We start from the raw sequence: 115343 nt of genomic DNA, 5'->3' as shown, positions 1-115343 counted from the left end.
CGTTATTCTTTGCACATGCACTATGAGGCAATTATGCCGTACACCAATGTTTTTCTACAAATAAAAGAAAACCTGCAAGTCGCCTATAGACAAGCCATTGATTCAGATGCTCGCCTCGATGAGTTACGTAAAGAAGGCCACGGTAAGTTTGTGGCGATTTTTACGGAAGATCAAGGTTTTACAACTAGTAGTAATCGTTTCTTACCTTATGTACAAGAAATGGTTGCAGAATTTGATGCGATGCAGAACAGCACTCATGTTGCACCAGAGACACTTGAAGCCTTTGTCAAAAAGCTTGCGGCCTTACTACAAACACTACAAGTATTTAAACTCGCCAAGTAATCGCTATGATCGTAGGGTCTGTTGATCTTTCAAAGTGGTTTTTGCAGCGAATTGTTAGTCATTTATATAAGGCAGAGGCTTTGTAGTGTAGTTATGCTACACAAAGAGCCGACAACGCAGTAGAAATGACTAACAAACGCTGCCAGAAGGATTCGGCTAAAAACGTTTTACACTTTGTTGAGTGCATCTTCTCGAAGAGATAGTTGCTTAGATTGCGAGGCACCAATCGCCTCGATTAACACATTTTTATCTCGAACAAAATTTAACTAACAAAGATTAACAGGCCCTAATACTTTCTTATTAGGAGCTTTCCATCATATGACATAATCTTGTCATATTTTCGCAATAGACTTGTCTCTCATTGGTAACAATACCGAACGCGATGCCATTAGGTAATTAATTGAATGAGACCTACAGATGACGGCTTTACAGCTCGTAAGTGAACTTGACAACATCATCGAACAGCAATCTATCGATGCTGTATTTCAGCCGATTTTCAATGTTTCAACAAATCAATTGCACGGTTATGAAGCGCTCAGTCGTGGCCCTAAAAGTAGCCCGTTACACACCCCTTTCGCCTTATTTACTACCGCCGAAAAACAAAACTTATTAAGCGAACTTGAAACCTTATGTCGCAGTATTTCAATTAATGCATTTCACTCGCGCCAGCTTAATGGCAAGCTATTTATTAATATTTCACCAAAAGCATTGCTCGATCCCAATCATCCAAAAGGCATGACATTACAGCTTATTAAACAATTGGGGATCAACCCGGCGGATGTGGTTATTGAATTGTCCGAACAATATCCTGCCGACGATATCGACTTGCTAAAATCCTGCTTAAACCATTATCGAAATCAAGGTTTTTTAACCGCTATTGATGATTTAGGCGCCGGTTATTCTGGGTTACGCTTGTGGTCTGAATTAGCACCAGACTATGTCAAAATTGACCGCCATTTTATTCATCAAATAGACACCACCGCAGTAAAACAAGAGTTTGTCCGCTCTATTGTCGATTTATGCCAAAACTTAACCTGTAAAGTGATCGCAGAAGGCATTGAAACCAATGAAGAGCTCACCACCCTAAAACAGTTAGGGGTAACCTATTGCCAAGGCTACTTTCTCGGACGACCAGCGCTCCATCCAAACCAGCAATTTAGCAGTGAACTGAGCACTCCCATGGCTCAACCCAATTCCCGTTATTGTGAAACGGCTGAAAGTTTATGCACTAACGCCATAAAAGCATCTCCCAGCACACAACTAAAAAAAATCAGTCAAACTTTTTCTGAACAACCAGCATTACAAGCCATTGTGGTAACCGAAAATAACAAGCCATTAGGTATCGTCAATCGCAGCACATTACTCGAGCTATTCAGCACACCTTATGGCCGTGCATTACACGAAAACCGGCCTGCGAAAATGGCAATGGACACCAAGGTATTACACATTGATGCCAACGAACCGCTTACCCATGTCAGCAAATTACTCACCTCTGACTCAGTCAACACGGTAGCGCAACAGTTCATTATTTTGCGTAATCAGCAGTTGATTGGCATTGGCCATACTAAAGATTTATTACAACGTATTACTGAACATAGAATAAAAATGGCGCGACACGCAAACCCTCTCACCAATTTGCCGGGGAACGTGCCAATACAAGAAGAGCTAAAACGCTTAAGGCTACAAAAAAAATCTTACTATCTTGCCTATTTAGATTTAAGTCACTTTAAGCCCTACAACGATATTTATGGTTTTTGGCGTGGGGATGAAGTCATTCAGTTAGTCGCAAACTTGTTGCTGCCTTATCAAAATGAACATTGTTTTGTTGGCCATATTGGTGGAGACGATTTTGTTATGATAAGCATGCAAGACGACACGCTAGCCAACTGCCAAACAATTATTGAACGGTTTGAGCAACAGAAAATGAGTTTTTATAATAGCGATCACTGGCAAGCACAATCAATGCAAGCCCAAGACAGACAGGGGCTGCAATTCCAATACCCTTTGGTTTCATTATCCATTGGGGTTTTACCACCATTGGTGACCCAACAAGCAACAGAGTATCAAATATCAACGTTAAGCGCCCAAGCCAAAAAGCAGGCAAAAATCGCTTCAAATGGATTTTACCTGCATGAAAAACAATCAACAATGCTTAGCTTATAATTTGGGAGCTACCGTTTTTTGTAACCAATCATCAAATAAGTTGGTTTCATATTGAAACGGTCTGTTATTGAAATTACGCGTATTGTTCATAAAACTCATGTCGATAATTTTTTCATCTCCAGCAATAATGACTTTGTCACCTTCATTTACACTGTAGCTAAACGTCGCTCTGGGTGGATATAAATCTTTTACAATACGTAAATCACCTGGCGTAGCCCCAAATGTTGGTCGCATGTCTCCAGCTAAATCAAAGTTAGTCACTTGCATTTGCAAAGTCTGCCCTGGCTTAAGGATTTTTTCAGCCTGTTTATTGATGTTTTTGGTTAAGGTTTCAAATAAACGGTTTTCAAAGCGCGACTGAAGTTCATTTGAGGTTTTAATATCACGAAAATCTTTTGGATTTTGCCACTCAATTTTAACCAGCCCCACTTCGGTAACAGGGTTCGCTTCTGGCGCATCTTCGGCCATGGCAACTTGGCATACCAATACCGGAGCAAGTAGTAAATATTTTACGTTCATAATAGACCTCCAAAGGGGTTAAGACGCTTACAACACAACCGCTTCATACTGTAAGTTAAACAATCAATCCAGCACGTCATGTTTAACGTTTGTCTAAACTGTTGTGGTCATATTGCAATGCGGATAATCGTCATTAAATTGAATGTTAGCCATCTAGCCAGCATCATATGTAATAACTATAGACCTGTTAAGCTGAACCAACGCTTAACAGTTTCATCCCACTAAAAAGGAAATCGTGCGCTCAATAAAGGATAGGTTTGACGCATCACTTTTGGCTTGGTGCTGAATTTTTTACCCACTGGTGTATTCTGGCCTGATGGCATAAACGGCAACTCATCCCCATTACGGTCTTCGTAAATTTTACCTGCAATTAAATCGTAGTCTTCAACAAACGGGTAAGCATAATCATCCACTAACGGCCATTGTGCTAACTCACCCAAGCAGTCAGGATTAGCAATAACCTTGTCATACCATTGCTGACCTAACGACAGTAAAAAACATCTAAACTCAGCAAAGGCATAGTCAGAATCGCAACCAGTAATGATGTATGCAGCGCCCCAAACTGACCATAAATAACTACGGCGTAATTGCTGGCCTAACATTTTATCAAATGTCTTTAGCGCTTCATCATCCAAGAGTTGCAATTGTTCGCGTAAACGCAATTCAAGATCAGCAGAAGACTGCTCTGGTTGATCTCGTGTTACCAGCGCCCAAAAATGTGTTTCTGTCATCAAAATGTATCCATCGCTCTATTTTGTGAGATATTCTACCTCAAATTTTCCAGCTAGATGATCAATATGAACCAAAACACAGCCCCCCGAATGCCAATTAGAGTCATGCTTCTTATCTCACTGTATGTTGTACTCACTATTATTGCTATTTGGCGCGCAACAACATATCAAGCATATGATTTATTAACACTGGGAGTGATACCGGTATTCATTGGTTTAATCAGACGTGCTGCATGGACAAAAGTACTGTTGATTAGCTACGTAGGCTTACAAACTCTCGGACTTACAGCTATCACCACAACAGCAATCATTGCCTATCAAATCACCCCTGATGACGTAAAACTTGTGTTTCAAGGTTATGACATACCACTGATCCCACTGTGGTTGTTACTGTTGAGCGTGGTGGTATTTCAATGGTGGGTTGGATTGTCTAACGTGACGAGAGACTATCTCGTTAAAAAGTAAGCATAAGACACTATTACTCTGGTTTGACTGCCATCCTTAGGGCATTTTTAGTGTACAATTCGCTCATACGCGCAACATTAAAACAACAAAATAATAATAAATATATCTGTGGAACGTGAATTATGACTAGTTTATCCCCAAGTGAATTATCCATCCTATTACTTGAGCCGTCAGAGACTCAACGTAAAATTATCATTACGCGTCTTCAGCAAGAAGGGGTGAGCAGCATTCAAACTGCCGCAACGATTGCGGAAGCCAAAACGATTATTCAACGCCATAAACCCGACTTAATCGCCAGTGCACTGCATTTTGTCGATGGTGAAGCCACAGAGCTACTGCAATACATCAAAAGCACTCCAGCGTTAAATGATATTCAATTTATGCTGGTGTCCAGTGAGTGTCGCCGTGAACAGCTCGAAATCTTTAGGCAATCAGGTGTTGTCGCCATTTTGCCTAAGCCATTTAATGCTGAGCACTTAGCGACGGCACTTAATTCGACCATTGATTTACTCAGCCACGACGAGTTGGATTTAAGCCACTTTGACGTGCATAACATCAGGGTATTAGTCGTTGATGATAGCCGAATGGCGCGTAATGTGATTAAACGCACTATTGGTAACTTAGGGATGCAACTGATTACTGAAGCGGTTGACGGTGAGCAAGCTATCAACCTAATGAAAGAAAACATGTATGACTTAGTGATAACAGACTACAACATGCCTTCGGTGGATGGTCTTGCATTAACGCAATATATCCGTAATCACAGTCAACAATCACATATCCCCATTCTAATGGTATCGTCAGAAGCCAATGACACCCACCTAAGTAATGTATTTAGTGCTGGAGTTAACGCCTTATGTGATAAGCCTTTCGAACCACAGTTAGTAAAGAAAATTCTTTACCAACTGCTAGAAGAATAACCACAGAGCCAAAAAAGACATTATTTGTACTGATTTTGCTCTAAAACCATTACAGATACTGAATTTATGGGATAAAGTGCTTTTAAACCAGCATGGCTTGTGGCATGTTATTCATGTTTTAAAAAACACTTCTATGGAAAGCAGAGAATATCAATATGAACAAAAGTGAATTAATTGCAAAAATCGCTGAGAATGCGGAACTAACTAAAGCTGAAGCTGGCCGCGCACTAAAATCTTTCGAAGAAGCGGTAACTGAAGCCATGAAAAATGGTGATAAAATTTCTATTGTTGGTTTTGGTTCTTTTGAAACCACTCAACGTGCTGCTCGTACAGGCCGTAACCCACAAACTGGCAAAGAAATTCAAATCGCTGCAGCTACTGTGCCTAAGTTTAAAGCTGGTAAAACACTAAAAGATAGCGTTAATTAATTATTACGCTCAGTCTTTTTTTGATAGAAACCTCCTCTGTGGAGGTTTTTTATTGGTTATTTTTCAGCTTTGCTTATTCTGTAATCCAGATGCCTGAGTTACATGAACAATATAGATCACTTCAGAATCCCTTCTTTCGCACAGCTAAACGCTAAACGACTCAATATAAGCAAATACCTAAGCCCAAAGTATCATTGCACAATAAAAGTGCATTAGTGCATCATTTAGCGGCAACAAAGATGCAACAAGATGATCCAGTATTATATAACCCACTAATTTAAATAATAAAAAAATATTGGCATGCGATTCGCTAATTGATCTTCAGACAAACCAACATTGAGCTCATTTAATGACACATAAATGCCTCAGTGATAATAAAACTTTAAGGGATGAAGATGAAAAAATCACTATATCAAGCTATTGCATTATCAACAGGCTTATTACTAAGCGGCTCTGCCCTTGCTGAAGTCACTGGCAATATTGGCGCAACATCGAACTACTTATGGCGTGGCACCACGCAAACCAATAATGAAGCGGCCGTTCAAGGCGGCATTGACTATGCTCATGACTCTGGATTTTATGCTGGTACTTGGGTATCGAATGTCGATTTCGGTGATGAAACCAGCTACGAATTAGATCTTTATGGTGGTTATGGCGGTAACTTTACTGAAGACCTAACTTACGACATCAGCTACCTTTATTATGCTTACCCAGATGCTGGTGGCAGTATTGATTTTGGGGAAGTAGCCTTAGTACTTGGATGGAAATGGTTAGATGTGGGTTATTCTCAAGTGATCAACGCTGATTCTGATGTGTCAGGTGCAAGTGACGAAACAGATTGGAACTATATCCAAGCCAATGCCAGTTTCCCGTTAACAGAAAAGCTCAGCATTGCGTTCCACTACGGTTACTCACAAGGCGATGTCGTTGAAGATTTATTCGGCGACACCTATGCAGACTACAATGTCACATTAAGCGCTGAAACAGACCTAGGAACTGTCTCATTTATGGCCTCTGACACGGACTTACCGGACAATGATGCTAAAGTCGTTTTAGGCTACTCATATGGCTTTAGCCTATAACGAGTCAACCTATCGCATATGCGCTTTGCAGTATTGTTCATATCGACGCCACCTAGTTAAAGGTGGCGTTTTTTTATCTGTATTGAAAGCGGAGCATTATCTACGATCAGCACATCAGCACATCAGCACATCAGCACATCAGCACATCAGCACATCAGCACATCAGCACATCAGCACATCAGCACATCAGCACATCAGCACATCAGCACATCAGCACATCAGCACATCAGCACATCCAGAATAGTTGATCACAAGCATACTCTTCGCACAAGCTAATTTGTTTTACTAGCAAGAAAAACATTTACTGCTAAGCTCAAAGAGAAAGGTAAAAATAGCTGTCCAACTGAGGAAAAATATTTTACTTCCCTATTTAGGTTTTTTTAGTTAGAAAATGCTCATTGAATTAATACCACGCTTTTATTCAACATGAGGGTTTTGTTATGGCTAATCTTAGTGAAAGAGTGCCTGATGACACAGAAATGGACGCGATGACAACGCCTAGAAACGTTAAATCCGCAGAAACATTACAACATAAACGCCAAGTAAAACGCAGGTTAGAAGATTTCCTCGAACAAGCTCAATTACGTAAAGCGATTGGTGACGACGACTTTTTCTAAAAAATAGGGATAAACGCTAATGTCGTTTATCCCTGTCTATTTTAAGCGAGCGAACTTAAACACTATTAAGCGCTAATTAATCGCCTATTCACTCTTAGTTTGTACGCGCCTAGTGTGCTTACCGGCTTGTGTTTGTGTGAGTAGCAGCTCAGCTTTGGCCCCTAAGTACACATATATCCCTAACCCAACCAATAGCCCAACGACCGCCAACATCATCAGAATGGCTGGTTCAATATATTGCTTTTCTCCCAGCGACGCTTTAAACATGGTCAGCAAAGCTTCAATTGAAATCGCGATCAAAATGGTCGAAATAAACCGCGTAATCGTTCTTCGGGTCGAACTGTGGCGGAAGATATCTTTATGCATAAGCACTTCTTCTTCCAAAATGGTTTTACCCAAATCAAAAATAGCTAATGCCAATGTAAGAAAAATGATAATACCAAAGGGCTGTAGCGGATCATGGGTCGCAGATATTTGGCTAAATAAGGTATAAATATCGCGGATCACGGTCCACATAAGTACACTCACCAACACAAACAGACACAGTACAATCGCAGCATAAATGCTTTTAAAAAACGGTGACATTTTACGCCGAGCACTGTCGCCCATCATAAACTCGATCAATCGTGTTAGGTTGACATCAATAACCACAATAACCACTTGTCCAGAGGCCGATTTAATCATTTGTGATGCCGACAAACACAGCCCACCACCGGAGTTAGATAAATAAGGTCGAGTGATATGAACGGTGTCGATGGCAGTCAATTGAGTAAAATAAGGTCGCTGACTTCGGTCAGCATGATGACCGCAAGCCATTAGCTTAACTTGCTGATTAATGACACTGATATTAGGGCAAATCTGCATCCCTTGCTGATCAAGTAAATAAATGAGTTCCACAAAGGGATAACTAATCGCCATGTCTTCAAAAATTTTAGCTGAAATAGGCTGTTCGAATAGATTAATGTCTCCCACACCGATCAAAATCGATTCTAATAATTCGTGTACCAGGTGTTCATATTCATGGTAACGCTCAATCACACTTAAATAGCTCATCGCTGCCATAGGTTTTCCTTTTAATCAAGACTACTTTAGCTAAAGCAGTTTTAATGCCAAATAAATAATCTATAATTTTTATAGACTTAAATAATATGACTAAAAGGGGTTGCGATATAAACTGATTTGTCGCACCAAAACAGTGCTACATTTGAGGTATTTTTTCATTGCCGTTTTGCGATCAACATCTGCTAATATAAGTGCTAATACTGCTTACAACATTCTCAAGATTAGGAAAAGACAATGTCTGACTCTTTATTGCGTTATCAACAAGATATTCGTCGTTTTTCTGATGAATTAATTCGCATCCAAGCACCGATTAAAATTTTGGATTCGATAAAATGGCCAAGACAAGTTGAAGATGACTTTTTAGCCAAACAAAGCAAAGAATTACCCAACGTCAGTAATGATTTCTATCAATCGATTCCTTTATCATTTAACGCAGATCAGACCCAGACCGACCTACAAGGGTTAAAAAATGCCGTTGAGCGAGGTTTAGGCAAACGCGATAAGCTAGGTAAAATTTTACTGGCTAACATTGACCAATATCGAATAGTAATAGACATGCTGCATAACCGCGGCAAGCCAATGTTTGGTAAACTCAGCCAAGAGCTATACGGCAGTGCGAGCGACAAATTACATGGCGATCGTCATACGGTACGCCAACTGGGCGATCGCTTAAGCCATATATTTTCGCTGCCAGCAGCGCGTCACATGAGTAGCCGTCATCCTAAAATAGTTACCGCCCCAGAAGCGGTAAATATTCTTAGCGAACGCTTAGTGAAGTATTTTCATAATGATGAAATTCACGTTAAATTGAGCGATGGTATTGTCTCTGATGCGGCAGTAGGTGGCGATACCGTTAAGCTCAATACCCGCGCCATGTTCAGCGAATCGGATCTCAATGTATATGAAGTGCACGAAGGCTGGGTGCATGTGGGCACCACACTTAATGGTCGGGCGCAACCACATGCAACTTGGCTCAGTGTTGGTTCACCACGAGTGACAGCGTCGCAGGAAGGCTTAGCAGTGTTGATGGAAATGCTGACATTAAGCTCAAATCCAGGCCGTGCTCGTCGAATTAGCGATCGAGTATCTGCTGTCGACATGGCAGAACAAGGTGCCGACTTTATTGAAGTCTATCGATACTTTAGAAATCTCAACCTGAGTTCAAAAGACAGTTATCGTGTTACTCAACGGGTGTTTCGTGGTGGCATGGTTGGTGGTGGCAGCTTTTTCACTAAAGATATCTCCTACGTACGCGGTTATGTTGAAAACATTAACTTTATTCGTAGCGCCATCAGCACAGGTTTACCAGAACTAATCCCAATGCTGTTTTTGGGTAAATTAGCCATCGAAGACATTCCTGTTCTGTATCAAGCTTACCAAGAAGGCATTATTGCCCACCCTAAATATTTACCCCCAATGTTTGAAGACATTAGCGGTCTGTATGCTTGGTTTGGTTTTGCGTCTGGTATCGGCAATATCGACTTAAAAGGGGTGCAACGTCATTTTGCACGCCAATTCAAAAATGTTGTCCCGACTTCTGCTGTCGACTTATTTGAAGATTCAGAATTTGATAACAACTTCGAATAAAGAGTAAACAAAGGAAACTCGCTAAGTGTGGCATAGGTCACACTTAGCTGGCTTTACAAGTGCAATCATCAAATAAGCTAATGCATTGTTACCCGACAAGTTTGCTATAGTGTAATGACCACGATGGTTGAGACTTACTATGAAACACATTCTATTTTCAGCGTTATTTTCAACGTTATTCTCCAGCTTGATATTAATAAGTGGCTGCACCCCAGCCACCCCTTCACAAGCATTAGGTACCTTAGAGCGCGATCGAGTCATTCTTCGTTCAACCGCCGCAGAAATCATTACTGCACAACCCATTAAAAAAGGCATGCAAGTCAACGCCGGTGATTTATTAGTCCAATTTGATACCCAAAAACAAGCCGCGCGCTTAGCGGTAATGCAAGCCGAAGTGGTCAAAGCCCAAGCCTACTTACTAAAACTCACCAATGGCGAGCGCCCTGAAGATATCGCCAGTGCCAATTCGGCATTAAAAAGTGCTAACGCCGCCAAAATAGAAGCACAAAAGTCTTATCAACGCAGCGCGAGTTTATTATTAAAAAATCTAGTCAGTGAAGCAGAACGCGATCGTGCTTTAGCGCTTCGCGATCAAGCCAATGCAGAATATGACGCCGCCAACGACCGGCTAACCATATTAATCAAAGGTGTTCGCCAAGAAGATATTTTTCAAGCACAAGCGGCACTCGATGCTGCCAATGCCAACCTACGTTACGAGCAGCAGGTTTACAGCGACTTAAGCATTCGTGCAACTCGCAGCGGTAAGCTGGATAACTTACCTTACAATGTAGGCGAACGCGTCCAACTGAGTGCTATCGTTGCAGTTATTCAAGCTGATGCAGCGCCCTACGCCAGAGTGTATATACCTGAACCCTATGCTGCCAAACTTCACATTGGCCAAACGTTGTCGGTCAGTGTAGATGGTATCGACGGCACATTTAACGGCACACTGCGTTGGATAAGTACTGAACCAGCATTTACCCCCTACTATGCGCTTAATCAATCAGATCGGTCACGATTAGCCTTTTTAGCTGAAGTCAATTTAGACAGTTCGGCCAGCGAGCTACCTACGGGCATACCAGCCCAAGTTATATTGCCGACACAAAAATGACACCATCCGTAGACCCACAATGGGTAATTCAAGCTCATGGCCTCACCAAAAAATTTGGCGACTTTGCTGCGGTCGAGCAATTAGATTTATTGGTGCCGAAAGGCAACATTTATGGTTTTTTAGGCCCAAATGGCTGTGGTAAATCAACCACCATTAGAATGTTAACTGGTTTACTCACTCCCACCGAAGGCACCATCAATGTCATGGGGTTAGCCATCCCGGAGCAGGCTGAAGCATTACGCCATAACATTGGTTATATGACCCAAAAGTTTTCCCTCTACGATGACTTAACGGTTACAGAGAACCTGCAATTTATTGGCCGAATCTATGGTATCGACAGTAGCACCTGCAAAAAACGCATTGATCAGCTGCAAAGCACTTACAAGCTAAGCCAGTATCAACATCAACTGGCTGGCACCCTCAGCGGTGGACAAAGACAACGATTGGCCCTTGCCTGCGCCTGTTTAAATCAACCTAAGTTACTGTTTTTAGATGAACCCACCTCAGCCGTTGATCCACAAAACAGGCGTGACTTCTGGGAGCAACTTTTCGATTTATCTGAACAAGGCACCAGTATTTTAGTGACTACCCATTATATGGATGAGGCCGAACGCTGCCATAAAATTGCCATTATGGAAAAAGGCAGGATCAGAGCGGATGACACGCCAAAAGCATTAATGGATAACATCAATGCCCATGTGGTTGAAATCAACACCACTGATTTAAGGCCGTTAAAACAAGCATTAATCAGTCACGTTGAAGTGACCTCTGCGGCGCAGTTAGGCCATAGATTACGGGTCTTGGTCAGCAAACAAGTGGCAGATCCTATCTCTTGGCTACTGCATCAGTGCCAACAGCATAATCGCCCCGTTAACCTGCAAGATATTCACTTGGTTAGCGCTAATCTTGAAGACGTTTTTGTCAGTCATACTGGACAGCGTGTTCCAGCCTCCCATGAAGCAACATAAGGGCTAACAACATGCTGAACAGTATTCGCCATAGCTACATGCGCATTCACGCCATTACCGCTAAAGAAGTTAAGCAGCTTATGCGCGATCGAATTACCTTTGCTATGGTGATAATGATCCCGCTGATCCAGCTGTTGTTATTCGGCTATGCCATCAATACTGATGTACGGGCAATACCAGTCGCTATTGTTGATCAAAGTGACTCAGCAGCAGGGCGCTGGATAGTCGAGGCGGTAAAAGTCACCCAGGTAGTGGAAGTCACATCCTATCTCACCACAGCCGAGCAAGCTCAGGCTGCTATTCGCCGTGGCGACATTAAAGCGGCATTAATTTTACCGCCTACCTTGAACGAAAAAATCGCTCGCAATGAACCGATTGGCCAATGGATAGTCGATGGTTCAGACACCATGATTGCTGGCGCGATAAAGCAACTACGAAACCTATCGCTCAACGATATTGTACCGGAGCAAACCAGCAGCCAATCTCGGTTTGAAGTTAGCTTGTTTTATAATCCGGAGCAGCGATCAGCGGTAAATATTGTTCCAGGTTTAATCGCCGTCATTCTGACCATGACCATGGTACTGTTTACTTCATCAGCCATCGTTCGTGAGCGTGAACGCGGTAATCTTGAATTATTAATCACCACTCCGATTAAACCAATAGAACTAATGATTGGAAAAATATTGCCCTACATCGTCATCGGCTTAGTGCAAATGACCATTATTTTGGGCTTGGGCAATATTATTTTTGCAGTGCCCATCAATGGCGCTATCAGTCATTTATTATTAGGTACTTTACTGTTTATTACCGCGAGTCTGACATTAGGGTTAATCATTTCCACTATTGCAAAAACCCAGCTACAAGCCATGCAAATGACCATTTTTGTATTATTACCGACCATATTACTCTCTGGATTTATCACCCCATTAGAAGCCATGCCGACGGCAGCCAAATGGATTGCTGAAGCACTACCAGGGACCCATTTTATGCGGGTGATCCGAGCGATTGTGTTAAAAGGGGCGACGTTGGGTGAGTTAATTAGCGATGTGTTATGGCTGGTGGGTTTTACAGTCATTGGATTATGGATTGCAGCGATGCGATTCAGTAAACGATTAGATTAGCGCCTATTGCATGACTCCAATAGGCGCTAGAAAGATGGGTCTAGTTATAAGCCACGGTCGATGACATATGCCTCGCCGTTACACTCTAAATAAACAGCACAAGACGGGTAATTAACTTTGCCACATTGCTTCAACACAATGGCATTACCGCCTCGTTGAGTCACTTGTAATTTGAGTGACTTAGTCATTGAAGACAAACTTGGAAGATCATCTAACTTTTCAGGATCCGATGAATTTTCACAATATGACGTGGTCACATCGCCAAGAAACTGTGCTTTGAACCTAGACATTTCTGCTGAGGTGTAGGTATCAACTCCAGCTATTGTGGCATTGCCTAGCGCAATTGTACCCGCATTGGTTCGCAGTGACAGGTTAGAGCAACCCGACACTAACACCGCACTCAAGATAGCTGCAACAGAGGCAGTAAAAAAAACGTGCTTCATAAAAATCCTTTTAAAAAAGCATGTTTGTCAATGTACTGATAAACACGCTTAGCTATTATTATTGTTGAATTATATTACTCGGTGCCATTATCCGGCGATTGCTGAATGATTTAGCCAAGCGATTCAGCCAAACAAATTATCCTAACAATGCACCTGCACTATTTACCCACACGATTTACTCACTCTATGCTTTGGCTTTTAGTGCGCGTTGCTTGATAAAGTATTCACGGGTTAAGCCAAATACCACAGGGCTTAATAGCACTAACGCAATTAAGTTTGGAATTGCCATCATCGCATTCAACGTGTCGGCTAATAACCAAATAAACTCTAATGAGCTTACAGCACCCAAAGGCACAACCAAGGTCCAGATTAGACGAAATGGTTTTACGGCTTTATCGCCTAATAAGTATTGAATACATTTTTCACTGTAAAAACTCCAACCCAAAATAGTGGTAAAGGCAAACACAGCCAATGCGATGGCCACAATATAATTACCCATGGGCAAAGCATGTGAAAATGCAAGAGAGGTTAATGCAGCGCCGTTTTCGCCAGATGTCCACGCACCAGAAACTACAATCGCCAAGCCCGTTATTGAACACACAATGAGCGTGTCAATAAACGTCCCTAACATGGCCACTAAACCTTGTTTCACTGGGTTATTAGTTTGCGCCGCCGCATGAGCAATTGGCGCACTCCCTAACCCCGCTTCATTTGAAAATACCCCACGTGCCACACCAAAACGAATCGCAGCCCATACCGCTGCACCCGCAAAACCACCTTGAGCTGCTACTGGGTTAAAGGCACTTTCAATAATCAACATAAAAGCAGCAGGTACTTCGTCTGCATATACAACCAATACCGCTAAACCTGCGGTAATATAAAATACCGTCATCAATGGCACTAACTTACCCGCCACTTCAGCAATACGTTTAATACCACCCATGAGTACCGCACCCACTAGCACCATTAACACCACACCAGTAACCCAATTAGGTACACCAAAGTTACTGCTCATTGCATCAGCGACTGAGTTAGCTTGTACAGTATTACCAATACCAAAACCGGCAATAGATCCAAACAGAGCAAATGCAGTGCCTAACCAGGCCCATTTACTGCCTAAACCATTTTTGATGTAATACATCGGGCCGCCAACATGGTTACCGTTAGCATCTGTCTCACGATATTTTACCGCCAGTACAGCTTCCGAAAACTTAGTCGCCATACCCACGAGCGCCGTACACCACATCCAAAATAATGCCCCGGGTCCGCCAATAAAAATCGCCGTAGCCACACCAGCGATGTTACCCGTACCAATGGTGGCCGATAATGAAGTCATGAGAGCATTAAACGGACTGACATCACCTTTTTCACTTTCATCAGTAACCTGACGACCCGACCATAATAATTTAAAACCTCGATTCAGCTTTAAAATAGGCATAAATTTTAAGCCTATCGACAGAAACAGCCCGACCCCTAAAATCAAAATCAGCATGGGAACGCCCCATACTATACTGTTAATCATACTGACAAATTGCGTGACTGCTTCCATGTAAAAAACCTCATAATGAGTAATGACTTATGTCGAATATTATAATTATTAGATGTTTGGTTATTTTTATTATGGTTACGGTGGCCCAACTCCACTGCAACGATTGCATTTTTTAGATTACCCCGATTAAGTTAACCATGGCAAGCCACTGCATGAGCTAATGAATCATCTTCAAGATGATTCATTAGCTCATGCACATACAAATTATTTTTCGAGTACCACTTTCAATGACTCTAGACCTTGCTGTAAATCAGTACCTATCATGGTTTCAAAATCGATAAACAAAAACATTAAGTTAGTTGGATAAGCAAAATGGCCACTAAAACCCCAATCAACTTTAGTTTGATTAGCATTAACGGCTGTAGTGCTCATATAGGCAGGCTCGGTCGCTTCAAAGGGTGAAATAAACCGTAATTCAAAATCGATACGTTTACCTTCATCTATGGCAATAATTTCTTGCTCGCCAACACCTACATCCGGGTTTTCACTTGCCCAAGCAGACACAAAGCCTACTGTCGCATCGGTACCGCGGTAGGCTTTCACCATCTCGAGATCCATTTGCGCCCACTTACTAAAATTATCTTGGTTTTTTAGATGTTTAACGTAATCAAAAACCTCGAAAATCGGTTTATCTATGATGATAGTACGAGTGACTGAATAGTCTTTTTGAACAAATAGGGCGACAACAAAAGGGATCGCTATAATAGTCGCGACAGCAACGAGAATTTTTCTAAGCATTATTATTATCCTCTAGTATACATAGCGTTATATGTCAGACTTTTTGGCTTAATGGCCAACACGCAATCTCCTCAGTATACCGACTAACAGCAGGCTAACAATAAAAATTAACATTGGGTTAACAATAGCTTCTCATTAAACATCGTGCTGACGTCACACTAGCGGCTATTGCTTGAAATGCGATCGCATGAGCAGAGGTCTGTCATAAATGACCAGAAAGGGTCTGCTTTATATCCACTGATCATTTAACGCAGTTCGATCGCTATCTATCTCACCCGTATTGACGACACCTCGAGGTTCGATAATCATGATCTTGCATTCTTTTTTCGCCATGGGTTTATGCTCAACCCCCTTAGGAATAACAAACATTTCCCCTGCCTGAAGCGTAATGTCCTGATCGCGAAAAGCGATCTGCAACGTTCCTTCCATTACAATAAACACTTCGTCAGTATCGGCATGTTCATGCCAAACAAACTCACCCTCGACTTTAACCAATTTAAATTGATAGTCATTCATTTCTGCAATTACACGAGGAGACCAATGCTGGTCGAACAAAGAGAACTTGTCATTGAAATTGATCACTTTCGTTGGCATAGAAACGCCCCTAATGAATGGTCATTATGATTATGGTTATAGTTATGGCTATAGTTATGGTTTGAGTTCTGATTCATATTTTGGTTCTGGTTCTGGTTCTGGTGAATAAGTTTCAACGGGGTCTGTGTTGAATTGTTGCGCTAATTTAGTCATACATGACTGACAAACACATTGGCCATTAGGTAAATCAACCAAAGTAGATGCGGCTTTGTACTGCTCAATAATCAATGGCATGTCTAACGTTTGCTTAGCACACCAGCATGCATCAATGGCTAATCCTTGCTCCATCGCACAACCGTTAGCTTGCTGGCAAAGTGGGCACGATTGTGCTGCTGAAGTAAATAATGTCATTGCCAAGCCTATATGGTGATGATGATGACTGAATATACTGACATTTAGCATCCGGCTCAATAAGCGCTCTGCGTATTACATTTCTGAAAATGAATTAACAACCAATAAAAATACCCATTAAGCGTTAACTTAATGGGTATAACTGACAAAGATTAATGGTTTAGACTAAGCAAATATGATTACTTTATATTATTTTTAAGCGGGAAAACCGGATACGAAGCCGTGCCCAAAACAGGCTTGCCGGCAACGGATTGGCCATAATATCCTTGGTGCTTATGATAGGTGGCTTGAGTCTTACTCACATCACCGTTAAAACGAGGATCTTGTGGCCGATCAAACGAATTAAGGTAAGCCGCTACATCCCAAGCTTGCTGAACCGTTAATTGCACGCTTTTGCCTAACGGCATATTTTCATAAATAAAGTCAGCAGCTGTATTTACCCTATGCATGCCTGCGCCCCAATTATAGCTTTGAGCTCCCCATAATGGTGGTAATGCAGTAACACCAGCAATCACTTGTCCTTGGCCATCTTCACTATGACACACTTGGCAATGTGCTTGATAAACTGCCTGACCACGTTCAGGAGAATAAGCCAGTTCAGGTTGAGGTGTTTTCGGATAGCCGCGCCCAGGAAGCTGGCTTAACGCTGCAGTATCCAAATGTTTAGCAATAGCTGCTGGCATTGGGAAATCATCCCGTTTACCGCCTTTAACCAACTCCACATCAGACAACTCAGGCACTGGGCCTGCAACCTTGTATTGATCCATTAATCCGCTCATGCCCAACCAGTAAGAATAGGCCGATATTGCCACAAGTTCAGGAGAGTTTGCCGCCGGAGCTTTACCGTTCATTGAATAGGTAAAACAACCTTGTATGCGCTCTTGAAAAGAGTTTACTTTATCGTTTTTCTTACGATAAGCAGGGTAAGCAAAGTATGCCGCCCATAAAGGCGACGAATTAGCTTGTCGTCCTGAATTCATATGGCAGTTAACACAATTGAGCTCATTGCCAACGTACTTGTCTCGTAGCTGTTGGGTGTTAACAAACAATTGATAACCTAACCGAACCTTGTCACCAAAATCCCCCTCGGGAATAGCAGTTAATGGTGCGGGTTGAAGATAAACAGCATCAACTTTTTTCTCCAGCGCAGGTAATGCAGCTTGGCGATCGGGTAGTGTCGTCGAAGACTCTGACGATTTTACCGCAGTAGGCTTAGCCGGAACTTCGGTCAATAATTCATCGGCCTGTAAAGGCAAGCTAAACAGAGCGCCAATGGTCAATAGCGATAATAATTTCATAGCCATGTCCTTATTTTATATTGGCAAAAAACTGAGATAACCCATCGATTTCGGCAGCCGTTAATTTCAGCGCAATATTGCCCATCATGTTATCAGCATCGCCTGTACGAGAGCCCTCTTGCCAGGCTAATAATTGGGTTTTAAGGTAACTGGCTTGCTGCCCCGCTAAACGAGGAAACTGCCCGCCACCCACGGCAGATGGACCATGGCAACTAACACATGCTGGAATGGTACGTGACCAGTCACCTTGAAAGGCTAATTTTTCGAACGGATCGCTAATACCAACCTTGTCACCGCGAAATTGGAGCGGAATGTCAGCAACAGGTTGCTGACTAAAATATTGCGCTACCACAGCAATATTGTCACCTTGCACCGTTGCAGCCATTGCTAACATGGTTGGATTTTGACGTTTACCTGCATGAAATAACGCAAGTTGATTGCTGATGTAATCGGCAGATAAGCCTGCTAAACGAGGGCCAATAATGTCGATACCTTGACCTTGTACACCGTGGCAAGAAGTACATAGCTGAGCCGCAGCAGGAACCGGCAGTTGTGGGGAAGTTGTTTCTGCAGCTTCTGCGGTCATAACAGTTAGCATCGTTATGCCAGCCAATGCAGCGAGCTTGTAAAAGGATGTTTTCATCATCACACCTCTTTAGTCATTCGTTATTGGTTATTGGTTATTGGTTATTGTCTTACCACCATAGGCTAAATATATTCAAAAAAGAATACGGCAAACGTCGAATATTTAAACAAAAACCCCGTTAATGGAACCATTAACGGGGTTTAAATTGAGTGAATTTTACACTGTACTACTTTGGACGCACGCCTAATGTATGGCAAATGGCATACGTTAATTCTGCACGATTAAGCGTATAAAAATGGAAATCTTTAACACCTTCACGGGACAATACTTTCACCATATCAATAGCAACGTTGGCACCCACTAACTGACGTGTTGCAGGGTCGTCATCTAAACCTTCAAATTGACGATGTAACCAATGTGGAATGGCGACATTGGTCATGCCAGCAAAACGCTTAGTTTGTTTAAAGTTAGTCACAGGTAATATCCCTGGAATAATCTCAACATCTATACCAGCTGTAACGCAACGGTCGCGAAAACGTAAGTAAGATTCAACATCAAAGAAAAATTGAGTAATGGCGCGGTTAGCACCCGCATCAATCTTTTTCTTTAAGTTAATTAAATCAGCCTGCGCATTACGCGCATCAGGATGCACTTCAGGATACGCTGCTACCGAAATATCAAAGTCGGCCACTGAGCGCAGTAAACGCACTAAGTCATTGGCAAAGCGAGTTGGTTTTGGGCTACCGTCAGGTAAATCACCGCGCAATGCCACGATGTCTCTAATACCAGAATTCCAATAATGCTTTGCCAGCTCAACCAATTCTTCATCACTAGCATCAACCAAGGTTAAATGCGGCGCAGCGAGTAGATTGGTTTCTTTCTGGATACGTTCAATCACGCTATGAGTACGGTCACGTACACCAGAATTGGCACCGTATGTTACTGATACAAATTTAGGGTTCAATGGTTCTAAACGACGAATAGAATTCCACAAAATCTCTTCCATTGCTGGCGTTGATGGCGGAAAAAACTCAAAAGACACATTAATATCATTCAGCTCAGACAAGCTCTGATTTAACGACTGGGCATGTTGTGCATGATGAAAAGCCATAATGTATTCCTTTAACTTCTGTAACACTTAGGAGTCTATACCAATCAGCTTAAATGATTAACTTAACCTAAATCATTTGGCCGTTTGGACGTCTATATGTCCATATACTAGTTTAACTGCATACTAAGTCAAGCTAAAAAACCATCAATAAGCAATTTGTAATAATCACATTAACGCTAGGCCTAAATCATAGACAATATAAAACGGCTGAAAACAGCCGTTTGTTCATCTATCTGCAGGCTTTTTGTTCATCAGCCTGCAAACAGTGTCATTTGATAATGTTCCAATTATTTTTTAAAAAGTGCGCTAACACTTAGGTTCTAACAAAGTTAATAGCATTAGTGACTATATCTGATGTTAATGTGCGATAGACATGATGACTCTCTGACAATTATCGAGTTGCATAACGTTTGGTTTTATTAGCAGTTGCTTTTATTTGCGAACTGGATCGACTTTTGTAAAACCTAACTGCCTAAATTTAGTTTATTGTGCTAAATTTAGAACTCACCGTTCTAATTTTAATCTTTTGTGAGGCAACCATGGCGCATCGTTGGCAAATTGCAATTTCTGCTGGTTTATTAGCAGCTGTTTGGGCTGGTCTTGCTGATGTATTTCATCTCGTGACATGGATCGGCTTTCTGGGCTGCAGTACCTTTTTCGCTCAAACGGAAACTGGCGCTAAAGGCATGATGATGGCGATGATGACCAATCTTTCCGGTGTATTCTGGGGCTGGTTAATTATTGCAGGCAGCGGTGTTCTAGGTTCGCCAATGATCAGCTATGCATTAACAGGCATTGTCACCGCATTTATGTGCTTACAAGCCAGTAATAAAAACTTCGCCTTTATTCCCGGCACCTTTATCGGTTGTTGCATCACTTTTGCCTTAAATGCTGATCTAGCCGCTATCATTCCACCACTTATTATCGGCGCCGTACTCGGTTACAGCATGAGCCTACTCACAGGCCTATTAATAACGTTAACCGATAAAACAGCTGAATCATTAAAAGATGACGCAGTAGAAGAAGCCTAAGCACCCAAGGGCTTAGATTGTGTCACCTTAGGGATATTGGTTAGCTGCGAGTAAATAAAGATAACTAAAGACTGGGCCAATCTTTAAATATTCATCAACAATTTTTTGGGGCATGTTTTGTGGCCTTAAAGAAAACCTACCAACTCAACACAAAAATAATTAGCTAAGTATTGATGAGCTAAAATTGTATAGAAAAGCGAGATGCCTACAACATCTAATTGATTTTTTGTTAGCAGTTTGTTTAACGAAAACTTTTCCTAATACTATTGATATAATTTAAATCTGATGGGCATTGATTTGAAGGCATAATTATACTTTTAACGCCAAAGACTAATCCTGCTCCCGCAACCCCTGCAACTAACGGGCTCATTCCAATTAAGGCTGAAATTCCAGCACTTCCTAAACCTGCTCCAACGATGCCAGAAAAGTCAGTATTAATTATGTTTTTCAGATGAGTTGTTACACGCTTAATTCCCGATTCACCAATAGTTTTATCAATATCTTTAAGAGCTAATTCAAGACGCGCTATTTGAGAGTTTTTGGCACGAGGGATATCTTTTGAACTTTGTATCGTTTCGTTTATTTCATCCATATGACATCGAAAAGCAAGAAGTTCATCTCTTCTTTTGGCTTTAAATTCTAATATGTCGGCTAAAGGTGTTCCTGCACTTGGTACTGGTAACATGTCGTAAAGTTCAACCTCGACACCAATGCCTACGCTTTGCTGTGAATAAAAAGGAATGTCTGCTAATTGAGCAATAGTCCAACATCCAGGTTCATTTACTTGGTTTTGTCTAAAGGCGGCTTCTTGGGCTTTTATAAAAAACTCACCTCTACCCGTATTGATACCACCTTGAAAAGTAACAACAGTGCGTTTAATATTTTTAGTTGACTCTAAGTAGTCAATTTCAGGAGAGCTTATATAAATAAGCATATTTGTTGGGTAATCGATTTCATCCCAATACATTAAGTACTTTCGTAGCTCAATTGGATCGGGGTCACCACCACAGCGAACTCCACCAGTATAAATGGGTGTAAATGGTGGGGAAACTACAATTCCTTTTTTACTCATATTGAACTCCTACTAGAGCACTTACATCATACTAAAATCTGGCTGATTAATATCAGCCTACATTTACTATCTTATTGATATAAATTAATTAAATTATTCAGACTCACTCTAAATCTCAGGATTCAATAACATTGAGGCCGTTGAAGAAAATAGCGTGAATCCAGACATGGATGTCTGGTTAGCTTTCGAGGGGAAGGGACGCCCCATCGGAAGCGTTAGCATTTTCACTCTTTATTAATAAAGTGGGCCGAGGCTGGATTAAAACGAAGTTAAAAGCTGAATCAATTTCCGTCGCGACCTTTTCGCTTCTCAGAAAATGTTGCCGGAACGCTGAGGGTTTGCAAAGGGGTACAAGCGCTTTACCCCTTTGCTCTGGTGTGGGCGAAGCGCCACGACGTTACTGGCCGCAGGTCATAAAGCAATAAGGCCATAAAACGAGATCCCAGCTCAAAAACATTACCGAGAGGACATAAAAAAGACCATCAATAATGGTCTTTTTTAACAAAACTACTCTTGCAACAGGTCTTTGCAAATATGCACCAAATCCGACTGCACAGCCGCAGCAGTCACCTCACGCCCAGCCCCTGGGCCGCGAATAATCAATGGATTACCTTGATAAAACGCACTGCGAATAACAAACACATTATCCCCTGGGGTTAAATTCGCATAAGGATGATTATTATCAACCCACTGCAAACCCACTTCAGCCTGTAACTTACCTTCGACTTTATCCAGCGAAGCCACATAACGTAGCACCTTGTTCTGTTCAGCTGCAGCGACATACTGCTGCAACAAATCATCGTCTAACTCACTGATGCGTGTTAAAAAATCTTCTAGTGACAACTCTGCTAAAGCTTGAGGCACTAATGAGTTAAGACTAATATCGTCTAGCTCTACCGCTAAACCTATCTCGCGAGCCAAGATTAACAACTTACGTTGCATATCGCGGCCAGATAAGTCATCACGAGGATCCGGTTCAGTAATGCCTAAACTGCGAGCATGCAGTACTAATTCTGAGAACGGCTTACTGCCATCATAATTTTCGAACAACCAACATAACGTGCCCGAGAAAATACCACCCACGGCTTCAATAGTGTCACCACTATTACGTAAGTCATTTAACGCATGTTGAATAGGTAAACCTGCGCCACAACTGGCGTTATAACGCCAAAATAAGCGGCGATTACTCAGCTGCTGCTTTAATTCACGATAAAATGGCAATGGCCCTGAGCCGGCTAATTTATTGGCACTTACCACATGAATACCACGGGCAAATAGCTCGGGATATTGTAAGGTTAAGGCAGCACTCGCACTGATATCTAAGGCGACAATTTCATCGCATGATAACTGCGCTAATTGATCAAACAGTTGATCATAATCCCATTCAATACCTTGCTGTTGATAATCTTGTTGCCATTGTTCAAGGTTAATTCCGTCGTTAGAAATTAACGCTTTTTTCGAACCGACTAAACCAACGAGCTCAACAGAGGCTTCGAGTTCATGATCTAATGCTGGACTGGCGCGTTTAAACAAATCAATCCACGCCTCACCAATGTTACCCACTCCCAGCAATAACACTCCAATACGCATTCTTGGTCCAGCACAACGACGATGTACTTTTTGGGTCAATAAACTCACTTGAGCTTGCGGGACTAAGGTGACCAAACTTAATGCATCTTGATAAATCGGTTTGGCATCACGGCTGAGTAGTCGGGCAAAACTGCGTCTAAAGTGATGAGCATCGGCACTGACTAATGCCACTAGGCCTAAGTCAGTTTGGGCACTCAACTCTTCAATCAAAAATTCGCTGCTGTATTGAGTGAGCAAAGCTTGCACTTGTTTTTGGCTTTCAAGCGTTAACGCCAACTCAAACTTATGTTGTGCTAGCGACCAATAAGCTAACGGCGTGATACCAGCTTTATCCAAAATGGCCAACAATGGTTCAATGTCTGCGTTCATTTTAAAACTAAACAACACCACTTCATTTAAGTTAGTCACGACTGGCGCACTCGCAGATGAACTCAGTGGCGCAATTAAGGTGAAGTCGGTGTGCGAAGCATAGCTTGAGCGTACCGCTAAACTCACTTTAGTATTAAACAGTGGCTGTAAGGTACGAGAATGCAGTACAGGAGAGCCCAGGCGCGCTAAGCGATCCGCTTCTGCGAGTGACATACTCTTGAGTAATTTAGCATCATTAATTTTATTCGGGTCGGCGTTAAATACCCCTTCAACGTCGGTCCAAATGGTCACACGCTCAATGTCAGCTAAGCTGGCAATTAAGGTGGCACTAAAATCAGAACCATTGCGACCCAGCAATAAGGTATCGCCGTGGCGGTTAGCGCATATAAAGCCGGTGATCACTAAACGCTCTTGCGGGTGCAAGGCTAATAAGGCCTGTACCTTGTCACGAGACTCAGCCACTAAAATATTGGGTACGGCGCCTTCATCGGCTACCAAAATAGAGCACGCATCGACATGAGTCGCAGCTACGCCCATTTCTCGTAACAAAGCGGCCATTAAGCGCGCCGACCAACGTTCACCAAAACTCACCACTTGGTTTAATTGGTAATCGTTACGTTGCTCTAAAGATAATAAGCTGACTAACTGAGATTTGTCGGTAGACAAACGTTCGCGTAAATCACGCGCTTGCTCGTTTGATAATAATTGTTCAATTAACGTCTGCTGGTAACTGATCAGAATTTGCAGCTCTTCTTGCCACAACTGACCGCTGTCACGCAGGCTCAATAATTTGTATAAGAAGTTAGTCGTTTTTCCGGCGGCGGATACCACAACTAAATCATCACTCTGACCATGCGTAAGTAGAATATGTGCAACACGGCGATAGCAATCTGCATCCGCTAAACTTGAACCACCAAACTTATGTAAATGACTTCGCGTCATTACTGACTCCTTAAACAACTACGACTTTTGTTGCGACTGCTAGACTTCTATTTTGAAACCAATAGTGTTGCAAGTGCATGTTTTGCTATTTTACCCAATTTGGTCGAAACCACAGCTAACTTAAACTCGAATTAAGCTGATTTTATCGCGGCAACAGCTGCTAGGCCTGCTTGAATATCGGCCAAGAGGTCATCTGCATCTTCAATACCGACAGATAGTCTCAATAAAGTCTCTTTAATACCAGCCTCTTGCCTTGCTTGTGGGTCCATTGCTCTATGGGTCATAGTGGCCGGAACGGCGACTAAACTTTCCACTCCGCCTAAACTTTCGGCAACACTAAACAACGACAGCGCCTTTAAAAATGCCACCACTTCCGCTTCGCCGCCGATTAACTCAAAACTTAACATAGCGCCAAAGCCTTGTTGTTGTTTTGCCGCAATTTCGTGACCTGGATGGTCTTTTAAACCCGGATAATACACCTTGGCCACCACATCACTGGCGCTGAGTAACTCAACAATCTTTTGTGCATTACGTTGATGCTCACGAATTCGTACCGCTAAAGTACGTAAGCCTCGGAGGGTTAAATAACTGTCAAATGCTGACCCCGTAAGCCCAAGAGTATTTGACCACCAATGTAACAACTCACCCACTTGAGGATCTTTAGCCACTACAGCCCCACCGACCACATCGCTATGACCATTGATGTATTTGGTGGTTGAGTGAATCACAATGTCTGCACCTAATAATAATGGCTGCTGTAATATTGGTGATAAAAAGGTGTTATCGACTGTCACTAGCGCGCCAACGTCATGGCAAGCGATACTAATGGCATTAATGTCTACCACCCGCAATAAAGGATTCGATGGCGTTTCTAACCACACCATTTTCGGTTTTTGAGCTATCGCTTTGCTCAGCGCTTGCGCATCAGTTTGATCAACAACCAATAACTTAAATTGGCCTTTTTTGGCCAAGTTAGTAAATAAGCGGTAACTGCCACCATAACAATCGTGCGGCACAACCAATAAATCCTCTGGGCCAAGTAAGCTAGTCACCAATGTAATCGCCGCCATGCCGGTACATGTCACCACGCCGGTAGCACCTTGCTCGAGTTTGGCGAGTGCGTCACCTAAAATACATCGAGTAGGATTACCCGAACGACTGTAATCAAACTCGCGCGGATTATTGTGGCCATCGAATGAATAATTGGTCGATAAATAAATCGGTGGCACGATAGCACCATGTTGTGTGTCTGTTTCAATACCTTGGCGAACGGCCAATGTGGCGTTTTGATGCTTAGTCATGGTAACTCCTAAAATTTCACAAACACACAAAGAGATGTCTAGACGTCCAAATTTACCTAAGAGATCCCCATCCGTCAACTTAAATAGACGTTTAGACGTCTAAACATCAAGAAATCTATTTGCAATCGGGATTAAATAGTAGCAATAATTTGACTAGAGATTGTAACGGTTTAAAATCTGCAGCGTATTTATCGTTAAGGGTAAGTTAATGACTGAGTGGAATGGCGAATATATCAGCCCATATGCCGAGCACGGCAAAAAAAATGAACAAGTAAAAAAAATTACGGTTTCTATCCCTTTAAAAGTATTAAAAGTACTGACGGATGAGCGGACGCGTCGCCAGATAAATAATCTGCGCCATGCAACTAACAGTGAACTGCTATGCGAAGCATTTTTGCATGCGTACACAGGTCAACCATTACCTTATGACGGTGATCTATCAAAAGATCAGCCTGATAGCATTCCAAGTGAAGCGAAAAAGTTAATGGATGATATGGGTATCGAGTGGGAAGAGCTCGAATAATTCACTGATTAGTCAATACCTCACAGACTTTGAAACGACCCTAATAAGAAGTCGTCATGTTTTTAAAGAGAACTTATGATGTCATTTATCGATCCAACGACCTTGATACTGGCATCGATTATCGTGTTTTTTGGCGCGCTAACCCAAAGCTTAATTGGCTTTGGGTTAGCCGTTGTTGCTAGCCCGCTGCTGTATATTGTTAATCCTCAATTAGTTCCTGTTCCTATTATTGTTATGGGCTTTGCCATTTCTGCAATGACCTTATTTAGAGAACGCGGTCATCTACAATTTAATGGTTTGCAATATGCCTTACTCGGGCGGATCCCTGGGGGGTTTTTAGGCGCTGGATTATTGCTGTTTGCCCCACAAGCCATACTAGGCTTAGTGATTGCAGGCATTGTGTTTATTGCTGTTATTCTTAGCATCTTTCGCTTTACCGCCCCTATTAATCGCCTCAGTTTATTTATCGCTGGGGTATTTTCAGGCATATTTGGCAATATCGCTGCTATCGGTGGTCCACCAATGGCCATTTTGCTTGCAGGCCAAGACCCAGGTCAGTTTAGAGCGGCATTATCTGCCTTTTTCGTGTTTAGCTCATTAATTGCCTTAGCTATTCTAACCATCGTCGGCTTAGTTGAAGTGAAGCATTTATGGCTATCACTGCTATTATTGCCTTCAGTCGTTGCTGGTTATCTTGTCTCAGGTAGATTAATTGGCCGCGTTGATAAAGATAAAACCCGCATAGTCACCTTAGTGTTATGTAGTATTAGTGCCACTGTGTTAGTGATTATGTCGACCAACACGTTAATGAGCTAATCAGCTATTCTGTACCTGTAAACAAAACCAGCCATCAATGGGCTTGTTCGCTAATAATGATTAAAATCTTCCCCTTCTATTTATCAAGCAGTCTATTTCTCACCTAAAAACGCCATCAATAAGTATCAAAAAAACCACTTTTATCTCCTCTAGCAAAATCCTCATCTTGGCGCAATAGATCCACATCACACTAGTTCATTAGATTTCTTTCAATTAACTTTTTTTCAATTAGATTTTTCTCATGGATATGATCTACTTCAAATTAACACTACTCACTTTTAGGTAACATTGTTTACAGCAAATAAATAATTAAATGCTGTTAATGCACAACCCTAATAAGCCCGACAGAGGACAAAATGATGAACACTTACATTAAAGTTGGTATCGCAGTTGCTATGGCATTATCACTTGGCACCCAAGTGATGGCCGCAGATGGTGGTAATCCTAAAAAAGGTAAGCACCTGTACAAAAAAGAATGTAAAGCCTGCCACAGCGCTAACAGTGAAGGTCCTGAATTAACCCCAATGACCAAAACCATGAGCCAATGGGATCGTTTCTTTACTCGTGATAAGCACAAAGCTAAACCTGCCGTTTTTGAAGCCTTATCAGAAAAAGACATAAAAGATATTCAACAGTTTTTATATGACCACGCCGCCGATTCAGACCAACCAGCTACTTGCGGCTAAATCATCAATGCTGAGTATCTTTTCGTTCTAAACGAAACATCAGCCAATAAACCAAACGAAAAAACTGTGAGGCTTAGCCTCAGGGATCCTGACACAAAAAATTTGCCAAATTGACCTTGTTATTTGGCAAATAAAGGGGAGAAAGACCATGAGAACTCTCATCTCAATATTAGTGGCTAACGCGCTCTTTATGAGCGGCGCAAGCCTAGCAGCAGATACCGATGCACAAAAGATTGCCGATCTTAAACAACAACTGACTACTATTAATGAAGATCTTGATTACTTAAATTCACGAGTTGACAAAACCGAGCGTCACACAGCCTTAGACAGAATAGCCATTACGGGTGATTTTAGAACCAAAGCACATTCATTACATTATCAAAACGTCACTTGGAACCCAGCCATGAACGTTAACTTTTCTGACTTTGGCGCTAAAGCCATGTCAGGAGTATTTGGCGATCCAAACAGTGCTACCTCACCGTTAGGCCAAATGATGATGGCAAACCCTGATTTAGCCAGCGCGTTTCAAAGCGGTATGCTTCAAGGCGTTATGCCAATGCTGTTGGGCCAAAAAACCCAACAGGACATTGATAACGATATATTTTACACCACGCGCTTACGCCTAAACATTGACGCTAAAGTGTGGGATAACGTCAGCTTTGCAGGACGTTTAACCATGTTTAAGAGCTGGGGAGACTCTGCTGGAGTTAAAGTATTCGACTCATGGAACTCATTCACCATGGACGGCACCAGTAGCGGTAGCACCAGTGGTGATGAGTTAAAAGTAGAGCGCGCCTATTTTAATTGGAAAGACATTAATGGTAGTGGCACTTACCTTTCTATTGGACGTCGCCCTTCAACGTACGGTCCACCAAATCATTATCGTGAAAATGAACTCAGAGGCGGCACGCCATCAGGTCACTTAGTCAATTTCAACTTCGATGGTCTGACCTTAGGTTACAACTTGGGTGATATTACCGGTATTGAAGGCCAAACAGTACGTTTTTGCTATGGCCAAGGCTTTGAATCACAGTACGGCAATGGCGAATTGTTTGGTGACATCATCACTAAAGATACCCACCTCGGCGGGTTTAATATCGACGTGATTAATGACGGTAACCATTTCTTACAGTTCACTTTATTCGGTGCTAAAGATGTCAATGATGGCTTTACGGGCACCATGGCATTCCCTACTCAACTGGCGGGTATCTTTGCCCCAACCATGTATCAAGACATGCAAAAATTCGACAACTTTAACTTCGTCACCCGCGTACAACCAAGCGGTGTCATTGGTGATATGTACTTAGGTGGCCTAGGTTATGCCTATGAAACCGATGACGACCTGAAAATGTTTGCCTCATTAGGATGGACTCGTGCTGAACCTAACGGCAATGCTGGTTTGTTCGGTGGCATGTTAAGCGATGCAGTATTTGAAGCAGAGTTGAACAGCACTGGTACTGAAATCATTATGGTGCCAAAAGAAACCGTTGATAGCGACACCAAAGATGGTTACGGCATTTATGTGGGCATGCAAATTCCTGCACCATACGGCAAATTTGGTTTGGAATATAACTACGGTTCTAAATACTGGAGTCCCTTCACCCAAGCACAAGACGACCCAATCGGCAGTAAGTTAGCCACTCGCGGCCACGTTGCCGAAGCTTATTATATCTTTGATATTAATCCAAAAATGTTTATCAAGTTAGCCGGTTTATATTACGACTATGAATATACCGGAAGTGGCTCACCAGTAGGTGCACCGATGAAGGTTGACGATGTGATTGCCGGTAGCGCGTACTCAATGTTGCCCGTTGTTGACACCGCCTATGACGTCAATGCCTCACTGACTGTTAACTTCTAACGCTAACTTAACCTTCTAACTTGGCCCCCCTGAGCACAAGCTCAGGGGTAAGGACAAATATCATGAAACTATTATCAGCACTGGCTGTATTACTGTTATTAAGCAGTAGCGCACAGGCTGCCTTTAACCACAAAGAGGCGCTGAAAGGGCCTTTTGCTAATGGCCCTGAAGTGACGACACAATGCTTAACCTGCCATAAAGAACATGCTGAAGAGTTTATGAAATCTTCACATTGGACTTGGGAGTTAGAGCAAAAACTACCTGACCGCACAGTGATGCGTGGTAAAAAGAACAGTATTAACAACTTTTGTGTATCGATATCGGGTAACGAACCGCGTTGTACCAGTTGTCATGCCGGTTATGGTTGGAAAGATTCTACATTCGACTTTAAAGACATGACCAAAGTCGATTGCTTAGTCTGTCACGACACCACAGGAACTTACATTAAAGATCCTGCGGGCGCAGGCGAGGCCTTAGCAAGAGTCAATTTAGCCAATGTTGCCCAAAATGTAGGTGCACCCGTGCGTGACAATTGCGGCAGTTGCCACTTTTACGGTGGCGGCGGTGATGCGGTTAAACACGGCGATTTAGACTCATCAATGTCTTATCCAGACAAAGCGACCGATGTCCACATGGACACCGATGGCAATGACTTCCAGTGTCAAACTTGTCACGTTACTGAAAATCATCAAATTACCGGTAACTCGATGGGCGTATCACCTGGTGGTGAAAACAAAATTGGTTGTGTAAATTGCCATGATGCTGCGCCTCACAAAAATAAAAAGCTCAATACACACACAGCAACTGTAGCGTGTCAGACTTGTCACATACCATCATTTGCTAAAAATGAACCCACCAAAATGCGTTGGGATTGGTCAAAAGCAGGTCAAGATCTTCCTGAAACAACAGACCAATACGGCAAGCACACCTTTATGAAAAAGAAAGGCAGCTTTATTTGGCAAAAAGACGTTAAACCACAATATGCCTGGTTTAATGGCCGCGCCGATGCGTATATGGCTGGCGATAAAATGGACCCAACTAAAACGGTTAAATTAGCTTATCCATTAGGTGATATTCGCGACCCTAAAGCTAAAATCTACCCATTTAAAGTGCACACGGGTAAGCAAATCTATGATACTAAACTCAATATTCTAATAACCCCTAAAACGTACGGTGAAGGTGGCTACTGGGATAAGTTTGATTGGGACTTAGCAGCCAAATTAGGCATGGAAGCTAACCCAACCATGATAGAGAAAGGACTTAAATACAGTGGCCAGCATGGTTTTGTTGAAACTGAGATGTGGTGGCGCATCAACCACATGGTGTCACCAAAAGACAAGGCACTACAGTGTAATGACTGCCACAACAAAGGCGAGCGTTTAGACTGGAAAGCCCTTGGTTATGATGGCGACCCAATGAAAAATCGTAAAAGTATTAAACACACAAAAGCTGACTAATACTCAGATAAGCTCACTGCAACAGCAATAAGCTGATACAAAAAAACCGCTATCGACTTTACGATGGCGGTTTTTTTATTCGCTAAATAACCAACTAAAAATCTAAACCTTGGCATTGAAAATCTTGTTCAATAGCACTGATGGGATCGGTAAAGCGCAACCGTTTAGCCAACAACTGCAACGGCTTATCAAAGTTATCCGGCCCTTTAGGCTGTAACACTGGATAAAAGCGGTCGTGTAAAATCGGCATGCCTAAACTTTGCATGTGTACACGTAATTGATGAGTTTTACCGGTAATCGGACTTAACTCAAATAAGCCAAAACCATTTTTTACCGCCACTAAACTGATTTCAGAATGACTATTCGCCTCGCCTTCAACCACCTGCATGGTAAAGCTTGGATTTGCCGCCACAATACGATTTTGAACCGTCCAATGAATAGGAAGCGTACAAGTATTATCGGCTAATTCACTCACCAACCTAGGCGTTAATTTAGCGATGGCCTGATAATCTTTAGTGATATTGTCATCTAAGAATAGCTGATGATATGCATGGCGTGTTTGCGGATTGAGCGTCATTAACATCACCCCAGCCGTGTCTTTATCGAGCCTATGTGCTGGGGCGACCGTATCAATTTGAGTCGCGATACGTAATCGATGCACTAAACATTCATTGACGTAATTTCCGCCTGGGGTAACAGGTAAAAAATGCGGTTTATAAACCACAATGGTATCAAGATCTTGATACAACACCAGCTCAGCAAAAGGCACTTTCGTTTCGGCCAGCACTTCGCGGTAATAATACACTTTGGCAGTGGCTTGATAGACACTGTCTGCGGTAATTAACTCACCATTTTGCCAATGAACTTTGCCATCTTTGATCCGTTGCTGCCACACACTGGCATCGATTTGCTTAAAATGATCGACCAAAAACTCAACTACTGTGTGGTATTGCTTACCTGCTAATTCATTAGCACGCGGCAACACAATATACGAAGGTTGAGCGGCAATGGCAGCGCTTGGTGTTTGGGAAGAGGATTGAGGATGATCCGCAGTGTAGTTTGATGAATTAGGCATAAACAACTTGGCTATATAAAGATGAAGGTAAGGTTCAAACGAGAAGGTATCTTATCAGGCTAGGTTTAAAATGTATCTTGATTACTTGATACCGATAACACAATATTGCGCTTATACATCCACGTGAGATTTTAGTAATTGCAGCACAAAATCCATGGTTTTATGGCAATTAGGTTGTTCAACTAAAATCAGCTTATCACGGTTATACATAGGTAAAACCTCTAACCAACGCTGACTCACCCAAGCGGCATCTTCTAAATGTGTTTGTGAATACAATTCCAGTAAATCTGGATTCACTTGATAAAATTGTTCAAGTGCGGCGCTGATAATTTCAAACTCACCCGCAATGGGCTCATGGCACCAATTAGCGCAAGGGAGCGCACGAGCAATCCAACAACCATCTCGTTTTTGCGCCGCAGATAAAATTTTAAGACGCTGTGTTCCCTCAACAACGATGCTTAAAGAATCATCATCTAACTGGTTGAAATCAATAATATTGCATTGGGTTGCTGCAATATAACAAGGCAGTTCGCTATTCACTTTCAATGGCGCAAATGCTAAACCATAGTGACCTTTTAATACATCGGCAACCATGGCTAAATCACTCGGTGCCACAACTCGAATTTCAAGTCGTCCACCGGGTAATAGCACTGCATCTTGAATCAGTAATGCTACTTCTTTTGTTTGCATAACAGCCTCCTACACCATAGGTGAAGTTACTGAACCAAAGTCAAATCAATGAAACAAGTGTAGCAGTGGTTAATTATTCAACAACTTAAGCAGCATAATATAATGCTTACTACCGACATAACCACCCGTTTTCGCTACGCCCTACTCCAATAGACCTTAATCAATACGACTATCTTTCAAAAAAAGTACAAAAAACATTCAATTTATTGGATCTTATAAACGCTCAATACGATCCATAATAGTGCCGGAAGCGACAATCTCAGCAAACTCGTCAGCTAATACCTGGCTTTGTTGCACGCTTTGCTGCCAATAAGCAATTCGACTTTCAGTATCTAAATTTTTAAAGTCTTCACGGTCAGGAATTTTACTAAACGGTAAGCTTGCAATAAATTGCTTACTCGGTGCTAAAATTAATCCATTGTGATAATTCGCTTTCGCTTTACGCCACAACAAGGATTTATCAAACCAACCAGGGCTCATGTACGGATAAAAGTGCGGATACAAACTTAACCCTGTCGCAGCGGGTAATGGCATATCAAAATGATAATCGGTTATGCCTCCATCGTAATAATGGCCTTTTGGCGAGCCTTGCAGATCTTTTACCGGATCAAGCAATAGCGGGATCGATCCTGTCGCTAGTAATCCATGACGGATATTGTCTTGAGTTAACTCGACATGTTTGGTGGGCAAATCTTTCAAACGTCTAAAAGGTGATGCGGCGTCTTTATGGCTTAAAATAACCCGCTCGAAGTGCCAGCCTAAGCTTTTTCGATTGATGACATTACTTACCGCTGCCATCGATAATCCCATCATTAAGCCAAATTTGGCATGAATGCGATTTAAATGACGGGCACGGCAGGCCACCATATGATGACGAATTAACGGATTAGCAATAATATCCGCGCCTTGCTGTTCACCTAAAATGCCATCAACAATTTGCAATACTTGGGCACTGACTTGTTCACGCGTCGGCTTTTTTTCGTAATTTTGATGAATATAAAAATGTTCTAAACGTTCATAAGCCGCTAATGGATCTTGTTGCGCCATACAAGCTAAACGCCACGCACCCGACGATGCGCCCATAGTATAAAGAGGATCTTCGCGCCCCTGAAAAAACTCACTAAATAAATATTTATCTAAGCCTGCTATCGCCAGCCACTTAGGCCCGCCTGATGCAGCAAAGAGCTGAGTAAATAATGATTGATCTAAGCCATTCGCTTCTAGTTGTTCGTAAGCCGTTGGTCCAGCAAGTAAACGTAATGCAGGCAATGTACAATCCTTCTTATATTTGTAATGCTGTTATCTTTGTAAAACTGTATGCTTTAGCGCTAACACGCTAGCATATTTTTATGGTTCTTATCTTACGGAATTTTTATGATTGTTGATACTTTAGCAAATCGCCACCTATACACTCAACTTAGCCCGAGATTAGCCAAAGCATTAGCTCATCTCGCGGACACCGACTTTAGCCAGCTTGAAGTGGGCAACTATCCGCTTGAAGGAAAAGACATTTTCGTTATCGTCAATGACTATGAAACTAAGCCTAAAGAGATCGAACCCTTTGAAGTTCATCAACAGTATATTGATGTGCAGTATGTGGTTAGCGGTGAAGAAGAATTTGGCTATTTACCGTTAGCCAATCAAACGCCTTCTAAGCCTTATTTTGACAAGCATGACTATGCTGAATACGACTATGAATCTAACAAAGATGATGCGGCATTTATTCCGCTAAAAGCGGGCATGTTTGCATTGTTTTTTCCTGGTGACATCCATATGCCGGGCACCAGCCCTACACCACAAAAAGTCCGCAAAGTGGTGATAAAGATACGGGTATAACCTTAAAACATGACCAACGCTCAGTCCTACTACTGAGTTATGAGTAAGACATCGCTATTTGATAGAAGTCTGCTAAAGTTAATTCGAGCACAAGAAGCACCTCGACAGAGCACTTGATATAGTCTCAATAGAACACTGAAACAGACTTCAATATCATTGTTATACCCAAGCTAAAGACAAATATGCACTTACCCTGTGTAAAATAGAAAAAGCCCCGAGACTCTCCGCTCGGGGCCTTTTTTTGTCAATTAAACACGCATATCATCATGGATAACACTCATGTGGTAAGTTGAACCGTTGAAGTGGTATTTTTTAATGCGATGAAGATCAATTCTTGTTAAAATCAGGGCAACTTTATAGGAGAGTCTTTCAATGGCAATGTATGTAGTGGGTCACAAGATCCCTGATTCAGATTCAATTTGTGGTGCTATAGCATTAGCATATTTAAAAAACCAAATCGATGAACCGGCAATTGCAGCCCGTTTAGGCGAGCTATCACCAGAAACCGCATTTATTTTAGAAAAATTTGGTTTTGAAGCACCTGAATATAAAACCAGTTACGCTGGTGAAGAAGTCTATATTGTTGACCATTCAGAAATTACTCAAGCGCCAGATGATATCGCTCAAGCGACTATCGTCGGTATTGTGGACCACCACAAATTAGGCGACCTAACCACTTCTACTCCACTAGAATGTTGGATCCGTCCAGTAGGTTGCAGCAACACCGTCATTAAAATGATGTTCGATTTCTACCAAGTAGACATTCCAGCAAACATCGCTGGTATCATGATGTGCGCCATCTTAAGTGACACGGTTATTTTCAAATCTCCAACCTGTACCACTGCCGATATCCGTTGCGTTGAAGCGTTAGCAAAAATCGCCGGTGTAGAAGACTTTAAAGAACTCGGCATGGACATGTTTAAAGTAAAATCAGCAGTTGCAGGCACGCCAGCGCGTGACCTTGTTATGCGTGACTTTAAAGACTTCAACATGAACGGTAACCTAGTGGGTATTGGCCAATTAGAAGTTATCGATTTGTCTGTATTTGACGACATCAAAGCTGACCTAGAAGCTGATATTGCTAAATTGAAAATTGAAGGCAATCGTCACAGCGTATTATTGCTGCTAACCGATATCATGAAAGAAGGTTCAGAAATGTTAGTTGTTTCTGATTCAGCAGACTTAACTGAGCGCGCTTACGGTAAACCTACCGTTGATGGTCGCGTGTGGTTAGACGGCGTATTAAGCCGTAAAAAACAAGTTGTACCTGCACTGCAAGATGCCTTTGCAAAGTAACTGGTTGTAAACATCTCAAATAAAGAAAAAGCTGAATCAATTGATTCAGCTTTTTTTATGCTTCAACGCCTATCTATTATGTCGATTAACTAACTTGGTATATCACAGCCCCATAGCTCAATGGAGGGCTGCTCAGTGGTAGGCTCACCCACCCAATAACTCATAGAATGGCATTGTTGCCCAGCCTGAGTCGATGACACACATAGCTGATAATCGCCAGCTTCTGGCGTGCGGCCCAACTTTAGCATTGGCAAAATAGGTAAATGCGGTTTGTAGTGCCAACTGCCATCTTTTAACACTGCATCGGCAGGGATCTCCATTCCTGCGCCACTGCCTTTTACTCTTGCTTGTTCTAAAATAAAACCTTCATTAGTTAATCGATAATCTTCGGCCCAACGAATTTTCTCAATGGTGTGAGTCCAAGACAATGTCATCTGTTCAGCAGGCACTTGAGCCCATATTGTGCCTGCTAAACCCAAACATAGCCCTAGCATTATTCGCCCTGCGCTAAACGTTTTAGCTTACGTGCACGCCATACATGGTGCAAAATAAACACCAGTGCCAAACCAAAGCCTAACTCATCACTTAGCGGTGTCGCCATAATTAAACTGCCACCAGCAATAAAGCCTAAAACACGTTCCCACCAATAAAGGTTTTGTAATAAGTAGCCGGTAAATATCACGCCCCAAATACCTATAGCAACCGTCGCTTTAAGGACCACATAAACCGTTTCTAGCACACCACCACTTTGGAGCATTAACGCAGGGTCGTACACCGCCATAAACGGAATAATAAACCCAGCAATGGCAATGCGAATGGCCCATAAACTGATTTTTAAGCCTTTCTCTTTGGCGATTGGCGCCGCGGCGAAACACGCCAGGGCAACGGGTGGTGTAAGGTCTGCCATAATGCCAAAATAAAACACAAACATGTGCGACACAATTAACGGCACGCCTAAATCCAGTAACGCTGGCGCGGCAATTGAGCTGGTAATAATGTAATTAGGAATTGTCGGGATCCCCATACCTAATACCAAACACGTCACCATCGTCAGCACTAAAGACAAGAATAAGTTATCTTGGCCGACAGCCAGAATATAGCCGGCAAACGTTGAAGCAATACCGGTTAGTGACACAACACCAATAATCACGCCCACTAGCGCACAAGCAATACCTACAGGTACTGCATGTCGCGCACCTTCAACTAACGCATGCACACATAATGTTAGGGTTTCTTTGCCACCTTTAACAAACCAACAAATCACCACCAGCATAGCGATAACGCCAAACATCACCCCTATACCTAATTGGAAAAAACCTGCACATAACACCCCTAGCGCTATCCAAAAAGCAAACCGCATAGCAGCTGATGATAGATTGAGAATAATGGCCGAACCTAAAATCACAATCGCAGTGAGTGCTAAGCCAACCATGCCAGAAAACAGCGGTGTACGACCTGAAAACAGTAAGCCAATCAAAATAAATAGTGGGATTAATAAGTACCAACGCAGCTTAATTGCTGCCCACGGATCTGGACATTGGTCTTTGGGTAAGCCAGATAAATTGGCGCGTTTAGCTTCTAAATGCACCATCCAGAACACCGAACAAAAATACAATACTGCGGGGATCATCGCCGCTTTAGCAATTTCAATAAATTGCACATTAATGGTTTCTGCCATAATAAAGGCTACCGCACCCATAATCGGCGGCATAATTTGGCTGCCCATACTGGATGTGGCTTCTACACCCCCCGCAAAAGCAGACCGATAACCAAAGCGCTTCATTAACGGAATCGTAAACTGGCCAGTGGTGACCACATTGGCAACTCCCGAACCGGTAATGGTGCCCATGAGTGCTGAAGACACCACCGACACTTTTGCAGGCCCACCCACTTTATGCCCAAATAAGCCCATAGCAAAGTCGGTAAATAAGCGGATCATTCCAGCTTGCTCTAAAAAGGCCCCAAACAGAATAAACAAGAAAATATAGGTCGCGGACACATAGGTTGGCGTGCCGTATAAGCCTTCGGTACCAAAGGCCAACTGATTAACTATTTGGTCGAAACCATAACCTCGATGCATCAATTCACCGGGTAAATACTCACCAAATAAACCATAGGCTAAAAAAATACCACAAATAATTGGCAGGGCAATTCCCATCACTCGTCTGGCGGCTTCAAACACTAAAGCGACTAACACCACACCAATAATCATGTCATTTTGGGTTAAGTCACCAGAACGTTGAATTAAGTCTGCTTCGAACACCCATTGATAAACCGCTGTAGCCATACCCGCTAAACCGAGTATCCATGCCAAAGGTTGCCATGGCTGACTCTTGCCTATACCTGGGTAGCTAATAAACACCACTAATAATAAAAAGCCCACGTGTACGGCGCGCAATACTTGTGTCGAAACTGGATGAAATGCCGCGGTGGTAATTTGGAAAATAGAAAAAATCAATGCTACTGCAAACAAGGCTTTTGGCCAGTTGCGAGTATCGGCACTTAAGCCTTGCTCTGGTTCGGTAATTTGGGTTGGATCGCTCATGGTATGCCTCGACACTTACTACAACTAATAACCTCAGCTCAGAAAAATGAGTCAATTAACAATGACGTTGACTCAATCAGTCACTCTTGATCTAAAACGGAAGTTAGCAAATATGGTTGAAAGACAGAAATAAACAAGCGCTTGCTGGGTTTACCAAACAAGCGCTGTTAACTTAAGACTATTACTTATAGCGCATTCACTTCTTTGTAATAGCGTTCTGCACCTGGGTGTAGTGGAATAGGCAGATCTTTTGCCGCTGTGGCTAAACTGATCGCCTTAGCAGCTGAGTGAGCAGTACCTAAACGGTCTAGGTTTTCAAACATCAGCTTAGTCATTTGATAAGCAATCTCATCAGACACCTTACTGTGGCTTACCAATAAGTTTTGTATCGCAACCGTACTCACATCTTCTGTTTGGCCTTCGTAAGTATTGGCCGTAATCACCCCAACTTGATAAGCAGGATTATTAATTTTAGCGACAACATCCGCAGGGATAGCCACAAAGTTGATATCCATTGTTGCGGCTAAATCACGAATGGCAGCCATACCTAAACCAGACGATTGTAAAGTCGCATCCAATTGGCGGTTTTTAATCAGCTCAACAGATTCGGCATAAGGCAAAAACTCCACTTTACCCATGTCGTCGTAACTGAGTCCTGCAGCAGCAAAAATAGCGCGAGCGTTTAGCTCAGTACCTGATTTTGGCGCCCCGACAGAAATACGTTTGCCTTTTAAATCTGCAAGACTATTAATACCGGCATCTTTATTGGCGACAATTTGGATGTAGTTAGAATAAGTTGCCGCAATAACGCGTAATTTTTTAAGCGGTGCTTTAAAACCGGCTTCCTGATCACCTTCCCATGCAGCCGATACCGAATCACCTAGTGCAAGCGCTAATTCACCACGCCCAGCTTGTAATAAATTGAGGTTTTCAACCGACGCTTTAGTCGCTTGTACTGAGGTTTTAGAGCCCTCAATGCCATTGCTGTAAAGTTGAGATAAAGCCACACCGATAGGATAGTAAACACCACTAGTTCCGCCGGTGAGAATATTGATAAATGTCGGCGCAGCCATAACAGCCGTACTAATAGATAGCGCTGCAGCTGCGCCAATCATGCAAAAACGTTTGGTTAATTTCATCCTGCAATATCCTTATTTTTTATATTGTTATGAGTATTATTATGTCGTTACACTACCACTGACATCCTGTGCAATCTATATAGACTAAAGGCTAATAACATCATTATAAATCGCCTTTATTCCGCGATTTCAGTTACTTCGATACGACACCAATAGCAACATTAGCATTTTTCATCACCAACTTGCTTTAGGGCTGTCTGGGCAGCGAGCAATAAATACTCTGCCATCCACGAGTATAGTTAATTGAAATAAAAAGGTGCCAACAATGTCGGCACCTTTTTAGTCTATGGTGTAAGCCCTAATGAAATGAAAGGCTGGAATGTTATTAAGCCTTACATATTCATACAGTTAGCATAATATGTCACTGTGGCAGGCCAGTCAGAAAACACCCCTATTACCCCGACATCTTTTGCCAGTACATCTAACAGCTCAAAAGTATCACCTTCGTTATCAATCACGTCAGCAATACTCTGATAATACCAACCACCGCCGCCTTGACTCAGTGGCCCCGAACGCTCTAATGACCAAGCAATAATCTTCAAGCCAGCGGCACTTGCTGCTTTGGCATATTCAGATGGCACTATCGCGTTATTGTCTCCTACGGTAACCAGCATCCATAAAGGTGGTGCAATAATCTTGACCCCGTCTGCCGCTAAGGTGTCCATACTCGGTGACCATGTGGCACTGTTTTGCGGATCAAATCCAGCTTGCTCGTCACGGCCATCAAGGTATACCGCTTGATCGGCAAATTCAGGTGCGTTGGCTATCCAATATTTTACATCGTCTAAATTAAACGATTGTGGAAACACTTGCGATGCATCAACACCTGCTGCGGCATATTCATCTAGCATTTTTTGGGCGTAATCTTGTTGGGTAAATCCATCATATGGCATGCTGACACTGGCCGACTTAAGCTCGGGAGTCATCTTTACTCCAGCAGCTTTGAATAAGGCAATACTTTCAGCGTGAGTCATTAACGTGCCATTACCGGCATATAAATCGGTGCGCCAATTTGGCGTGCCATCCATAAACTCTTCTACTGTGGTGGCATTAGGGTTAAAGCCGTCCATTTTGCCTTTTAAGGTTGTAAACTCTGCAAGACTAATATCGCTGGTACAACAGGTTGCCGTTGCACTCACGCCATTGACGGCATCGGCTGGTGAAAATGGCACTGAACATTTATTGGCTAGGGCCGGGATAGCAAGAATATTGGTGGTAGTGGCTAAATCACACTGCGAGTGACGGCAAACTAACTCTTTATCTGCTGTAAATGTCACGTCACATTCCACAATACCTGCGCCCGAATCGATAGCTGCTTGATAAGCTTCTTTGGTATGCTCAGGAAATTGCATTGATGCGCCGCGATGACCAATAGAAAAGTCAGTACGGTAAAATGAATTTGAAGCACATTGCGCTAATTGATCTTTTAACTCACTGTCTTGCATTTGACCGACTAAAAATAGCGGCCTAGGGCCTACTTGAGCGCTAACACTTTTATCCACTTCTGCAGTGGTGTCATTATTATCGTTACTGTTACACCCCGAAATCCATAACGTACTGGTTAAAACTGAAATGATACCCAGTGTTACACTTTTTTTCCTTGTCATCTTTTTGCTCCATGTTGTAATGCGGTAATGTCAGTTGTAATGGTTTGCTGAAAAATTCATCATCAGGAACAGCTTACGCAATGAATATGACTGAATTATCGAATTAATATGACAACCTTAGTTTCTACTGTTTTACCGACCGATTGAATAATATAAAACATGACCCTAACTGCGGTAACGGTAAATAGACAAGCAAATAAACGATAGTGAGTAAACAACTAACAATGAGGTCCACAATGGCAAACACAACACTTTATTATGTTCACGATCCAATGTGCAGTTGGTGTTGGGGATATCGCCCCACATGGGATGCTCTGCAAGTTCAACTACAACAGCAGTTTGGCCAGCAATTGAGTCTACACTATCTAGTCGGTGGTTTAGCGCCCGACTCCGACCAACCCATGCCGCAACCCATGCAGCAAATGTTACAACAAACCTGGCAAAAAATTACTCAACAGCTTGGCACCGTGTTTAATCACGACTTTTGGCAGCATTGCCAACCAAGGCGTTCAACTTACCCAGCATGCAGAGCTAGCATCATTGCTCGCCAATATGGGCTAGAGCAACAAATGATCAACGCCATTCAACAGGCTTATTACCTGAACGCGCGTAATCCATCTGATGTTGATACTTTGGTATCGATTGCGACTCAATTAGGGATCCCCGCAGACTTGTTCACAGAGCAATTAAGCGCTGATGAAACAGAAGATAAATTACTCAAAGAAATCAATTTTGCTCGCCAACTTCCCATTCAAGGATTTCCCTCATTAGTGCTGATGGTCGATAACAACGCCTATCCTATTCGGCTTGATTATCATCAATGGCAAACCAGCTTGGCAGACATACAGACAATTTTGTTAACAACCCAACCGAGTTAATTAGCCCATAAGGACATTAGGACCGCATGACTTAATGACTCTACGCACCGTCACGAGGTAAACGTCACTTAAGATATAAAGTTTGCACGACGTTGATTAGCCTTTGGCCTTAATGGCCAATATCCTATACTCTGCACGTCGAAAACGACAACGCCCCACACAGGCTCGTTAAACATAACATGAGGCAGTGAATGACAGATCGTAAACGAGGTTTTTTCGGTTGGACATGGTTTGTCATGTGGCGATTTTTGCTATTACTGGCGCTATTGTTACTGCTGCTTAGATTTGTGCCACCACCGACGACGTCATTTATGCTGCAAAGCGATTATCCGGTTAGTCAGCACTGGGTAAGTATTGATGAACTGCCAGCGCACATGCCTTTAGCCGTAGTGGCCGCAGAAGATCAACTGTTTCCAGAGCACTTCGGGGTCGATTTTACCTCCATAACTAAAGCCCTTAACCAGTACGACGACGGCCAAGGTCTGCGTGGTGCCAGTACCATCAGCCAGCAAACCGCCAAAAACCTATTACTTTGGCCGGGTAGAAGCTTCGTTCGCAAAGGGTTAGAAGCCATATTGGCCGTGAGCCTTGAAGCGATTTGGGGCAAAAAGCGTATCTTAGAGGTGTACTTAAACGTAGCCGAATTTGGTAAAGGTATTTACGGCGTAGAAGCGGCTAGCCAGCACTATTTTAATAAATCGGCCCGCTATTTATCCAACAACGAATCGGCGCGCCTAGCAGTGTTGTTGCCGAGTCCGCGTAACCGAAACCCTAACAATTTAACCCCATATCTGCGCCAAAGAGTCGCTTGGGGTGAAAAACAAATGCGCCAACTTGGCTCTGGCTATTTAAAGCCTATTCTTACCAATTAACCGCCATCAGTTGCCCGTTGTTATTGCTCTTTGTTAAGAGCAATAACAACTCGAACTGCCCTTCATATTTAAAAGATCAAAATATTGATCATTGATAAGCCTTTAGCCTTTAATATCATTCAAAAAAATACTATTCTCTTCCAATCGTCATCATGTGGCGAAAACATGATGCCTACTAGCAAGCCAGATGAAAGCCGGAATTAACAGGATTTGAACTATTTTTACTGTTAGAATGCGAGCTCATTTTTATCGGCTTTTACGATCAAGGCAGGCTATGACCGTTCTTCTAATGACTCCACCGATGACCCAGCTGAATACACCGTATCCAGCAACAGCGTATTTAACCGGTTTTTTACGCTCACGAGGCTATGAGGCGGTTCAGCGAGATCCTGCGATTGAGCTTTTCCTTGAGATGATGACAGCGCCTGCGCTGGACATTATTCGTCAGCACGTAGAAGAAAACTTCGAACACTTTGAAGACGACGAACTGCCAGATGTCATCTTTAATTTTTTGGCTGAATTTGAGCGTTATCACCTCACCGTAGAACCTGCCATTCGCTTTTTACAAGGCAAAGATCCCAGCCTTGCAATGCGCATTAACACGCGTCGTTTTTTACCCGAAGGCCCAGCGTTTGATGCAATTGCTGAGATGGAAGCGGTATCTGGCGACGTGTTGCAAGCCGCCTTTGGTAATTTAGGCGTACAAGATAAAGCCAAGTATTTGGCTACTCTGTTTATTAATGATCTGTCGAACGTTATTACTCAGGGCGTTGATCCCTACTTTGAAGTCAGCCGTTATGGCGAGAAATTAGCTGCGGCTAACCCAAGCTTTGACAACCTCTACGACACCCTCATGGGTGAACCGAGTTTCAGCTCTGAAATTTTGGAGCAGCTGGTCGAGATGTATCTGGAAGACACCCAACCAAGTGTTGTCGCATTAACCGTGCCGTTTCCCGGTAATATGCTGGGCGCGTTACGTATTGCCCAAACCTGTAAAGCCATTAATCCAGACATTCCTATCGTCATCGGCGGCGGGTTTGTTAATACCGAGCTGCGCGCACTAAAAGATCCTCGTGTATTTGAGTTTATTGACTTTATCTGTCTGGACGACGGCGAACGCCCGCTTATCACTTTGCTGGAATACTTTGAAGGCAAACGTGAAATAGACGATTTAGTGCGAACTTATTTTCTCGCAGAAGATGAAAATGGCCAGCCTTATGTCCATTTTAATGAAAACACACAGCTGCATGATATTCCACAAAGCGAAGTTGGCGCCCCAATTTACGATGGCCTGCCACTAGGTGACTACCTGTCTTTGTGTGAAATGCTTAATCCAATGCACCGTATATGGAGTGATGGACGTTGGAACAAACTGACCATAGCCCATGGTTGTTACTGGCGTAAATGCAGCTTCTGCGACGTCAGCCTGGACTATATCGACCGCTACGATACTGCAGGCGCCGATGTGCTGGTTGACCGAATCGTAGAGCTTGTCGAAGAAACCGGACAAACTGGTTTCCATTTTGTCGATGAAGCCTTACCACCAAAAACCTTATTTGCGTTTGCAAAACGTCTCATTGAACGCGGCGTAGTGATCAGTTGGTGGGGCAATATCCGTTTTGAGCGGACTTTTAGCCCAGATCGTTGTCAATTACTGGCAGATTCAGGTTGTATCGCCGTCAGCGGCGGCCTTGAAGTAGCGTCAGATCGTCTACTTAAACTGATGAAAAAAGGCGTCAGCGTTGAGCGCGTAGCCCATGTAACCAAAGCATTCAGTGATGCCGGTATTATGGTTCACGCTTACTTAATGTATGGTTTCCCAACACAAACCGAGCAAGAAACCATAGACTCGCTAGAAATGGTGCGTCAGATGATGGAACTAGGTTGTTTCCAGTCAGCCTATTGGCACCGTTTTGTCGCCACCATCCACAGCCCGATAGGCATGAACCCAGAGCAATTTGGTATCACCCTTGCTGAACGCCCAGAGATCTTATTTGCTGAAAACGATGTCGATTTCACCGACCCGACCGGAACGGATCATGACATGCTGGGCGAAGGACTGCGTAAAGCAATCTACAACTACATGCACGGTATCGGCTTCGATCAACCAATGAGTTTCTGGTTCAACGAACCCGTTTCCCGCACTTCAATGAAGAAAGACCTGATATCAAAAGCGATTAATAACTTTATTCTGAGTCATGAAGAGTAGGTAATGAAGAGTAGATTCGGGCTATTTCATTAGAATAAGTAAACGCGACCTAAATAATTGGCAGTCTAATTCTGCTATACAGACGCACCATAACCCTACTTAATATAAGAAAGAGAAAGAGTAAGTGGGTCCAAGGTTAGAATATTGAAGGTTGATTTATCACTGTTCTGCATAGAGAATAGCACCCAAATACATTGATATATAAAGCATAGGAATGGCAATAAGATGATGACAAAATGGGCAATACGCTTTTTACAAATGGCCGAGCTCGTAGCATCTTGGAGTAAAGACCCTTCCACCCGAGTTGGCGCAGTAATCACCGAAAACAATCGCATCGTCTCGCTAGGCTTTAATGGTTATCCTCACGGAATATCAGATAGCGCTGAAACCGATAACCGTGAAATGAAACTGCTAAAAACGCTCCATGCAGAAGAAAACGCCATTCTGCATGCCAAACGAGATCTCAGTAGTTGTGAGATTTGGGTAACCCACTTCCCCTGCCCAAACTGCGCCGCCAAGATTATCCAAACAGGATTGCGCGCTGTGCATAGCCCACAACCCAACGAAGATTTCCTGTCACGCTGGGGAGATAAGATTAAAGTCAGCGAAGAGATGTTTGAGCAAGCTGGCGTTCAAGTCGATTGGATGCAAGTAGATTAACCTTACTTTTTCACCGTCGTTCCGGCAATGCGGTTGAGCCGGAATCCAGGTGTTTACTCTTTGCATTTATGGCCTGCGTGGCACTTCATCATAGTAAAGGGTGAACAGTCTAGCTTCACTTTACTAGCTGGCTTTAAAAGGCTAGGTAAAAATTTAATAATGGAAAATTTAACAATGGATGCCATGATTAATTCGTGTCGTTTACAAGCTTTCTAAGAATATTTGCCAAGTAAAAAATAACAACCACAGAAGGCCAAGCATAAAAGCGACATCTTCTTTAATCGATGAGCCAAACTCTGAGCTATTATCACCAAAAAAGTAACCTACTGGTTTGGAATATATTACTGCCGCTAAGCATAAACCTGGCACAAGATAATACAGCACCCAATCTTCTAAATACGTGCTTGTTTCACCGGCACCCATTACAACGTAACTGTGCCCATACATCAGTAAATAGACTATGTATATGAGTACAAGAATAACGGCAAAATACTTACCCCATTTCCATTTCTTTAAGTTATCCGAAAGCGATAAATCGAATTCATGATTTGAATAAATGCCAAAAAAGATCAATGGCAGTATCAGTAAACAAATGCCTAAAAAAGTACTCAAAATACAGCTCGCTCCAGAAATTTAACAATGGGAATTTAATAATGGGTGGCATGGTTAACGCCCAAAGTTTACCCTGCCCCCACTAAATTCACCTTTAAATTCACTTTTATAAGCGATTAAAAGAAGTAGTGGATGATCAAAAAAACAACTATTTATTGTCCTACTTTAATGACTTCTTGTACAAAAAATTATTCTTTCTTTGTTAGATAATTAACATAGTTAATTTCACTTGTATGATTTGACTCGAAAGCATAGCCTTCATAGGTAATTGATAAGTTATTTGATAAATACAAAAGGTTATTATAAATTTCTACGTTTACAGTCATTTCCCATAGAGGCTCTTGAAAAACTTCGACAACAATAAATTTATCATTTGTATCACGATTCGATTCGGGATAGCTGTAGGGATTAATTGTTTGTGAAATAGATTCTACAGGGGTTCCTGCACAATCAGAGGTATCATATTTATGTTGAATTATTTCTAAATTGACACTAGTTATGACTAATTCATTTGTATAATATGCCAAATTTTTCCTTTCGCCACAATTTGATAACCATGAACCAGTTAGATCGAATGTTTCATCAATAGGCACAGAAACAATGGGAGGTGCTATACTTTCGTCTTCCACTTCAGAAGTGCCGCCACAACCGTACAATGTTACGAAGGCAATGCAAATGATGAACCTAATGAGAAAATAGTTAGTGAAGTTTATTTTAATATTAGAATACACAGAAAATTCCTTTTATATATGTGAAGTAGATAGCACCCGCCTAACACTCAATGTGTAGACGTGGCTTTTAGCATTGTTTGCTAAAACTATAACCAACAAAACCATGCCACCCATAATTTGCATAAGTAACATATCTTGTTTTCATTGCTTTGGCGAGAGTTCAGCTCAATGCACTCAACTCATCAACTTCAATCAATATGTCTAAATCATTAGCGTTATATGAGTGGTTTATTCGTCATCAGCAGAATTCAGCACACCTGAAAAACTTGATGTTAATCAAGTTCAAGGTGAATTGTAATTTGGGGTGGAAGTTAAGACTTAAGCGCACAGCCAGCGCTGGCAATTTGCAGCACCTTGTCGTCGTTTTCGGTCTAAATGCTCACAATATTCAGTTAATGCGGGTAATGCACCAACAGCTAACGCACTAATGGATTGTGGGTGGCAGAAATTTATCGGTGGGCGGCATGGTTAATGGGTTAACACTTGGGATATGGACGACGTTTCGCGCAGACTATCCTTATTATACTTCTCTGGCACAAAACGATAATGGCCAGTTATTTTATAATCAAAAATCATATCATCAACTTCAGGGCCACGGCCAATATTATGGACAATCATAGGGTTACCTGATATTGGATTAATTTGATCTATGACTATCCCAATATGAGGTAAGTTACCTGGGAGCATCCATGTAACAATGTCTCCAACAGAGTAGTCTGTTTTATTATCACTAACGTTTAAATTTACACCATGTCTTTTAAAGAAGGTTTGTAAGTTAGGAACTCGGCGGTGATCTATGTTTTTGTCTGTTGAATTTAATCCCCATATCTTTTTCGAAGGATAAAGTGAAAAATTAGATTTCATATCTTCATGAACGAGTTTTTGTAGATCAGTACCTAATTTACGATAAACTCTAATTATAACGTCCGTGCAGACTCCTTTGTCTTTCGGTACATCTCCATTAGGGTATGGAATTGAAAAATAAGAACCGTCATAAGTCACATGATGAGTCGTTCTTTCAATTAAGCTTGAAACGATATCTTTATTAAATTCGGCGGCATTAACGGCTGAGCTTAAAAAGAAAAGAAGAAATGCAAATTTACTCATAACAATCCTTAGAATATACGCCCAATTGAGCGGAGAGAGATTGTTGGTTAAAATGTTTAACGCCAGCCAAAACCGTGTTTTTTCGACGCTTTGTTAAATTCTGTTTCACTACAACACCTATTTAGATGAATCTTTTACTATTTCAAGCCAATGTTCAAAAGAATCAGCAGGCCAATTGTTATCAATTTTTAGCCGGTCTATTGGCGAGGCTTCATATCTGTCGCCTCATGAACCCAAATTCGACATTTGTCCTCAAACTTCTTAAGGTAAGCTTCTTGAACACTATGTTGCTTCAAATGAAAATCCTATTCCTAACGCATTGCTAATGGGCTGCCGTAGCGCAGCGTAGGCAGTCCCGTGGAGGCCACGCTTTTTGTGGCCGGAACGAAATTGAGCAACTTGTTATGTGTAAATTTTTAACTGAACTTTACCGTTTATAACTTCTAAGTTACCAAACTCACCAACAACCTTAAAGCCTTGATTTGTTATAATTAACGAATCTATATTGCCATAATCAATTGAACCATTTATATCTATGCTTGGGTTAACGCTACTTTGTTCAGAAAGCCCTGAATATGAAGTAAAATCCGTAAATTGAATTTCACATTTACGGTAGCAAGTATATTCATCAGGTTTTGGATTTAGATAATGAGGTGAATCAGGCCAAATGCTAGCCTCAATTTTGAATGTGATTTCAGTTGCATTTGAACTCCAACCGAGAACAAACGAGTCATTGAAATCTATACCTTTGAAAATATCCATATACTCGACGATATCCGTTTACACATAACGTTTTAGTATTTATGTGTTGCGCTGTTTGCAAAGCATAAATCGCTTGTTGAACTTGGCCGATGCCACATCCATATTAATCGGTAACTATTAACATAACATGCTATCGGAATTTTCTTTTTTGCGGTAGTGATTTTTTGTACAATATTTCTGCTAATCGATTGTTCTAATTACACCTTTTAAGATGTATTTTTTAGTCATTCAGCCGATTTTTACCATTCATCACAGAATCTCATTATGATGCTTGGTTTAACATTTTCAGGGTTCCATGAATTGAGGTCGTTGAAGAAAATGACGTGAGTCCAGACATGGATGTCTGGCTAGCTTTCGCGGTACAGGATGTACCATCGGAAGCGATAGCATTTTCGAATAAGGCTGAAGCAGACACAAATGCAGGTCAAAGTTAAACTTGACCTCATGGCGACCTTTTCGCTGTTTGAAAATGTTGCGGGGCGGCTGGGTGATCCAAGAGGGAACAGCCGTTGGTTTCCTCTTGGTCTGGTGTGGGCGAAGCGCCACGACCTTAGTGGCCGCAGGCCATAAATACAAAAAATAGAGCTGGATCCCCGATAAAAGCACTCGAGGATGACGGCTTAGCGCTAAATTCCAGATCAACAACATTACCGGAACAACTGTGGGTTTGGCCTTTGCAAGGTGTCACTTTAGACCTGTAATTTTTATATGAAAACTTAACAATGGTATGGTTAACTTGAGCTTAACAATACCAACCACGTATTAAATTAACCCAAGGGAACCACATGAATATACTGCAACGTTATAACCTACTGTCCACCAGCATATTAATGTGTTGTTTCTTTTTTAGTGCGGGAGTATTTAGTTCGGGTGTGAATAGCTCGGAAGTGAATAGTGTCGATATGAACCGCGCAAGCAGCATGGCCAACATTGATACCAGCAAGCTTGGCGACATAAAAGCGATTAAATTTAATAACCAGCAAGTGATTACCGCAGGTTTACCCACAGAGCCGCAATTTGCACAACTTGCTCAAGCGGGTATCAAAACCGTGATTAATCTTATTCCTAATGACAATCCGCATGCATTACAAAATGAGCAGCAGATCGTCACGCAACTGGGCATGAACTATCACAATATTAGTGTGGACTGGCAAAACCCTACCCAAGAGAATCTACAGCAATTTTTTAGCCTGATGGAGCAAAATGGCGACGCACCCGTGCTAGTACATTGCGCGGCTAATTATCGTGCATCAGCCTTTTATTATTTATACCAAACCCGCCAAAAAAAAGCACCGACGATGGCCGAAGCACTCACCCCTTGGGGCGACTTACAACAAAGCTTTGCTGAATATCCTCAGTGGAAAAAACTGATTGAAGACGTACAAGCTCAATAAACAGATTAGTATATATATCGATAATATTGTGATGGTACGATAAAGTAATTTAAGGCTCGTCATGTACCTACAGTTTGTTTTAAGGAAAAAACAACTATGTTGAAATCGATTATCGCCTTTGTTTGTGTTTTATTTTTTACTTATTTTTGCTACTCATATTTTAATCAACAAGCTACTGAACCTATTATTCTGCCTGATATCGCACCGACAATGAATTCTGAACTGCAAACTTCATCAGATAATCACATACCGAATACAGATAAAGAGATAATCGCAGAAGTAACCAATAATATTGAATTCACAAAAAAATTAGTCGATGAGGATAATGAAGATTTCTTCAACCAATTTACCCATTTGAATAAAAGTCATTTTCAGAGTTCTGAACAGTTAACATCAGGCTTCATAAATAAAGATGGAGCTGTATCTCAAATTGCTTTAGAAGAAACATTCCGCGTGAATGACTTTGAAAACTTTATTGAACGTATTAATTCAATTGAAAAGTCTGAAGATGCAGCAATGCGGGAAAGCCTTTTATCCGAGAGTTTGTATAAATTAGAGGGAATTCACGTTTATTCGGAAAGTTACTCTTGCGCTGGAAAAATTTGTTTAGTGTCTTTTAACTTTGATGGTAATGACGAAAGTGCCAGTGAATTGTCTAAATTTATTGATAACTATTCCTTTACCAATATCATTGAAGGTGAAAATGGTTCTAAACAATTTAGAGCAGTTTACATTGAATCAGATGATCCATCTACACTCAGCCTAAGTTACTAATAGTCATAGATTAAGCCACCAGCAGTTCCTCTAGAACTTCACCCGACGACACCATTGGGCATGTCGGAGGCTATAAGTACAAAACATAAAAGAATAGAGCTGGATTGCGGCTCAAAAGCATTACCGGAATAACGGTGGTTTTGGCCCGTGCAGGGTGGAACCTTGCTATCTTAATTCAAACGGAGTTTGAAAAGTCAGGTGTAAGCGAAGCGCCACGACCTTAGTGGCCGTAGGCCATATCTAAAAAATAAAGAAAATCACCTACTGTTGAGTCTGAAAACCTTTCAAATCCATCTTATACAAGGGTGCTGGGATCATCTCTGAGGTGATAAAAACACTGTTACCATCTTGGCTGAAACCCACGGCTTCAGCTTGTTTTATCGCTGGCAGAGAAATCACTTGTGGTGGCGTAGAAAACAGCGTCAACCAATCACCTGGCTCAGTTTGAGTAAAATAGAACGCGTGAGTGTAGGTTAATACCACCGCCGATAAACCATCAGCTGATATATCCATGGCTGTGGGTTTCCCGGCAAAACCAATCCAGGTATAGATACTGGCGTAATCGAGCATGGCTGTTGGTAATGGCGCGATTTCGCCTAGCCTTTTGGCTTGTTTGTTAACAATTTGAACCGATGAATTGCTTGAAGCGCTTTGCCCTAAAACCGGAGCGATTAAAGGCAGCTCGAATAATATTGGCAGTTTATCGCGTTTGCTCAATAACAGTATTTTTTGCTTGGCGACATCAACGGCCACAGATTCACAATCGTGTGCACCATCTGGGTAGGTAAATGTCATGCTCCAAACGGGTTTAGCCGCCAGTGTTTTTTGTCCATTAAGCTGGCTTAAATCTGGCTCTTTGATCAGATGTAACTGATATTGCGATCGTTTAGCTTGGTTATCACCCACATCGGCGATCAATAAATACGACTCACCTTGATAAACGAACGAGGCGATGTCTTCCCAATCGGTATTCCTAACACCTGTAATGTTGACTGTGGCCAACTGATGGCCTTGGGTATCGATGGCAAAAATTCTTGCTGTGTCGCCACTGTCGTTATGTACCCACAATATATTGTCGTTGAGCCGCGATACTGCCAAACCACTGGCTTCGTCAATGGTCGGGGCGGTAATGCTACCCGCTTGGGTCATGCCTATCGGCATAGCACATGCACTGGTTGATAAAGCTAAGATTAAATACAAAAACACAGAAATACGATTAAACATAATGATGAGTTACTCGAGCAGCCGCAGGCAAAAGTTGGTGTATTCTAACAACAATATCCGAGATGGTTACTAAAAAGATAAAAAACGAATAACTCATATTCATCGAAATTTTAAAGATTACTGATTTGTTATAACCATGCTCGTTCAAATGCATTTGTCATATCAAATGGTTGATTAATACCTTTCACTAACTGCAGTTTACTTCGGTATCTCGCAAGTAATGAATCAAACTTTTTTTGCGCTCTCAATTCTGAAACAGAAAATATTAACAATTTTATTTTGTCTATTTCTTGACCGACAAAAGTATTTTGTTTTTTCTTATTTTCATATTCTAAGTCTAAAAGCACTTGGAGTAACTCTGTGTATTCATCTCCAACACAAAGTCTCATCGCTTTAAGATGCAAATAACCTAAAGCCTCCCCAGCTGAAATGGGTAACTGCTTCAGAATGTCTATACTGTTCTCAGATAATTGATTCATTTTTGACATACTTAAACATTTATCATGTTTGATTTCAAAGGCAGTAAATTTATCACCCAATAAATTCATACCAAAATCTAAGTACTCATCCGCTAAAACTTGTGAAGATGAGGTAGTTAAGATAAATAATAAAAACGATAATATCTTCATTTTACTTTGCAACCATAGTGGACTGATTTCCAAAACAATCTCTCCTTTGATGAGATTTCAGATCTTAACATTTGCATACCTGAAATTGTTTCAATTTGATTAAACACCGCCACCTTTATTATCGAATGAAATACATTCTCTATTGTCTAGCGCAAGCTCATAGTTGTCTTGATTTTTATAGCGATAATAATGTCACGACGGTTATTATCTAATTCCCCACGATACTCATATTTTTGATACTCGCTGACTTATCTGCACCTGAGATTTTGTCTCTTCGATTTAGCTTCATTTATAGAAAATTGTAAAAGCAAAAATATTGAAATAAATCCATAGGTGAGTAGTTTTAGTTTTTTACATGACCCATATGAATTGAGGACATCGAGAAAATTCCGTGAGTTTGGCATGTATGCTGCGCTAGCTTTCATTAGGCCAAGGGCGGCCCGTCGGAACCATGAGGTACTGTTGTATTAGACGACAATGGCAGGAGCTGACTACAGATACGCTTTAAAGCGGGATAGTTCCCCATCGAAAATATGCGCTTTTCAGCATTTTTAGTCTGGGGTGCAGAGGATTTTAAAAGGGATAAAAACGCTTTGCCCCTTTGATCTGGTGTAGCCTCAACGCCACGACTCACGTCAGCCGTTGAGGCCGCAGAGCACTCGGCCACTAATCTATTCACTGAGAATTTCATCGTCAATCTAGGTTTAAGATACCAGCTCAATAGCTTGTTTTGCGGTTGTATATAGTGTTTTTATCATCAAGCCTAAAACCCAGCGAATAAACTTCACACTCATTTCTTTAACCGTTTGTATTCTATTTCCAGCAAAAACTAGCATGTGACCTAATAAACCTCTTAACTCCTCAGCTATTTCATCAGTTGACTTAACAACGATACCATGCAGGCAGCGAGCTAATATGTCATAAAACTGCAAACCATGACTTAAAGAGGCTTGGGCGACAATTAATGCATACTGACCTGTTTTTTTCAAAAGAGTGATTAAAGCATCGGTAATGATTTGCTGCCAGCGTTGAGAGAATGATGCATTATGACGTTGATCATATTTTAGTACCGTATGCTTATGGTTAAGCGTTTTAAGAGCTCTATTCATCGCGCTATAGCTCTTATATGATGCAACGGTATTGACATAACCAGGTGTGGCTTTTTCCATAGAATGCGCACCAATCGAGAAAAAAGATCCACTGTTCATTGCTGTTTGGTACTCACCGACAGTATGACTAAAGGGCCATACCGGAACTGCTGGTACAGGGTCCGCACCATGCGTAACACGATAATGCTCGATATTAGTAGATGCTTGGTGAACAAATCTCTCAGTAACAACCCTTGGCGCACCAAAGGTATATAACTTGGTGTCAATCCCTTTCTCACTTGCCCAAAGCGCTGTTAATTGCGCAATAGCCCCACCCAAACTATGACCCACAACATGTAAACAATGAGGTTTATGCAGTGCTACATAATCATTAAATTCAGACTGCATACTGCTAAAAGCTTTTTCAAATCCTGAGTGTACTTCAAGACTTTTAGGCCCAACTGTTATAGCAATATTGCCATTAGTTAACCAGTCAGCAAATGACGTAAAAACAGTGCCACGAACACTAATAATATGATGCTGTTTAAATTGTGGCGAGATCCCTTGTGCCGTTAATGCAAAGCCAGTACTGCGATTCAATAGTTGGTTAACTAAGCCACCACTAACGCCTTGGATCTGACTATTAGTTATTTTAAAATTTTTAATAAAATCAAGATGAAAGTCACTCTGAAAACTTTTATTTTTCCTAGTATCATATACTCTTGAGGCTATACTAGCTGCTGTGCTAGGTGAAATTGTGTTACTCATAATTCGACTTCCTTGCCGGTAAAACGATCCGTTAGTTTATTAAAATCACCATCTTCAACAATATATTCCTTGTCACCATCATAAACTAATACGGGAGTATAATCCTCACCCCAGCGGCAGATGCTTGAAGCCATATGATCAAGATGTTCGTTATTGGTATTGTTAAATTGAAAACTCACACGCTTATCGGTCAATTCACAATTCATAAAAGATAGCTTTTTAGAAAACTCTGGCACTTCCTCAATACCAATATGGTTAGCAGACCATATTGCTAGCAGCTCATTATCGTAAACTACAGTAATCTGTTGTGACACTCTGTCTTCAGAGAAAAGTCTATTAGGAATAGATGAACGAATGCTTTTTTGAGGAAAATGGAAATAACCCTTACTATCGGTAATAGCCACATCAAGATGATCTTTTTCATCAATATACATTAATGAACGCGTCACCTCTAAATTAGCCACTGGATTACCATTTTTGGTAATAACACCATTAACTTCTGAGCTTAAAAAGACTTCCTTTTTTTTAAACCAACCAAACATATCAACTCCATGACTTAGAATAGGGTAAGCAAGCGCTAAAAAAACCAGTAATATGACACGACGGGGCCACTGTAAACGATTGTTCATTCGCTATCCCTGCTAAATAGTAATTTCGATTTTACTTAAAAATACTCACTGTTTATTTTACCCATTCGATTGCAAATTACTATTATCCAATAGAATGGGTTTTATCAATTAGTGACTCTTTTGGGCTGGGCGAGATTACGAACGTTTTACGAACAGACTCAGTATATTTTTCAAACTACATTTGCTCATAACTTTTTCTCTTTATGAATGATTGGAAGTGATTCTATATTTAAATCATTCATTGTGAGTAAAAAGCGCACACTCATGCTGTTGACCTGCTCTTTTGGATGTATATAAGCGCATTACCGGTATAAATTTCATAATATGCTTAAACAAAAAAGGCCACTTTCTTTGTTCCGAAGAAAGTGGCCGTGCACATTTTTAGCGATTGAAATGATGAGTAAAAACCGCTAAAAACAAGTACTCTTTTAAACGTGACTCTTGAACGTGACGATTACATATGGCTATTAAACGTATTAATACTCATAGCTAAACTGCAAGGTGAACTCTGTGCCAGGGTCTTTGGCGTACACTTGCAGATCTTGCTGTTCGTATTCAGTGGTTTCACCTAAGATATTTTTCGCTTTTACTTTTACGGTAACGCTATCTGTCGGGAAGAAACTATACGTAAAATCAAGACTATGGAATGGCTTTTCAAATACATCGTCTAAACCTCCACGGCCACCATAAGCAATACGTTCACCAAACACGTTATACACTAATGTGGCACTGTGATAACTGTCTGACGAGTCGTAACTTAACTGCAAGTTAGCCACCCATTGTGAATGTCCGGTCATGCGGCGCGTTTTATTGGTTGGGTCAATTTCGCCGTTAGCAGCAATATCTATTTCTGAGTCGCCAAGGGTTAAGTTTCCCGCAACAAAGAAGTCTTCCCAAATGCTGCCATCACTACCCAAAAATTCAAGCTCTTGTAAGAACTCGGTTTCAAGGCCGTACACATAGCCCGACTGCGCGTTATAAAACTTGAGCTGACGCCCAGCTTCTGAAATACGTTGAATAGGTTCAATCGGTGCGTCTACATCTTTATAGAATGCGCCCATGCTGAAATTATTGCCTGAATCAGAATAGTATTCCCAACGTAAATCTAAGTTAAGAATGTCTGAACTCTTTAACTCTGGGTTACCGAAGAAGTCAAAACCGGTAACGGGGTCTTGGAATCGAACCGGTGACACTTCACGTAGATCTGGTCGTACAATGGTTTTACTCGCGCCAAAACGCCATTGGGTGGTGTCGGTTTGCTTCCAGGTTAATGACAACGATGGGAACCAACCGTCTTCTGCTATCACGTAGTCAGATAACTGATAACGACCACCTTCATCTGATATTTCACCATTTGGGTCGATAGGCAAAGTGACGCGACGAAAATCTTCATAACGAATACCAGCATAGACGCGCCAAACATCGTCAAAGTCGATGTCCATGCTCACAAATGCAGCGTCGTTTTTCTCGGCGGCAATATAGTCTTCGGTGTCAGTTGATGCGTCTTTTAGCTCTAGCCCTAAGGTATTGTCGGTAATGTTTTTATCAGAGAAAATCTCATCAAAATCACCCGCTAAAATAGCGCCATTGGCATCAGTTGGGCTTAAATCGACATCAAAACCTAAGCGAGTTGCATAGCTTTCGCGAGTACGCTCAAAGTATTCATAGCCGGTAGTCAGTTTAACCACTGCACCGTCTAGATTAATGGGGTACATAAAGTCCCAACCATAGTTTTGGCTGTCATCTTCTAGGCGACTATAAACATACTTGGGTGCATCTTGAGTATTGAGGTTACGTGATAATAATTGATTGCTCTCATCTAAAATCACGTTGTAGGTATACGACACTTCATTCGGGGCATAACGCTCAGAACGTGCATCGGAGAACTTCCAATTAAATTCAGAGTCATTCAAATATTCAATAAAATGATGACCTTTAATTTGGTTACTGATAAGCGAACGTTCTTCGTAATCAATGGCGTAAACTTGCAGTGCATTTGGTTCGCCCAAGGTATCGATGGTTTCTTCAATCCCCATAGACACGTCATCGGAAGTGTCTTGCAGGTAAGTGCTGAAGGTTTCGATTTTATGGTTGTAGCCAATCTCTAAGCCTAAGTTAAGCATGCCAGACACTTGGACTATTGAATCAGTACCGACGATGTCTTTCTGGTTTTCAACTTGTACTTGGCTGCTATCACCATCAAGCTCAACTTCACGTTTAGTGTAGTTTTCAGCTTGCTTCTTGTAAGACACGGCTGACAATGCACCAAAGATAATGTCGTCGGTAATGTCCCAACGATCACCAATGGCGATATCGCCGCGCATTGCAGGGTCTGTACTTTGGCTGCGCACCGTCATATCGCGGTACATGTCTAGTGCCAATTCGCGGTTAACTTGTTGTGCTGCTGGGTAATTTATAGCGCCATTAGAATTACTCACGATATCAATCGGGCTAATTCCACCATATTGATTAATGGTGTTATTAATGTTGCTTGGCATGCTGCGAGTGCCATCGTCTTGGCCGGTCCAATCATCGCCACCCCCGTTGTAGGTGTAGCTGTCGTTTGAGTCATTGGTGTTATAACGGCCGCCAACTGACGCTTTAAAAAAGAAATCGGCCGGAATTGATTTAGTGCGAATATCAACATGCCCACCACCAAATGCGGCAGGTGAATTGGCTGAGGCAGACTTTTGCACCGATAGCGATTCAATGATCGATGCAGGGAACATATCTAAAGGCACTACGTTACGGGTTGGATCCGGTGACGGCACTGTCGCGCCATTCAGTGAGGTACTTGAATAACGCTCACCTAAGCCACGAACATAAATGAATTTGCCATCTTTTAAGGTTAAACCTGTCACACGACGAAGCGCTGCGGCGGCATCACCGTCACCGGTTCTTGAAATTTGTTCTGAGCCCATAATATCGGCTACAGCAATTTGTTCACGACGTTCTTCAGTTGCTTCTGATGCAGAGCTACGTAGACGCCCAGTAACTGAAATCACTTCTATCGGTTCAATTGGAATCACTTCACCAGGATCACGAACAGGCGCTGGTTCTTGCGAGTATACGGGGGTAGCTGTTAATAGTGTCGCCGCAGAAATCACAGAGATAATGGCAAGGCTTAACTTATTAACGGTAAAACTCGGCTTGGTTTTCATACTTAACTATCCTGTATGCGGTTCAGAGATAACCGCCCTTGCGGGCGGCTATTAATAGGTCACAGATTAATGTTATCGAGGTGATTACTGTGGAAAGTAAGCCCAACCTTGACGCCAGTCATTCTGGCCATCGAATGCACCAATAAAGTTGGTTGATTCGAAGAAGCTATCATCTGTGCTTAAGTCTTTACCTTTGCCAAGTAGCGTTGTATCTGTAGCTGCTGGCATACCGTCAGTGATAGTCACTGCAGCTGTTGAGTTACCTTCTTGGCCCATGAACCAGGTTTCAACATTCACAGCGTCTGCTGTTGCGGCATTATCAGAGCTGTACTTAAAGGGCTCGTTACAGTCGATAATTGAATGAGACATAGTCAAAGTGCTGTTGTTTACGTTGTCGACTAAACCAGCGTAAGAGCCATCTAACTCTAAACATTCGCCAGACTCAGTTTCAGCAGTAGTGCCTTTACGACCTTGTACTAGCACGTTGTATAACTCACCTGCAGTAGCAACACGTAACAAGATACCTTCACCTTTATCGCCACTTGCGTTAGTAATATCTGTACCCGGTAAAATAGTGAAGTTAGCTAATTTAGGCGCTGACACTGGAGTATCCGTAGCACCTTTATGGCTATCACCTTCGATACCACGGTTAGCATTACCGTCTTCGTGAGTGATATACACAAACTGTGCTTTACCTGTCCAACCGTTAGTCCAATCTAAGCTGTCATCGAAGTTGGCTGTTAAGTAAACATATTTCAAGTTAACTGCACCACCCCAAAACTCAACACCGTCGTCGCCGTTAGCGTGAATTTGAATATGGTCTACTTGAGTTCCGCTGCCCACTGCTGCAAATGAGATACCGTTCATTTCTTGAGTATCATTCACTTTAAAGCCAGCATACTTAATCACTACGTAGCTGATTTGACCGCTGTTATCAGCATTGTTGTTACCACCGTACGGGAAGTCACCGACTTCAAACGACGCTGAACAAGCATTATGATCAGGACATGTGTTGGTTAAACCATTACCTAAAATAACCAAACCACCCCATTGGCCACGTTCGCCACTTGCACCCGCAATAACATCTTCTTCAGAGGTCATTTCAATTGGGTGAGTTGCACTACCTTGAGCCATAATTTTTGAGCCACGACTCACTGCGATAAAACTGTTAGATGTCGCGAATAGCTTAGTACCCGCTTGAATGGCTAATGTTGCAGGTGTTGTGTTATCACCACCTACTACTACTGCACCGCCATCAATTTTGTACATTACGTTTTGGCCAGCGAGAAGCGTCGTGTTGCTTAAGACATTGCCTTCAAGGGTACAAATTAACGTGATTGATGCATCTTTATATAACCCTGTTGCCGCTGCTGAAGCTGTTGTGCCTACAGGACAAGAAGTTAATACAGGTAATTCAGTTGCCGTTGGCGTCACATCGTCATGAATAGCTGTAGTCCAGCCTTTAGTCCAGTCGTTAGTGCCATCAAATGCACCAATATAGTTGGCATTAACCAAACGCGCATCAAGGTTAGCCAAATCAGCCTTACCAGCCGTTAATGCAACAGATGATGAATTAGGCATGTAATCAGTTAAATCAGAAGCGGCAACTAAGTTACCGTCTTGACCGTTGTACCAAGCTTCTACATCTAGCGCTAAAGCACGGCCTTCTGCAGCATCTGCCTTGGCATTTTTGAACGGTTCAACACAGTCAATTAAGCTGTTTTGCATCGTCAATTCAGCGGTGTTGGCGTTGTTAACGGTATTGTCGTCGTTAACCTCTAAACATTCGCCAGAATCAACGTCACCTTTAACAAGAATGTTATAGGTATTCACGCCAGTGCCTTTACGGAATAAAATACCTTCCGCATCGTCACCACCACTGTTGGTGCCATTAGCAACCTGAATAGTAAAGTTGGCTAACACTGGTTTTGACATAGGTACAGCACTTGCGTCACTGTTACTGTCAGCTTCAATACCACGGTTAGAAGCATTGTCCGCTTGACGAATATAAACGTGCTGCGCGCTACCTTGCCAACCGTTTGTCCAATCTAACGAGTCATCAAAGTTTTCTGTCAGTACGATATTTGTTACTGAAACATTACCGCCCCAGAATTCAAAACCATCATCGTTATTCATGTGAACTTGTACGTGGTCAATTTCAGTACCCGCACCCACACCGGCAAAACTAATACCGTTCATTTCTTGGGTGTCATTGATTTTGAAACCACCAAACTCAACGCGTACATACTTGATTGAACCTGAATTGTCTTCGGTATCATTACCACCGTAGCTGTGGTTACCCACTTCAAAAGACGCTGAACAATTGGTTAAATCTGGGCAGGTGTTTACTGGCGCATTACCCAATAACACTAAACCACCCCACTGACCCGCTTTACCTTCTTGGCCTAAAGCCGTTTCAACAGACGTAAATACGATTGGTGCTGTTGCCGTACCGTCAGCCATGATTTTTGAACCGCGGCTAACCACTAAATAAGAATCACTGCCACCTAAGATTTTGGTGCCAGGTAATATTGATAACTCAACCGCGTTAGCATTATCGCCACCGGCAATCACTGCGCCATCAAGCTGCCATACAACGTCATTACCTAACACTATTTTGTCGCCATCTTGGCCACCAGTGGTAATCGTTGATGCTGCATTAGAAGGAGCTAACGTACCTTTTAATACCCAAACTTCTTTACCATCAACGGCTGTCATTGTGGTGCTTTTAGTTGCAAAGCCACTGTATGATTTTTCTTGAACTGTCTGAGTTGGTGTAGTTGGAGTTGTTGGCGTAGTAGGTGTAACAGTATCGCTACCCGCATTGATATTAATATCACCACCACAACCAGCGAGCCCTAATGTTGCAGCAAGGGCTGTAGAAAGTGCAGTAAGTTTAAAAATGTTTTTCAGTTCCATTGTCATCTCCGAAGACGGATTTAAGCGTGTGAGTTAGTTGGCTGGATGACAAGCTAACCTGCAAAAATGACAAAAAGACTGCGTAAACATGACAGTCACATTTCATTAACATGACAGAAATATGCAAATCCAATGGCTATGCACCTTAGGAGGAGATTTGAATGGCATAAATTTTTAACAAAAAAAGCGAAAATATAACGTTTTAGACCTAATCAACTTAATAATAGCTAACATAAATGGTCCACAAACCAAAAATGATGGCACAAAATCCCGCGGGTCTAAATGCTTTGACACAATATGAAGCAGACCATAAAGCAAACTGTTTGTGATGTTTTTCGGTCATGAAAACAAGAACAATTGCAATAATAAACAATAAATTACCTATCACTTCGAACACTAATGGTGATGAAGTGTTATGCGCATCGAGCAGTAAGACCGCCCCAATAACTAACCGAGATATAATTTCAATGTAATGGAAATAGCGTTGATGGCTAAAACGAACAATTTGGTCTGCAAAATGCGCTGGAGCCAGCATCATGAACAGGCCAAAACTGAATGTGATTACGCCCCACAAGCTAATGAATATGGCCATGTTAACTCCGAGTGATACTGCTAACGCTAATATTAACACCTCACTAATGAGGTAATTTGTTAACTAAAAATGTCGCATCCACTATCAACAAGATGATTAAGCAAGATGTGTTAACAAAAAAGGTTAATGTGAGTGGCTATTTATTACACTTATATAGTCTAATAAACACACGGCAATGACATTAATCAAATTGATTATAAGAATATAAAAAAATATTAATAAATGCTCATAAAGTAAGTTTAGGCGATTTTAATGCTAAAATAGCCATTTGATACAATCTTCATCACACAAGGAGTGCCCATATGCCATCAGATATTATTATTTTAGGGATCTCCATACTTATTGCTATTGGCATTTTACTCCATCACCCTTCTAAAACATTAGGCTTACCGTCGTTATTAATCTTTATGGGTGTCGGCTTGGCATTTGGCAATGGTGAATTTGGTTTTGTATACGACGACCTGCAACTGACTTCAGTTATCGGCACCTTAGCATTAAACACCATAGTATTTGTAGGTGGCCTAAATACGCCAATGAAACACATTAAGTTTTCTTGGAAAGAAGGTGGCATGTTATCCACTGCTGGGGTGATATTCACTACCATTATTTTTGGCTTTATCCTTAATGCGTTACTCGACTTTAACCTTATTACTTGCATGTTGTTCGCCGCGGTAGTGTCGTCTACTGATGCTGCAGCCGTATTCTCTATTTTAGAGTCAAAAAAACTTAAATTAAAACACGGTACGGGCACCATTTTAGAATTCGAATCAGCTACCAATGACCCTGTAGCCTTGTTAATGGTGGTGATGTTAACCGACTTTATTATCAATAGTGCCAACGGCGCACCCACAGCACTTTCAGTGATATCGAGTCTCGGCCAGCAAATTGGTGTTGGGGCTGTCGTTGGGTTAATAATGGGTAAATTAGCCGTTTGGGCACTTAATAACATTAAACTGCCTGAATTCGGACTTATTCCTGTTTTTATTTTGGCCAGTTTTGCCATTACAGTATCAAGTACCGAAATCTTAGGTGGTAACGAACTTATTGCGGTTTATATTGCTGGGGTGATCATCGGCAACTATTTAAAGAAGGGCGCTGAAGTCAGTAAGCATTTCTTTAATGGTATATCGTGGTTAGCGCAGTCATTAATGTTCATCATTTTAGGCTTACAGATATTCCCGCAGCAATTAATGCCGGTGTTCATGGCATCATTGCTCCCGGCCATATTACTTATTGTCGTCGCGCGCCCATTGGCTGTACAGCTGTGCTACTTGCCATTTAAACAAGCTAATTGGCGCAAACGTTTGTTTGTTTCTATGATCGGATTAAAAGGTGCTACGCCAATTGTCTTTGCGCTTATTCCCGCTGCGGCTGGAGTAGAGGGGTCCCGTGAAATGATCCACATGGTGTTTTTCATTGTACTGATTTCGGTCATTGTTCAAGGCGCCGCAATTGAACCGCTAGCCAATAAACTAGGCCTAAAACTGCAGCCCAAAAATCCTGATCTATAAAAATGATTCAATGCCCCATAACAATGAGGCATTGAATCATTTTCAGTATCTTTGATATAGGTTATTTTACAGTGATTCTCTCAACTGATTTATCAGGTTGATGGATCACATAGTCTAACTGTACTTGTAGGTCTTTAAACCCAGTTGCAGAGGGTTGATACTTCCATTGTTCAAGCGCCGCAACCGCCGATGCATCAAACACTTGTTTCGGCGACGACTTGGTCACTCTAACATTGTTCACACTGCCATTTGGACTGATATCAAATGACATTTGCACATAGCCATTAAGCCCTTCTTTAGCGGCATCAATTGGATAGCTAGGCTCAATTCTTATCACAGGCATTGCCATAGAGTCGGTTTTGTTTTCAACGCTGAGATTATTGCCTGCAAATACCTGCGGATTAAACATAAAGGCACTAACACCAATAGCCAATGTCATTCCAATTAATGCTAAGGTGCTTTTTCCATGTTGCTTTTTCATCTGTAAGATCCTCTCTTTTAAGATGGTTTTATCCCCATAATGGGTGTGTAACATGCTCAAAGGTGCATGTTGTGAATAGGCCAATAGTGTTCTGCTATAGGCAATTTTAGCTTGGGCTTTCATATCGGCAGTGACTTGTGCATCACATGACAATTCTTGATCTTGTCTAAATCGGCGGTAACTCAACCACATCAACGGATTGAACCAAAACAATACGGTTAATCCATAAACCAGGGCATTTGCCCATAAATCACCACGTTGATAGTGATAAACCTCATGCTGAATAATGGCTTGCTGCTGGCTTTCATCGAGTAACATAAAACTATTAGGGACTAAAATGCTGGGGGTAATAAACCCTGCGAGCATAGGTGATTCAATATCTGGATGGACTAATACGTTAAGCTTTACAGAAGGAATATCTAGCTGACGTCCATGCTGGATTAACCGTTGTAGATAGCCATATTCCATCACGATATTAGCGACTAATAACGTGATAACGATACCGTAGAGATAAGGCAGGTATAACAGGTCAAGTAAGCCTGCCGACAACGCAGCGGTATCGCTAGCAAACACATAATACTGCTGGATGATTGAGGCTGCGTTATTGCTACCAAACCAGTTAACGCGGTGAGGCAATATCATTTGCAGTAAATCTGCAATGATTAATAGTGGCACGGATATCCACATAAAATAGGTATAGTGCGCCCCAAATCTAGACAATATAAACCGGTGCAATACCAGTAATACTAAACACACCACGCTCAATGAGATGGTTTGTTCCATAAACCAATTAATCATCACTTTTGTTCCTTTTGCCAATCATCAAGTAAGGTTTGCAGTTCGGCGACATCTTCTGCCGACAGCTTGTTCTTTTGCGCAAAACCGGCAACCAATGGGGTTAACTTGCCAGCAAACATGCGGTCCACAAAAGAAAGCGATTCTTTAACGGTATAGTCCTGCTCAGCAATTAATGGTGAGTAATGGTAAACCCGACCTTGTTTTTCAAAACTGACGGCTTGTTTTTTGACTAAACGATTAAGCAAGGTTTTAACCGTTTTTTCATGCATGTCATGGCTTTGTTCTAATGCATCAACCACTTCACTCGAGGTCAATGGCGACTGCTGCCAAAGCTGCTGCAACACGACTAATTCACTATTGCTGATTTCTTTCATGCGATATCGCTCATTTGTTGTTAGTACTTGTTAGGCTGAAAATGGATTACATGTGTAATCCATTTGTTTAAATTACAACTGTAATCATAAATAAGCAAGGTTTATTTTCGAGCAATTTACGAATAAAAATGAAAAAGCCTAATCAGATAATTAGGCTTAAAATTAAAATGTTATTTAGCTAATTGGCTTTATCTCGATGATAACTTATCTCGATACAACCACTGATAAACCGTCGGCAACACCAGTAAAGTCAAAGCCGTTGAGCTAAACAAGCCGCCAATGATCACCACCGCTAATGGCTGTTGAATTTCACTGCCCACACCAGATGATAACAAGATAGGGATCAGCCCCAATGCTGAGGTGAGTGCCGTCATTAACACCGGACGTAACCGCCCTACCGTGCCTTGATAAACACTGTCGTACAGACTTTCATCTGCTGATTGTCTGCGCTGGTTAATCGAGTCCACCAGCACCACACCATTCAACACCGCAACACCAAACAAGGTGATAAAGCCGATTGAACTGGGCACCGACAAATAGGTGCCAGTGGCATATAAAGCCACTACGCCGCCGATTAATGCCAATGGCACGTTAGCCATAATCAATGCCACTTGTTTAAGTGACCCAAACGAGAAATACAGCAATAAGCCAATAAGTGCGATAGAAATGGGCACCACCAACATTAGCTTTTGTTGCGCCCGTTGCTGGTTTTCATATTGGCCGCCCACCACAACAGTATAGCCCGCAGGTAACTCCGCTTGCGGCACAATGGCATAAATATCGTTGACTACCGAGCCCATGTCACGCCCCGATACGTTGGCTTGCACCACAACTCGGCGCTGTACATCGTCACGACGAATATTCGGCGGCGCCATTTCAATCACCACATCAGCGAGATCGCCCAAGCGTACAATCGCGCCATTAGCACCACTGAGTAGCAAGTCTTCAATCGCATCTGGCGCATTACGATATTGCGCCGCTAATCGCAGATTAATGTCATAACGGGCGTTACCATCAATCACTTGGCCTGCACTGGCACCACCAATACCTTGAGTGACTAAACTCATGACTTCATCGACGCTTATACCATAGCGAGCAAGGACTTCACGTTTAGGTCGAACCACTAACTGAGCTTCACCGCTGACTTGTTCTAGCGACACATCAACCGCCCCAGGAATGGCAGCGACTAAATCGGTTAACACCTGACCTTTTTCCGACAAGATGCTCAAATCGGGGCCAAATATCTTAATCGCTAACTGCGCTTTAACGCCCGATAACAACTCATCGACTCGAGTCGCTATCGGTTGTGAGAAGGTTAGCAATAGTCCTGGGAACATCGCTAGCCGTTGCTCCATTAAACGCTGTAGCTCAAAGCGATTGCTTGCCGATGTCCATTGCTCTATCGGTTTAAGACCAATATATATTTCAATATTACTCACAGGCTCAGGGTCGCCGCCAAGTTCGGGTGCCCCGATTCGACTTAACGCATATTCCACCTCAGGAAACTCAAGCAGCATGGCTTCAATTTTAGGCGCAACGTTGACCGAAGTGGCCAAACTGGCTGTAGGCGCCAGTGTCACCCGTAAGTTGATGGTGCCCTCTTCTAATTCAGGCACAAATTCAGTGCCTAGCTTTGGCAATAACAGCATACTTGCAGCAAACAAAACAACTGCCGCTAACATCACCGATTTAGGGCTTGATAACACTAGCGTGAGTACTCGTCGATAGACTGCGTCAATGGGGGCCAACACTTTGCTTTGACGCACCACAATACCGCGTTTAAATAGAAATACCGCCAATGCAGGCACTGCAAATAACGCCACAACTAATGCTGCCATCATGGCGAGAATAATGCTCACGGCCATAGGTTGAAATAATTTACCCTCTACACCTTCTAGGGCAAATAACGGCATAAATACTACGATGATAATCGCTGTTGCAAAGAAGATAGGACTGCACACTTCTTTTGCCGCCAGCATGATCCTAATCGCCATACTTTGGGTTTGTGCATCAGATTCGCTATCAACATCACTATCAACATCACTATCAACATCACTATCAAAATGAACATCAGCAGATTGGTTGACGCCAGTTTCGCCGCTAACATGTTTAAAGATGTTTTCGACCATCACCACTGAACCATCAACTAGCATACCGATCGCAACAGCAAGGCCACCTAAAGACATTAAGTTAGCTGACATGCCGTAGTAAGACATGATCAGTAGTGCGATCCCGATCGACACTGGGATCGACAATAATACCAACAATGTCGCCCGTATATTGACCAGAAATAACGCCAAAATAATCACGATAAATCCAAAGGCCATCAATAGCGCTTCAACCACAGTCGTGACCGCTTTATCGACTAAATCCGCTTGGTCGTAAAACACCTCAAATGACACTCCTTTTGGCAAGGATTGCTCAATTAAACTAATACGTGAATTGATGTCATCAATGGTGGCTTTGGTATTGGCGCCCATGCGTTTAAGCACAACGCCAGCAACCACTTCACCCAGCGCTTGTACATCGGACGACGAGCCATTAGCCGCTGCTTGCCTGCGCAACATGGTCACTGCACCGACTCTTATTTCGCTACCAAAAGCCACATTAGCAATGTCGGCCACTCGTATTGGCGTGCCATTGATTTCGGTTAACGGAATGTCGGCAATGGCCTGTAAACCTGCGTCGCCAGCGGGCAACAAACCATAACCACGAACCACTAATTGCTCCTGGCCTTGGTCCATAAACCAACCACCAGCATTACGGTTATTACTTTCCAATGCTTGGCTAACTTGGGTCAGCGACAAGCCATAACTGCGCAGTTTATTAGGATCAACTTGCACTTGGTATTGCAACACCTCGCCGCCAAATGAAAGCACTTCAGTCACGCCACTCACCGGCATTAATATCAACTTCACTAAATAGTCATTTAAGCTCCGCAGCTCAGATGCGCTGATATTGGTTTCGGGTTCAGCCCGTAAAATGTATTGATAAATTTGCCCTAAACCAGAGGTATTCGGGCCAATTTCAGGGTTACCGACACCCGCAGGAATCGACTCTTTTGCAGCTTGCAGTTGTTCAAACACTTGCTGACGTGCAAAATAAATATCGGTACCTTCGGCAAACACCACTGTCACTAACGATAAACCAGTACGTGATAATGAACGCACCTCGGTCACCGCCGGTAATGCATACATTGCCGATTCGACAGGATAGCTGATCAGCTTCTCGACCTCTTCTGCCGCCAAACCTTCCGCTTCAGTATTAATGGTCACCTGCACATTAGTGACATCCGGAAACGCATCTAAATTTAGTTTTGGTAACATGAATACCGATGCCACCACAGTGGCCAGTAATCCAAGTAACACCAATAACCGCTTTTCAACGGCAATCTCAATTAATTTATATAACATAATGATGCCTTAGCGCTTAGTGGTTATGAATATCAAAGCCAGATTTGGCTTGCTCAGATGCTAAGAAAAACGCACCAGATACAACAACGCGAGTTTGTGGGGATAAACCACGAATAAAACTCAGTCCGCGTTGACGCTCCACCACAGAAACTTCTACTGCACTAAATCCACCATCTTGTTCTATGAACACCTGCCAGTCACCGTCACCACTGCGTGTTAACGCCGCATCTGGCACAATAAATCCAAGCGGCTCTGCCCCCTGATTTGCTGCGAGGTATAATTCGGCAAACTCGCCTGCATGTAAGTCATGGCCGGGGTTTGCCATACGCACTAATACTTGCTCAGTGCGGGTTTGCGCGTTAATTTCATGCGAACGCCCGATAATGACGCCATCACGAGTACGGCTTCCTACTCGCACCAAAACATCGCTGCCCATGTTGACTTGATCTGCCTGTAATGGCGTCAGTTCTGCTTCTACCCACAAATACGATTCATCGGTCAGTTGCATTAAAGGTGTGCCCGCAGTTAGCACTTGTCCTACTGTGGCAACATCTTGCTGAACGCGGCCATTTATAGGCGCTAACAGCTGAAACTGACCAATTGAACTTGGCGATGTTGCTAGCTCGGCTATCTGTTTTGTGGACATCATTACCGACTGTAAAATGGCACGTTTAAGCTCTGCATTGACCTCGGTTTGCATCCGCTGACTAGCACTAATCGTTCCTTTGCTCATGCGCTTTATGCGATCCCACTCCGTTGCTGCATTAACGTAGTCAGCTTGCGCCGCAGCAATATCTGCCCCGCCGATAGTCAATAATGGTTGGCCTTTTTGCACCTGTTGTCCTGGCACCACATGGCGCTTAAGCACCTGCATATCTAATTGCGGCGCTATGGTGATAGTTTTGTCTTTATCAACAACCAGCTGAGCGGTGGCAACGGCCTGTAAATTAAACGCAGTCGCACTTAACTGTGCCACTTCCACTCCCGCGAGTTGGCGCTGCTCAGCACTTAAGGTTAACAACGACTCTTGATGAGCCGCCTCTGCTGGCTGACTGCTGGCTTGCACTGGCGAACTAGACAGTGCAAATAATGATAACAATAGCGCTGCACTGAACAATAATGCTCGCGAAACGCTGGAGTTCATGCGGTAAGATTTTCGAATGCTTGGCAGAGAGATGGAGTGAGTGCCTGGCAGAATATTTAACTGAGCACGATTCACAAAACGATTCACAAAATGATTCACTAAATGACTCAACATAGCGTTGGCATTCAACGCTGCCAATAAAGGTAGTACTTGGACTGATTTGATTTTCATGGTTAATCCTAAAAACAATCTAGACCGTCGACAATGAATATCAACGGAAATAGGCTTAGCCACCGTCATTACAAGCGAGATATCACGCCATAATGGAATGCAAAAAAGCATTCATTAGCGCAATGAAAGCGAATATAGAGGTGAAGCTAAACAGTAAAAACGTGCTTTAAAGGGATTAAACGATAGGAGGACGATAAGTAGGGAAAGACTCAGGAGGTAAATAGTTCAGTTTGGTATCGGCAAAAAGGTCATGAAAATGTTCACTAACAACATTATCGTTAAGCTTAGCAAGTGCCACATGACCACCATGACACTGACAATCTAAACACACATCAACTTTCTCAAAATCAGTAATAGTATCAAAATGTTGATGTTCATCATTAACCGAATGCAGTGATGAACCATCGAGTGCACAAGCGCAATCGGCACATTCAGCAAGGCTGATCACTTCGGTAGTGAACTGAAGATGCGGGTGGTTATTTTGCTCTTCGTTGCTGTTGCCCACGTGTAATTGATGCGCACCTAAATTGGCACCCACAAATTGCAGTAGTACTAAAGCAATTAGTAATTTGGCTATGTTAGCCATAAAAGGCAAAACGGTATGACTCAACCACCCACTCCTAAACGATATTATTTAAATACGCAGTGCTTGGCGTAATCGGCTGCTTCATTGGCAGTCCAATCACCACTTTCTTTTTCTTTCATTTGCTTACACCAAGCTTCACTACCTACTTCTGGAGCACATGCCGATAAGCTAAGAGTTAACAATAACGCACTTGATACGGCAAACAACTTTGACAATGACATAAGCTATCCTTTTCTAAAATAATAAAATCAGTACTAGGTCCTGTTGACCTTTGTAGATGAATTTTGCAGTAATTTGTGACAATTAGCTACTGGGAAGAACTTATCATCTGTCGTTGTTCGACATAAATAAGCGATAACCGAGTAAAAAGGTGCCACAAAATTATTTACAGGCCACTCTAGCGCAGAGATCGCTTAGCAATCCAAGTAATGGCTTCTTGTTTACGCTCTAATGGAAACCATGCAACTTCGCCCTGCATAAAAGGTCCCATCAGCCTAACAGAATTACCCACCCAATCTGGGCCGCCCACAAACACTAACGCATCAAACGCGGGTAACTGAACTTCTCCGCTACCGGTTAATGAGCCAAACTCCCAGCCTTCCAACAACACATCAGCTTCAATATAAAGACACACTTGATTCCAGTCTTTACGATAACTCTTAATGGCGGGCTGTAAACGGGTACGGTAATCTTGTGCCGATAAACGGCCACTGACAAATAAGCTAATAACACCTTTAGTGATATCGGGGATTTGACATAACATAACGGCAACTCCGGCCCTCTAACTAGGCCATAGAACAGACTTTATACGGTGATGTTATCGTGTAAAGCGACAATGGCGCTCATGATAACAAAACTATTCTGGTTATTTCATTAAATATGTCATAACTCTGAGGCCAGTCAGGCTTTTTAATTCAATCCCCACGCTAAGGTCAATTCACTTATCGCAATCCATGCCACAGCAGACAACCCTGAAAAGTTTCCCAGACTGCGGTAGAATGAAGCCACAGCACATAAACATGCCGCTTAAAAAACAGTAAGCAGCGTTATAGGTTTATGACCGTTAATTAAGGGGAACACGACAACCGAATGATACAAATAACTCAGCGCGTCATATTGCAAGATAACGAAATTGAATGGCAGTTTGTCCGTTCAAGTGGTGCGGGTGGCCAGCATATCAATAAAGTATCAACCGCAGCGCAACTCAGCTTTGATATTGCCTCATCTTCTTTACCCGAGTTCTACCAACAAAAGCTGCTTGAAAAAGCCGATCACCGTATTACCAAAAGTGGCAAAGTAATTATAAAATGCCAACAATCACGCAGCCAAGATTTTAACCGCCAAACCGCACTGGAACAATTTATTGAACTGGTAAGAAGCGTCGGCATAGTACAAAAAGCCCGTATACCAACCAAGGCGACAAAAGGCAGCCAAAAACGACGCATTGAAACCAAAAAACAACGCGGTGCCACTAAAGCGATGCGCCAAAATAAATCTGATTATTAATAAGTAATTAGTAAATAATTAGCCAGTTGCTAGTAAATCATTAGTAAGTCGCTAGCAAAATTACTAGCAAAAAAGTGAATCCGCCATCACTCAATGACTAAGGTCTTACCCTAGTTGAGCATTTTTTGGTTTACCTGATAACCGTCTTCGGTAAGAATGCTTGTTGAACCCTCTTTTGTGCTGCATATTAAGCCGACTTATCTTGCGATTTTTATAGGAACCATCATGAGCCAAACAGCAAAAGTTTTATTGATCAACGGTCCTAATCTCAATCTATTAGGCCGTCGCGAACCCGGACATTATGGTCACCAAACACTCAGCACTATTGTGGATGAATTAACTCGCAATGCGACTCAGGCTGGCATTAAGCTTGAACATATTCAGTCTAATGCCGAGTATCAATTGATTGATGCAATTCATGCTACCGACGCTCAATTTATTATTATCAATCCAGCTGCCTTTACGCACACCAGTGTTGCTTTGCGTGATGCCATACTTGGGGTAGCGATTCCGTTTATTGAAGTACATTTATCTAACGTACATGCCCGCGAACCTTTTAGGCACCATTCGTACTTTTCAGATAAAGCCCTAGGAGTGATTTGTGGCTTAGGCGCACAGGGTTATGATTTTGCTCTGCAAGCGGCGATTAAGCACTTGAGCGATAAACACTAAATATCATTCTATAAAGGGATAGCCCTTGAGTAAGTTAAAAGCCGATGTAAGCGTTATTTACAGTGGCATATTCAGCCAATGGGACAATCAAAGCGATGACTTGCCGCGCTTGTTGCAGGCAACGATACATGTACCTGCGATTATCGACACCGAATTTGGCTTTATCACGCGCATCAAAAAGGCTAAAAACCAAGTACTCACTTATTGTATTTACCACCCTAACATTACCGATGACGACGGTAATGTTAGCCCACCGTTTGATGGTGAGATATTTATCAAAGAAAATGATTGGCGCTTTTATCTGGGTGATTGCATCTGGGCACCGATCACTAATAAGGTCGGTAACTGGCGGATGACGCTGGAGTTAAATGGCAAAATTATTGCCGACAAAACCTTTAAGGTGCATCTACCAGATTAATTGCGACGCCTAATAGTCTGTACTGCAACTTCACTAAGTTAGAATGTTTGCTATAATCCGCGCCAATAGCCACACCATTTAATGAGCCCTCATGTCCATTCAAGCTGTTTTAGCCGATGCTTTAGCCAAGCGTGCCACTTTTTTTGAGCAAGCTGCCAAAGATAATACTGATTGTTATCGGGTTTTTCACGGCACCGTTGAAGGTGAAAATGGCCTTAACATTGACCGTTACGGCGATGCATGGCTGATTCAAACGTTTCACCAAACCTTATCGGCTCAGCAACTTGAAGACATATCAAGCTTACTGACTGCTCACGCGGACTACCATATCGTTTACAACGATCGCTCTGGCAGCCATTCTCGTGTTGTCAATCATGCCGAAAATGAAGCCCAAGACTTCTCGCAATCAGAGCAAGTTATCCATGAAAATGGCATTGCTTTTACCTCCAAGCTACGCCATGAAGGTCAAGATCCGCTGCTATTTTTAGATATGCGTATTGGGCGTGAATATGTACGCGCTAACAGCCAAGGTAAGAGTGTTCTAAACTTGTTTTCATACACTTGTGGTATTGGTACTGCTGCTGCGATGGGCGGTGCTCGTAAAGTCATGAATGTCGATTTTTCATCATTTGCATTAGCGGCGGGACAAAAAAATGCTGAGCTAAACAATGTCACTGATGTGTGTGAATTTGTGCAAAGTGATGCGTTTCCGGCATTGCGTCAATTAGCGGGGTTGCCTATTGGCGGTCGTCGTAATCAAAAGCTGCCTAAATACCCTAAACTGCGTGTTGCTCAGTTCGACTTAGTGTTTTTAGATCCACCACGGTTTGCTAAAAGCGCCTTCGGTATTGTCGACTTAGTCAATGATTACCAAGGTTTATTTAAACCAGCAGTATTAACCACCAAAGTCGGCGGTAAAATTGTCTGTTGTAATAATGTCGCTAAAGTTGATCGCCAAGCATGGTACGACAGCCTAGTCCGCTGCGTAGAAAAGCAAGGCCGTAAAGTCACTGCGACTCAGTGGTTAGATTGCCACCCAGACTTCCCCGCATTTGATGACAATCATCCGTTAAAAATTGTCGTGCTAACCATAGATTAGCTATTGATGAACCATAGATTAACTATGGATTAACCATAGGTTTAGCTAAGCGATATGCCGCTTATATAAATCATTCAGCCACCTTCACGGTGGCTGAATTATATCTGCGAATTCACATCAGCTGATTACGACACTGGCGTGACTTTAGGGCTACCAGCGGTACTGGTGGCACTGTAACCACGGGCGTCTAACTGAACAAATGTCTTATCTAAAATCGTATCAACATATTGCCAATCACTGCGGACTTCATTTTCAGTAAATGTCAGTAATAAGTAGCCACGATCTTTTAAATTGGCGTATTTAAGATCGGCGATCAAACCGACTATTGCTGCTTCAGTTGCTGGCATTTCAGCATCAGACAAGCCTAAGTAATACTCAAGACCTGGGGATGATACCGAGCTTGTGGCAAACTCTATCCCGACAATATCGCCACCACTATCGGTTAAATCGCTGGCCCATGCATTATGGGTATCACCGGCAATCACCACCAAGTTATGTTGTAACGACTTTGCCGTCGCTAAAATCACTTCGCGCTCGTAAGCGTAACCATCCCACGCATCTAAGTTGTATGGAATTGCGGGCAGCTGTAGTAATGCAATCACCTCTGGCGTCAGCTTGGCTTGATTCGCTTGTAAGTAAGCTAACTCTTCTGCGGTTAACGTTGGATCGCTAGCTTGAGCACGGCCCGCTAGCTGCGCTAATCCGGCAAGCTCAGCAAACTGCGGAATACTCATTTGCTGAGTCGCAATGGCAGCAGGCATTAACATTTTGCCCATTAACACCTGTTGACCTAATACTTGCCACTTAGCAGTAGACTGCAACAAAGTTTGTTGTAACCACAATAGTTGAGTCTGGCCTAACAGGGTGCGGTTAGTATCGGTTACATCCGCGAGAAATGTGCTGCTGTTAAATGCACCTGTGGTCGCATCAATATATTGGCTATATTCTAATTGTTTATCGCGAGCCAATACCCGAGTATCGAGCATGTGCAAATCAACCAAGTTACCGTAATTAAAGCTTCTGTAAATTTCTTCATGATTACCTTCACTCCATGGACGAATTGGCAGCCATTCAAAGTACGCTTGTAGTGCGGCTTGTTTGCGTTGATCAAAATCACCTTCACCATCATTATGATTTTCAGCACCGTCTTTCCAGGTATCATTGGCCACTTCATGGTCATCCCACACGGTAATAAACGGTACTTTGGCATGTAGCTTTTGTAAGCTCGCATCACTACGATATTGACTGTAACGGGTGCGATAGTCGTCTAATAAAAATAATTCACCAGCTGGCAACACTTCACGCCCAAGCTCGACAGCATGTTCACTGGCGTATTCACCACGAGCATACTCATATAAATAATCGCCTAAGTGCACGACAGCATCCAAATCATTTTGCTGTGCAGCCATTTCATACACATTAAAATAACCAGCAGGGAAATTAGCGCATGACATTACCGCCAACTTAACTGACGCTACGCTACCTTCAGGTAATGTAAGTGTTTGCCCCATTTCCGATACCGTTTCACCCGCTTTAAAACGATAGTAATACTGCTGACCCGCTTCAAGCCCAACAGCGTCAACTTTAACGGTATAGTCACGGTTTTTATTCGTCACCGTTTGGCCGTTTGTGACTACTTGACTAAAGTTGCTGTCAGTGGCGACTTCCCATGACACAGTAATATCACCTTCAACATCAGGCGTAACGCGAGTCCATAAAATCACCGCATCTGCAGCAGGGTCGCCACTGGCAATCCCTTGCAAAAACTGACCTGACACAACATCGTCATCATCACTGCTACAGCCCATTAATCCATAAGACACCACTACTGCCCCAGCACCTTTAGCTGACATAGCCAAAAAGTCACGACGAGTTACAAACCGTTTCATAGCCTATCCTTATTTTTTATCGTTCGCATATTATGTGGCGATGCTTAGCACAGCCTAAGAGGTCTAATGAGTGGCTATTGTGAGAGCTAATGATGACATAAAGGTGACAGAAGAATGACAAGCTAATCAAATTGATACTGAAGTAAAACTAAGGTTTACAGCCATTGAATAGTGATTTTTAGATAGTGATTTTTAGAGAACAAGACAACAATAAAAATTAAATTGCGCACAATGTAGTTGCAAATTATTTCCGGCTTAGTTATAGTAAACACAATTAGATTGCACACAACTTAAATTAACTAACTTTTACACGAGGTTTACTATGAAAGCACTATATACCACTTCAGCAACAGCATTAGCAGGCCGTAATGGCCAAGTTTCTACCGACGATAAAAAAGTAGATTTACAATTAAGTTACCCAAAAGAAATGGGTGGCAGTGGTGAGTTTACTAATCCAGAACAGTTATTTGCTGCCGGTTATGCCGCATGTTTTTCTAACGCGATTCTGCATGTAGCCAGCCAAAGTAAAGTCGCTATCAAGGCAGCTCCAACTACAGCAACTGTCGGTATCGGTGCCAATGACAATGGTGGTTTTGCATTAACAGTAGCGCTAGCAGTTGAACTTGAACTCGACCAAGCAGAAGCTGAACAGTTAGTGAAAACAGCCCACCAAGTTTGCCCATATTCAAACGCAGTACGTGGCAACATCGATGTAAAATTAACCGTAAACGGTCAAGCGATTTAAGCTTTTTGTAAACCAGTTTTACTGACTTACAAACAAAAAACCAAGACATCTGTCTTGGTTTTTCTATGTTGATGTCAAATGTCATCATCGTGGTGAACAACGACTGTTTAATGAACCATCAACACTTAATCAGGCACTTATTTTAACATATCTAATTTGGCTAAATAGTGCTTTTTACTGTCTGGTATATCAGTTAGTTCAATCGCTTTTTTTAATATTTTCTGAGCCTTTTTTGTATTACCTAGACCCAATTGAGCTCTGGCTAGCGCAAAATAAGCCGGATGGAAATAAGGCGCGTTATCGATAAACTTTTCTAAGAAGATGACGGTGGTTTTATAGTCTTTGAATTCCAATGCCTCAATACCCAAACTGTAGTAGCTGTATGGGTTACTCGACTCAAGCGACAACAAGTATTGGTCGATCTTTTTTGCTTCAGCAGTTCTGCTTTGTAATTCCAGTAATAAGCGGTAATTACTTAATACTGCCAAGGAATTCGGCTTAATATCAAGGGCATATAGGTAGAGTTTTTCGGCTGTCTGTTCGTCACCTAAACGGCGATGAGTAATGGCCATCATATTAATCAAAGCATCATAATCTGGCGCTAGCTTTAGCCCTTGCTCAAGTAAGATAAAAGCAAATTCATACTGCTTTTCTAGCATGGCATCGGCCGCTAAATTACGATAAAACATCGCTAAAAATTTAGATTCTGAGACGATTTCACCGGTGCGATCAAAACGATCTGGAAAATAATCAATCACAGTAGCAATACCGCCACTAAGAAAATGCCCACTCGGTTTTTCATCATACAAAAATGTGCGTACATGGTCTGATGTGACAAGAATATCGGAGGTGATATTGGTCAATATTGGCGCGGCATGAACCACTTGAAATACCGGATATACATTCAATTCTTTTGCGACTGAATAGGTCAGCAATGCCAATGCCATACAATTGCCAGACTGATTACTCCATGACTCAGTACTGGTATAATTTTTCCCTTCATAATTGAAATTAGTCATTTTATGGTTAATAAACTCAGACACTTTTAAGCGATTGGGCAGTGCTTTAATGTTATCTCTGGCGGTAAACCCAGCTAATTCTTGTCGCTGTATTTCGGAGAGATAAGTCAGACTGGCAATCTCAGGCACATTTTCGGCAGAAGTGGAATGAATCAGAGCTTGATTAAACTGCGGTAAATGGTAAGCGTTTTGGCTATTTTCTGAATTGGCAGAGCAAGCACTAAGTAAAACAGTGCATAGTAATAAGACAAGGTTCGGGTGGCATAAACGATTAACGCTCAGCATAGGCATTGGCAACATTCCGTGTAGTCATTGATTAACTTAATATGAATCAATTAATTCAACATTACAAGGCAACCCAAATAGCCACTACCCATGTTAGAGAGCACCCGTGCCCACTTTATTAATATCAATGAACACAGGTTTGTTATGACACAAAAAAACGCTCACTAGTTGTGAACGCTTAATCATATTTGTGGATGTTATCGTTACCGTTATTATGGAAACTTATTGTTTCACGCTCATTAAAATATCCAGGGCGCGTAAACGATGTTCACTGTCATATAAGTCATTGGTAAACATAAGCTCATCAACGCCTAGCTGTTGAACAATCACTTCAAGTCGATGTTTAATCGTTGCTGGTCCGCCACAAACCGACAAACTTAAAAAGTTATCGACGTAGCTTTTCTCTTGCTCGCTCCACAACCCATCCATACTATCGACAGGCGGTTTAAGCCACATTTCATTGCCACGAATTAACGCCAAAATACGTTGTTTCGAGCTAGTACTAAGGTGCTCTGCTTCAGCATCTGTTGGGGCGGCGACCAAAGGTAATCCCAACATAACATAAGGTTTGCTCAATACCGCCGAAGGGATAAATTCACGTCGATAAAGTGCTACTGCATCATGTAAAAAACGCGGCGCAAAGTGGCCTGCAAATACATATGGCAATCCACGTTTTGCAGCCAACTGAGCGCTAAACAAACTTGAACCTAATAACCAAATTGGCACATTAGTGTCTTCGCCCGGAATCGCTCTCACTTGGGCGGAGGCAGCTTGCTGACGCTGCGCTCGCGGACCTAATAATGATTGCAGTTCGCTCACTTCTTCTGGGAAATGCTCTGCTCGGCTATCATCACGATTCAATGCGCGACTCGTCACTTGGTCGCTACCGGGTGCGCGACCTAAGCCTAAATCGATACGGTTGGGATACAGGCTGGCCAAGGTGCCAAACTGCTCTGCAACCACTAAGGGGGCATGATTAGGTAACATGATCCCGCCAGCGCCAACACGAATACGTTGAGTTCCACCTGCAATATAGCCAATTAATATCGAGGTTGCCGAACATATAATGCCTGGCATATTGTGATGTTCAGCCAACCAAAAACGATTAATACCAACATTTTCGGCATGTTGGGCATAACGCAGGCTACCTTGTAACGTTTCAGTGACGTTGGCATCTTCGCGCATAGGAGCGAGTTCAAGTAATGAAAAAGGAATATCTGCCAATATTGACATCATGGCTCCTTATTTAAGGTAAGAATTGATGGCATCCGCTGAAAACCACGCTATAACGCTAGCAAAAAAGTTATCAACAGATGATGGTCTAAAAGGCTTGTAGCATGTCGAGAGTAAACTCATCAGCATCAACAGAAATACCAGCCGCATCAATGCATTTCTGTAGTTTATCTAACTCATTATTGACGTTTGAAATAGTTAAGGTGTTGTTATCTAACTCATACACTAGCGCTAAGCTTTGATAATAAAAACTGAGGATGACTAATGCATCACGGTTATTGTCTTTGGCGGCTAGTTGAATCGATTTAAGCTTGCGGTAAATTTTGTTCTGCAACTGTTTCAGTTGCCACACATAATACACTTCATAAAATTTCGGTTTTGAACGCAGGTTACGTATTAAAAATACGCACACCATTAACGCCAAAATCACCCCAGTAAAATTAAGATGAAAATTGCCAGTAGCCTCTGCACCGGGTAATGGCTTAACGCCAAAAAAATAGATCATCAACTGACCCAATATTACTGACAAAATAGCCAGCGTTGCCACTAAACCTATCTGCACTTGATTATTAACCGAACGATACTGGCTTTTATTAATGTTAACTAACTTCATCACGCCGCTCACATCACTTATTTATCTATAGCTTAACGTGTTAGAGCGATTTATAGAATGAAATATTAACGCTTATTAAGTGTGATTTAATCTAAAGTTATCGGATGTAATGTTATTGGATGTAAGTTAGCGAGTAACAAGGAGCGACCAAGATCGCCCCCCAATCATTCATATTTCAAATAGGCAATGCTCTATTGTAAGCAAAGTGTTAGTTACGACCAGCCATCACGCCGCCATCTACATCCCATACCGCGCCAGTCACCCAAGCGGCTTTATCTGATAACAAAAATACTATGCTATTGGCTACATCGGTCGGACTACCTACTCGGCCAATGGGATGGAATGGATTGAAACTGTCGAGCACACTAGCCATATCTTGCGGTTCGATAAAAGCTTGATAAATTGGCGTGCTAACAACAGCTGGCGATACCGCATTAACACGAATATTATGATCCGCTAGTTCCATTGCCATGTGCTGAGTTAACGCATGTAATCCTGCTTTGGCCATAGAATATGCGCTTGACGGTGTGGCTTTAATGGCTTGTTTAGCCCACATAGAACCAATGTTCACTATGCTACCGCCATGATGTTTAATCATGTTTCTGGCTACCGCTTGTGAAATCACAAAAATGGCTTTGTTAAGCTCCATGTAAATATCGTAATCACTCATTTGATGATCTAAAAACGGCTTAGGATTAAAATAGCCTGCAGCATTCACTAAATGATCGATTTTATGATCCATGGAATTGATCATATTGATCAAACGGCTGAGATCTTGCGGGTCATATAAATTGGCTTGAAACCCACTGACATTCCCCAGCGAAGACAGTTGCGCCACTGCAGCATTGAGTTTATCGGTTTTATTGCCAACGATAATGGTATCAACACCTTGCGACACGAGTTGCTTGGCGGTTTCAAAACCGATACCGCTTGTGCCGCCAATAATCAGCGCTGTTGTTTGAGTTGAATTCGTCATTTGAGCACACCTAATAAAAGAGTAAGTGTGTTAAGCTTATTGGCAAACTATCCAATTGAATAGTAAGTACAATTAAGTCCTATAGGTACTTTTAGGTACATATTAATGAATACAAAAGAAAAATTATTTTTGCGAAAGTCTGCTCCAGAAAAAAGTGCCCGTATGGTCGAAACCATTTACGGCTGTAAATGGTCATTAACTGTGTATCAGTTATTAGCCAATAACATTAATCGTCCCGGTGAAATGGTAAAATCAGTTGAAGGACTTAGCACCAAAGTACTGAATCAATGTTTGAAAAAAAACATCGAATTTGGCATTTTGAATAAAATTAATTACCCTGAAATTCCACCGAGAGTAGAATACCAAGTGACCGAATTTGGGCAAAAGTTTATGCGCATATTAGACGATATTGAAAAGCTGCAACACGAAATTGATGCTTAGCCCGCAGGCTAAGCAATCGTTCACCTAATAACCCCTTCACTCAAATTAAATTGCTGATGGATCATTATATTCACTCGCCTTATTCAGCCACACAAACTCTGGCAAAGCGTTTAAGTCTAAACAATCTCCTCGCTCAGCAATGGCGCTATTTTTCGGTTTTTTAACACTGTCTTGATTAAGCGCTTCAATCAATACTTGCTGTGCTTTTAGTTCACCATGTACCAATATTACCGCGGGTGATTGCTCAAAATGGCAATACCAAGACAATAACTCGGCTTGGTCTGCATGGGCTGATAACCCACCTACAGTATGTATACTGGCAGCAACCTTAATACTTTGGCCATGAATCGTCAGCTCTTCAGCACCGTCGACTAATATTCGCCCTGGCGTTCCCATTGCCTGAAAACCACAAATAATAATATCGGCTTCTTTACGCCATAGGTTATGCACAAAATGATTGCGAATTCGGCCGCCATTACACATACCACTGCCGGCAATAATGATTAATCCTTTATGAATATCGTTCAACTCTATCGACTCTTCAGTGCTACACACAAATTCAGCACTGGATAACAACGGATGTTGCCCAGGCGATAAGCGGGTAAAACGCTTAAAGTCATCGTCCATCAACGGATAATTGTTAACATATACCTCGGTTGCTTTTATCGCCATTGGACTGTCTAAACAAATACGCCAACGTGATAAGTCCCACTCTTTGGCATATAAATGAAAAAGATAAAGAAGCTCTTGAGCACGTCCCACCGAAAATGCCGGGATCAAAATATTGCCCCTACTTTCATGAATAGTTCGTTTGAAAATTGATTTCAGTTCAACCAAGGTATCTTGCCAACTGCGGTGCAATCTATCGCCGTAAGTACTTTCCATTAGCACTAAATCAGCTTGTTCAATAAACGTTGGGTCATCCAAAACCGGCATACCTGCACGACCTAAATCACCACTAAAAACCAGTTTTTTCTGTTGAGGTTTATTGCCTAACCACAACTCCACCACCGCAGAACCCAGAATATGTCCCGCATCGGACAAGCAAACCTCTACCCCATCGGCAACCTGCACTCGCTGGCCATAATCTACCATCACAAACTGCGCCATTACTTGATCGACATCTTTCTCGGTAAATAGCGGTTCAAGCAGTTCTAAATCATGTTTTGCACGTTTTTTATTTTGCCTGTCGGTATCTCTTTCTTGCAGCATGGCAGCATCACGCAACATGACATCACATAACTGCGCGGTGGCTTTTTGAGTATAAATGGGTCCAGTAAACCCCTGATTAATCAAATAAGGCAAACGGCCGGAATGATCAATATGGGCATGGCTTAATACCACTGCATGGATTTGTGTGGCGTCGAATGGAAAAGGATCGTGATTACGTAACGCGTCAGCTTTACTCCCTTGAATTAATCCACAATCAAGCAGCACTTGCTGCCCTTTGACTGTGAGTAAATGGCAAGATCCAGTGACCTCTTGAGTTGCGCCGTGAAACTGCAAAGTCATGTCCATAATGTCGCCCCCGATAAAATCGATAACAGTGCTAAATTAAGCGTATGCCATTGGTAAAATAAAGTCGCGATCTACATCAAATAAACGCTCAAAAAACACGCTATTTTAAAGGCAAATAAAAAACCACATTAAGTGCATAAGTAACCACCAAGTAACATTTACTTACAATTATTAACTGCGGTACAACTCAGTATTAACACTCGATTTTACTAAGTCATTGAACAACGAATTTTATGAGATATATCGCCTTTTTTGAGCACATTTCACTTTGTGAGTCACTCATAGGTTTGATATTCTCCGTCGCCTCAATGGAAAGATATATTAACGGACTAAGCTGTGCTTACTCAAACAACAAGACAAGAGATTAAAATGAACAGAACATTAATTGCAGCATTAATTTCAACAATTCTTATTGCACCTGCAGCGTCAGCAATCGAAGTTTATAAAGATGATGTTAATGCGGTTAAAATTGGCGGCTTTATCGATGCGCGCGTGATCAATACTCAAGGTGAAACAGAAGTTGTTAACGGTGCTTCACGGATTAATTTTGGTTTTAGTCGTCAACTACAAAATGACTGGAAAGCTTACGCCTTGCTTGAATGGGGTGTAAATCCAGTAGGTAGCACAGATATTGTTTACAATAATCGCTTTGAATCAATTCAAGACGAGTTTTTCTATAATCGTCTTGGTTATGCCGGTTTATCACATGACAAATACGGTAGCATCACAATTGGCAAGCAATGGGGTGCTTGGTATGACGTGGTGTACAGCACAAACTATGGCTTTGTATGGGACGGAAACACTGCGGGTGTTTACACTTACAACAAAGATGACGGCGCGGTAAATGGTGTCGGTCGTGGTGACAAAACCGTTCAATATCGTAACAGCTTTGGCGACGTAAGTTTTGCTGTGCAAGCCCAACTTAAAAACAGTGCTTTTTATACTTGTGATGTAGAAAATATCACTCAAGATGCCTGTGAAGAGTTATGGGCAGCAAGTTCAACGTCGGCACAGCAAGTTGAGTATAACTATACCTATGGTGGTGCTGTCACTTACCAAGCCACTGATAAGCTAGTGCTAACTGCCGGTGTTAACCGTGGTGAGTTTGATGTGACCTTTGGTAACGGTGGAACATCCACTGCTGTTGATCTTATTTACGGCATGGGTATCACTTGGGGCAACTTTGAGCAGAATGGTTTTTATGCTGCTGCCAACGTAAACAAAAACGAAAATCATGACACCGACAATATCGGTCGTTTAATTAACGACGCTGTGGGTATTGAATCATTGTTCTCGTACAAGTTCGATAACAACATTCGTACTTTTATTTCGTACAACATTCTTGATGCTGGATCTAACTACGTGATCCAACCTAACTACAATGCCGATCAAGATGACGTTTTTAAACGTCAGTTTTTCGTAGTAGGTTTACATTATGTATTTGACCCAGATACTGTTTTATATGTTGAAGCTCGCCGTGATTACAGCGATTTCACCAGTGCAGACAAAGCACAACAAGCCAGAATGGAACTGTCTGAAGATGACGGCATTGCCATTGGTATTCGTTTCACACTTTAATGTGACTACTGTGGTTTAACACAGATCAAAAAAGGTTCGACAGTGATGTCGAACCTTTTTTATTGCGTTGTTTTAGCTAGTGCTTAATAGTAAGTGCTTAATAGCTATTACTTACTCGCTAATGTTTAATAGCGAGTGTGTAAATAGCACAGCATATTTAAGCAACAGGTTTCTCGTCAACAATGGTCACTTTCTCAACAATAATCGGCTCACGCGGTACATCTTCATGGCCTGCCATCGTCGTTGTTTTAACTCGCTCCATTTGCTGAATAACATCCATACCGGCAGTCACTTTGGCAAACACCGCATAACCCCAACCCGCATTGGTCATTGCTGCGTGATCTAGAAAATCATTGTCGGCGACATTAATAAAAAATTGCCCAGTAGCTGAATGCGGCGAATCTGTTCGAGCCATCGCCAAAGTACCCAACACGTTGTTCAAACCTTTATTGGCTTCATTGGCAATAGGGTCACGAGTAGGTTTTTCTTTCATTTTGGCGGTTAAGCCACCGCCCTGCACCATAAAACCTTTAATAACCCGATGAAAAATAGTGCCTTCATAAAAACCGTCTTGGCAGTATTTTAAAAAGTTTTTTGAAGAAACCGGCGCACGTTCCATTTCAAGCTCTACGGTAAAATCGCCAAGGTTGGTGCTAAAGATAATCATATACAGCCATGTTCCAAAAATGAGAATAGCCGCCATTATATTATATAGAACCGTAGGCGGCTATCGCGCTTATTGTTGAATGAAATTCTATCCTTTAAACACTTTCCACTTATTGGGCTGGCTGATTAAATAAATCCATCGCGGATTTTGTCATAGCCCTAACCCCAGTGCGAATGGTTAACGAATAATCTGGCGCAAACTGACTAGAATGCAAAGACGGCAAGGTATCGCCAGACTCAAGACTCGCTTGATACTGGCTAGGTTCTACCCCGCCCAGCCAAAATAAAGTAATCGGACGTTTCTCTGCAGTGAGCCCATATAAACCAAAATCTTCGCCAGCCATTACCGGTGGTGCCACCAGCACATTATCGCTGCCTAATTCGGCTTCAATACTGGCTTTAACCTTAGCGGCTAACGTGGGATCGTTATAGGTTGATGGAATGGTTTCATCATCATGCACATACACCACTGGCATGAGGTCATCTGGCAAGCCTGCACTAATCGCGATACCGGTAGTAATACGTTTAATCGCCGCGATTTGCTGCTCACGAACCTTAGGGTTATATGAACGCAAGGTTAGCTGAAGCTTCACTTCATCTGAAATAATATTGTGCTTTGAGCCGCCATGAATAGCGCCAACAGTAACCACATTAGGCTCTAACGGCGAGACTTCTCGGCTAACAATGGTTTGCAGTGCAAGCACTGTGCGCGCAGCAAGTACCACAGGATCGATAGTGACGTGCGGATAAGCACCATGGCCACCTTTGCCCTTAATGGTAATATCAACCGAATCAACATTCGCCAAGGCATAACCACTTACGGTGCCGACTTTGCCTGCAGGAATTGACGCACTCACATGCAAACCAATAATGCTGTCTGGTGTTGGGAACTGGCTAAACAACCCCTGTTTTAGCATGGCTTTGGCGCCGCCACCGACTTCTTCTGCGGGTTGAGCCACCATCATCAAAGTACCTTGCCAGTCGGCTTTGTGAAGCATCAGTTGCTGTGCAGTACCAATTAAACTGGTCATGTGAATATCGTGGCCGCAACCATGCATAATACCAACGGTACTGTTGTCCGCATTAAGGGTTGTCACGGTCGAGGCGTACTCTTTTCCCGTTTGTTCAATAATAGGCAAGCCATCAATATCTGCACGGATCATCACCACGGGCCCTTTACCGTTTTTGACAATACCGACCACACCATAACCGCCAAAATTAGCAGTAACCTCAAAGCCTAATTGCTTGAGTTCTTGCGCCATGCGTTGGCTAGTGGCTTTTTCTTGATATGACAATTCAGGGTGTTGATGCAGGTGTAGATATAGTTGCTCAAGCTTTGGTAATGCTTTACTTACAGAGAGATCAAGATCGCTCGCACTAGCAGTAAATGATAACGACGAAGCTGAAAACACTAACGCCAATAAGGGGTACGCAACACGTAAGCAGGTCATATTATTATTCTTAATTGTCGGGATTTGAGTATGTTAACCTACCATAAGCTTAAGCCACTTTGTAATGGGTTTTAGGTAACCGCAAGTTAAGGGATAATGTTAGTAGTGGCACAGTGATTAAGTCATTGTGGTCAGAGAAATAATAATAAAGGAAATCAATGACAATCATTACTGAAACACCAAGGTTAATTATAAGAGAATTTACCTTTGATGACGCGCCAGCCGTATTACACTTCAATACTCCAGAACAAGTCAGCCTCTATACCGGTGACGCTGGAATGTGCACAACATTACCCGACGCCGAAAATATCATTACCAATATTTGGTTAGCTGAATATCAGCAATACGGTTTTGGCCGTTGGGCTGTGGTACTTAAAGAGACCAATACTGTGATTGGGTTTTGCGGTTTTAAAAATGAAACTCGTATTAATGCCGTCGATATTGGCTATCGCTTACACCCGGATTACTGGGGCATTGGTTTAGCGACAGAAGCCAACCTAGCCTGTATCGAATATGCTAAACAACACATGGATTTAGGCATCGTCTATGCCACTGTTGTCGATGCTAATAGCGGCTCAATCAATGTGGTCACTAAACTAGGCATGACGTATCACTCTCAATACCAAGATGGCGAATTCACCATTAATCGTTATGAGATATCATTGAATGGTGAATAACTAACGCTTATCTAGGTCGTTAATCGGGTGACTAAATCTAAGCACTAAATCTATCTCAACATCTAAATCTAAAAAAACAGTAAGCCAAAAACTAACATGTTGCTTTTTCATTAAAGCTGGCTCTATCGTGCTGGCTTAACATTAGCTTCGTTTCATGTACCGAAATCAAATTAACCTTATAAAATTAGTACCGCTGAGAATAGTATTAAACGTTTTTAGCAATAAAATATAAATTATTTTTAATCAAAAGCTTACATGAAAAATTAAATACCATAAAGCTCACACTAAGCCATATCACTCGCCTATAGCTGAGCAAATAACAAAACAATATTAATGACCAACATAGAGACTGCATATGTGTTAGGTTGTATTAGTGTATTGCAAGAAATCGATACGATATTCATGGATGAAAGAGCAGCTACAACACTTAAGCCGGTATGTAGTATCACAATGGACTCTCTGAAATTACCCAACCAGTATTTTTCCTTCATTCAAGACTTCAGGTTACATCAGTGCACCATGACGCCGTGCCAATATAACGAATTGATTTGTAAAGAATAATAATATCACTTAGTTATATGCAATAAATTTAGATGCCATAAAGTTTAGATGTTAATTATCTCGAACTCACCCATTACAGACTGGTGGCCTGCTACCGTATTTCTTCACATACAAACAGCCTGTTTATTGAGTAACAACACAATAAAATAAGAGGTAATTACACTTTTGAAAAATAATACGATTGCGATAACCCCTGAAATGCTGAAGTCTTGGCAAAAAACAGTTGATCTGATTGCCAAAGTCGCTCAAGTGCCTGCATCGTTAATTATGAAACTTCATACTGATGAAATGGAAGTGTTTGTCGCCAATCATAATGCCAACAGCCCATATGCCCCCGGGATGAAAGACATGCTGGGACATAGTTTATATTGCGAATCAGTGATTGAGCAGCAAACAGAATTACATGTCAAAAATGCCCTAGAAGATCCCCGCTGGAGTCAAAATCCTGAGCTTGAATTTGGTATGGTTTCTTATTATGGCGTACCACTCAACTGGCCTGATGGAGAGCCCTTTGGCACCATTTGTATGCTAGACCAAAAAGCAAATAGCTACTCCGATGATCTTATTTTGCTGTTAGATTGTTTTCGTCAAAATGTTGAAAGTAATCTAGAAATACTCTACCAAAAAGAAAAGCTGGCTCAAGCCAATTTACAGTTAGAAACTCGTATTGCGCAGCGCACATCAGACTTAGAGCAGCTTAACAGCAATTTAATGCAAGAAATCGATTCACGCATCGCCGCGGAAAAACTATTAGATATTCAACAACGTTTCGACAGCGTCACTGGCTTGCCTAAATTTAGTCAACTCGAAACAGTGTTTAACAACCTGACGAAAAGCGACGCCTTAACCTGTATTTCGGTAACCCATTTCAGCATCACCAACTTAAAAGTCATTCAAGACGGTTTAGGTTATGACATCACTGAAAAAGTACGTAATGTGGTCGCGCAAAAACTACAACATTTTATACCCAATAATACTTATCTTGCCATTGTCAGTGATACGACCTTCTGTATCGTCATCTCCACCAAGAAACAACTATATGGCGATAAGATGGCGACTTTTTGCAGTCGCTTATGTCAGCACTTTAGCCAAGATATTTATGTCGATGAATTACCGCTATCCATTACCACTGCTATGGGAGTCGCATTTTACCCCAACGATGGTAGTGGATTTATGGACCTATCAAGAAAATCCAGCGCCGCGCTATCACATTGTGAAATGGGTAATAACAATAGCTATAAGTTCTTTAACCAAAAAATGGAATCCGAACTGTCTAGTCGTATACAAATGGAGTCATTATTAAGAGGCGCACTTAAACGCGATGAATTGTCATTGCATTACCAGCCATTTGTAAGCACTCAAAGCAAAAGTGTTGTTGGCGCTGAAGTGCTTATAAGATGGAACAACCCAACTTTAGGCCAAGTTTCGCCTGCTGAATTTATTGAAATTGCAGAACATTCAGGCAAAATCATTGAAATAGGTTATTTTGTATTAAGAAGCGCTCTGAAACAATTAGCTTACTGGCGTGAGCTATATAATCGCGATTTTTATCTGGCAATCAATATGTCACCCATACAACTAAAAGACAGTTACTTAGTCGATAAGATTGTTAGCTTGCTTGAGTTATACAACATACCCGGCCATTTGCTTGAGATTGAGCTAACTGAAAATGCGTTAATCCACGATGCAGCATATGCCCAGGAAGTATTGAGCAAGTTAAATCAGCATGGGATCCGTTTGTCGTTAGATGATTTTGGTACCGGTTATTCGTCACTCAGTTACTTGCAATACTATCCGTTTAACTCAGTCAAAATTGATCGCAGCTTTATTCGTAATCTTGATACTTCAGAACAGAGCCGACAGTTAGTTAACACCATTATCGCCATGGCAAATAACTTACAGTTGTCGTTAGTGGCAGAAGGGGTGGAAAATCAATTTCAAGCCGATTTTGTGGCTAAGCAAGGGGCTGACATATGGCAGGGTTATCATCTGGGAAAACCGGTAGATGCCAATGAGTTTGCCCAGCAATACTTAATCCCCTCAATGACACCACTATTTTAATCTACTGCATGTGTCGCAAATGGTATCGCAATAGTTTCGCACTCAACGAGTACCGTATAAGCCGACCGTTACAAAGTTGGCTTATATGTACTACGGTAAGACATATCACATTTGTAAGCGCACATCTGAGGTCATTTTGGTTGAACACGCCAATACAAAGCCTGCTGCAATTTCGTCAGCCGTTAACGCCATTTTGCTAGACGACACAGTGGTGCCTGAAACAACCTGACATTTACACGCACCGCATACGCCTGAACGACATGCGGCAATAATCGGTAATTTTGCCGACTCAATGCCATCAAGTAGGCTTTGGTCGCCAGTTAGCTGCACCTGTTTATCACCAATGCTCAGCATAAACTGCTCGGTTGATGGATTACTTTCTAACGCAGCTTTCAACCCCATGGCACTACTTGCACCAAAGCTTTCTTGGTTGAACTGACTCATATCAAATTCGGCAGCTTCAAGCATTAACTTTACCGCCGCCATGTATGGCTCAGGTCCGCACACAAATACGGTACGCTGTTGATAATCTGGCACTAACTTAACTAAGGTTTCTAAACTTAAGCGACCACTTTCACAACCTGTAGAGGCATGCTTATCAGTCAAATTTTGCTTATTGCCGTCAGACTCTAATACATAATTGAGATTGAAATGTTGGCTTCGTGATGCCATCGACGCCATTGAATTAGCAAACATAATGTCATCGACAGTTTTGGCACTGTGTACGAAGGCAATATCGCTGTCGGTAGTGGTATCGCAAAGCCAGCGCGACATAGAATGCATTGGTGTTACGCCGCAACCCGCGCTTAAGAATAAGTATTTATCGGCCTCAATGTCGACCAAGTTAAATATCCCATCAGGGCCAGTAACCGTCACTTCATCGCCAACATTGAGCGACTCAGTTAAGTAATTAGACACCACACCACCAGCGATTTTTTTAATCGTGACCACTAATGAAAATGGTCGTGAAGGTGACGATGAAATAGTGTAACTGCGGTAAACCTTGTCGCCATTAATATCTAATTTAAAGGTAATAAACTGCCCCGGTTTAAAATTAAATTTAACCGGTGTGAGTCCCTGAAAGCGGAAACTGACCACATCATGGGTTTCATTCCATTTTTCAACACAGCAAAGCTGTACCTCGCCTCGTTGCCAGTTATCAGCTGCCAAAAGTGCTTTCGGGGTTGCCAGTGCAGCGGGTTCAACCGTTGGCGTGGTCTCGATAACGGGGGCCTCGCTAACAGGAGTCACCTTTTTAGCCACTTGGGCAGAAAGCGCTTGTGAAAATGAAAAACCGACTGAGGGAGCACTACTCATTTTGATACCTTAACGCAGTAAAAAATACAGTTAGCGATATGAAAATCTCATATCGCCTTTAATCGTTATCGTGCAAATACGTGTAACATAAATGCACGATTTTTATGGCTAATTACGCCACGTTCATCATTGCTTTTAAGTCTGACTCAACATCGGTAGTGCCACGCAAACCAAACTGTTGCTCTAAAATATTCATTAGATTTTCAGATAAAAATGCTGGCGCAGTAGGTCCTGTACGGATGTTTTTCACCCCAAGTGATAACAAGGTTAACAACACTACAATCGCTTTTTGCTCAAACCACGACAACACTAGGCTCAGCGGCAAATCATTAAGGTCACACTCAAAAATATCTTTTAACGCTAACGCTAACTGAATAGCTGAATAGGCATCGTTACATTGGCCCACATCAAGTAAACGTGGCACACCATTGATGTCACCAAAGTCTAATTTATTGAACTTGTACTTACCGCAACCTAAGGTCAAAATAATTGAATCATCAGGCACAGACTTAGCTAAGTCAGTAAAGTAATTGCGCTCTAATTTGTCGCCATCACAACCACCAATTAAGAAGAAGTGCTTAATAGAACCGTTTTTAACGTTTTCAACTACGGTGGGTGCTGCTGCCATTAAGGCGTTACGGGCAAAACCGATGGTGATCATGTGGGGAATTTCATCATAAGCAAAACCTTCAAGTTCAAGGGCTTTGTTAATCACTTCGCTGAAATCATCACCTTCAACGTGAGTGACACCAGGCCAACCTACGATACTGCGGGTATAAATACGGTCAGAGTACTCACCAACGGTAGGGTCGATAATACAGTTTGAGGTCATCACTACTGCACCAGGGAAGGTGGCAAATTCTTTTTGCTGATTTTGCCAAGCGCCGCCATAGTTACCGACTAAATGCGCGTATTTTTTAAATGCTGGGTAAGCAAGTGCTGGTAACATTTCGCCGTGAGTAAAGACATTAATGCCCTTGCCTGCGGTTTGCTCAAGAATAAGCTCTAGATCTTTCATGTCGTGACCAGACACTAAAATCGCTTTACCTTTAACAGATTTGGTATTCACTTGTGTTGGCTCAGGATGGCCAAAAGAGGTGGTTTCGCCTAAATCTAACATCGCCATAATGCGGTAGTTTAATTGGCCAATTTCCATTGCAGTAGCAAACAGCTTGTCTGCATCAACAGAATCTTCACCTAAAAATGCCATGATTTTATGGAACTCAGCAGCCACATCAACGTCAGTTTGATCTAATACGCGAGCATGTTCCATATAAGCCGCTGCGCCTTTTAAGCCATATAGGCATAATAAACGTAAGCCTAAAATGTCTTCATTTACGTCTCCGCCGTTAAGCAGTGCAATTGGCGCCTGGGCTAAAATCTCAGGTTTTGATGTAGCAAGTAATAACTCACCTTGACCGCTGACCATTTCTGGCTCGACACCTTGGCCTTTACAAGCAGCAATGTAAGCCGCTTTTAATTGGTCACGATAGGTTTGTGCCTGGTAGGCATAATCAATTAAGCGTTCATCGTCGAAGTTTACGTTAGTTAACGTGGCAAAAAAGGCTTTAGGCACAAAAGTGTCAATGTCGTTGTCTACAATGCCAAACTCACGCGCTTTAACTGCATAAGCCGACACGCCTTGCAGCATATAGATTAATAAATCTTGAATATCAGACGTCGACGCTAACTTGCCGCACATACCTTGCGAGTAACTACAGCCATTGCCTTCTGGTGTTCTAATGGTTTGCTCACATTGCACACAAAACATAACTCTACTCCTCAAATATTATTCATGTATAAATTTTACATGTTAAGGATGAGTTTACTCTTTACTCTGTAAATCAAAACCCGTTTTTGACACCAATGTTAGATTTTATGAGCTACATCACCTTCAGCAATTGCTAATATTGATTGGTTTTTTATTGAATCATATCGAGAGAGAAAACGGAGGTTATGGCGCGCTAAAATCATTATCTATCGCGACATAATAAACATGGATACAGGGAAAATAAGGTGGCTAGAGTCAGTAAGACATCATTGATTGTATGTCTTACTGACCCAGTTGATTGACCAAATCAAATGGTGGATAAATTCAATTGACCTCAGTACTAGCCACCATGTCCACCATGGCCTTCATGATGCCCACCATTGCCGTTGCCACACTCATGTACCGTTTGTTGTCCACCAAGAGGGCCAGATTCAATCGCTATAGAGCCTGCATCTTCATACATAACAAATGGTCCGGTGCTAATGTCATCAAGGATTGGATCATCTAAATGACCTAAACAGCTATAACCAACGCGGTAGTTCCCTTCGGGTAAATAGCCCATTGCAAAATACCAATCTCCATCCGTAGTTTGTAACAATCGGCTCACCGACAGTGGAGCCGTTAGCTCTGCAGGAGGTGTTGTTCCCATATCGGCCATTTGATCAATAGAGCTGACACTGTCAGGATATAAATAAGCTAAATGATAAAATTCCCCGCCAACAGGAGTGAGAGCCGAATACTCAGTTTCGCAATTGGCAATCCATTGCGGATCAACTTCTCCAATTAAATGGCCCATTTGACTATTATCGACTGACCACATTGCACGATGACGTAATTGGTATTGTTCTTGATCCATTAGCAGACCTTGGTACAAGTTAATTTCCAATGTCATTACACGGTGTTGATTAGCTATAATCTCAACATCTTCTATTGGCAAATAACCATTTTCAACTTGCAAACTATGACGGCCTTGGCCATCTTCAACATAACAACCCTGATTGCCATCACCCTGATCAATTGTCACGTGGACATTATGATATTGGCCAACAGGTAGATCGATATTATCAATGGCAAGATGCCTATTCATGCCCTGATAATCGAGCAAATTAAACTCCATATGTTGTAAACTATAACGGTGTATTTCCCCCGCAGCGTCCGTCATAACAAGTTCATTCATCACTAGCCCTAACCGGGACACTCCCGCCATAGGGGCATCAGACACCCCTAAAGAGAATTGTCCTAAAGGGTTAACTTCATCGGTTGTACTATCACTGCCGCCACAAGCGCTCAGCAATAAAACCGAAGATAACATCAATACTGAATAATAAATTTTCATCACACGTCCTCTATGTATTCGAAACATGCTCAGTGTTACTCACAAAGAGGTATCAGCATTTGATCGACATCAACAAACAGCGTTTAAATGAGTATGATTATTAACCTGAAATTAACATTCTAAAATGAATTCATGCATCACCTAACAATAGCGACACACACATAAAATATTGCCCCATCACATACAGGGGCAAAATATGAATATCGAACCACAGTTTATTTCCATTTCTACTATAAAAGTCCGTAGAATGAGCCAAAGTGTTAAAGACTTTCAATCAGGATGAATAGATGAAAACCAAACTTAATGCGATCGCATCAGCCCTATTTTTATTACTTGCTCCAGCCGCTATGGCCGCCAATGTTGCTGTTATCACCTTAGAAAATGGCGCCAATGTTCGTCTAAAAGACGACTTCACTTGGGAATACATCATTACCGAAACAGTAACCCAACCAGTGCAAGCCGCTAAAGCCGACATCGCAAAGCAAGCAAACGGAGTAACACAGCCGACCATTGCATCTGCAGCATCAATAGCAGCAGTAACAACACCTGTTGCAGCACCAACGGTTGCCATGCCAACTGCACCAGCAATGAATACTCAAGTATCAACCACACGCTTAACTGCAGCGGCGTTAGCACAACCAGAGTTATTGGGTAGTACGGCTAAAGACGGCATTAAAATCGCCCTTGCAGACACAAAATGGAAAGGCGATAAACTCGGTTTAGTGTTCGATTTTGACAGCACCAGTAACGAACATGTCACGGTTGTTGAAGTTGAAGTGAGTTTTTACAATGACAACGGTGCATTGCTCAAAACAGAAAAGCTTGAAGCCTGGGAAGCTATATTCCGTATGCCAGAAACTTACCTACGTAATGGTCAACATCGCCAAAGTGATACTATTTGGGTAGAGGGTGTGAATAAGCAGCAATGGCAAAAGCAGTTGATAAGCTTAAAAATTGTTGAAATTGAATCACGCTAATTCAATATCTAATCCTGAACCTAGACACGGAAATAGGTACTAAAATAGGTACGGATGTAAGCGTCAGCACTAGACCCAATACGAGAAATACATTTTAAAATCAATAACAAAAAGCCCAAATGAAATACCATTTCATTTGGGCTTAATTTATGGTGTAGGTTGGTAACCTTAGTTCAATAACTCATGTTCTTTAGGCAGTTGCTTACTAATCCACAATATCAATTTATGTTTACGATTCGGACCATCATCTTTATCTTCGGCTAATGGTTGGATTAAATTGTCTTGCACTAATAATCGATAAATACATTCCACTTTATCTTTTGGCGAAATGCCTTTGCCAAAATCTTCAAAACCACGCTTTTGCGCGTATCCCATGCCAATCTCCATCGCGAGCTTGAGCAGTTTTGTATCGTGTTTACCCGCTTTCATCTATCACCCTCATCGTGCTATCTATTGCTATTAAGCTACGCGAATATCCACAAATTACCACTACAATTACGGCCAGAATGCCGCAAAATCTAACAAACATCACTATTGGCAACTTTAGTTACAATAATTAATCTTAGTTAATACCATTAACCTTTGCTGCAAGCCGCAGGCTTGGTATTGTACTGGGGTTATTACTTTATGTTTTTATTGTCACTATTCAGCCGCACCACACACTTTGAATAGGCATAAAAACACCTAAAAGGGCCAAGACCCAAGGATATTTCAATGCGTAAAACACTTATCACGACTGCAGTTAGTGCTGCACTGATGCTCAGCGCGTGTTCAGAGCAATCAGCAGACACCGCCATGGCAGCCAAAACGACAACAGATGCATCAACAACTATGACTAAAGCGCCTGCCACTGCCGAAAACGTACTGTTAACACCAAGCCCTTTACAATACATGGCACCACAGTTCGACAAAATAACAGCCAGCGACTACTTGCCAGCATTTGAGCAAGGTATGAAAGATCACAAAGCTGAAATCGCCGCTATCACCAATAACAGCGAAGCAGCCACATTTGACAATACCATTGTCGCACTAGAAAACACCGGGGCTATTCTAGACCGTACTCAACGAGTGTTTTTCAACCTGTCAGGGCTTATCTCAGACGACAACTTCATCAGTGTTGAAGAACAAATTGTGCCTAAGCTAACGGCACATCAAGACAACATCTATCTTGATGAAAAGTTGTTTGCTCGTATCCAAGCGATTTATAAAAATAAAGCCACATTAACAGGCGAAGACTTACGTTTAGTTGAAGTGTATTACGACCGTTTTGTCCGTGCAGGTGCTGAATTATCAGTCGCAGACAAAACAACAATGCGTGAGCTAAACGGTGAACTAGCCAAATTTGAAACCAGCTTCTCACAAAACGTATTAAAGTCATTTAATGACGACGTGATCGTAATTGAAGATAAAGCCCTACTTGACGGCTTATCAGACAACGACATTGCATCATTAGCTGCTGCCGCTAAAACTGCTGGTAAAACGGGTTACATGATCACTTTAGTGAACACCACCACTCAACCATTGCTTTCTAGCCTTAAAAACCGCGATATACGTAAACAGCTATGGGAAACCTCAGCATATCGCGCCATGGACACCAACGCGCCGTTAAACATCAAAATTGCTCAACTGCGTGCACAAAAAGCCAAACTATTAGGTTACCCAACATGGGCGGCATACTCGCTAGGCGACCAAATGGCCAAAAACCCAGAAGCGGTTTATGGCATTCTTGACGACTTAGCCCCAAAAGCACTGGTTAAAGCCAAAGTAGAAGCGGCAGACATTCAAGCCGAAATCGTTAAAGACGGTAAAGACTTTACTTTAGAGCCATGGGACTGGGCTTACTACGCAGAAAAAGTGCGTAAAGCCAAATATGACTTAGACGACGGCCAGGTTAAACCTTATTTTGAAATGAATACCGTATTAAACGACGGCTTGTTTTTCGCAATGGAAAAACTGTACGGCATTACCGTTAAACCTCGTACTGACTTACCTGTGTGGCACAAAGACGTCACTGGTTATGAAATCTTTAACAAAGACGGCAGTTCACTAGGTTTGTTCTATCTCGATATGTACGCCCGCCCTGGTAAGCGTGGCGGCGCATGGATGGATGAGTACGTTAGTCAGTCATTCTTACAAAATACTAAGCCAGTGGTGTACAACGCACTTAACGTACCTAAACCAGCAGAAGGTCAACCTACTCTGTTAACGTTTGATGAAGTGAGCACGTTATTCCACGAATTTGGTCATGCCATTCACGGTTTATATTCGCAAGTTAACTACCCAAGCTTAGCTGGTACCAAAACTGCACGTGACTTTGTTGAGTTTCCATCACAAGCTAACGAAGACTGGAGTATTGATCCACAAGTGCTAGCCAACTATGCGAAACACTACCAAACTGGTGAGCCAATTCCTGCAGAGTTATTAGCTAAAGTGTTAAAAGCACACACCTTTAACCAAGGTTTTGGCACAGTTGAATACTTAGCTGCAGCGTTGCTTGATATGGAATGGCATTCAATTCCAGCTGGCACCGAAATTACCGATGTTGCCGCCTTTGAGAAACAAGCACTAGCCAAACACGGCCTAGACTACGGCCCAATTGCACCACGCTACAAAACCACTTACTTTAGCCACAGCTTCGGCGGCGGTTACTCAGCGGGTTACTATGCGTACCTTTGGACCGAAGTGTTTGCTGCAGACTCGTTTGCTTACATGATGGCTCACGGTGGATTAACCTTAGAGAACGGCCAAAAATACCGTGACGCAGTATTGTCAAAAGGTAATAGCCAAGATCTAATGCAAAGCTACATCGACTTTGCCGGTAAAAAACCATCAACCGACGCCCTATTAAAGCGTCGTGGTTTAGTACACTAAGTATTATTGTTGATATAAGCCTCTCTTATTGGCAACTCGCCAACAAGAGAGGCAAGCTTGCAATGAAAGCGCTTTAAAGATTTAAAAGGGTAAATATTGTGCAAACGTGAGCCTTTTTGTGTCATTTTGCACATTTGTTGTGCCATCGAACACATCAAGGCTTTACATTTTTTCTAATACCCTTATTATTCACCGCGTTCGGAGGGATGGCAGAGTGGTCGAATGCACCGGTCTTGAAAACCGGCAACGGTTTATCCCGTTCTAGGGTTCAAATCCCTATCCCTCCGCCACATTCAAATAAAAAGGCCCGCTATTTATAGCGGGCCTTTTTATTGGGCGAAAGATAGGACTTTGAACCCACGGGTTCCTCTTTATTACAAGCAAGCTATCCCTCCGCAAGATTTAAGACAAGAGATAGGACTTTAAACTCAAGGGTTCCTCTTTATTACAAGCAAGCTATCCCTCCGCAAGATTTAAGACAAAAGGCTCATCAGAAATGATGAGCCTTTTTTCGTTTAGGCGAAAGATAGGACTTTGAACCCACGGGTTCCTATTTATAAGATCGATACTTATATATGAGTTGTAAAGTGTATTCAGCATGTGGTTACTCATTCAATGACGAATTAGTGTAGTCATTTATGTCTACGGGCGGCATGTCTCTGCACGCGGAAGTGCATTCACTGAGGTATACATGCTGACTTTATTTATTGAGAAATAGTTACTCGAAGTATTGAGGTGCTTTTCTATAGAAACCATTATTTACTGGTTAGATTGTGCTTAACCGAATGAACTGATTTTAGATACAGGCATAAATAAATTTAGCTTAATTAAAGTCAAACAATTCGTAGCGTAAGTCTAATGTCGTAATGTAGATTGAGTTCGAAAAATATAATGGATTGATAATATTGCAATAAATATTATCGCTTGTTTTTTAAACGACACTAATGCGCAACCTTGGTTTATTTTGGAATGTTGAGAGTATTTTATCACTTTACATCAAAGACATAGAGAATGTACGATGATATAAATCAATAACTTGAACGGTCGACTTTATTGGGCGAGCCGTTCAGTAAGCTGTTGAACTAAGCCGCTTCGCGGAGCCAACAGAGGCTTCAATTGAGTTTATTACCCTCATTGAATCAACCAAGCTTAAAGATGTATGATAGAAAGATACGATGAAAAGGAATTTCAATGAAAAACATACCCACTACTCGATACCAATTAACTCAAAACTGCTCTGTAGCCCAGAGTCATCATCAAAAAAGCAAATTCCTAAAGCATGAAGCATGCCAATTAATTTGGACTAGGCATCGGCCAAGTCCAACAAGCGATTTACGTCTTGCTAACAGTGCATAAATACTAAAACGTTAGCACTCCAAAGTGTCATGGCCGCAGCACAAAGGAATATATATGACAATCACTCCGGAAAAAATAAACAGTCTATGCGAGCAATGGTGTTTATCTGTCAAGACCCCTGATGGAGGTATGGCAATTGGTGGAAATTCTGAAAAATTTCGACTTTTTGCAAATGGTGTCAAATTCCATGAATTGGATCACTTGAGTTTAATGGCATCAATCCTCGGTCTCTCTAAAGTGTTGCTATTACCAGGATTAAATACAATTATTGTACAAGATCACTTTGGTTTATGGTCTTGGTGTGCAGAAATTATCGTTGGTAGCAGATCCGAATATTTTAGTCATGAAGATCATGAAATTAAGTCATTATTTCAGGCTTCAATCAGAGCTTCACTGGCAAATTGTAAAAAGCCAGCAGGATCAAGTGAAGAGCATCAGTTACAATACGAAGCTGAACAAAAACTCCCGCATCATGCTCGATACTTTCTGTCTGACTCTTCTCTAGTTTTAGCCTATATCAGTTTCCCATTGCTTGAATCGACTCTAAAGCGAGTGAGTTCAAAATGTCTGAATATGGACGGTACAGTAAAGTCTGATTTTCAAGTACAAAATCGTGCAGGCAAACCACGACATTATAAAACGGGAACTCAATGCTCAAGCATTCGAGATGCCTTAAACCTTGTATATGATCAGGTTGCAGATTCTGAACTTAAGGTGTTATTGGATCAATTCAGAGTTCATATTTCAAGTTTAGATGGCTCTCAAGACCCTTTTGATCTTATTTACTCATGGCGAAATCAATCGTTACACGGAAGCACAAACTTTCAAACTATAGGTGGGACTTTACTTAATTTATCTCTACTTCTTTGCGTATACAGTTTGAAAGATAATTATGAAGAACTAAGAGATAAAGTGGTAGAGCACTGCAAGTGGGAAGAGAAGCATGACCATAAAAGTCCTTGGTCATTTTATCCACCATACTAGTCTAACAAGGCGTTGCACTAAGCCGCTGCGCAGAGCCAACAGAGGCTTCAATTGAGTTTATTACCCTCATTGAATCAACCAAGCTTAAAGATGTATGATAGAAAAATACGATGAAAAGGAATTTCAATGAAAAACTTACCCACTACTCGATACCAATTGACTCAAAACTGTTCTGTAAGCCAGAGCCAGCATCAAAAAAAGCAAATTCCTATAGAATGAAGTATGCCAATTAATTTTGACTAGGTACCGACCAAGTCCAAAAAGCGATTTATGCCTTGTAACAACGCAACGCATAAATACTAAAACGTTATGTTTCCGAACAAACAAAGGTAGAAAATGGGTATTGAAAAGATACTAGAAATTTCATTGGAGTACATAAATGCACTTGTTTGGCCAGGAGTGTTATTGGTAATTATCTTCTCATTTAAAAAACAAGTTGAAAACCTGTTTGTACGCGTCAAAACGAGTGAAATTGCAGGCGCAAAATTCAGTTTTACTGAAGTGGCTTCTGGAATGATTAGCTCAAAGGTAGACGCGATTGCTGACGAAACGGACCCAAAACTCAGAGCCAAACTAGCAGTTGAGGTGAAAAGTGTCGCCGCAATCTTAGGGGCGATTCATCCGATAACTTTAAGTTTATTAATTGGTGGGGCTGGCGGAAATGCTTGGTCAAAGAGTATATATCAGAGTGAAAGAAATTACTTCGACCAGTTGGAAGAAGGAAAGCTAGCAAAAGTAATCAAAGAAGGTGAGGACAAGGGAGAGGATAGTCTTGGCTTTGTGAAGCTAGAACTATTACACAAAGGTGAGGAGTTACTATCTTCAATTGGTTTCTATGACAAGCTTCAGGGAAACTCGCAGTGAAGTTAAGCATAGTTTCCTCTGACATCGGTAAACATAACAACTATGACCCAATAGCTATTATTAGGCCTTAGCGCTAGAAGCTGAATATAATTCTTCTGACGATAAATAAAACAACAGTTTGGTGTAACAATTAACTAATTCAAAACTCGTACAACCCGCGAATACAGGCGTCTTAGAAGTAGGGGCGAGGGTTCAAATCCCTACCCCTTTGAATATTGAGTTTTCAGAACGATGACTTTACGTTTATATTCTGTAGTTATACTTTAGCCCTCATAAAGTTTCTGTGTTAACCGTATTTGGCCGCCTATTTACAACACGCTTTGTGACTGAACCACTGATCTTGTCACTAACCCATTAGGAATCGAAACGATGAAACAAATCTGCTTGGTTTTATTAGCTTTTTTCTCAATACCTTCATTGGCTGATGACATGGTGTTAGCTGACACAATGAAAGCGCTTGATACTGCGGTGTTTGACTCATTTAACCATTGCCAAAATCTGCAAGAGCTAGATAAGCACGCAAGCTTTTTTGCAGCTGATGTTGAGTTTTATCATGATAATGGTGGGGTAACGTGGGACCGTGACAGCATGATTGCCAATACAAAAAATAATGCATGTGGTCATTACACCCGAAAACTGGTTGAAGGATCTTTTAACGTCCACTCGATTAAAGATTTTGGTGCGATTACAGAAGGGGTGCATATCTTTTGTCAAAATAAAACCAACCAATGTGAAGGTAAAGCTGACTTTGTCATGGTTTGGCGTAAAGTAGACGACAAATGGCAAATAACCCGAGTATTGAGTTATGGTCACCGTGAAAATAAATAAAAGGATATTAATAATGTACAAGCAAGTTTCAATTATTACACTCAGCATGATGCTGTTAATGGGTTGTTCTGGCACAGTGCCTACTTTAGGCATTAATGATGGCCAGTTAATGCCATGTCCTGAATCGCCAAATTGTGTCAGTAGCCAACAATCAGCTGCAGATGAAGAGCATGCGATACAACCGATTGAGTTCGTCGGCACACGCCAGCAGGCGCAGGCAAAACTGTTGCACGTATTAAAGACTGCTGAACGAGCGAATATCGTCGTGGTTGAGGATGATTATATCCGAGTAGAGTTTACCTCTCAGATAATGCGGTTTGTCGATGATGTTGAGTTTTACTTTCCGTCAACAGCATCCGATAAAATAACCATCCATGTTAGATCCGCTTCTCGTATCGGAGAGTCTGACTTTGGGGTTAACCGCGAGCGAATAGAACAGATTAGAAATAACGTCAAACTATAGTGACTGCCAGGTAAATAACAGGTTAGCTTGTGTCTATTTCATTTGGCTAAAAATGAAATAGACGGAAACGGTCTTACCCAGAGGTTGGTCTGAAGCGTTCGTATACAGAGCCGTTATGTGTTTGGTTAGTTTCAGGTTATCTACTGCGACATGGTCAACTAAACGTCATCAACGGTGACATCATCAACTATTAGCTATCAACTATCAACTATCAACTATCAACTATCAGCTCATCAAAGTCTGGAGTTAGCATGAATAATAAAATTATTGGGATTGTACTTGTTATTGCGGGTATTTTTTTAGCATTGTGGGGCTACAATATTTATGATGCAGCGAGCTCCCAACTTACCCGCGCCATAAGTGGTGATACACCTATTGAAGCCTGGGCTGGAATGGCGGGTGGTATTATTGCGGTTCTAATAGGTATTACAAAGTTGAAATAATGGATTGTGATTAAACGTTGATGTAAAAACATTCAACCATAATGGCTGCCAACTGATGACTATTTATAAGTAAAGTTATTGACTACAAAAACCAAATTAATACGTGTAAACAGCAATTGATTATTGGTTTTTACTTTTGAACGTTCATTACTATTGGCACCGGTAAAGGTTGCAGTAAATAACCACTGCAACCTTATTTTAGACCTCACCTAAATAACGTTATCCAGCCAGCTTGTCGTTAAGTAAATCGAGTCTATCTTGTCCCCAAAATGGCTCATTTTGATACACATAGGTCGGTACTCCCAACAAGCCTTTTTCAATAGCATCTACAGTATTAGATTCGTATATTACTTCGATTTCGGCTGACAATGCTTGCTGTACAACACTGTCGGCGTCGACATTGAGTGAGGTTAATATTTGCTTAATCACCGCTTCATCAGCAATGTTTTGATCTTTTGCCCAACATGCTGCCAGTACATTACCAACAAATTCACCGACATCTTGTCCAGCTTGTTGTAACACAATTGTGCATCTGTCGGCCAAACTTGGGTCTGCAGGGAAAAAAGCAGGCTGTAGATTAAGGGTCAATTTGCGCTTTGTTGACCAACGAGCTAACTCAATTAAGCGATAGTCTTGTCGAGCTTGCAGGCGTTGTTTTACCGGTAACACACCTAATTCAGCAAATAATTTTGCCAGTTTAATCGGCTTATAGTTGATAGCAGCTTTGTGCTGTTCAGCCAACGAGGTAAAGGTGCTATGGCCTAAATAGGCATAAGGAGAAAGACTCGTAAAATAATACTCTATTGCTGTTGTCATGGTTCACATTACCTTTTTGGGCTTATTTGAGGGGCTGAGTCATCACACACGTGTATTTAGCTTATACCTAGCATTAACTGCTAATAGATAACGGGTAACGACCATAATACAATCATAACTAACAGTTAAATTCCAAGTACTATGGCTGAAAGTCTGCCTTCTGGCCACTGAGAAAGTTAATATCAAGTCTATGATAATCTCACAATAAACCTTAAAGAATATTAAGTCTCTCAACGATTAAGACCATAATGTCATAAGGCAGAACAACACAGAATCTTTTACAGGATCAATTGTTGTAACTCACTCTTTAGCTTAAAAAGTGTTTCACACTCCCGCTAAGTGACTGAGATTGAACATAGTCGGCATAACGCTGTTATAGAGTGATGCTGATAAATACAAAAAGTGCCAAAAGGCACTTTTTATATTTTAAAGAGGAAAGATACCTCTTTAGCAACTTAGCATTTATTGCGCTGGATTAACGCCAGGGATAACTTCATCCACACCAAAGCCTGTTTTGGCCGATTGAATGACATTAATCGCTTCAGATGTCAGTGCATTATTGCCTGTCAGTAGGTCATTTAAATTACCAGACTCTGAATTAACTAAACCTAACTCTCGTAGCATAGCGTCGACCACAGGGGCATTAGCACGATAGTTTAATGCAGCAGTGGTTACTTGCTCTGCAATACCACCCTGGGATTGGTTACCCTCGCCGTTACTCATTTGATTGCCCGTACCATAGCCTTGTAAAATCTTAATACCTTCAATTTTTTCAAGCGGTTTAACGGCTTGAGCAATAATGTCTGGTAAGGCTTTTAATATGGCTAATGATCTTTGCAGTGCAATTTGTTCGTTGCTCAGTACGTTTTCAGCTTCGTACTGTGCCCGCTTACCCGCAGCTTCAACTGCATAGATTTTCTCATCGGCTGAGGCTTTTAGCATCTTAGCGTCTGCACTGGCACGCGCTTCAATTAAAATGGCGCTAGCTCTATCTTCCGCGGCAACTTTTTCTGATTCAGCTCGAACCGTAACACCCACGGCCTCACGCTCAGCTTCTTTTCGGGCATCAATAACTTCAATGTCTTTACGACGATTAGCTTCAGCAGTTTGGCGCGCAGTAATAACCGCTTCTTCTTTTTCTACCTTGGTTTTTTCAGCTTCTGCAGCGCGAGCGCGAGCGGCTGACTCTTCTTCCGACTTAGCGGCCACCGCAATGCGTTTGTCTTGTTCAGATACTTCAATATCGCGTTGTTGCTGAATGCGTGACTGTTCAATAGACTTATACTTTTCAATTTCACGGGTTTCGATGTCTTTGGTTTTTTCAATTTCAGCCGTTTCAATTGCGCGCTCTTTGGCAATTTCTGCTTCACGTTCTTCGCGGGCTTTGTTTTCTTTTTGTTTAATGATTTCAGCTTTTTGATCGGCACGTTTAAATTCAAGCGACTGTTGCTGCGCGAGGCGAGCTTCTTCTTCCGACTTTTCGATTTCTAACGATTCTTTTTCTGCTTCAAGATTACGCTGTTCAATTTTGATGCGGTTTTCTTGTTGAATATCGTTGGTTTCTTTACGTTTTTCTTCAATGATTTTTGCTAGACGAGCACGACCTTCGGCATCAAATGCGTTATTTTCATTAAAAAATTGCAAGTCAGTTTGATCAAAACCCGTGAGCGACACAGATTCTAATTCTAGGCCGTTTTTCTCAAGGTCATTGGCGACATTGTTCTGCACTCGCTGGACAAAGTCTGCGCGCTGCTCGTGCATTTCGGTCATGGTCATTTCAGCTGCAACGGTACGCAATACGTCGACAAACTTTGATTCCATTAATTTTTTAAGTTCTTCAACACGATTAGTGCGAGTACCTAACGTTTGCGCTGCCATTGAAATCCCTTCGGCATTTGGCGCAACACGTAAATAGAAGTCGGCTTTTACATCCACGCGCATTCTGTCTTTGGTGATCAGGGCATCTTTTTGATTTTTTTCGACTTCAATACGCAAGGTATTCATGTTGACCGAAATCGTTTCGTGCAGCACTGGCAGCACAATTGCGCCACCATCTTTAATGATTTTCTCACCGCCGAACCCAGTACGAACAAAAGCCATTTCTTTACTGGCTCGTTTGTACAATTTGGCAAAAATAAGTCCAATAATAATCAATCCTAATACTGCTATGCCAGCAATGAGGAGGACAAAGCCGCTTCCTGAATCAAAGTTTGTTAACGTTTCCATTTAATTTCCTTTTAAATACAACTGTGTTTTATCAAAAAGTGTCATTGGAATGACATTTTTATTTTTAGGGTATATCTCAATAAGATATTTTTAGGTTAACTGAATCTGGTTGCTGTCCAGACTTTGCCTTGATGAGCGATGAGTACAACATCGACGCCAGGCAAAAATTCGACATCGTCGTGTTCTGGTTCAACTAACACGTAGTGTTTCTGCCCAAATGTGTCCCGAACCACCGCTTCTGTCGGCATGCCTTTTATTGCACGACCTTGGGTTATCTTGCCTACACAACCGCCAAGCGCATCAATTGATATTGCTGAGGTTTCGTTTTTAGGGAGAATATTGGCAATACCATTACCAATAAAGTGGCTTGAAAAAAACATTATGACTAACGCAACAGGTACGGTGATGATTTGGGGTAAGAAGCTGCCAAAAAGTTGTGAATAGCCAAAGTTAATCACATACCCTGCTATCGCAAAACTACTTAATGCTAATACAAACCAGATAAGTAACGGTAAGCGATTAAGACACAGCCAACCCAATATACCTGTCATACCGGTAACCGATACCGTGGTATCAACATCTGTATCGACATCGAGTGAAAACCAATTATCAAGTGCACTAAATACACTTAAGCCTGCAATCATGGCGATGATTTCAAACATCCCCAGCATGACCACAATAACAAGCGCAATTGAAAAGGGTATATTTGCTTGAGCGACTAAAAAAGCCTGCATGGCTCCTCCATAAACCTAACGGGTTAAACTCCATTTGATTGTAAAATATCATGTTATTTTGCAAGAGGATATGAAACAGCAACACTTTTTAGAATATATTACCTCTAGCTCAGTCAAACCAATGAGTTTAACCACGGGGTTTAGACAACATCAATACGCCACGCGCTAATATTATCTCGAGTCGGCCAATAGTGGCGATAATACCGACAATCTTCCATCAATGGGTTCGGTTATGGTTAACCCTAAAATATCAGCAATGAGTGGATACAAATGAATGTTTTCGGCATAGTCGACTGTCACATGATTAAATGCCGGCCCTTGAGCGTACAACACTGTGTTCATGTCGCTGATGACACTGGCATCATAACCGTGCTTGCCTACTACGCCAGCCCTCGCATCGGTGCTAGTAATGTAATGTTGATTACTGATTAATATTGCATCACCAATTGACGGATTATTGTTAAAGTGCAAAGACGCGGGAATATCTTGTTGGCGATAAAATTGCAAACCAGGCACTGTTTGGGTTAACGCTTTTAAGGCATCTAAATCTTGTTGCTTATTCTCACCAGTGGCTGTGACTAATGAAAAAGCCGCATCGTTATTAAAGCTAAATCTAGCTTTTAACGCTTTATTGTCCACAAACAATTTATCGGTATACAGACGTTCAAATCCTGCAACATTCGCCATACCATGATCGGATGTAATAATCACATTAACCTTAAAAGGTAAGGCTTTTATTCCCGCTAAAAGCAGCCCTACAGCTTGGTCAACTTTCTGCACCGCTTGATAGGTGTTTGTAGACTCTGGGCCAAAAAGGTGGCCTGCGGTGTCTACATCTGAAAAGTATAACGTTACAAATTGTGGCCGCTGATCTTCGGCCAAATTAAACCACTGCAAAACCTGCTCGACTCTTTCATTGTTGGGAGCATTGTCACGATAAGGCAACCAATAATTTGGTCGCTGACCAGCAATTTTAGCTTCTGAACCTGGCCAAAAATAGGTGGCACTTTTTAATCCTTGCTGACCCGCTAATGACCATAACGGCACCCCATGGTAAAAGCGGCCGTCAGTGACCGCTTGTTTAATATTCATGGCATAAGGCTGTTGCAAAGCATGATTATAAAATCGATTTGACACTATGCCGTGATGAGCGGGGTAAAGACCTGTCACTAAGGTGATGTGATTAGGAAACGTCACAGTCGGAAACGACGGCTTAAAATGAGTGATTGTGGCAGCGTGTTTAGCAAAATCAGTAAGGTGATTAGGGCTATGCAAGCTGTTGTAATCGTATCGATAACCGTCAATAGACACGAGTAATACATAGGGTTTTTCTGGTACTGCTGCTGTAGTGTTAGCTGATAAATAACAGCTCAATAAGCTAGTAATCAATCCACATATAATAGCAATGACACGCATGATGATTCCCCATGATATATAAATATTAATAATATCAAATGAATATGACAATTTTATTGATTTTGATTCTATATTTATCAATATATAAAGCGCTGTCAATATGATGTCTACACTACAAATAAACCATGCTAATGACATTCCAGTGGCATTAGTATTGAAGATATACCCACAATAATGGATTCACCGCAGAACGTATCAATCACATGGCGAATAACCTAGCCACCCAACCTTATTAATTCGAGAAGATAAGCGTGGATCACGTAACCAAGACATTCTCAATAGGCTCAGGATGAGAACGTGCATATTTTAACGGTGAGCAGAGTAAACAAATTAGAATTAAACATGATTTGTTATTAATGAGTAAATGGCTGACGTGAAACAGGCGATATTAATATATAGTTACTGAGAACCAATATGTTATTGGCATCACAATGTTGGAGATTGGATGAAGTTAAAAACTCTAAAATCACAAACTCAGTCCAGCATGCTCATGAAAAAACGAGCTAGAGTTGATTTTATTGTTGGTACATTATTCGTGGTAATCATGGTCATTTTGTCTTTCGCGTTTAATGTCGAATTTGTTGAATCAGTTTATGAATTTACTCGTAGCCACGAAAGCTGGGAAATGGATGAGTTGATTTTTAGCTTTTTATGGATTGCATTAACTGCAACTATTTATGGCATAAGACGAGTCATTGACATTAAATCAATTAACAAAGAAATCACCTATCACGCGTATTACGATTCACTAACTGGTCTTCCAAATCGAACATTAGCGCTGTCTCAATTAGATAAATTACTGCAAAATTCTCATAGAACATCAACGAGTATTGGTGTCATTTTTTTGGACTTAGACGGCTTCAAGGATGTTAATGATTCATACGGCCATGAAGCGGGCGACATACTCATTAAAAAGGTGGGTGAAAAGCTAGCTTCGATTATAAGAAATGATGAGATAGTGGCTCGACTTGGCGGCGATGAATTTTTAATAATTGCAGGTTTTCCTCAAGGAACAACCAATATAGAGTCACTGATTAATCGGCTCTTTAAGTGTCAAAACGAACCATTTAGCATCAATAGTCGCAGCATTGATATGAGCTTCAGCATGGGTGTCGCACTTTCACCACAGCATGGTAACTCCGTTCAAGAATTATTAATTGCAGCAGATTGTGCAATGTATGAAGCAAAACGTAATAAACTGAATACAGCTTGTTACTATACCGATGAAATAGGCCAAAAAATCTCTGAACGCTATCGACTATCCGCGCAACTTAAGCTGGCCATTCAAAACGAACAACTATATTTAGTCTATCAACCTATCGCTTGCGCTGTGTCTGGAGCAATAGAGGGTTATGAAACACTGACACGCTGGAATTTGCAAGGAACACATATTAATCCAGAACTGGTTATTAACCTTGCTGAAGACATTGGTCTATCGGAAGACTTTTTTTAATGGCTGCTAAAAACAACGTTGGCAGAAGGAAGTCGGTTTTTAAAACGAGATCAATTTATCGCGATAAACGTATCAGTTAAACAATTTTTAGACGTAAATTTTCTGGTTAACACTCAAAAAATCATCTCTGCATTTGATCATATTAATATTGAGTTTGAGATTACAGAAAGCTCGTTAATCGCAAATTTTACAGAAACAACCAACAGAATTGACGCACTTAATACGATGGGCATTAAAGTCATGATTGATGATTTTGGGACAGGTTATTCGTCATTAAGCCGACTAAAACATCTAAAAGTAGACAAAATTAAAATTGATCGTGAATTTTTAAATGATGCTGTTAATGATAAAAAAAGCGCAGGGATTTATGAAAGCATTGTCGCACTTGCTCATAAACTCGATATTGATGTTGTTGCTGAAGGGGTTGAAACCAAAGAGCAGCTAGATTATTTACGTCAATTTAAGCCTATTTTTTTACAAGGTTATTTATTCCAAACACCTAAAATAAGCACTGAACAAACATCTGAAATTATCATTAAAGACATCATTTTACACACTTAGTACCTGTTCATTGCTCTTAAAGAAAAACAGATATATTACTGTAAATTATCACAATGGAGCCACCACCTAAAAATAGCCCAAAGTGCTTATTATCCAATGATAGATTTTGCTACATCCCCGTCTAGAGCTAACTGAATACTTCACCTTATTCGATGATATAACAGGCATTAATTTTACTGCCCCCTTTCACTCATCTACTTTGTACGACTTAACCTAAATTGCATATAGGCAGCTGTAATTCCATTGGCATCTTCGATTTGTGGGTAATGTCCCAGCGTAGACAGTTCAGTTACATCTGCATGAGGAATCAATTTACGATAATGATCGATCATGTGTTGACCAGAGATCGGATCTTTAGCCCCTGCGATCAACTTGATCGGTATTGTACTGTTGATAATCGCCCCAACCCAACGTTCACGGTATTGTTTACGCTGGGTGATATAGCGAATGACTTTATGCATTACCGCGATACCATTATTGTGATTAAGCAATTGCCATAATGTGTCAATAACCTGTGGCCTAGGCGGTGTCGATGGCCCAAATATACGTTGTAAATTAGCAGCAAACTTTTGTTTGTTAATTAACTTAGACACCAGAGGCCCTAATGGAGACAGTAGCAAGCTTTGAATAAGCAAAGGTTTGTGGGTTTCGGGGAACAAACCTCCATTAAGAAAACACACACTGTTAATGCTCAATGTACTGTTGCCATCAAGTTGTCTTGCTAACAACTCTTGCGCGACCGTATCGCCGTAGTCATGGGCTAGAATATGATAATGGCTAACGCCAAATTGCTGTAAAACAGCTTCATAAATATCGGCTTGCTGACTGATTAAATAATCAACATTTTTGGGTTTGTCTGAAAATCCAAAACCCAACATATCAAGAGTTACCACAAAATAGTGTTGAGTTAACTCATGCCACATACCTTCCCAATCCCAACTTGCGCTAGGGTAACCATGAATTAGCAATAACGCTGGTGCCGTTCTATCACCCGCTTGACGAGTAAAGATCTGCTGATCGTTAATAGACAAAAATTGCCCCTGCTGTTGCCACTCGCACAGTTCGATCATGACGATATTTTCCGCTAAATAATGAGTTTAGATAACAGAATCACACATCATCCCCATATTGGCTAGTCTGTTTTTATGGAAATTAATCCATAAAAAATAACTTAATTACACTTAAGTTAATGATAAATCGATACTTAAATTAGCTAGCATTTTTTGTTCCTTTAAATCATCACGAAAGTAGTATTTTTAAGCATTGGACGTATACTTATTAGTATTCCCTCGTAATGACGGTAAACTTATTGATGCAAATGCTAGCTGACCCACAAACACTGCATGATAATCTTAAATTGCTATACCGTAGCGCCATTCCTGGTATCGCAATTACTGCTCTCACAATCACTTAACCACCTACTAATATAAAACTAAATGTTCTGTTAATTTATTGTCTGATTAATGGGCGCTGGTGCTATGATTCCAGTTTATTCGACTTCAGTTAAACCACACATAAAGTTAAGCTTTTTATTTTAAAGAATAAAATATTAATGATCAGCTATTAGCCCAATAGTTATTAACTGATTAACATCGCGAGGAACGTCAGTGTTAACAGATCCATTGTTTTGGTTAGTCGCTATTCCAGCGGTATTAATCACCGGGATGTCAAAATCAGGCTTTGCTGGCGGTGCAGGCGGATTAACCGTGCCTTTACTTGCCTTGGCCATTAGCCCTGCAGCAGCCGCGGCAGTGATGTTACCGCTATTGGTTTACATGGATTTTTTAAGTGTGCGCTCTTGGTGGGGAAAACAAAATACGACCCAACTGTGGATTTTGTTGCCTGCGGCCATTATCGGTATTGTGGTGGCTTATCTGCTATTTGATCAACTTAACGAGCAGTATTTACGCGGCTTATTAGGGGTTATTTCGTTAGGATTTGGTGTTTATGGTTTGACATTGGGAGAATGGTCACAACGAAAACCATCCTCTTTTATCGGCCGAGTTTGCGGCACAATTGCTGGCTTTACCAGCTTTGTTGCTCATGCCGGTGGGCCGCCATTAAATGCCTATTTAATCCCGCTGCGTTTGCCTAAAACAGAATACTTAGGCACTGCGGTGGTATTTTTTGCAGTAGTGAATGCTGTGAAGTTAATTCCCTACAGCATGCTAGGACAAATTAACCTTAGTAATTTATTAGTCTCTGCATCATTGGCGCCCATTGCCTGGATTGGGGTAAAACTCGGACTGCGCATTCAAGATAAGTTTGATGAAAAACAGTTTAAAAAAATAATCCTCAGTTTAATGATCGTGGTAGGTTTACGCTTATTGTGGACGGCACTGATACCATAATTGATGTGGTAATATTTGCCTATCGCGTTGATTCATAAATTGAGCTATCAAATTGAGCCATCCAATTTAAATCATCGTAATATTTGATACCGCTATAACAAGCCCAACAGTATAAATAAGGTAAAATATGAGTGCTGATAATCGCTATTTTTATGAACCCAGCAAAGGTCATGGTCTGCCACATAACCCACTTAATGCCATTATAGGCCCACGTCCCATTGGTTGGATTGCCTCTCGTAATGCTCAAGGCCAGCGAAATCTAGCGCCTTATAGCTTCTTTAACTGCTTTAATTACGATCCGCCAATTATCGGCTTTGCCAGTACAGGTTGGAAAGACAGCGTCGCCAACATTGTTGAAACTGGCGAGTTTGTATGGAACTTAACGACCCGCAGTTTAGCCGCGCAAATGAATCAAACCTCTGCAGCATTACCCCGTGGCACTGATGAGTTTGAATTTGCTGGATTGACACCAATAGCAGGCAACATTGTTAAAGCTGACCGCATTGCACAAAGCCCGGTCAGCTTCGAATGCAAACTGTCGCAATGCATTCAGTTAACCGCAGCTAATGGTGACAAAATTGATACTTGGTTAGTGCTTGGTGAGGTTGTAGCTGTACACATTGAAAAATACTTGCTGAGCCCAGAAGGAATTTATCAAACAGCATTAGCTGAGCCTGTTTTGCGCGCAGGTGGACCATCGGCTTATTATGGTATTTCCGACGAACAGCGTTTCGACTTACATCGCCCGACTTTATAAGTATCTATACCAATCCTATGAAACAAATAAGGCTACCATTGGTAGCCTTAAATCACTTTAGAATCAGTTAAAGCTGATGATTAGAACTGGTAATGTAAACCCAATGCAATCTGTTCAATCTCAGCATCAATATCATCAATATAACCATATTCATCAATATCAAGATCACCTTTGCTCATATCGTAGCTTAAACGCAGGTTTAGGTGCTCAGTCAATGCAGCATTAATACCCACACCATAGGTAAAACCAATACCAGAAGCAGTAAAATCATCATAATAACCATCTACAACAACGGCCATTGATGCGAAACCCACTTTAACGAAACCCGAAAATGTCTCATTAAAATGCAGAGTAAATGTTGGTGTAAAGGTCAGCGCACCGGCAACAACATCAAAATCGTCTTCACCTACGTTGGCCGCAAAAAAATTGCTTTCTAAGCCAAACCAGTCATTAAACTGATAGCCACCGTAAACACCGAAGCCTGTTGCTGATTCAGAACCACTGGCATCATCTGAACCAAGTTCTGTTTTATTCACCGCACCACCAATATAAAAACCACTGCTATCTGATGTTGATAAGCTTGTATCTGTGTTGGCAAAAGCCGGAGTAACTAAAATCGCGCACAATATTGTGGCTAGAAGAGACATTTTGTACATCATTGTTCCTTAATGATATTTGAAAAAACGCAGAATAGTAGCATGTAATATTATTCTGTAAACAATTAATAATATTAATCTTTTAGGCTAGTTGATGTCGGTATCGTATTGACTTAATACACTATGATTGATAACGCAATTCTGCTTTATATTGGTACGAAATGAAGTGATTGACTCACACTATAGAAACAAAAGTTGGACAGGACTAACTTGATGATGTTGAAACTATTATCAGGGCGGAAATTTCAAGCCTCACAAATGTAAAACAAATAAAAACCCCAAGAGACAATCAACGTTCGATTGGCATTTGGGGTTTTATGTTAGCGATTAAACCGTAAGCTACAGGTTAACGCCTAATGCTTTTACCGTTTCGATATTAATGTATTTATCGGTTGGTAAGTTATTATCATTTTGGAAAGCATTTACCGCTTTAATGGTATCAACACCAACAACACCATCGATTTTACCTGGGTTATAACCCTTCGATGCTAACGCCTGTTGTAAATCGGTAATGGTCGAACGTGTCATGTTGGTTTCACATAAGATTGGACGCCATTCCATAAAGCCATCTTTATCGATACGGCTCAGCGAAACGGTTTCAAACTCTGCAGGCACTTCAGAACGCATCTCTTTAGCAGCAGAGACT

Annotated in this window: 103 protein-coding genes, 1 tRNA gene and 1 pseudogene (1 of these 105 only partly in view); 47 read left to right on the top strand and 58 right to left on the bottom strand. The window is 41.8% G+C overall.

The features are described from left to right. Window positions 1-33: 33 nt before the first annotated feature. Window positions 34-342, top strand: a complete 309-nt coding sequence (locus CXF88_RS02160) for a prephenate dehydrogenase (protein WP_101085133.1) — start codon at window positions 34-36, stop codon at window positions 340-342. Window positions 343-759: 417 nt separating this feature from the next. Beyond that, window positions 760-2505 carry a GGDEF domain-containing protein gene (locus CXF88_RS02155; RefSeq protein WP_101085132.1) on the top strand — a complete coding sequence of 582 codons (1746 nt, stop codon included), beginning with the start codon at window positions 760-762 and terminating at the stop codon, window positions 2503-2505. Here CXF88_RS02155 and CXF88_RS02150 read toward each other — a convergent pair. Together CXF88_RS02150 and CXF88_RS02145 are read right to left on the bottom strand one after the other, a co-directional pair. Then, entirely contained in the window at window positions 2500-3024 is a 525-nt protein-coding gene (locus tag CXF88_RS02150) for a DUF3016 domain-containing protein (RefSeq protein ID WP_101085131.1), read from the bottom strand. The two genes, CXF88_RS02155 and CXF88_RS02150, sit on opposite strands and share 6 nt — an antisense overlap. Window positions 3025-3245: 221 nt before the next feature. Continuing rightward, window positions 3246-3755, bottom strand: coding sequence for a DUF4240 domain-containing protein (locus CXF88_RS02145; RefSeq protein WP_101085130.1), 510 nt, complete (start codon window positions 3753-3755; stop codon window positions 3246-3248). 66 nt (window positions 3756-3821) lie between these two features. Between CXF88_RS02145 and CXF88_RS02140 the strand changes: the two genes are divergently transcribed. From CXF88_RS02140 to CXF88_RS21960, 5 genes are all read left to right on the top strand, one after another. Then, window positions 3822-4220, top strand: a complete 399-nt coding sequence (locus tag CXF88_RS02140) for a hypothetical protein (RefSeq protein ID WP_242445080.1) — start codon at window positions 3822-3824, stop codon at window positions 4218-4220. 122 nt (window positions 4221-4342) lie between these two features. Further along, entirely contained in the window at window positions 4343-5140 is a 798-nt protein-coding gene (locus CXF88_RS02135) for a response regulator (RefSeq protein WP_011638949.1), read from the top strand. Window positions 5141-5295: 155 nt separating this feature from the next. Further along, entirely contained in the window at window positions 5296-5568 is a 273-nt protein-coding gene (locus CXF88_RS02130) for an HU family DNA-binding protein (protein WP_011638950.1), read from the top strand. Between the two features lie 395 nt (window positions 5569-5963). After that, complete coding sequence (locus tag CXF88_RS02125; protein ID WP_059745699.1) at window positions 5964-6650, top strand: TorF family putative porin; 687 nt, start codon at window positions 5964-5966, stop codon at window positions 6648-6650. Window positions 6651-7090: 440 nt separating this feature from the next. Then, on the top strand, window positions 7091-7267 hold the full coding sequence (locus CXF88_RS21960; RefSeq protein ID WP_011638952.1) for a hypothetical protein: 177 nt from the start codon (window positions 7091-7093) through the stop codon (window positions 7265-7267). 84 nt (window positions 7268-7351) lie between these two features. Here CXF88_RS21960 and CXF88_RS02115 read toward each other — a convergent pair whose 3' ends face one another. After that, window positions 7352-8329: a PDC sensor domain-containing protein gene (locus CXF88_RS02115; protein ID WP_101085127.1), complete on the bottom strand. Its 978-nt coding sequence runs from the start codon at window positions 8327-8329 to the stop codon at window positions 7352-7354. 234 nt (window positions 8330-8563) lie between these two features. Here CXF88_RS02115 and CXF88_RS02110 point away from each other — a divergent pair, with 234 nt between their 5' ends. The 4 genes from CXF88_RS02110 (at window position 8564) to CXF88_RS02095 (ending at window position 13116) form a co-directional block, all read left to right on the top strand. Next, complete coding sequence (locus CXF88_RS02110) at window positions 8564-9916, top strand: flavohemoglobin expression-modulating QEGLA motif protein (protein ID WP_101085126.1); 1353 nt, start codon at window positions 8564-8566, stop codon at window positions 9914-9916. Between the two features lie 139 nt (window positions 9917-10055). After that, a complete protein-coding gene (locus tag CXF88_RS02105) occupies window positions 10056-11027 on the top strand; it encodes an HlyD family efflux transporter periplasmic adaptor subunit (protein WP_101085125.1) in 972 nt (323 codons plus the stop codon). Continuing rightward, window positions 11024-11995, top strand: a complete 972-nt coding sequence (locus tag CXF88_RS02100; protein ID WP_101085124.1) for an ABC transporter ATP-binding protein — start codon at window positions 11024-11026, stop codon at window positions 11993-11995. The genes CXF88_RS02105 and CXF88_RS02100 overlap by 4 nt, the downstream gene beginning before the upstream one ends. Before the next feature lie 11 nt (window positions 11996-12006). Beyond that, entirely contained in the window at window positions 12007-13116 is a 1110-nt protein-coding gene (locus CXF88_RS02095; RefSeq protein WP_101085123.1) for an ABC transporter permease, read from the top strand. Window positions 13117-13160: 44 nt separating this feature from the next. Here CXF88_RS02095 and CXF88_RS02090 read toward each other — a convergent pair whose 3' ends face one another. The 8 genes from CXF88_RS02090 to metF form a co-directional block, all read right to left on the bottom strand. After that, window positions 13161-13559 carry a hypothetical protein gene (locus CXF88_RS02090; protein ID WP_101085122.1) on the bottom strand — a complete coding sequence of 133 codons (399 nt, stop codon included), beginning with the start codon at window positions 13557-13559 and terminating at the stop codon, window positions 13161-13163. A 184-nt stretch (window positions 13560-13743) separates the two neighbouring features. Then, window positions 13744-15108: a sodium:alanine symporter family protein gene (locus CXF88_RS02085; RefSeq protein WP_101085121.1), complete on the bottom strand. Its 1365-nt coding sequence runs from the start codon at window positions 15106-15108 to the stop codon at window positions 13744-13746. A 204-nt stretch (window positions 15109-15312) separates the two neighbouring features. Then, window positions 15313-15846, bottom strand: a complete 534-nt coding sequence (locus CXF88_RS02080) for an SRPBCC family protein (RefSeq protein WP_101085120.1) — start codon at window positions 15844-15846, stop codon at window positions 15313-15315. Window positions 15847-16074: 228 nt separating this feature from the next. Beyond that, entirely contained in the window at window positions 16075-16440 is a 366-nt protein-coding gene (locus CXF88_RS02075) for a cupin domain-containing protein (RefSeq protein ID WP_101085119.1), read from the bottom strand. 54 nt (window positions 16441-16494) lie between these two features. Further along, entirely contained in the window at window positions 16495-16791 is a 297-nt protein-coding gene (locus tag CXF88_RS02070; RefSeq protein WP_101085118.1) for a cysteine-rich CWC family protein, read from the bottom strand. A gap of 179 nt (window positions 16792-16970) precedes the next feature. Continuing rightward, a complete protein-coding gene (locus tag CXF88_RS02065) occupies window positions 16971-18089 on the bottom strand; it encodes a c-type cytochrome (RefSeq protein ID WP_101085117.1) in 1119 nt (372 codons plus the stop codon). Window positions 18090-18099: 10 nt separating this feature from the next. Further along, window positions 18100-18687 carry a c-type cytochrome gene (locus tag CXF88_RS02060; RefSeq protein WP_242445086.1) on the bottom strand — a complete coding sequence of 196 codons (588 nt, stop codon included), beginning with the start codon at window positions 18685-18687 and terminating at the stop codon, window positions 18100-18102. 214 nt (window positions 18688-18901) lie between these two features. Next, window positions 18902-19786 (bottom strand): methylenetetrahydrofolate reductase, encoded by an 885-nt coding sequence (gene metF / locus CXF88_RS02055; RefSeq protein WP_011638965.1) that lies wholly within the window; start codon window positions 19784-19786, stop codon window positions 18902-18904. 539 nt (window positions 19787-20325) lie between these two features. Here metF and CXF88_RS02050 point away from each other — a divergent pair. Continuing rightward, window positions 20326-20817 (top strand): DUF1097 domain-containing protein, encoded by a 492-nt coding sequence (locus tag CXF88_RS02050; protein WP_101085116.1) that lies wholly within the window; start codon window positions 20326-20328, stop codon window positions 20815-20817. A 241-nt stretch (window positions 20818-21058) separates the two neighbouring features. Here the strand turns inward: CXF88_RS02050 and CXF88_RS02045 are convergent, their stop codons facing one another. The 3 genes from CXF88_RS02045 to metB all read right to left on the bottom strand — a co-directional run bounded on the left by CXF88_RS02045 (window position 21059) and on the right by metB (window position 26091). Further along, complete coding sequence (locus CXF88_RS02045; RefSeq protein WP_101085115.1) at window positions 21059-21889, bottom strand: DUF6236 family protein; 831 nt, start codon at window positions 21887-21889, stop codon at window positions 21059-21061. A gap of 507 nt (window positions 21890-22396) precedes the next feature. Further along, window positions 22397-24790: a bifunctional aspartate kinase/homoserine dehydrogenase II gene (locus CXF88_RS02040; RefSeq protein WP_101085114.1), complete on the bottom strand. Its 2394-nt coding sequence runs from the start codon at window positions 24788-24790 to the stop codon at window positions 22397-22399. A 131-nt stretch (window positions 24791-24921) separates the two neighbouring features. After that, a complete protein-coding gene (metB, locus tag CXF88_RS02035; RefSeq protein ID WP_101085113.1) occupies window positions 24922-26091 on the bottom strand; it encodes a cystathionine gamma-synthase in 1170 nt (389 codons plus the stop codon). A gap of 208 nt (window positions 26092-26299) precedes the next feature. On the opposite strand from metB, the gene metJ reads away from it, so the two are divergent. The 5 genes from metJ (at window position 26300) to CXF88_RS02010 (ending at window position 31434) form a co-directional block, all read left to right on the top strand. Further along, window positions 26300-26614, top strand: coding sequence for a met regulon transcriptional regulator MetJ (gene metJ, locus CXF88_RS02030; RefSeq protein WP_011638970.1), 315 nt, complete (start codon window positions 26300-26302; stop codon window positions 26612-26614). Between the two features lie 75 nt (window positions 26615-26689). Further along, window positions 26690-27430, top strand: a complete 741-nt coding sequence (locus CXF88_RS02025) for a sulfite exporter TauE/SafE family protein (RefSeq protein WP_101085112.1) — start codon at window positions 26690-26692, stop codon at window positions 27428-27430. 356 nt (window positions 27431-27786) lie between these two features. Then, window positions 27787-28116 carry a cytochrome c gene (locus CXF88_RS02020; RefSeq protein WP_101085111.1) on the top strand — a complete coding sequence of 110 codons (330 nt, stop codon included), beginning with the start codon at window positions 27787-27789 and terminating at the stop codon, window positions 28114-28116. A 148-nt stretch (window positions 28117-28264) separates the two neighbouring features. Beyond that, window positions 28265-29977, top strand: coding sequence for a DUF3373 domain-containing protein (locus CXF88_RS02015; protein WP_101085110.1), 1713 nt, complete (start codon window positions 28265-28267; stop codon window positions 29975-29977). Between the two features lie 62 nt (window positions 29978-30039). Further along, a complete protein-coding gene (locus CXF88_RS02010) occupies window positions 30040-31434 on the top strand; it encodes a tetrathionate reductase family octaheme c-type cytochrome (protein ID WP_101085109.1) in 1395 nt (464 codons plus the stop codon). A gap of 94 nt (window positions 31435-31528) precedes the next feature. On the opposite strand, the gene CXF88_RS02005 is transcribed toward CXF88_RS02010, so the two are convergent. The 3 genes from CXF88_RS02005 to CXF88_RS01995 form a co-directional block, all read right to left on the bottom strand. Further along, a complete protein-coding gene (locus tag CXF88_RS02005; RefSeq protein WP_101085108.1) occupies window positions 31529-32509 on the bottom strand; it encodes a pseudouridine synthase in 981 nt (326 codons plus the stop codon). Window positions 32510-32620: 111 nt separating this feature from the next. Next, window positions 32621-33199 carry an LON peptidase substrate-binding domain-containing protein gene (locus tag CXF88_RS02000; RefSeq protein ID WP_101085107.1) on the bottom strand — a complete coding sequence of 193 codons (579 nt, stop codon included), beginning with the start codon at window positions 33197-33199 and terminating at the stop codon, window positions 32621-32623. Between the two features lie 213 nt (window positions 33200-33412). Further along, window positions 33413-34468 carry an alpha/beta hydrolase gene (locus CXF88_RS01995; RefSeq protein ID WP_101085106.1) on the bottom strand — a complete coding sequence of 352 codons (1056 nt, stop codon included), beginning with the start codon at window positions 34466-34468 and terminating at the stop codon, window positions 33413-33415. A 105-nt stretch (window positions 34469-34573) separates the two neighbouring features. Here CXF88_RS01995 and CXF88_RS01990 point away from each other — a divergent pair, with 105 nt between their 5' ends. Both CXF88_RS01990 and CXF88_RS01985 read left to right on the top strand, forming a co-directional pair. Next, the gene (locus CXF88_RS01990; RefSeq protein WP_101085105.1) at window positions 34574-35035 is read left to right on the top strand and encodes a YhcH/YjgK/YiaL family protein; all 462 of its coding nucleotides are present in this window, start codon (window positions 34574-34576) and stop codon (window positions 35033-35035) included. Between the two features lie 372 nt (window positions 35036-35407). Then, on the top strand, window positions 35408-36331 hold the full coding sequence (locus CXF88_RS01985) for a manganese-dependent inorganic pyrophosphatase (RefSeq protein WP_101085104.1): 924 nt from the start codon (window positions 35408-35410) through the stop codon (window positions 36329-36331). An 89-nt stretch (window positions 36332-36420) separates the two neighbouring features. Here the strand turns inward: CXF88_RS01985 and CXF88_RS01980 are convergent, their stop codons facing one another. From CXF88_RS01980 to CXF88_RS01965, 4 genes are all read right to left on the bottom strand, one after another. Next, complete coding sequence (locus tag CXF88_RS01980; protein ID WP_011638981.1) at window positions 36421-36825, bottom strand: DUF1850 domain-containing protein; 405 nt, start codon at window positions 36823-36825, stop codon at window positions 36421-36423. Next, window positions 36825-38858: a TRAP transporter permease gene (locus tag CXF88_RS01975; protein WP_101085359.1), complete on the bottom strand. Its 2034-nt coding sequence runs from the start codon at window positions 38856-38858 to the stop codon at window positions 36825-36827. Before CXF88_RS01975 ends, CXF88_RS01980 begins: the two co-directional genes overlap by 1 nt. 203 nt (window positions 38859-39061) lie before the next feature. Next, complete coding sequence (locus CXF88_RS01970) at window positions 39062-40015, bottom strand: TAXI family TRAP transporter solute-binding subunit (RefSeq protein ID WP_011638983.1); 954 nt, start codon at window positions 40013-40015, stop codon at window positions 39062-39064. 332 nt (window positions 40016-40347) lie between these two features. Then, entirely contained in the window at window positions 40348-41622 is a 1275-nt protein-coding gene (locus tag CXF88_RS01965; protein WP_101085103.1) for a glycerophosphodiester phosphodiesterase family protein, read from the bottom strand. 236 nt (window positions 41623-41858) lie between these two features. On the opposite strand from CXF88_RS01965, the gene CXF88_RS01960 reads away from it, so the two are divergent. From CXF88_RS01960 to CXF88_RS01945, 4 genes are all read left to right on the top strand, one after another. After that, the gene (locus tag CXF88_RS01960; RefSeq protein WP_059745728.1) at window positions 41859-42500 is read left to right on the top strand and encodes a DsbA family protein; all 642 of its coding nucleotides are present in this window, start codon (window positions 41859-41861) and stop codon (window positions 42498-42500) included. 191 nt (window positions 42501-42691) lie between these two features. Further along, entirely contained in the window at window positions 42692-43372 is a 681-nt protein-coding gene (gene mtgA / locus CXF88_RS01955) for a monofunctional biosynthetic peptidoglycan transglycosylase (RefSeq protein ID WP_101085102.1), read from the top strand. A gap of 274 nt (window positions 43373-43646) precedes the next feature. Further along, window positions 43647-45581: a radical SAM protein gene (locus CXF88_RS01950; protein ID WP_101085101.1), complete on the top strand. Its 1935-nt coding sequence runs from the start codon at window positions 43647-43649 to the stop codon at window positions 45579-45581. 225 nt (window positions 45582-45806) lie between these two features. Next, window positions 45807-46241 (top strand): cytidine/deoxycytidylate deaminase family protein, encoded by a 435-nt coding sequence (locus CXF88_RS01945; protein WP_101085100.1) that lies wholly within the window; start codon window positions 45807-45809, stop codon window positions 46239-46241. 201 nt (window positions 46242-46442) lie between these two features. On the opposite strand, the gene CXF88_RS01940 is transcribed toward CXF88_RS01945, so the two are convergent. From CXF88_RS01940 to CXF88_RS01925, 4 genes are all read right to left on the bottom strand, one after another. Further along, window positions 46443-46853, bottom strand: coding sequence for a hypothetical protein (locus tag CXF88_RS01940; protein WP_101085099.1), 411 nt, complete (start codon window positions 46851-46853; stop codon window positions 46443-46445). A 188-nt stretch (window positions 46854-47041) separates the two neighbouring features. Continuing rightward, window positions 47042-47584: a hypothetical protein gene (locus CXF88_RS01935; protein ID WP_101085098.1), complete on the bottom strand. Its 543-nt coding sequence runs from the start codon at window positions 47582-47584 to the stop codon at window positions 47042-47044. Window positions 47585-48052: 468 nt separating this feature from the next. After that, on the bottom strand, window positions 48053-48691 hold the full coding sequence (locus CXF88_RS01930) for a DUF1287 domain-containing protein (RefSeq protein ID WP_101085097.1): 639 nt from the start codon (window positions 48689-48691) through the stop codon (window positions 48053-48055). A 402-nt stretch (window positions 48692-49093) separates the two neighbouring features. Continuing rightward, a complete protein-coding gene (locus tag CXF88_RS01925) occupies window positions 49094-49453 on the bottom strand; it encodes a hypothetical protein (RefSeq protein WP_101085096.1) in 360 nt (119 codons plus the stop codon). A 785-nt stretch (window positions 49454-50238) separates the two neighbouring features. Between CXF88_RS01925 and CXF88_RS01915 the strand changes: the two genes are divergently transcribed. Then, window positions 50239-50847 (top strand): protein tyrosine phosphatase family protein, encoded by a 609-nt coding sequence (locus CXF88_RS01915; RefSeq protein ID WP_101085095.1) that lies wholly within the window; start codon window positions 50239-50241, stop codon window positions 50845-50847. A gap of 96 nt (window positions 50848-50943) precedes the next feature. After that, complete coding sequence (locus tag CXF88_RS01910; protein ID WP_101085094.1) at window positions 50944-51621, top strand: hypothetical protein; 678 nt, start codon at window positions 50944-50946, stop codon at window positions 51619-51621. Between the two features lie 261 nt (window positions 51622-51882). On the opposite strand, the gene CXF88_RS01905 is transcribed toward CXF88_RS01910, so the two are convergent. The 7 genes from CXF88_RS01905 to CXF88_RS01875 form a co-directional block, all read right to left on the bottom strand. After that, the gene (locus CXF88_RS01905; protein WP_101085093.1) at window positions 51883-52845 is read right to left on the bottom strand and encodes a hypothetical protein; all 963 of its coding nucleotides are present in this window, start codon (window positions 52843-52845) and stop codon (window positions 51883-51885) included. 128 nt (window positions 52846-52973) lie between these two features. Then, window positions 52974-53507 carry a hypothetical protein gene (locus CXF88_RS01900; protein WP_101085092.1) on the bottom strand — a complete coding sequence of 178 codons (534 nt, stop codon included), beginning with the start codon at window positions 53505-53507 and terminating at the stop codon, window positions 52974-52976. A 671-nt stretch (window positions 53508-54178) separates the two neighbouring features. After that, on the bottom strand, window positions 54179-55330 hold the full coding sequence (locus tag CXF88_RS01895) for a lipase family protein (protein ID WP_101085091.1): 1152 nt from the start codon (window positions 55328-55330) through the stop codon (window positions 54179-54181). Further along, on the bottom strand, window positions 55327-55959 hold the full coding sequence (locus tag CXF88_RS01890; protein WP_101085090.1) for a DUF6795 domain-containing protein: 633 nt from the start codon (window positions 55957-55959) through the stop codon (window positions 55327-55329). The genes CXF88_RS01895 and CXF88_RS01890 overlap by 4 nt, the downstream gene beginning before the upstream one ends. 476 nt (window positions 55960-56435) lie before the next feature. Beyond that, a complete protein-coding gene (locus tag CXF88_RS01885; RefSeq protein WP_101085089.1) occupies window positions 56436-59120 on the bottom strand; it encodes a TonB-dependent receptor in 2685 nt (894 codons plus the stop codon). A gap of 84 nt (window positions 59121-59204) precedes the next feature. Next, a complete protein-coding gene (locus CXF88_RS01880; RefSeq protein WP_101085088.1) occupies window positions 59205-62039 on the bottom strand; it encodes a hypothetical protein in 2835 nt (944 codons plus the stop codon). A gap of 217 nt (window positions 62040-62256) precedes the next feature. Then, a complete protein-coding gene (locus tag CXF88_RS01875) occupies window positions 62257-62631 on the bottom strand; it encodes a hypothetical protein (protein ID WP_101085087.1) in 375 nt (124 codons plus the stop codon). Between the two features lie 302 nt (window positions 62632-62933). On the opposite strand from CXF88_RS01875, the gene CXF88_RS01870 reads away from it, so the two are divergent. Next, window positions 62934-64142 (top strand): potassium/proton antiporter, encoded by a 1209-nt coding sequence (locus CXF88_RS01870; RefSeq protein WP_101085086.1) that lies wholly within the window; start codon window positions 62934-62936, stop codon window positions 64140-64142. Window positions 64143-64203: 61 nt separating this feature from the next. On the opposite strand, the gene CXF88_RS01865 is transcribed toward CXF88_RS01870, so the two are convergent. The 7 genes from CXF88_RS01865 to CXF88_RS01835 all read right to left on the bottom strand — a co-directional run bounded on the left by CXF88_RS01865 (window position 64204) and on the right by CXF88_RS01835 (window position 71872). Continuing rightward, on the bottom strand, window positions 64204-65421 hold the full coding sequence (locus CXF88_RS01865) for a M56 family metallopeptidase (protein WP_101085085.1): 1218 nt from the start codon (window positions 65419-65421) through the stop codon (window positions 64204-64206). Continuing rightward, on the bottom strand, window positions 65421-65795 hold the full coding sequence (locus tag CXF88_RS01860; protein WP_101085084.1) for a BlaI/MecI/CopY family transcriptional regulator: 375 nt from the start codon (window positions 65793-65795) through the stop codon (window positions 65421-65423). The genes CXF88_RS01865 and CXF88_RS01860 overlap by 1 nt, the downstream gene beginning before the upstream one ends. A gap of 188 nt (window positions 65796-65983) precedes the next feature. Beyond that, window positions 65984-69208, bottom strand: a complete 3225-nt coding sequence (locus tag CXF88_RS01855) for a CusA/CzcA family heavy metal efflux RND transporter (RefSeq protein WP_101085083.1) — start codon at window positions 69206-69208, stop codon at window positions 65984-65986. Between the two features lie 16 nt (window positions 69209-69224). Further along, on the bottom strand, window positions 69225-70523 hold the full coding sequence (locus CXF88_RS01850; protein WP_242445079.1) for an efflux RND transporter periplasmic adaptor subunit: 1299 nt from the start codon (window positions 70521-70523) through the stop codon (window positions 69225-69227). A gap of 175 nt (window positions 70524-70698) precedes the next feature. Further along, window positions 70699-71133, bottom strand: coding sequence for a hypothetical protein (locus tag CXF88_RS01845; protein ID WP_335691263.1), 435 nt, complete (start codon window positions 71131-71133; stop codon window positions 70699-70701). Window positions 71134-71153: 20 nt separating this feature from the next. Next, entirely contained in the window at window positions 71154-71330 is a 177-nt protein-coding gene (locus CXF88_RS01840) for a DUF3012 domain-containing protein (RefSeq protein WP_101085081.1), read from the bottom strand. Window positions 71331-71506: 176 nt separating this feature from the next. Then, the gene (locus CXF88_RS01835; RefSeq protein WP_101085080.1) at window positions 71507-71872 is read right to left on the bottom strand and encodes an STAS/SEC14 domain-containing protein; all 366 of its coding nucleotides are present in this window, start codon (window positions 71870-71872) and stop codon (window positions 71507-71509) included. Between the two features lie 326 nt (window positions 71873-72198). On the opposite strand from CXF88_RS01835, the gene arfB reads away from it, so the two are divergent. The 4 genes from arfB to CXF88_RS01815 all read left to right on the top strand — a co-directional run bounded on the left by arfB (window position 72199) and on the right by CXF88_RS01815 (window position 74804). Continuing rightward, a complete protein-coding gene (gene arfB / locus CXF88_RS01830; RefSeq protein ID WP_011639009.1) occupies window positions 72199-72615 on the top strand; it encodes an alternative ribosome rescue aminoacyl-tRNA hydrolase ArfB in 417 nt (138 codons plus the stop codon). 225 nt (window positions 72616-72840) lie between these two features. Further along, on the top strand, window positions 72841-73287 hold the full coding sequence (gene aroQ / locus CXF88_RS01825; RefSeq protein ID WP_101085079.1) for a type II 3-dehydroquinate dehydratase: 447 nt from the start codon (window positions 72841-72843) through the stop codon (window positions 73285-73287). A gap of 25 nt (window positions 73288-73312) precedes the next feature. Beyond that, window positions 73313-73705 (top strand): DUF3859 domain-containing protein, encoded by a 393-nt coding sequence (locus tag CXF88_RS01820; protein WP_101085078.1) that lies wholly within the window; start codon window positions 73313-73315, stop codon window positions 73703-73705. A gap of 91 nt (window positions 73706-73796) precedes the next feature. Then, on the top strand, window positions 73797-74804 hold the full coding sequence (locus tag CXF88_RS01815; protein ID WP_101085077.1) for a class I SAM-dependent methyltransferase: 1008 nt from the start codon (window positions 73797-73799) through the stop codon (window positions 74802-74804). Between the two features lie 125 nt (window positions 74805-74929). Here the strand turns inward: CXF88_RS01815 and CXF88_RS01810 are convergent, their stop codons facing one another. Continuing rightward, a complete protein-coding gene (locus CXF88_RS01810) occupies window positions 74930-76693 on the bottom strand; it encodes an alkaline phosphatase D family protein (RefSeq protein ID WP_101085076.1) in 1764 nt (587 codons plus the stop codon). 322 nt (window positions 76694-77015) lie between these two features. Between CXF88_RS01810 and CXF88_RS01805 the strand changes: the two genes are divergently transcribed. Beyond that, window positions 77016-77438 (top strand): organic hydroperoxide resistance protein, encoded by a 423-nt coding sequence (locus CXF88_RS01805; RefSeq protein ID WP_101085075.1) that lies wholly within the window; start codon window positions 77016-77018, stop codon window positions 77436-77438. Window positions 77439-77575: 137 nt separating this feature from the next. Here the strand turns inward: CXF88_RS01805 and CXF88_RS01800 are convergent, their stop codons facing one another. The 4 genes from CXF88_RS01800 to CXF88_RS01785 all read right to left on the bottom strand — a co-directional run bounded on the left by CXF88_RS01800 (window position 77576) and on the right by CXF88_RS01785 (window position 81564). Next, complete coding sequence (locus tag CXF88_RS01800; protein WP_101085074.1) at window positions 77576-78757, bottom strand: tetratricopeptide repeat protein; 1182 nt, start codon at window positions 78755-78757, stop codon at window positions 77576-77578. Between the two features lie 207 nt (window positions 78758-78964). Next, complete coding sequence (locus CXF88_RS01795) at window positions 78965-79975, bottom strand: LLM class flavin-dependent oxidoreductase (protein ID WP_101085073.1); 1011 nt, start codon at window positions 79973-79975, stop codon at window positions 78965-78967. An 88-nt stretch (window positions 79976-80063) separates the two neighbouring features. Continuing rightward, window positions 80064-80588: a DUF3087 domain-containing protein gene (locus CXF88_RS01790; protein ID WP_101085072.1), complete on the bottom strand. Its 525-nt coding sequence runs from the start codon at window positions 80586-80588 to the stop codon at window positions 80064-80066. 208 nt (window positions 80589-80796) lie between these two features. After that, the gene (locus CXF88_RS01785) at window positions 80797-81564 is read right to left on the bottom strand and encodes an SDR family oxidoreductase (RefSeq protein ID WP_101085071.1); all 768 of its coding nucleotides are present in this window, start codon (window positions 81562-81564) and stop codon (window positions 80797-80799) included. A gap of 105 nt (window positions 81565-81669) precedes the next feature. Here CXF88_RS01785 and CXF88_RS01780 point away from each other — a divergent pair, with 105 nt between their 5' ends. Then, on the top strand, window positions 81670-82005 hold the full coding sequence (locus CXF88_RS01780) for a winged helix-turn-helix transcriptional regulator (protein WP_011639018.1): 336 nt from the start codon (window positions 81670-81672) through the stop codon (window positions 82003-82005). A 45-nt stretch (window positions 82006-82050) separates the two neighbouring features. Here CXF88_RS01780 and CXF88_RS01775 read toward each other — a convergent pair whose 3' ends face one another. Beyond that, the gene (locus CXF88_RS01775) at window positions 82051-83523 is read right to left on the bottom strand and encodes an MBL fold metallo-hydrolase (protein ID WP_101085070.1); all 1473 of its coding nucleotides are present in this window, start codon (window positions 83521-83523) and stop codon (window positions 82051-82053) included. Window positions 83524-83892: 369 nt separating this feature from the next. Between CXF88_RS01775 and CXF88_RS01770 the strand changes: the two genes are divergently transcribed. After that, window positions 83893-85101: a porin gene (locus tag CXF88_RS01770; RefSeq protein ID WP_101085069.1), complete on the top strand. Its 1209-nt coding sequence runs from the start codon at window positions 83893-83895 to the stop codon at window positions 85099-85101. A gap of 157 nt (window positions 85102-85258) precedes the next feature. On the opposite strand, the gene CXF88_RS01765 is transcribed toward CXF88_RS01770, so the two are convergent. Together CXF88_RS01765 and CXF88_RS01760 are read right to left on the bottom strand one after the other, a co-directional pair. Beyond that, on the bottom strand, window positions 85259-85768 hold the full coding sequence (locus tag CXF88_RS01765; protein WP_101085068.1) for a peptidylprolyl isomerase: 510 nt from the start codon (window positions 85766-85768) through the stop codon (window positions 85259-85261). 109 nt (window positions 85769-85877) lie between these two features. Then, window positions 85878-87218: an amidohydrolase gene (locus CXF88_RS01760; protein WP_197708400.1), complete on the bottom strand. Its 1341-nt coding sequence runs from the start codon at window positions 87216-87218 to the stop codon at window positions 85878-85880. Window positions 87219-87376: 158 nt separating this feature from the next. Here CXF88_RS01760 and CXF88_RS01755 point away from each other — a divergent pair, with 158 nt between their 5' ends. Continuing rightward, the gene (locus tag CXF88_RS01755; protein ID WP_101085067.1) at window positions 87377-87895 is read left to right on the top strand and encodes a GNAT family N-acetyltransferase; all 519 of its coding nucleotides are present in this window, start codon (window positions 87377-87379) and stop codon (window positions 87893-87895) included. A gap of 726 nt (window positions 87896-88621) precedes the next feature. Continuing rightward, window positions 88622-90517 (top strand): sensor domain-containing phosphodiesterase, encoded by a 1896-nt coding sequence (locus CXF88_RS01750; RefSeq protein WP_101085066.1) that lies wholly within the window; start codon window positions 88622-88624, stop codon window positions 90515-90517. Between the two features lie 105 nt (window positions 90518-90622). On the opposite strand, the gene CXF88_RS01745 is transcribed toward CXF88_RS01750, so the two are convergent. From CXF88_RS01745 to CXF88_RS01735, 3 genes are all read right to left on the bottom strand, one after another. Then, window positions 90623-91834 carry a hybrid-cluster NAD(P)-dependent oxidoreductase gene (locus tag CXF88_RS01745; RefSeq protein ID WP_101085065.1) on the bottom strand — a complete coding sequence of 404 codons (1212 nt, stop codon included), beginning with the start codon at window positions 91832-91834 and terminating at the stop codon, window positions 90623-90625. A 112-nt stretch (window positions 91835-91946) separates the two neighbouring features. Then, window positions 91947-93605 carry a hydroxylamine reductase gene (gene hcp / locus CXF88_RS01740; RefSeq protein WP_101085064.1) on the bottom strand — a complete coding sequence of 553 codons (1659 nt, stop codon included), beginning with the start codon at window positions 93603-93605 and terminating at the stop codon, window positions 91947-91949. A gap of 340 nt (window positions 93606-93945) precedes the next feature. Beyond that, window positions 93946-94941, bottom strand: a complete 996-nt coding sequence (locus tag CXF88_RS01735; protein ID WP_101085063.1) for a DUF4382 domain-containing protein — start codon at window positions 94939-94941, stop codon at window positions 93946-93948. 287 nt (window positions 94942-95228) lie between these two features. Here CXF88_RS01735 and CXF88_RS01730 point away from each other — a divergent pair, with 287 nt between their 5' ends. Then, window positions 95229-95918: a DUF3157 family protein gene (locus tag CXF88_RS01730; RefSeq protein WP_101085062.1), complete on the top strand. Its 690-nt coding sequence runs from the start codon at window positions 95229-95231 to the stop codon at window positions 95916-95918. A 168-nt stretch (window positions 95919-96086) separates the two neighbouring features. On the opposite strand, the gene CXF88_RS01725 is transcribed toward CXF88_RS01730, so the two are convergent. Continuing rightward, the gene (locus CXF88_RS01725; RefSeq protein ID WP_011639029.1) at window positions 96087-96347 is read right to left on the bottom strand and encodes a DUF5062 family protein; all 261 of its coding nucleotides are present in this window, start codon (window positions 96345-96347) and stop codon (window positions 96087-96089) included. A gap of 285 nt (window positions 96348-96632) precedes the next feature. On the opposite strand from CXF88_RS01725, the gene CXF88_RS01720 reads away from it, so the two are divergent. From CXF88_RS01720 to CXF88_RS01690, 8 genes are all read left to right on the top strand, one after another. Further along, complete coding sequence (locus CXF88_RS01720) at window positions 96633-98789, top strand: M3 family metallopeptidase (protein WP_101085061.1); 2157 nt, start codon at window positions 96633-96635, stop codon at window positions 98787-98789. 200 nt (window positions 98790-98989) lie between these two features. Next, window positions 98990-99079 (top strand) — tRNA-Ser (locus CXF88_RS01715). 901 nt (window positions 99080-99980) lie between these two features. Further along, entirely contained in the window at window positions 99981-100145 is a 165-nt protein-coding gene (locus CXF88_RS21875) for a hypothetical protein (RefSeq protein WP_157822761.1), read from the top strand. Between the two features lie 54 nt (window positions 100146-100199). Continuing rightward, complete coding sequence (locus CXF88_RS01710) at window positions 100200-101129, top strand: hypothetical protein (protein ID WP_101085060.1); 930 nt, start codon at window positions 100200-100202, stop codon at window positions 101127-101129. Between the two features lie 336 nt (window positions 101130-101465). Then, entirely contained in the window at window positions 101466-101993 is a 528-nt protein-coding gene (locus CXF88_RS01705; protein ID WP_101085059.1) for a hypothetical protein, read from the top strand. 369 nt (window positions 101994-102362) lie between these two features. Next, entirely contained in the window at window positions 102363-102821 is a 459-nt protein-coding gene (locus CXF88_RS01700) for a nuclear transport factor 2 family protein (RefSeq protein ID WP_101085058.1), read from the top strand. A gap of 13 nt (window positions 102822-102834) precedes the next feature. Then, window positions 102835-103284, top strand: coding sequence for a DUF1499 domain-containing protein (locus tag CXF88_RS01695; protein WP_101085057.1), 450 nt, complete (start codon window positions 102835-102837; stop codon window positions 103282-103284). Window positions 103285-103535: 251 nt separating this feature from the next. Beyond that, window positions 103536-103727: a DUF3185 family protein gene (locus CXF88_RS01690; protein ID WP_101085056.1), complete on the top strand. Its 192-nt coding sequence runs from the start codon at window positions 103536-103538 to the stop codon at window positions 103725-103727. A 219-nt stretch (window positions 103728-103946) separates the two neighbouring features. Here the strand turns inward: CXF88_RS01690 and CXF88_RS01685 are convergent, their stop codons facing one another. From CXF88_RS01685 to CXF88_RS01670, 4 genes are all read right to left on the bottom strand, one after another. Further along, window positions 103947-104543 (bottom strand): 2-hydroxychromene-2-carboxylate isomerase, encoded by a 597-nt coding sequence (locus tag CXF88_RS01685; RefSeq protein WP_101085055.1) that lies wholly within the window; start codon window positions 104541-104543, stop codon window positions 103947-103949. Window positions 104544-105005: 462 nt separating this feature from the next. Beyond that, window positions 105006-106769, bottom strand: a complete 1764-nt coding sequence (locus CXF88_RS01680) for a flotillin family protein (RefSeq protein WP_101085054.1) — start codon at window positions 106767-106769, stop codon at window positions 105006-105008. A gap of 95 nt (window positions 106770-106864) precedes the next feature. Then, on the bottom strand, window positions 106865-107503 hold the full coding sequence (locus CXF88_RS01675; RefSeq protein ID WP_101085053.1) for an OB-fold-containig protein: 639 nt from the start codon (window positions 107501-107503) through the stop codon (window positions 106865-106867). A gap of 171 nt (window positions 107504-107674) precedes the next feature. Further along, the gene (locus tag CXF88_RS01670) at window positions 107675-108919 is read right to left on the bottom strand and encodes an ectonucleotide pyrophosphatase/phosphodiesterase (RefSeq protein ID WP_157822760.1); all 1245 of its coding nucleotides are present in this window, start codon (window positions 108917-108919) and stop codon (window positions 107675-107677) included. 445 nt (window positions 108920-109364) lie between these two features. Between CXF88_RS01670 and CXF88_RS22040 the strand changes: the two are divergent. Further along, window positions 109365-110933 (top strand): annotated as a pseudogene (locus CXF88_RS22040) (EAL domain-containing protein). A 194-nt stretch (window positions 110934-111127) separates the two neighbouring features. On the opposite strand, the gene CXF88_RS01655 reads toward CXF88_RS22040, so the two are convergent. Beyond that, on the bottom strand, window positions 111128-112003 hold the full coding sequence (locus CXF88_RS01655) for an alpha/beta hydrolase (RefSeq protein WP_101085049.1): 876 nt from the start codon (window positions 112001-112003) through the stop codon (window positions 111128-111130). Window positions 112004-112540: 537 nt separating this feature from the next. On the opposite strand from CXF88_RS01655, the gene CXF88_RS01650 reads away from it, so the two are divergent. Both CXF88_RS01650 and CXF88_RS01645 read left to right on the top strand, forming a co-directional pair. Further along, on the top strand, window positions 112541-113284 hold the full coding sequence (locus CXF88_RS01650; RefSeq protein ID WP_101085048.1) for a sulfite exporter TauE/SafE family protein: 744 nt from the start codon (window positions 112541-112543) through the stop codon (window positions 113282-113284). Between the two features lie 127 nt (window positions 113285-113411). Continuing rightward, window positions 113412-114041 (top strand): flavin reductase family protein, encoded by a 630-nt coding sequence (locus CXF88_RS01645; protein WP_101085047.1) that lies wholly within the window; start codon window positions 113412-113414, stop codon window positions 114039-114041. 80 nt (window positions 114042-114121) lie between these two features. Here CXF88_RS01645 and CXF88_RS01640 read toward each other — a convergent pair whose 3' ends face one another. Together CXF88_RS01640 and CXF88_RS01635 are read right to left on the bottom strand one after the other, a co-directional pair. After that, window positions 114122-114688, bottom strand: coding sequence for a porin family protein (locus CXF88_RS01640; protein WP_310734185.1), 567 nt, complete (start codon window positions 114686-114688; stop codon window positions 114122-114124). A 348-nt stretch (window positions 114689-115036) separates the two neighbouring features. Continuing rightward, window positions 115037-115343: the end of a peptidoglycan-binding domain-containing protein gene (locus tag CXF88_RS01635; RefSeq protein WP_101085045.1), read on the bottom strand. The gene runs 1229 nt beyond the window's last position; the window shows 307 of its 1536 coding nt (coding positions 1230-1536); its start codon lies beyond the right edge, outside the window; its stop codon occupies window positions 115037-115039.

The organism is Shewanella sp. ALD9 (genome assembly GCF_002836315.1).
Taxonomy (GTDB): Bacteria; Pseudomonadota; Gammaproteobacteria; order Enterobacterales; family Shewanellaceae; genus Shewanella.
This window is presented reverse-complemented; position numbering and strand designations above follow the sequence as displayed.

Coding starts and splice junctions, on each gene's coding strand:
- CXF88_RS02160 (WP_101085133.1), top strand. CDS start 34: ATGCCGTACACCAATGTTTTTCTACAAATAAAAGAAAACCTGCAAGTC.
- CXF88_RS02155 (WP_101085132.1), top strand. CDS start 760: ATGACGGCTTTACAGCTCGTAAGTGAACTTGACAACATCATCGAACAG.
- CXF88_RS02150 (WP_101085131.1), bottom strand. CDS start 3,024: ATGAACGTAAAATATTTACTACTTGCTCCGGTATTGGTATGCCAAGTT.
- CXF88_RS02145 (WP_101085130.1), bottom strand. CDS start 3,755: ATGACAGAAACACATTTTTGGGCGCTGGTAACACGAGATCAACCAGAG.
- CXF88_RS02140 (WP_242445080.1), top strand. CDS start 3,822: ATGAACCAAAACACAGCCCCCCGAATGCCAATTAGAGTCATGCTTCTT.
- CXF88_RS02135 (WP_011638949.1), top strand. CDS start 4,343: ATGACTAGTTTATCCCCAAGTGAATTATCCATCCTATTACTTGAGCCG.
- CXF88_RS02130 (WP_011638950.1), top strand. CDS start 5,296: ATGAACAAAAGTGAATTAATTGCAAAAATCGCTGAGAATGCGGAACTA.
- CXF88_RS02125 (WP_059745699.1), top strand. CDS start 5,964: ATGAAAAAATCACTATATCAAGCTATTGCATTATCAACAGGCTTATTA.
- CXF88_RS21960 (WP_011638952.1), top strand. CDS start 7,091: ATGGCTAATCTTAGTGAAAGAGTGCCTGATGACACAGAAATGGACGCG.
- CXF88_RS02115 (WP_101085127.1), bottom strand. CDS start 8,329: ATGGCAGCGATGAGCTATTTAAGTGTGATTGAGCGTTACCATGAATAT.
- CXF88_RS02110 (WP_101085126.1), top strand. CDS start 8,564: ATGTCTGACTCTTTATTGCGTTATCAACAAGATATTCGTCGTTTTTCT.
- CXF88_RS02105 (WP_101085125.1), top strand. CDS start 10,056: ATGAAACACATTCTATTTTCAGCGTTATTTTCAACGTTATTCTCCAGC.
- CXF88_RS02100 (WP_101085124.1), top strand. CDS start 11,024: ATGACACCATCCGTAGACCCACAATGGGTAATTCAAGCTCATGGCCTC.
- CXF88_RS02095 (WP_101085123.1), top strand. CDS start 12,007: ATGCTGAACAGTATTCGCCATAGCTACATGCGCATTCACGCCATTACC.
- CXF88_RS02090 (WP_101085122.1), bottom strand. CDS start 13,559: ATGAAGCACGTTTTTTTTACTGCCTCTGTTGCAGCTATCTTGAGTGCG.
- CXF88_RS02085 (WP_101085121.1), bottom strand. CDS start 15,108: ATGGAAGCAGTCACGCAATTTGTCAGTATGATTAACAGTATAGTATGG.
- CXF88_RS02080 (WP_101085120.1), bottom strand. CDS start 15,846: ATGCTTAGAAAAATTCTCGTTGCTGTCGCGACTATTATAGCGATCCCT.
- CXF88_RS02075 (WP_101085119.1), bottom strand. CDS start 16,440: ATGCCAACGAAAGTGATCAATTTCAATGACAAGTTCTCTTTGTTCGAC.
- CXF88_RS02070 (WP_101085118.1), bottom strand. CDS start 16,791: ATGACATTATTTACTTCAGCAGCACAATCGTGCCCACTTTGCCAGCAA.
- CXF88_RS02065 (WP_101085117.1), bottom strand. CDS start 18,089: ATGAAATTATTATCGCTATTGACCATTGGCGCTCTGTTTAGCTTGCCT.
- CXF88_RS02060 (WP_242445086.1), bottom strand. CDS start 18,687: ATGCTAACTGTTATGACCGCAGAAGCTGCAGAAACAACTTCCCCACAA.
- metF (WP_011638965.1), bottom strand. CDS start 19,786: ATGGCTTTTCATCATGCACAACATGCCCAGTCGTTAAATCAGAGCTTG.
- CXF88_RS02050 (WP_101085116.1), top strand. CDS start 20,326: ATGGCGCATCGTTGGCAAATTGCAATTTCTGCTGGTTTATTAGCAGCT.
- CXF88_RS02045 (WP_101085115.1), bottom strand. CDS start 21,889: ATGAGTAAAAAAGGAATTGTAGTTTCCCCACCATTTACACCCATTTAT.
- CXF88_RS02040 (WP_101085114.1), bottom strand. CDS start 24,790: ATGACGCGAAGTCATTTACATAAGTTTGGTGGTTCAAGTTTAGCGGAT.
- metB (WP_101085113.1), bottom strand. CDS start 26,091: ATGACTAAGCATCAAAACGCCACATTGGCCGTTCGCCAAGGTATTGAA.
- metJ (WP_011638970.1), top strand. CDS start 26,300: ATGACTGAGTGGAATGGCGAATATATCAGCCCATATGCCGAGCACGGC.
- CXF88_RS02025 (WP_101085112.1), top strand. CDS start 26,690: ATGATGTCATTTATCGATCCAACGACCTTGATACTGGCATCGATTATC.
- CXF88_RS02020 (WP_101085111.1), top strand. CDS start 27,787: ATGATGAACACTTACATTAAAGTTGGTATCGCAGTTGCTATGGCATTA.
- CXF88_RS02015 (WP_101085110.1), top strand. CDS start 28,265: ATGAGAACTCTCATCTCAATATTAGTGGCTAACGCGCTCTTTATGAGC.
- CXF88_RS02010 (WP_101085109.1), top strand. CDS start 30,040: ATGAAACTATTATCAGCACTGGCTGTATTACTGTTATTAAGCAGTAGC.
- CXF88_RS02005 (WP_101085108.1), bottom strand. CDS start 32,509: ATGCCTAATTCATCAAACTACACTGCGGATCATCCTCAATCCTCTTCC.
- CXF88_RS02000 (WP_101085107.1), bottom strand. CDS start 33,199: ATGCAAACAAAAGAAGTAGCATTACTGATTCAAGATGCAGTGCTATTA.
- CXF88_RS01990 (WP_101085105.1), top strand. CDS start 34,574: ATGATTGTTGATACTTTAGCAAATCGCCACCTATACACTCAACTTAGC.
- CXF88_RS01985 (WP_101085104.1), top strand. CDS start 35,408: ATGGCAATGTATGTAGTGGGTCACAAGATCCCTGATTCAGATTCAATT.
- CXF88_RS01980 (WP_011638981.1), bottom strand. CDS start 36,825: ATGCTAGGGCTATGTTTGGGTTTAGCAGGCACAATATGGGCTCAAGTG.
- CXF88_RS01970 (WP_011638983.1), bottom strand. CDS start 40,015: ATGAAATTAACCAAACGTTTTTGCATGATTGGCGCAGCTGCAGCGCTA.
- CXF88_RS01965 (WP_101085103.1), bottom strand. CDS start 41,622: ATGACAAGGAAAAAAAGTGTAACACTGGGTATCATTTCAGTTTTAACC.
- CXF88_RS01960 (WP_059745728.1), top strand. CDS start 41,859: ATGGCAAACACAACACTTTATTATGTTCACGATCCAATGTGCAGTTGG.
- mtgA (WP_101085102.1), top strand. CDS start 42,692: ATGACAGATCGTAAACGAGGTTTTTTCGGTTGGACATGGTTTGTCATG.
- CXF88_RS01950 (WP_101085101.1), top strand. CDS start 43,647: ATGACCGTTCTTCTAATGACTCCACCGATGACCCAGCTGAATACACCG.
- CXF88_RS01945 (WP_101085100.1), top strand. CDS start 45,807: ATGATGACAAAATGGGCAATACGCTTTTTACAAATGGCCGAGCTCGTA.
- CXF88_RS01930 (WP_101085097.1), bottom strand. CDS start 48,691: ATGAGTAAATTTGCATTTCTTCTTTTCTTTTTAAGCTCAGCCGTTAAT.
- CXF88_RS01925 (WP_101085096.1), bottom strand. CDS start 49,453: ATGGATATTTTCAAAGGTATAGATTTCAATGACTCGTTTGTTCTCGGT.
- CXF88_RS01915 (WP_101085095.1), top strand. CDS start 50,239: ATGAATATACTGCAACGTTATAACCTACTGTCCACCAGCATATTAATG.
- CXF88_RS01910 (WP_101085094.1), top strand. CDS start 50,944: ATGTTGAAATCGATTATCGCCTTTGTTTGTGTTTTATTTTTTACTTAT.
- CXF88_RS01905 (WP_101085093.1), bottom strand. CDS start 52,845: ATGTTTAATCGTATTTCTGTGTTTTTGTATTTAATCTTAGCTTTATCA.
- CXF88_RS01895 (WP_101085091.1), bottom strand. CDS start 55,330: ATGAGTAACACAATTTCACCTAGCACAGCAGCTAGTATAGCCTCAAGA.
- CXF88_RS01890 (WP_101085090.1), bottom strand. CDS start 55,959: ATGAACAATCGTTTACAGTGGCCCCGTCGTGTCATATTACTGGTTTTT.
- CXF88_RS01885 (WP_101085089.1), bottom strand. CDS start 59,120: ATGAAAACCAAGCCGAGTTTTACCGTTAATAAGTTAAGCCTTGCCATT.
- CXF88_RS01880 (WP_101085088.1), bottom strand. CDS start 62,039: ATGGAACTGAAAAACATTTTTAAACTTACTGCACTTTCTACAGCCCTT.
- CXF88_RS01875 (WP_101085087.1), bottom strand. CDS start 62,631: ATGGCCATATTCATTAGCTTGTGGGGCGTAATCACATTCAGTTTTGGC.
- CXF88_RS01870 (WP_101085086.1), top strand. CDS start 62,934: ATGCCATCAGATATTATTATTTTAGGGATCTCCATACTTATTGCTATT.
- CXF88_RS01865 (WP_101085085.1), bottom strand. CDS start 65,421: ATGATTAATTGGTTTATGGAACAAACCATCTCATTGAGCGTGGTGTGT.
- CXF88_RS01860 (WP_101085084.1), bottom strand. CDS start 65,795: ATGAAAGAAATCAGCAATAGTGAATTAGTCGTGTTGCAGCAGCTTTGG.
- CXF88_RS01855 (WP_101085083.1), bottom strand. CDS start 69,208: ATGTTATATAAATTAATTGAGATTGCCGTTGAAAAGCGGTTATTGGTG.
- CXF88_RS01850 (WP_242445079.1), bottom strand. CDS start 70,523: ATGAAAATCAAATCAGTCCAAGTACTACCTTTATTGGCAGCGTTGAAT.
- CXF88_RS01840 (WP_101085081.1), bottom strand. CDS start 71,330: ATGTCATTGTCAAAGTTGTTTGCCGTATCAAGTGCGTTATTGTTAACT.
- CXF88_RS01835 (WP_101085080.1), bottom strand. CDS start 71,872: ATGTTATGTCAAATCCCCGATATCACTAAAGGTGTTATTAGCTTATTT.
- arfB (WP_011639009.1), top strand. CDS start 72,199: ATGATACAAATAACTCAGCGCGTCATATTGCAAGATAACGAAATTGAA.
- aroQ (WP_101085079.1), top strand. CDS start 72,841: ATGAGCCAAACAGCAAAAGTTTTATTGATCAACGGTCCTAATCTCAAT.
- CXF88_RS01815 (WP_101085077.1), top strand. CDS start 73,797: ATGTCCATTCAAGCTGTTTTAGCCGATGCTTTAGCCAAGCGTGCCACT.
- CXF88_RS01810 (WP_101085076.1), bottom strand. CDS start 76,693: ATGAAACGGTTTGTAACTCGTCGTGACTTTTTGGCTATGTCAGCTAAA.
- CXF88_RS01805 (WP_101085075.1), top strand. CDS start 77,016: ATGAAAGCACTATATACCACTTCAGCAACAGCATTAGCAGGCCGTAAT.
- CXF88_RS01800 (WP_101085074.1), bottom strand. CDS start 78,757: ATGTTGCCAATGCCTATGCTGAGCGTTAATCGTTTATGCCACCCGAAC.
- CXF88_RS01795 (WP_101085073.1), bottom strand. CDS start 79,975: ATGTCAATATTGGCAGATATTCCTTTTTCATTACTTGAACTCGCTCCT.
- CXF88_RS01790 (WP_101085072.1), bottom strand. CDS start 80,588: ATGAAGTTAGTTAACATTAATAAAAGCCAGTATCGTTCGGTTAATAAT.
- CXF88_RS01785 (WP_101085071.1), bottom strand. CDS start 81,564: ATGACGAATTCAACTCAAACAACAGCGCTGATTATTGGCGGCACAAGC.
- CXF88_RS01780 (WP_011639018.1), top strand. CDS start 81,670: ATGAATACAAAAGAAAAATTATTTTTGCGAAAGTCTGCTCCAGAAAAA.
- CXF88_RS01775 (WP_101085070.1), bottom strand. CDS start 83,523: ATGGACATGACTTTGCAGTTTCACGGCGCAACTCAAGAGGTCACTGGA.
- CXF88_RS01770 (WP_101085069.1), top strand. CDS start 83,893: ATGAACAGAACATTAATTGCAGCATTAATTTCAACAATTCTTATTGCA.
- CXF88_RS01765 (WP_101085068.1), bottom strand. CDS start 85,768: ATGATTATCTTTAGCACCAACCTTGGCGATTTTACCGTAGAGCTTGAA.
- CXF88_RS01760 (WP_197708400.1), bottom strand. CDS start 87,218: ATGACCTGCTTACGTGTTGCGTACCCCTTATTGGCGTTAGTGTTTTCA.
- CXF88_RS01755 (WP_101085067.1), top strand. CDS start 87,377: ATGACAATCATTACTGAAACACCAAGGTTAATTATAAGAGAATTTACC.
- CXF88_RS01745 (WP_101085065.1), bottom strand. CDS start 91,834: ATGAGTAGTGCTCCCTCAGTCGGTTTTTCATTTTCACAAGCGCTTTCT.
- hcp (WP_101085064.1), bottom strand. CDS start 93,605: ATGTTTTGTGTGCAATGTGAGCAAACCATTAGAACACCAGAAGGCAAT.
- CXF88_RS01735 (WP_101085063.1), bottom strand. CDS start 94,941: ATGAAAATTTATTATTCAGTATTGATGTTATCTTCGGTTTTATTGCTG.
- CXF88_RS01730 (WP_101085062.1), top strand. CDS start 95,229: ATGAAAACCAAACTTAATGCGATCGCATCAGCCCTATTTTTATTACTT.
- CXF88_RS01725 (WP_011639029.1), bottom strand. CDS start 96,347: ATGAAAGCGGGTAAACACGATACAAAACTGCTCAAGCTCGCGATGGAG.
- CXF88_RS01720 (WP_101085061.1), top strand. CDS start 96,633: ATGCGTAAAACACTTATCACGACTGCAGTTAGTGCTGCACTGATGCTC.
- CXF88_RS21875 (WP_157822761.1), top strand. CDS start 99,981: ATGAAAAACATACCCACTACTCGATACCAATTAACTCAAAACTGCTCT.
- CXF88_RS01710 (WP_101085060.1), top strand. CDS start 100,200: ATGACAATCACTCCGGAAAAAATAAACAGTCTATGCGAGCAATGGTGT.
- CXF88_RS01705 (WP_101085059.1), top strand. CDS start 101,466: ATGGGTATTGAAAAGATACTAGAAATTTCATTGGAGTACATAAATGCA.
- CXF88_RS01700 (WP_101085058.1), top strand. CDS start 102,363: ATGAAACAAATCTGCTTGGTTTTATTAGCTTTTTTCTCAATACCTTCA.
- CXF88_RS01695 (WP_101085057.1), top strand. CDS start 102,835: ATGTACAAGCAAGTTTCAATTATTACACTCAGCATGATGCTGTTAATG.
- CXF88_RS01690 (WP_101085056.1), top strand. CDS start 103,536: ATGAATAATAAAATTATTGGGATTGTACTTGTTATTGCGGGTATTTTT.
- CXF88_RS01685 (WP_101085055.1), bottom strand. CDS start 104,543: ATGACAACAGCAATAGAGTATTATTTTACGAGTCTTTCTCCTTATGCC.
- CXF88_RS01680 (WP_101085054.1), bottom strand. CDS start 106,769: ATGGAAACGTTAACAAACTTTGATTCAGGAAGCGGCTTTGTCCTCCTC.
- CXF88_RS01675 (WP_101085053.1), bottom strand. CDS start 107,503: ATGCAGGCTTTTTTAGTCGCTCAAGCAAATATACCCTTTTCAATTGCG.
- CXF88_RS01670 (WP_157822760.1), bottom strand. CDS start 108,919: ATGCGTGTCATTGCTATTATATGTGGATTGATTACTAGCTTATTGAGC.
- CXF88_RS01655 (WP_101085049.1), bottom strand. CDS start 112,003: ATGATCGAACTGTGCGAGTGGCAACAGCAGGGGCAATTTTTGTCTATT.
- CXF88_RS01645 (WP_101085047.1), top strand. CDS start 113,412: ATGAGTGCTGATAATCGCTATTTTTATGAACCCAGCAAAGGTCATGGT.
- CXF88_RS01640 (WP_310734185.1), bottom strand. CDS start 114,688: ATGTCTCTTCTAGCCACAATATTGTGCGCGATTTTAGTTACTCCGGCT.